At 64.6% G+C, this 115,343-nt stretch carries 80 protein-coding genes, 2 tRNA genes and 15 pseudogenes (2 of these 97 running past the window's edge); 48 read left to right on the plus strand and 49 right to left on the minus strand.

What is annotated here, in order from left to right:
* Together SHTP_RS17365 and SHTP_RS17370 are read right to left on the minus strand one after the other, a co-directional pair.
* Nucleotides 1-924, minus strand: the 5' portion of a protein-coding gene (locus tag SHTP_RS17365; protein ID WP_096371271.1) for a saccharopine dehydrogenase family protein. The gene continues 294 nt to the left of window position 1, outside the view; only the first 924 of its 1,218 coding nucleotides appear in the window; the start codon lies at nucleotides 922-924; the stop codon falls past the left edge of the window.
* 289 nt (nucleotides 925-1,213) lie between these two features.
* Nucleotides 1,214-2,703: pseudogene (locus SHTP_RS17370) on the minus strand (gamma-aminobutyraldehyde dehydrogenase).
* Between the two features lie 121 nt (nucleotides 2,704-2,824).
* Here SHTP_RS17370 and SHTP_RS17375 point away from each other — a divergent pair.
* Both SHTP_RS17375 and SHTP_RS17380 read left to right on the plus strand, forming a co-directional pair.
* Complete coding sequence (locus tag SHTP_RS17375) at nucleotides 2,825-3,340, plus strand: Lrp/AsnC family transcriptional regulator (protein ID WP_096371272.1); 516 nt, start codon at nucleotides 2,825-2,827, stop codon at nucleotides 3,338-3,340.
* Nucleotides 3,337-4,692, plus strand: coding sequence for an aspartate aminotransferase family protein (locus SHTP_RS17380; protein ID WP_012395186.1), 1,356 nt, complete (start codon nucleotides 3,337-3,339; stop codon nucleotides 4,690-4,692). Before SHTP_RS17375 ends, SHTP_RS17380 begins: the two co-directional genes overlap by 4 nt.
* Nucleotides 4,693-4,815: 123 nt before the next feature.
* Here SHTP_RS17380 and SHTP_RS17385 read toward each other — a convergent pair whose 3' ends face one another.
* Together SHTP_RS17385 and SHTP_RS17390 are read right to left on the minus strand one after the other, a co-directional pair.
* Nucleotides 4,816-5,646, minus strand: a complete 831-nt coding sequence (locus SHTP_RS17385) for an LLM class F420-dependent oxidoreductase (protein WP_096371273.1) — start codon at nucleotides 5,644-5,646, stop codon at nucleotides 4,816-4,818.
* Between the two features lie 104 nt (nucleotides 5,647-5,750).
* On the minus strand, nucleotides 5,751-6,317 hold the full coding sequence (locus tag SHTP_RS17390) for a TetR/AcrR family transcriptional regulator (protein WP_096371274.1): 567 nt from the start codon (nucleotides 6,315-6,317) through the stop codon (nucleotides 5,751-5,753).
* Between the two features lie 114 nt (nucleotides 6,318-6,431).
* On the opposite strand from SHTP_RS17390, the gene SHTP_RS17395 reads away from it, so the two are divergent.
* Complete coding sequence (locus SHTP_RS17395; protein ID WP_096371275.1) at nucleotides 6,432-7,277, plus strand: oxidoreductase; 846 nt, start codon at nucleotides 6,432-6,434, stop codon at nucleotides 7,275-7,277.
* 30 nt (nucleotides 7,278-7,307) lie between these two features.
* The gene (locus SHTP_RS17400; protein WP_096371276.1) at nucleotides 7,308-7,736 is read left to right on the plus strand and encodes a nitroreductase/quinone reductase family protein; all 429 of its coding nucleotides are present in this window, start codon (nucleotides 7,308-7,310) and stop codon (nucleotides 7,734-7,736) included.
* Here SHTP_RS17400 and arr read toward each other — a convergent pair.
* Complete coding sequence (arr, locus tag SHTP_RS17405) at nucleotides 7,733-8,161, minus strand: NAD(+)--rifampin ADP-ribosyltransferase (RefSeq protein WP_012395191.1); 429 nt, start codon at nucleotides 8,159-8,161, stop codon at nucleotides 7,733-7,735. The genes SHTP_RS17400 and arr overlap by 4 nt on opposite strands.
* 1 nt (nucleotide 8,162) lies before the next feature.
* Nucleotides 8,163-9,320 (minus strand): zinc-binding dehydrogenase, encoded by a 1,158-nt coding sequence (locus tag SHTP_RS17410; protein WP_096371277.1) that lies wholly within the window; start codon nucleotides 9,318-9,320, stop codon nucleotides 8,163-8,165.
* Between the two features lie 103 nt (nucleotides 9,321-9,423).
* Here SHTP_RS17410 and SHTP_RS17415 point away from each other — a divergent pair, with 103 nt between their 5' ends.
* Nucleotides 9,424-10,851, plus strand: a complete 1,428-nt coding sequence (locus SHTP_RS17415; RefSeq protein WP_096371278.1) for an amidase — start codon at nucleotides 9,424-9,426, stop codon at nucleotides 10,849-10,851.
* A gap of 42 nt (nucleotides 10,852-10,893) precedes the next feature.
* Here SHTP_RS17415 and SHTP_RS17420 read toward each other — a convergent pair whose 3' ends face one another.
* Entirely contained in the window at nucleotides 10,894-12,459 is a 1,566-nt protein-coding gene (locus SHTP_RS17420; protein WP_096371279.1) for a phospholipase C, read from the minus strand.
* A 786-nt stretch (nucleotides 12,460-13,245) separates the two neighbouring features.
* On the opposite strand from SHTP_RS17420, the gene SHTP_RS17425 reads away from it, so the two are divergent.
* Nucleotides 13,246-14,346: a DUF732 domain-containing protein gene (locus tag SHTP_RS17425; RefSeq protein ID WP_338101584.1), complete on the plus strand. Its 1,101-nt coding sequence runs from the start codon at nucleotides 13,246-13,248 to the stop codon at nucleotides 14,344-14,346.
* On the opposite strand, the gene SHTP_RS17430 is transcribed toward SHTP_RS17425, so the two are convergent.
* Nucleotides 14,327-14,602: a hypothetical protein gene (locus SHTP_RS17430; protein ID WP_096371280.1), complete on the minus strand. Its 276-nt coding sequence runs from the start codon at nucleotides 14,600-14,602 to the stop codon at nucleotides 14,327-14,329. The genes SHTP_RS17425 and SHTP_RS17430 overlap by 20 nt on opposite strands.
* A gap of 238 nt (nucleotides 14,603-14,840) precedes the next feature.
* On the opposite strand from SHTP_RS17430, the gene SHTP_RS17435 reads away from it, so the two are divergent.
* The 4 genes and pseudogenes from SHTP_RS17435 to SHTP_RS27390 all read left to right on the plus strand — a co-directional run bounded on the left by SHTP_RS17435 (nucleotide 14,841) and on the right by SHTP_RS27390 (nucleotide 19,879).
* Nucleotides 14,841-17,588: a PE family protein gene (locus SHTP_RS17435; RefSeq protein WP_096371281.1), complete on the plus strand. Its 2,748-nt coding sequence runs from the start codon at nucleotides 14,841-14,843 to the stop codon at nucleotides 17,586-17,588.
* A 144-nt stretch (nucleotides 17,589-17,732) separates the two neighbouring features.
* Nucleotides 17,733-18,023: a hypothetical protein gene (locus SHTP_RS17440; RefSeq protein ID WP_083866471.1), complete on the plus strand. Its 291-nt coding sequence runs from the start codon at nucleotides 17,733-17,735 to the stop codon at nucleotides 18,021-18,023.
* 3 nt (nucleotides 18,024-18,026) lie between these two features.
* Nucleotides 18,027-18,938 (plus strand): annotated as a pseudogene (locus tag SHTP_RS17445) (hypothetical protein).
* 251 nt (nucleotides 18,939-19,189) lie between these two features.
* On the plus strand, nucleotides 19,190-19,879 hold the full coding sequence (locus SHTP_RS27390; RefSeq protein ID WP_015356406.1) for a hypothetical protein: 690 nt from the start codon (nucleotides 19,190-19,192) through the stop codon (nucleotides 19,877-19,879).
* A 141-nt stretch (nucleotides 19,880-20,020) separates the two neighbouring features.
* On the opposite strand, the pseudogene SHTP_RS29130 reads toward SHTP_RS27390, so the two are convergent.
* Nucleotides 20,021-20,238, minus strand: a pseudogene (locus SHTP_RS29130) (hypothetical protein); the annotation flags it as partial.
* 35 nt (nucleotides 20,239-20,273) lie between these two features.
* On the opposite strand from SHTP_RS29130, the gene SHTP_RS17460 reads away from it, so the two are divergent.
* The 5 genes from SHTP_RS17460 to SHTP_RS17485 all read left to right on the plus strand — a co-directional run bounded on the left by SHTP_RS17460 (nucleotide 20,274) and on the right by SHTP_RS17485 (nucleotide 24,735).
* Nucleotides 20,274-20,510 carry a WXG100 family type VII secretion target gene (locus SHTP_RS17460; RefSeq protein ID WP_096371282.1) on the plus strand — a complete coding sequence of 79 codons (237 nt, stop codon included), beginning with the start codon at nucleotides 20,274-20,276 and terminating at the stop codon, nucleotides 20,508-20,510.
* 236 nt (nucleotides 20,511-20,746) lie between these two features.
* On the plus strand, nucleotides 20,747-21,847 hold the full coding sequence (locus SHTP_RS30720; RefSeq protein WP_265338798.1) for a PE family protein: 1,101 nt from the start codon (nucleotides 20,747-20,749) through the stop codon (nucleotides 21,845-21,847).
* A 117-nt stretch (nucleotides 21,848-21,964) separates the two neighbouring features.
* Nucleotides 21,965-22,531 carry a hypothetical protein gene (locus SHTP_RS30725; protein ID WP_265338799.1) on the plus strand — a complete coding sequence of 189 codons (567 nt, stop codon included), beginning with the start codon at nucleotides 21,965-21,967 and terminating at the stop codon, nucleotides 22,529-22,531.
* 939 nt (nucleotides 22,532-23,470) lie between these two features.
* Nucleotides 23,471-24,088, plus strand: coding sequence for an Rv0361 family membrane protein (locus SHTP_RS30730; RefSeq protein ID WP_172900564.1), 618 nt, complete (start codon nucleotides 23,471-23,473; stop codon nucleotides 24,086-24,088).
* Nucleotides 24,089-24,306: 218 nt separating this feature from the next.
* Nucleotides 24,307-24,735: a site-specific integrase gene (locus SHTP_RS17485; RefSeq protein WP_096371285.1), complete on the plus strand. Its 429-nt coding sequence runs from the start codon at nucleotides 24,307-24,309 to the stop codon at nucleotides 24,733-24,735.
* Between the two features lie 268 nt (nucleotides 24,736-25,003).
* Here SHTP_RS17485 and SHTP_RS17495 read toward each other — a convergent pair.
* Nucleotides 25,004-25,077, minus strand: a tRNA-Ile gene (locus tag SHTP_RS17495).
* An 833-nt stretch (nucleotides 25,078-25,910) separates the two neighbouring features.
* Between SHTP_RS17495 and SHTP_RS17500 the strand changes: the two genes are divergently transcribed.
* The 4 genes and pseudogenes from SHTP_RS17500 (at nucleotide 25,911) to SHTP_RS17515 (ending at nucleotide 29,273) form a co-directional block, all read left to right on the plus strand.
* Nucleotides 25,911-26,762, plus strand: coding sequence for a hypothetical protein (locus SHTP_RS17500; RefSeq protein ID WP_096371286.1), 852 nt, complete (start codon nucleotides 25,911-25,913; stop codon nucleotides 26,760-26,762).
* Between the two features lie 166 nt (nucleotides 26,763-26,928).
* The gene (locus SHTP_RS17505; RefSeq protein ID WP_420873020.1) at nucleotides 26,929-28,131 is read left to right on the plus strand and encodes an ISAs1-like element IS2404/ISMul1 family transposase; all 1,203 of its coding nucleotides are present in this window, start codon (nucleotides 26,929-26,931) and stop codon (nucleotides 28,129-28,131) included.
* Nucleotides 28,132-28,306: 175 nt separating this feature from the next.
* Nucleotides 28,307-28,465, plus strand: a pseudogene (locus SHTP_RS30160) (MMPL family transporter); the annotation flags it as partial.
* Nucleotides 28,466-28,805: 340 nt separating this feature from the next.
* Nucleotides 28,806-29,273: a DUF6197 family protein gene (locus SHTP_RS17515; protein WP_096371288.1), complete on the plus strand. Its 468-nt coding sequence runs from the start codon at nucleotides 28,806-28,808 to the stop codon at nucleotides 29,271-29,273.
* A gap of 101 nt (nucleotides 29,274-29,374) precedes the next feature.
* Here SHTP_RS17515 and SHTP_RS17520 read toward each other — a convergent pair whose 3' ends face one another.
* Nucleotides 29,375-29,926 carry a VOC family protein gene (locus tag SHTP_RS17520; protein WP_096371289.1) on the minus strand — a complete coding sequence of 184 codons (552 nt, stop codon included), beginning with the start codon at nucleotides 29,924-29,926 and terminating at the stop codon, nucleotides 29,375-29,377.
* 231 nt (nucleotides 29,927-30,157) lie between these two features.
* Between SHTP_RS17520 and SHTP_RS30165 the strand changes: the two are divergent.
* Nucleotides 30,158-32,756 (plus strand): annotated as a pseudogene (locus tag SHTP_RS30165) (cation-translocating P-type ATPase).
* On the opposite strand, the gene SHTP_RS17530 reads toward SHTP_RS30165, so the two are convergent.
* The 5 genes from SHTP_RS17530 to SHTP_RS17550 all read right to left on the minus strand — a co-directional run bounded on the left by SHTP_RS17530 (nucleotide 32,753) and on the right by SHTP_RS17550 (nucleotide 37,790).
* Nucleotides 32,753-33,055, minus strand: coding sequence for a hypothetical protein (locus tag SHTP_RS17530; protein WP_012395238.1), 303 nt, complete (start codon nucleotides 33,053-33,055; stop codon nucleotides 32,753-32,755). The pseudogene SHTP_RS30165 and the gene SHTP_RS17530 overlap by 4 nt on opposite strands.
* Nucleotides 33,056-33,228: 173 nt before the next feature.
* Nucleotides 33,229-34,002: an Rv1352/Rv1906c domain-containing protein gene (locus SHTP_RS17535; RefSeq protein WP_172900680.1), complete on the minus strand. Its 774-nt coding sequence runs from the start codon at nucleotides 34,000-34,002 to the stop codon at nucleotides 33,229-33,231.
* Between the two features lie 5 nt (nucleotides 34,003-34,007).
* A complete protein-coding gene (locus SHTP_RS17540) occupies nucleotides 34,008-34,862 on the minus strand; it encodes a carboxymuconolactone decarboxylase family protein (protein ID WP_096371290.1) in 855 nt (284 codons plus the stop codon).
* 40 nt (nucleotides 34,863-34,902) lie between these two features.
* Nucleotides 34,903-36,276: a TldD/PmbA family protein gene (locus tag SHTP_RS17545; protein ID WP_096371291.1), complete on the minus strand. Its 1,374-nt coding sequence runs from the start codon at nucleotides 36,274-36,276 to the stop codon at nucleotides 34,903-34,905.
* Entirely contained in the window at nucleotides 36,273-37,790 is a 1,518-nt protein-coding gene (locus SHTP_RS17550) for a TldD/PmbA family protein (protein WP_096371292.1), read from the minus strand. The genes SHTP_RS17545 and SHTP_RS17550 overlap by 4 nt, the downstream gene beginning before the upstream one ends.
* Nucleotides 37,791-37,824: 34 nt before the next feature.
* On the opposite strand from SHTP_RS17550, the gene SHTP_RS17555 reads away from it, so the two are divergent.
* From SHTP_RS17555 to SHTP_RS17565, 3 genes are read left to right on the plus strand one after another with little or no spacing between them, the layout of a single operon-like run.
* On the plus strand, nucleotides 37,825-38,697 hold the full coding sequence (locus SHTP_RS17555) for a carbohydrate ABC transporter permease (RefSeq protein ID WP_096371293.1): 873 nt from the start codon (nucleotides 37,825-37,827) through the stop codon (nucleotides 38,695-38,697).
* Nucleotides 38,684-39,523, plus strand: a complete 840-nt coding sequence (locus SHTP_RS17560; protein ID WP_096371294.1) for a carbohydrate ABC transporter permease — start codon at nucleotides 38,684-38,686, stop codon at nucleotides 39,521-39,523. Before SHTP_RS17555 ends, SHTP_RS17560 begins: the two co-directional genes overlap by 14 nt.
* Nucleotides 39,520-40,848, plus strand: a complete 1,329-nt coding sequence (locus SHTP_RS17565; protein WP_096371295.1) for an ABC transporter substrate-binding protein — start codon at nucleotides 39,520-39,522, stop codon at nucleotides 40,846-40,848. Before SHTP_RS17560 ends, SHTP_RS17565 begins: the two co-directional genes overlap by 4 nt.
* A 30-nt stretch (nucleotides 40,849-40,878) precedes the next feature.
* Here SHTP_RS17565 and SHTP_RS17570 read toward each other — a convergent pair whose 3' ends face one another.
* The 4 genes and pseudogenes from SHTP_RS17570 to ddaH all read right to left on the minus strand — a co-directional run bounded on the left by SHTP_RS17570 (nucleotide 40,879) and on the right by ddaH (nucleotide 45,362).
* Nucleotides 40,879-41,751, minus strand: a complete 873-nt coding sequence (locus SHTP_RS17570) for a universal stress protein (RefSeq protein WP_096371296.1) — start codon at nucleotides 41,749-41,751, stop codon at nucleotides 40,879-40,881.
* Complete coding sequence (locus tag SHTP_RS17575; RefSeq protein ID WP_096371297.1) at nucleotides 41,748-43,217, minus strand: amino acid permease; 1,470 nt, start codon at nucleotides 43,215-43,217, stop codon at nucleotides 41,748-41,750. The genes SHTP_RS17570 and SHTP_RS17575 overlap by 4 nt, the downstream gene beginning before the upstream one ends.
* 29 nt (nucleotides 43,218-43,246) lie before the next feature.
* Nucleotides 43,247-44,491 carry an ornithine--oxo-acid transaminase gene (gene rocD, locus SHTP_RS17580; RefSeq protein ID WP_012395246.1) on the minus strand — a complete coding sequence of 415 codons (1,245 nt, stop codon included), beginning with the start codon at nucleotides 44,489-44,491 and terminating at the stop codon, nucleotides 43,247-43,249.
* Nucleotides 44,488-45,362: pseudogene (gene ddaH, locus SHTP_RS17585) on the minus strand (dimethylargininase). Before ddaH ends, rocD begins: the two are co-directional and overlap by 4 nt.
* Before the next feature lie 123 nt (nucleotides 45,363-45,485).
* Here ddaH and SHTP_RS17590 point away from each other — a divergent pair.
* Nucleotides 45,486-45,938, plus strand: coding sequence for an Rv2324 family transcriptional regulator (locus SHTP_RS17590; protein WP_012395248.1), 453 nt, complete (start codon nucleotides 45,486-45,488; stop codon nucleotides 45,936-45,938).
* On the opposite strand, the gene SHTP_RS17595 is transcribed toward SHTP_RS17590, so the two are convergent.
* Together SHTP_RS17595 and SHTP_RS17600 are read right to left on the minus strand one after the other, a co-directional pair.
* Nucleotides 45,935-46,795 carry a CbiQ family ECF transporter T component gene (locus SHTP_RS17595; RefSeq protein ID WP_096371299.1) on the minus strand — a complete coding sequence of 287 codons (861 nt, stop codon included), beginning with the start codon at nucleotides 46,793-46,795 and terminating at the stop codon, nucleotides 45,935-45,937. The two genes, SHTP_RS17590 and SHTP_RS17595, sit on opposite strands and share 4 nt — an antisense overlap.
* Nucleotides 46,792-48,864, minus strand: a complete 2,073-nt coding sequence (locus SHTP_RS17600; protein WP_096371300.1) for an ATP-binding cassette domain-containing protein — start codon at nucleotides 48,862-48,864, stop codon at nucleotides 46,792-46,794. The genes SHTP_RS17595 and SHTP_RS17600 overlap by 4 nt, the downstream gene beginning before the upstream one ends.
* Before the next feature lie 118 nt (nucleotides 48,865-48,982).
* Between SHTP_RS17600 and SHTP_RS17605 the strand changes: the two genes are divergently transcribed.
* Together SHTP_RS17605 and SHTP_RS17610 are read left to right on the plus strand one after the other, a co-directional pair.
* Complete coding sequence (locus SHTP_RS17605) at nucleotides 48,983-49,459, plus strand: MarR family winged helix-turn-helix transcriptional regulator (protein WP_012395250.1); 477 nt, start codon at nucleotides 48,983-48,985, stop codon at nucleotides 49,457-49,459.
* Nucleotides 49,460-49,610: 151 nt separating this feature from the next.
* Nucleotides 49,611-52,115: an ABC transporter permease gene (locus tag SHTP_RS17610; RefSeq protein ID WP_096372534.1), complete on the plus strand. Its 2,505-nt coding sequence runs from the start codon at nucleotides 49,611-49,613 to the stop codon at nucleotides 52,113-52,115.
* On the opposite strand, the gene SHTP_RS17615 is transcribed toward SHTP_RS17610, so the two are convergent.
* Both SHTP_RS17615 and SHTP_RS17620 read right to left on the minus strand, forming a co-directional pair.
* Nucleotides 52,088-53,248, minus strand: coding sequence for an esterase-like activity of phytase family protein (locus tag SHTP_RS17615; RefSeq protein WP_015356439.1), 1,161 nt, complete (start codon nucleotides 53,246-53,248; stop codon nucleotides 52,088-52,090). The two genes, SHTP_RS17610 and SHTP_RS17615, sit on opposite strands and share 28 nt — an antisense overlap.
* On the minus strand, nucleotides 53,245-53,979 hold the full coding sequence (locus SHTP_RS17620; RefSeq protein WP_172900565.1) for a VIT1/CCC1 transporter family protein: 735 nt from the start codon (nucleotides 53,977-53,979) through the stop codon (nucleotides 53,245-53,247). Before SHTP_RS17620 ends, SHTP_RS17615 begins: the two co-directional genes overlap by 4 nt.
* A 125-nt stretch (nucleotides 53,980-54,104) precedes the next feature.
* Between SHTP_RS17620 and SHTP_RS17625 the strand changes: the two genes are divergently transcribed.
* The gene (locus tag SHTP_RS17625) at nucleotides 54,105-56,048 is read left to right on the plus strand and encodes an acyl-CoA dehydrogenase family protein (protein ID WP_172900566.1); all 1,944 of its coding nucleotides are present in this window, start codon (nucleotides 54,105-54,107) and stop codon (nucleotides 56,046-56,048) included.
* Nucleotides 56,049-56,154: 106 nt separating this feature from the next.
* Here SHTP_RS17625 and SHTP_RS17630 read toward each other — a convergent pair.
* Nucleotides 56,155-57,795: pseudogene (locus tag SHTP_RS17630) on the minus strand (tryptophan halogenase family protein).
* A gap of 646 nt (nucleotides 57,796-58,441) precedes the next feature.
* Here SHTP_RS17630 and SHTP_RS17635 point away from each other — a divergent pair.
* The 4 genes and pseudogenes from SHTP_RS17635 to SHTP_RS17655 all read left to right on the plus strand — a co-directional run bounded on the left by SHTP_RS17635 (nucleotide 58,442) and on the right by SHTP_RS17655 (nucleotide 70,751).
* A pseudogene (locus SHTP_RS17635) lies at nucleotides 58,442-67,949 on the plus strand (amino acid adenylation domain-containing protein).
* A 19-nt stretch (nucleotides 67,950-67,968) separates the two neighbouring features.
* Nucleotides 67,969-68,481, plus strand: coding sequence for a flavin reductase family protein (locus SHTP_RS17640; RefSeq protein ID WP_096371302.1), 513 nt, complete (start codon nucleotides 67,969-67,971; stop codon nucleotides 68,479-68,481).
* A gap of 119 nt (nucleotides 68,482-68,600) precedes the next feature.
* Nucleotides 68,601-69,803 carry an ISAs1-like element IS2404/ISMul1 family transposase gene (locus SHTP_RS17645; RefSeq protein ID WP_420873021.1) on the plus strand — a complete coding sequence of 401 codons (1,203 nt, stop codon included), beginning with the start codon at nucleotides 68,601-68,603 and terminating at the stop codon, nucleotides 69,801-69,803.
* 273 nt (nucleotides 69,804-70,076) lie between these two features.
* Complete coding sequence (locus SHTP_RS17655; RefSeq protein ID WP_231991159.1) at nucleotides 70,077-70,751, plus strand: class I SAM-dependent methyltransferase; 675 nt, start codon at nucleotides 70,077-70,079, stop codon at nucleotides 70,749-70,751.
* On the opposite strand, the gene SHTP_RS17660 is transcribed toward SHTP_RS17655, so the two are convergent.
* The 3 genes and pseudogenes from SHTP_RS17660 to SHTP_RS17670 form a co-directional block, all read right to left on the minus strand.
* Nucleotides 70,748-71,950 carry an ISAs1-like element IS2404/ISMul1 family transposase gene (locus SHTP_RS17660; RefSeq protein ID WP_420873022.1) on the minus strand — a complete coding sequence of 401 codons (1,203 nt, stop codon included), beginning with the start codon at nucleotides 71,948-71,950 and terminating at the stop codon, nucleotides 70,748-70,750. The genes SHTP_RS17655 and SHTP_RS17660 overlap by 4 nt on opposite strands.
* Nucleotides 71,951-72,514: 564 nt before the next feature.
* A pseudogene (locus tag SHTP_RS17665) lies at nucleotides 72,515-74,037 on the minus strand (nitrate/nitrite transporter).
* Between the two features lie 223 nt (nucleotides 74,038-74,260).
* The gene (locus SHTP_RS17670) at nucleotides 74,261-74,764 is read right to left on the minus strand and encodes an LppP/LprE family lipoprotein (protein WP_096371305.1); all 504 of its coding nucleotides are present in this window, start codon (nucleotides 74,762-74,764) and stop codon (nucleotides 74,261-74,263) included.
* Nucleotides 74,765-75,181: 417 nt separating this feature from the next.
* Between SHTP_RS17670 and SHTP_RS17675 the strand changes: the two genes are divergently transcribed.
* From SHTP_RS17675 to SHTP_RS17695, 4 genes and pseudogenes are all read left to right on the plus strand, one after another.
* On the plus strand, nucleotides 75,182-79,390 hold the full coding sequence (locus tag SHTP_RS17675) for a bifunctional nitrate reductase/sulfite reductase flavoprotein subunit alpha (RefSeq protein WP_096372536.1): 4,209 nt from the start codon (nucleotides 75,182-75,184) through the stop codon (nucleotides 79,388-79,390).
* Between the two features lie 732 nt (nucleotides 79,391-80,122).
* Entirely contained in the window at nucleotides 80,123-81,337 is a 1,215-nt protein-coding gene (locus SHTP_RS29860) for an adenylate/guanylate cyclase domain-containing protein (protein WP_265338854.1), read from the plus strand.
* Nucleotides 81,304-81,741 (plus strand): adenylate/guanylate cyclase domain-containing protein, encoded by a 438-nt coding sequence (locus SHTP_RS29865; RefSeq protein WP_265338801.1) that lies wholly within the window; start codon nucleotides 81,304-81,306, stop codon nucleotides 81,739-81,741. The genes SHTP_RS29860 and SHTP_RS29865 overlap by 34 nt, the downstream gene beginning before the upstream one ends.
* A gap of 805 nt (nucleotides 81,742-82,546) precedes the next feature.
* Nucleotides 82,547-83,907 (plus strand): annotated as a pseudogene (locus tag SHTP_RS17695) (PPE domain-containing protein).
* Between the two features lie 314 nt (nucleotides 83,908-84,221).
* Here the strand turns inward: SHTP_RS17695 and SHTP_RS17700 are convergent.
* Nucleotides 84,222-84,905: pseudogene (locus tag SHTP_RS17700) on the minus strand (MFS transporter); the annotation flags it as partial.
* A gap of 144 nt (nucleotides 84,906-85,049) precedes the next feature.
* On the opposite strand from SHTP_RS17700, the gene SHTP_RS17705 reads away from it, so the two are divergent.
* Nucleotides 85,050-86,252, plus strand: coding sequence for an ISAs1-like element IS2404/ISMul1 family transposase (locus SHTP_RS17705; protein ID WP_420872975.1), 1,203 nt, complete (start codon nucleotides 85,050-85,052; stop codon nucleotides 86,250-86,252).
* Here SHTP_RS17705 and SHTP_RS17710 read toward each other — a convergent pair.
* Nucleotides 86,251-86,652, minus strand: a pseudogene (locus SHTP_RS17710) (MFS transporter); the annotation flags it as partial. The gene SHTP_RS17705 and the pseudogene SHTP_RS17710 sit on opposite strands and share 2 nt — an antisense overlap.
* Nucleotides 86,653-87,068: 416 nt before the next feature.
* Here SHTP_RS17710 and SHTP_RS17715 point away from each other — a divergent pair.
* The 6 genes from SHTP_RS17715 (at nucleotide 87,069) to SHTP_RS17740 (ending at nucleotide 91,976) form a co-directional block, all read left to right on the plus strand.
* Nucleotides 87,069-88,715 carry an NAD-dependent malic enzyme gene (locus tag SHTP_RS17715; RefSeq protein ID WP_096371308.1) on the plus strand — a complete coding sequence of 549 codons (1,647 nt, stop codon included), beginning with the start codon at nucleotides 87,069-87,071 and terminating at the stop codon, nucleotides 88,713-88,715.
* A gap of 307 nt (nucleotides 88,716-89,022) precedes the next feature.
* Nucleotides 89,023-89,439, plus strand: a complete 417-nt coding sequence (locus SHTP_RS17720) for a hypothetical protein (RefSeq protein ID WP_096371309.1) — start codon at nucleotides 89,023-89,025, stop codon at nucleotides 89,437-89,439.
* Entirely contained in the window at nucleotides 89,436-90,368 is a 933-nt protein-coding gene (gene cysK, locus SHTP_RS17725) for a cysteine synthase A (protein ID WP_096371310.1), read from the plus strand. Before SHTP_RS17720 ends, cysK begins: the two co-directional genes overlap by 4 nt.
* Before the next feature lie 2 nt (nucleotides 90,369-90,370).
* The gene (gene cysE / locus SHTP_RS17730; protein ID WP_015356454.1) at nucleotides 90,371-91,057 is read left to right on the plus strand and encodes a serine O-acetyltransferase; all 687 of its coding nucleotides are present in this window, start codon (nucleotides 90,371-90,373) and stop codon (nucleotides 91,055-91,057) included.
* A gap of 10 nt (nucleotides 91,058-91,067) precedes the next feature.
* Nucleotides 91,068-91,496, plus strand: a complete 429-nt coding sequence (locus SHTP_RS17735; protein ID WP_012395271.1) for a thioredoxin family protein — start codon at nucleotides 91,068-91,070, stop codon at nucleotides 91,494-91,496.
* A gap of 27 nt (nucleotides 91,497-91,523) precedes the next feature.
* Nucleotides 91,524-91,976: a DUF4395 domain-containing protein gene (locus SHTP_RS17740; protein ID WP_096371311.1), complete on the plus strand. Its 453-nt coding sequence runs from the start codon at nucleotides 91,524-91,526 to the stop codon at nucleotides 91,974-91,976.
* A gap of 85 nt (nucleotides 91,977-92,061) precedes the next feature.
* Here SHTP_RS17740 and SHTP_RS17745 read toward each other — a convergent pair.
* Nucleotides 92,062-92,137 (minus strand) — tRNA-Asn (locus SHTP_RS17745).
* Between the two features lie 206 nt (nucleotides 92,138-92,343).
* Here SHTP_RS17745 and SHTP_RS17750 point away from each other — a divergent pair.
* Nucleotides 92,344-92,589 carry a hypothetical protein gene (locus SHTP_RS17750; protein WP_011739606.1) on the plus strand — a complete coding sequence of 82 codons (246 nt, stop codon included), beginning with the start codon at nucleotides 92,344-92,346 and terminating at the stop codon, nucleotides 92,587-92,589.
* A gap of 14 nt (nucleotides 92,590-92,603) precedes the next feature.
* On the opposite strand, the gene dnaG is transcribed toward SHTP_RS17750, so the two are convergent.
* On the minus strand, nucleotides 92,604-94,574 hold the full coding sequence (gene dnaG, locus SHTP_RS17755; RefSeq protein WP_012395273.1) for a DNA primase: 1,971 nt from the start codon (nucleotides 94,572-94,574) through the stop codon (nucleotides 92,604-92,606).
* Between the two features lie 41 nt (nucleotides 94,575-94,615).
* Nucleotides 94,616-95,893, minus strand: coding sequence for a deoxyguanosinetriphosphate triphosphohydrolase (locus SHTP_RS17760; protein ID WP_020725914.1), 1,278 nt, complete (start codon nucleotides 95,891-95,893; stop codon nucleotides 94,616-94,618).
* A gap of 143 nt (nucleotides 95,894-96,036) precedes the next feature.
* On the opposite strand from SHTP_RS17760, the pseudogene SHTP_RS17765 reads away from it, so the two are divergent.
* Nucleotides 96,037-98,025: pseudogene (locus SHTP_RS17765) on the plus strand (TPM domain-containing protein).
* A gap of 208 nt (nucleotides 98,026-98,233) precedes the next feature.
* Here the strand turns inward: SHTP_RS17765 and SHTP_RS17770 are convergent.
* The 4 genes from SHTP_RS17770 to SHTP_RS17785 all read right to left on the minus strand — a co-directional run bounded on the left by SHTP_RS17770 (nucleotide 98,234) and on the right by SHTP_RS17785 (nucleotide 100,658).
* On the minus strand, nucleotides 98,234-98,518 hold the full coding sequence (locus tag SHTP_RS17770; RefSeq protein WP_011740938.1) for a WXG100 family type VII secretion target: 285 nt from the start codon (nucleotides 98,516-98,518) through the stop codon (nucleotides 98,234-98,236).
* 62 nt (nucleotides 98,519-98,580) lie between these two features.
* Nucleotides 98,581-98,877, minus strand: coding sequence for a type VII secretion system effector EsxM (gene esxM / locus SHTP_RS17775; RefSeq protein ID WP_011739602.1), 297 nt, complete (start codon nucleotides 98,875-98,877; stop codon nucleotides 98,581-98,583).
* A 132-nt stretch (nucleotides 98,878-99,009) separates the two neighbouring features.
* A complete protein-coding gene (locus tag SHTP_RS17780) occupies nucleotides 99,010-99,261 on the minus strand; it encodes a hypothetical protein (RefSeq protein ID WP_172900681.1) in 252 nt (83 codons plus the stop codon).
* A gap of 95 nt (nucleotides 99,262-99,356) precedes the next feature.
* Nucleotides 99,357-100,658, minus strand: coding sequence for an ISAs1-like element IS2404/ISMul1 family transposase (locus tag SHTP_RS17785; protein ID WP_096371312.1), 1,302 nt, complete (start codon nucleotides 100,656-100,658; stop codon nucleotides 99,357-99,359).
* A 44-nt stretch (nucleotides 100,659-100,702) separates the two neighbouring features.
* On the opposite strand from SHTP_RS17785, the pseudogene SHTP_RS17790 reads away from it, so the two are divergent.
* A pseudogene (locus tag SHTP_RS17790) lies at nucleotides 100,703-101,748 on the plus strand (phospholipase C); the annotation flags it as partial.
* A gap of 307 nt (nucleotides 101,749-102,055) precedes the next feature.
* On the opposite strand, the gene SHTP_RS17795 reads toward SHTP_RS17790, so the two are convergent.
* The 3 genes and pseudogenes from SHTP_RS17795 to SHTP_RS17805 all read right to left on the minus strand — a co-directional run bounded on the left by SHTP_RS17795 (nucleotide 102,056) and on the right by SHTP_RS17805 (nucleotide 106,122).
* Nucleotides 102,056-103,258 (minus strand): ISAs1-like element IS2404/ISMul1 family transposase, encoded by a 1,203-nt coding sequence (locus SHTP_RS17795; RefSeq protein WP_420811867.1) that lies wholly within the window; start codon nucleotides 103,256-103,258, stop codon nucleotides 102,056-102,058.
* 249 nt (nucleotides 103,259-103,507) lie between these two features.
* Nucleotides 103,508-104,494 (minus strand): annotated as a pseudogene (locus tag SHTP_RS17800) (PPE family protein); the annotation flags it as partial.
* 236 nt (nucleotides 104,495-104,730) lie between these two features.
* Nucleotides 104,731-106,122, minus strand: a complete 1,392-nt coding sequence (locus tag SHTP_RS17805) for a glycine--tRNA ligase (RefSeq protein WP_096371314.1) — start codon at nucleotides 106,120-106,122, stop codon at nucleotides 104,731-104,733.
* A 192-nt stretch (nucleotides 106,123-106,314) separates the two neighbouring features.
* Here SHTP_RS17805 and SHTP_RS17810 point away from each other — a divergent pair, with 192 nt between their 5' ends.
* Nucleotides 106,315-106,710, plus strand: a complete 396-nt coding sequence (locus tag SHTP_RS17810) for an ArsR/SmtB family transcription factor (protein WP_011741352.1) — start codon at nucleotides 106,315-106,317, stop codon at nucleotides 106,708-106,710.
* A complete protein-coding gene (locus SHTP_RS17815) occupies nucleotides 106,707-107,120 on the plus strand; it encodes a Fur family transcriptional regulator (RefSeq protein ID WP_011741353.1) in 414 nt (137 codons plus the stop codon). Before SHTP_RS17810 ends, SHTP_RS17815 begins: the two co-directional genes overlap by 4 nt.
* On the opposite strand, the gene SHTP_RS17820 is transcribed toward SHTP_RS17815, so the two are convergent.
* The 3 genes from SHTP_RS17820 to recO are packed head-to-tail and all read right to left on the minus strand — an operon-like array spanning nucleotide 107,117 to nucleotide 109,237.
* Nucleotides 107,117-107,557, minus strand: coding sequence for a hypothetical protein (locus SHTP_RS17820; protein ID WP_015356468.1), 441 nt, complete (start codon nucleotides 107,555-107,557; stop codon nucleotides 107,117-107,119). The two genes, SHTP_RS17815 and SHTP_RS17820, sit on opposite strands and share 4 nt — an antisense overlap.
* Nucleotides 107,557-108,447 (minus strand): decaprenyl diphosphate synthase, encoded by an 891-nt coding sequence (locus SHTP_RS17825; RefSeq protein WP_096371315.1) that lies wholly within the window; start codon nucleotides 108,445-108,447, stop codon nucleotides 107,557-107,559. Before SHTP_RS17825 ends, SHTP_RS17820 begins: the two co-directional genes overlap by 1 nt.
* Nucleotides 108,440-109,237 carry a DNA repair protein RecO gene (gene recO, locus SHTP_RS17830; RefSeq protein WP_011741356.1) on the minus strand — a complete coding sequence of 266 codons (798 nt, stop codon included), beginning with the start codon at nucleotides 109,235-109,237 and terminating at the stop codon, nucleotides 108,440-108,442. Before recO ends, SHTP_RS17825 begins: the two co-directional genes overlap by 8 nt.
* A gap of 61 nt (nucleotides 109,238-109,298) precedes the next feature.
* Here recO and SHTP_RS17835 point away from each other — a divergent pair, with 61 nt between their 5' ends.
* On the plus strand, nucleotides 109,299-110,798 hold the full coding sequence (locus tag SHTP_RS17835) for an amidase (RefSeq protein WP_096371316.1): 1,500 nt from the start codon (nucleotides 109,299-109,301) through the stop codon (nucleotides 110,796-110,798).
* Here the strand turns inward: SHTP_RS17835 and era are convergent.
* The 6 genes from era to SHTP_RS17865 form a co-directional block, all read right to left on the minus strand.
* Complete coding sequence (gene era, locus SHTP_RS17840) at nucleotides 110,795-111,697, minus strand: GTPase Era (RefSeq protein WP_096371317.1); 903 nt, start codon at nucleotides 111,695-111,697, stop codon at nucleotides 110,795-110,797. The genes SHTP_RS17835 and era overlap by 4 nt on opposite strands.
* Nucleotides 111,687-111,893, minus strand: coding sequence for a hypothetical protein (locus SHTP_RS17845; RefSeq protein ID WP_096372538.1), 207 nt, complete (start codon nucleotides 111,891-111,893; stop codon nucleotides 111,687-111,689). Before SHTP_RS17845 ends, era begins: the two co-directional genes overlap by 11 nt.
* A complete protein-coding gene (locus SHTP_RS17850; RefSeq protein ID WP_012395293.1) occupies nucleotides 111,886-113,208 on the minus strand; it encodes a hemolysin family protein in 1,323 nt (440 codons plus the stop codon). The genes SHTP_RS17845 and SHTP_RS17850 overlap by 8 nt, the downstream gene beginning before the upstream one ends.
* A complete protein-coding gene (gene ybeY / locus SHTP_RS17855; protein ID WP_011741360.1) occupies nucleotides 113,205-113,741 on the minus strand; it encodes an rRNA maturation RNase YbeY in 537 nt (178 codons plus the stop codon). The genes SHTP_RS17850 and ybeY overlap by 4 nt, the downstream gene beginning before the upstream one ends.
* 18 nt (nucleotides 113,742-113,759) lie before the next feature.
* Nucleotides 113,760-114,818, minus strand: coding sequence for a PhoH family protein (locus SHTP_RS17860; protein ID WP_012395294.1), 1,059 nt, complete (start codon nucleotides 114,816-114,818; stop codon nucleotides 113,760-113,762).
* Nucleotides 114,819-114,885: 67 nt separating this feature from the next.
* Nucleotides 114,886-115,343: the 3' portion of a TetR/AcrR family transcriptional regulator C-terminal domain-containing protein gene (locus SHTP_RS17865; protein WP_096372539.1), read on the minus strand. 193 nt of this gene lie beyond the right edge of the window; only the last 458 of its 651 coding nucleotides appear in the window; the start codon falls outside the window, past its right edge; it ends in the stop codon at nucleotides 114,886-114,888.

The raw sequence follows: 115,343 nt of genomic DNA on the forward strand, positions 1-115,343 counted from the left end.
GTGCATCTTCGGCCCCAGCGTGGCGGGATCGGGCAGGCAGGCGGCGACCACATCGCGCGGGCTGACTTGCACGCCGCCGACGGTGATCTTCTCGGTGCGATCCAGCCCCAGCTTGCACAGCGTCTTGAGCACTTCGATGAACTCGGTACCCAGACCGTATTTGAAGGTGGCGCGCTTGGCTTTGACCCAGCGGGGCATCAGCAGCACTTCCTCGTGCTCCACGTTGACGCATTCCACCGGTCCGATCCCGTCTGGGAAGTCGAAAACCTCTGGTTCGCTGAAGGGTTCGGTAACAAACCAGCCACGATCGTGCTCCCAGATCACCGGCGGGTTCAGGCATTCTTCGATGGTGGTCCAGATCGAGAACGACGGCGCAAAGTCATACCCGTCCACGGTCAGGTTCGCGCCGTCGCGGGTCCCCAGTTCGTCGATGTCGGTGAATAGGTGATCGGCGGCGTAGCGGGCAAACACATCGGAAAGCCCCGGCTCGACTCCCATTCCCACCAGCGCGAGCCGATCCGCGGCCCGCCATTGGTCGTCGGCGGCGAACTGCTCGTCACCGAGCTTGACCCCGGTCAGCTGGTAGGGCTGTTCGGGATGGCGCTCAGACAGGCTCATCGCCATGTCCAGGTAGTCGGCCCCGGCGGCCAGCGCCCCTTCGAAGATCGGCATCACGAATCGCGGGTCGACCGCATTGACTACGTGGGTGATCTGATGACGGCGCACCGCGGCGGCTACCGCGTCCGCAGATCCGGCATCAAGAGCGGCTGAGCAGAACCACGCATCGGCCACCGCCTGCGCGGCACGGCTGGCCCGCGCCTCGTCGTAGTCACAGACCACCACATGTTCGAAGAAGCTGCGGCGCGCGGCAATCGCGCAGAATGCCGAGCCCACGCCGCCAGCGCCGACCAACAAGATGCGCATCGGTGTCGTCGTCACTGTGAAACCACCGCCACTGAGTATGTAACTGGCGCTTCGACATTAGCCACGCTGTATCCAGACCTTTCTGACCAGCCCGCGGTATCGGGCAGATTCGGCATGCTCGGCGTTCACCGGGCACGTGGGATGCATTGCTTAGATCGGTTCTGCGGCATCACATCCGCGCTTGCCCACCCGCGGCGGGCACGATTCATCAATCCCCACTCTCCGTGTCGAGCTGAATCGGGCTGGTCGGATCGCCCCGGTCCGGTAAACCGTCGGGCGATCGCAAGAACTAGATTCGCGTGGAAAAGATTGTTCGATGCCAAGGCTTTTCGGCGACACCAGTGATGTCGCTCATGACATGTTTGATGGTGAGGTACTCCTCGAACGAGTACTCGGACATGTCTTTTCCGAACCCGGACGCTGCCACGCCGCCGTGCGGCATCTCGCTGACGATCGGAATGTGGTCATTGATCCATACGCAGCCCGCCGAGATCTCTCGCGAGGCCCGTTGCGCCCGGTAGACATCGCGGGTCCATGCCGATGCGACCAACCCGTAGTCGGTGTCGTTTGCCTGTCGCAGCGCGTCGTCGTCGCCGCCGTGCGCACGCACCGTGAGTACCGGGCCGAAGATCTCTTCGCGGTAGGCCTGTGACTGTTCGCCGACGTCGGCCAGCAGCGTCGGCAGATGAAAGGCACCGGCCAAATCCGGAATCCGGCCACCCACCACGATGCGGGCTCCCTGCGCCGGAGCCTTGGCCAAGATGTCGGCCACCCGGTCACGATGGGCGAGCGAGATGAGCGGCCCGATGTCGGTGTCGGGGTCCATGGGGTCGCCGATCACGACCGTCGACATCACGTCGGCCACCCCGGCCACGAAGTCGTGGTACAGCTCGCGCGCGACAATGGCGCGGGTCGCCGCTGTGCAGTCCTGCCCCGAGTTGATCAGCGCGCCGGCCACCGCTCCTTGTATCGCGGCATCCAGGTCAGCGTCGTCGAACACGACAAACGGGGCCTTGCCTCCGAGCTCGAGCTGGGTGCGGCGGCCGTGCGTGGCAGCGGCGGCCATCACCTTGCGCCCCACCGCGGTGGACCCGGTGAAGGTGACCAGGTCGACGCCGGGGTGAGCGGCCAGTGCGCCCCCACGTCGGCGCCCAGTCCCGTCACGACGTTCAGCACGCCATCGGGCAGACCGGCCTCGACGGCCAGCCGCGCCAGGGTCAGCGTGGTGAGCGAGGTGAGTTCGCTCGGCTTGATGACGACGGTGCACCCGGCCGCCAACGCCGGCATCACCTTCCACACCGCCATCTGCAGCGGGTAATTCCACGGCGTGATGGTGGCCACCACGCCGATCGCCTCACGGCGGATGCTCGAGGTGTGATCGGCGGAGTATTCGGCGGTGGCCTGACCCGGCAAACGCCGCGCGGCGCCGGCGAAGAACCGGATGTTGTCGACGCTGCCGGGCACGTCAAATTCCTCGGCCAGCCGTAGTGGCTTGCCGGTCTGGCACACCTCTTCGGCGATCAGTTCGGGTGCGCGCTGCTCGAGTAAGTCCGCAAGCTTGGCCAGCACGGCGGAGCGTTCGGCCGTTGTCACGCCGGCCCATTGGGGCAGGGCACGTCGCGCCGCTACGACAGCGCGGTCGACGTCGGCCGGTGTGGCCAGGGCCAGCTCGGCGATGGTTTCCTGAGTCGCGGGGTTGATTACCGCATGTTGGCGCCCGCCCGTGCTGTGAGCTGCACCGTTAATCCAACTTCCGGCCACCGACACAGTCGTTGTCATGGCGATAAGATATCTGACCACGTGCGGTTCCGCTACGTATTTCGCAATTTTTATCGGATTTCGCATCGATTTCAGTGGTTAAGCTATACATATTCCACTGATTTCGTGCATACTGTCTGCCATGACTAGTTCTGGCGCACCGGTTGGCAATCAACCGGAACAGCTGCGCCCGACTGGCCTGGGCGCGGCCACGCAGCTCGATGACCTCGCCAAGGCGATCATCAAGGAGCTGCAGGAAGACGGTCGGCGTTCCTACTCGGCGATCGCCAAGACGGTCGGGCTCTCGGAGGCCGCGGTCCGCCAGCGCGTGCAGCGATTGATCGAGACCGAAGTAATGCAGATCGTGGCCGTCACCGACCCGATCCAACTCGGATTCGCCCGCCAGGCGCTGATCGGCATCCGCGCCACCGGCGACACCACCAAACTCGCGCAGCAATTGGCGGCTATTCCCGCGATCGACTATGTCGTACTGACCGCGGGAACATTCGATGTGATCGCCGAACTGGCCTGCAAAGACGACGGCGATCTGCTCGATCTGCTGAATCTGGAAATCAGAGCGCTGCCCGGAGTTCTCTCGACCGAGACACTCGTTTACCTGAAACGCGTTAAACAGCAATACAATTGGGGAGTCAAATGACTGAACTGTCCGCCAAGGCCAACCGCCACCTGTGGGGGCATTTCGCCCGTCACGGCGCCGGGATCACGCCGCCCATCATCACCCGCGGTGAGGGCGTCACAATCTGGGACGACCGCGGCAACAGCTACCTCGATGGACTGTCGGGGCTGTTCGTCGTGCAGGCCGGCCACGGCCGCACCGAACTCGCGGAGGCCGCCGCCAAGCAAGCCGAAACGCTGGCCTTCTTCCCGTTGTGGTCCTACGCCACCCCGACCGCGATAGAGCTCGCCGAGCGCGTCGCGCACTATGCACCCGGCGATCTCAACCGGGTGTTTTTCACCACCGGCGGCGGCGAGGCCGTCGAGTCCGCGTGGAAACTGGCCAAGCAGTACTTCAAGGAAACCGGCAAACCCGGTAAGTACAAGGCAATTTCGCGATCCACCGCGTACCACGGCACACCGCATGGCGCGCTGGCCATCACCGGGTTGCCGGCGTTCAAGGCGCCGTTCGAGCCGCTCACCCCCGGCGGCGTGCGGATTCCGAACACCAACTTCTACCGCGCCCCCGCACCGTATGCAGACGACTCGAAGGAGTTCGGCCTGTGGGCGGCCAACCGAATCGCCGAGGCGATTGAGTTCGAGGGGCCCGACACGGTCGCGGCCGTCTTCCTCGAGCCGGTGCAGAACGCGGGCGGTTGCTTCCCGCCGCCGCCCGGGTACTTCGAACGGGTCCGCGAAATCTGCGACGAGTACGACGTGCTGCTGGTCTCCGACGAGGTGATCTGCGCCTTCGGTCGCATCGGATCGATGTTCGCGTGCAACGACTTTGGCTATGTCCCCGACATCATCACCTGCGCCAAGGGCATGACCTCCGGGTACTCGCCGATCGGCGCGATGGTCGCCAGCGACCGACTGTTCGAGCCGTTCAACGACGGCAAGACGACGTTTGCGCATGGCTACACGTTCGGTGGGCACCCGGTGTCCTCCGCGGTGGCGCTGGCCAACCTGGACATCTTCGAGCGGGAAGGCCTCAACGACCACGTCAAGCAGAACGCGCCCGCGTTCCGCACCACGCTGGAGAAGCTGCTCGACCTGCCGATCGTCGGCGATGTTCGCGGCGAGGGATTCTTCTACGGCATCGAGCTGGTCAAGGACAAGGACACCAAGGCGACCTTCAGCGATGAGGAAAGTGAGCGGCTGCTGCGCGGCTTCCTGTCCTCCGCACTGCTGGAAGCCGGGCTTTACTGCCGCGCCGACGACCGTGGGGACCCAGTGGTGCAGCTGGCTCCGCCGCTGATCAGTGGCCAGCAGGAGTTCGACAAGATGGAGCAGATCCTGCGCGGGGTGCTCAGCGAGGCCTGGAGCCGACTCTAAGTCGGCCCCCGCGAGCAGACGCAAAATCGCACTGAGCCGCGAACCGCGGCGCGATTTTGCGTCTGCTCGCGCAAGAGACTCGCGCAAGAGGCTCGCGCAAGAAACTGGGCCCTCCCGGGACCTCTACTGGTGGTATTGAGCCACCAGGGCAGCGTATTCGTCGAGCAGCCGCAGGGACTCCTCCCGCGGGCAGGTGGGCAGCAGCAGCGCCAGCTGGCCAAAGCCCAGGTCTTGGGCGGCGCGCCAATAGTCGGGCTTGTTCGGTGTTCCGAACATCGCCAGCGGGACGTCGTGACCGGCGGCGCTGCGTAGTTGGTCCACCCGCTGGGTGAGCTGGTGCACCGGAAGCGGGTTGGAGATCCAGCCAGCGTCATGGCGAACGACGCGTTTCACCGTGGCATCGGAGTTACCGCCGATGTAGATGGGCGGATGAGGCTGCCGCACCGGCTTGGGCCGGCTGTAGGACGGGGGAAAGTCCACGTACTTGCCGTGATATTCGGCCGGTTCGTCGGTCCAAAGCGCCTTGATGGCCTCGATGCGTTCGTCCAGCAACGCACCGCGCGTCTTTGGGTCGGTGCCGTGGTCGCGTAGTTCTTCGATGTTCCAGCCGGCGCCCATCCCGAAGACGAATCGGCCACCCGAAATCAAATCAATGCTTGCGGCTTCCTTGGCCGTGGTGATCGGGTCACGCTGGATGAGCAACGCAATCCCGGTGAACAGTTCGATCTTGGACGTCACCGCCGCGGCGGCGGCCAGTGTGACGAACGGGTCAAGGGTGCGGTAATAAACCCCTGGCAGCTCGTCGCCGCCCGGATACGGTGTTTCGCGGCTGGCCGGGATGTGAGTGTGCTCCGCGATCACAAGCGACGAAAACCCGCGCTCTTCGATCGCACGCGCCAGTGACACCGGATCGATGCTGTCGTCGTTGACGAAGGTGGAGATCCCGAACTTCATCGCACTACCCCTATCTGTCTGCGTCGCGTCACCGATGAGACATTGCGCGCCGACCAATTATTCCGTGGGCAGCGAAACGGCTGCGACAGGGGCAGATTCACTGCCTACCCCGATGGTCGCGAGGTGTGCTGAGCGATCAGCTGTTGCAACATCGGCACGGTCCGGTCCAGTGGGTCGGTGGAGCGTGCGGCCAGGCAGAGAATCACGGCACCCTCGACCGCGGCCACGACGGTGGTGGCCAGCGATTCGGCCGTGTCGTCCCCCACGCCCTGGGCCCGGAAGCGTCCGGCAAGCACCGTCTGCCAAGCGCCGAATACCTCACCGGCGACATCCGCGGCCGACGGCGACTCCGTGCGCCCGAGCGCGGCGGCCACGATCGGGCATCCGGCCGCGTAGTCGCTGGCGCGCAGGGTCTGCTTCCACGAGTCCGCGAACGCCACCAACGGCTGATCGCCGCCGGCGGCGATGCTGGCCAGAGCGGAATCCATGAGCCGGCCCGCCGTCCGGGTGGCCTCGGTCATCAGCTCTGACTTGCCGCCGGGAAAGTTCACGTAGACCGACCGGCGCGCGGTGCCGCTGTGTTCGAGTAGGTCGGCCAGGCCGGTCCCCGCAACCCCGTTACGGCGCAGCAGCTCGATGGCGCTTTCGATCAGACGCTCACGCGCGGTCATCGTCTCGCCCTTCCTCGGGTCCGCTGGTCGCTAACACACCCATCGGTTGCAGTATACCGATTGGTCTACTAATGTCAGGTAGACCCATCGGTATAAACCAGGGAGAGGACCCCGATGACATCCACACCGCCCGTCGCACTGATCACCGGAGTGTCCTCTGGCATCGGCGCGGCCATTGCAGTGCGACTGGCCAGCGCGGGATTCCGCGTGGTCGGCACCTCGCGCGCACCGCAGCGCTTGGCTCCGATTCCCGGTGTCGAGACCTTGGCGCTGGACGTCACCGACGACACCGCGGTTCGCTCGGTGGTGTCGGAAGTCATCGACAGAACCGGACACATCGAAGTGCTGGTCAACAACGCCGGCCTGGGAATCGCCGGGGCCGCTGAAGAGAGCTCGATCGACCAGGCCCGTTCCTTGTTCGACACCAACTTCTTCGGCCTCATCCGCCTCACCAATGAGGTGCTGCCACACATGCGCCGACGCGGCAGCGGGCGAATCATCAACATCAGCTCGGTGCTCGGCTTCCTCCCCGCGCCGTATGCGGCCCTCTACGCCGCGTCAAAGCATGCCGTGGAGGGTTACACCGAATCGCTGGATCACGAACTTCGCGAGTACGGCGTACGCGCGCTGCTGGTCGAACCCAGTTACACCCGAACAGATTTCGAGTCGAACATGTGGGAGGCCGACACATCGCAGGCGGCCTACGCCGACAATCGCGCCGCCGTGCGCGCAGTGGTGGCAAACAAGATTCGCAACGCCGAGTTGCCCGCCGTTGCGGCTGACGCCACGTACGCCGCGGCCACCGACAAACGGATCAAGCTGAGCTACCCCGCCGGTCGCCACGCCCGACAACTCGCGTTGCTCAAGCGCATCGCACCGGCCGCCGTGCTCGATAACGGCATCCGCAAGCAAACCGGACTGAATTCGCCGCGACCGACACCGGTTCTGGCCGAGCGCTGACGGATCACTCAAAGACTCAAAGGGGTCGCCATGACAAACGTCAAAGACGACAAGACGCTCCGCAAGTTCCGCAGGGAGCGTGCGCTCGGACGCTACTTACTCAACCCCGCCGTGAAGGGGATGGGCAAGCTGGGACTGCGAACCGCGCTGGCCACCGAGCTGGAGACGATCGGGCGCAAGACCGGCCAGGCCCGCCGCGTTCCGGTGTCCGCGCAATTCGATGCCAACGGCGCGTGGATCATCTGTCAGCACGGCACCCGCTCGGGCTGGGGACGCAACATCGTCGACAACCCGAATATCCGGATTCGTCAGGGGACTCGGTGGCCTACGGGCGTGGCGGCATTGCGACCCGACGACGACGTCGTCGCGCGAGGGCGCAAGTTCGGCAGACTGGGAGCAACCGTGGTCAAGGCACTGGAAACCACACCGGTTTCGGTGCGGATCGACTTCACCGACTAGTCGTAGATGACGGCACGTCCCTGCCGCTGCAGCTGGGCCAAACGGTCCCGCATGGCCTGCAACTGTGCGGGGGAATGCCCCGCCCAGTCGGTGAGTTCACCAATGATTCTCACCGGCTCTCGGGTGCGGTAGGAGCGAGTCGGGTTTCCGGGAAGCTTTTTGTCCGTCACGTTCGGGTCGTCCTCTAGCGCACCGACCGGTTCCACGACGTAAATCCGGCCTCGACCCTCACCCGTCGCCAGCTCGGCTCCCCACACCGCCGCATCCAGCGTTTGGGTGACATAGACGTGGTTCGACAGCCGCTCCGCGCCGTAGTTCGACCGGCGCCCCGGCACCAACAGGTCCCCCACCGACAGCTCTGCTTTGGTGCCATGCAGGAGCGCACCCGACTCGTGGACCTCGAAGGGTTTGGGTGCAGCGGGCACACTAATCCCCGTCAGCGGGAACGGCGTTGGGAGTCACGAGGAACTTCTCGCCGGTCGCTCGTTTGACGTATTCGTGGAACGCCTCGGGTTTGAGCATGCCGGCCAGCGAAACCTCGCGAGTGTAGTGACTGGCGAACGTCGTGCTGAGCTCCGCGGCCACCCGAGCTCGCAGCCGAACAAAAGCCTCAGCCCCCGCGCTCTGCAAGAACGTGGTGAGCAACCATCCGCCGACGCCCCAGGCCATCCCGAAGTCCCGCTTGAGCACCGTGGGACTGGTGTCGAGGGAGCCGTAGATGTACACCTGCTTGTGCACGCTCGATCCGTAGCGTGAGTACTCGGCCTCGGTCGCGTTGGCCGCCTGCTCCATGCCGCTGAGGATCTGGCCGGCCAGCGTCCCACCGCCGGTCGCGTCGAAGGCGAGCGTGGCCGATGTCGCCTTGAGAGCCTCGACGAGGTCCGTCGAGAACGACGGCGAAGTGGAGTTGCAGACGTACTCGGCGCCAAGCGATCTCAGCAGCTCCTCTTGCTCGGGCTTACGCACGATGTTGATCAGCGGTATCCCGTCTTTGAGGCAGAGCTTGACCAGCATCTGGCCGAGGTTCGACGCCGCTGCGGTGTGCACAAGGGCCGAATGCCCTTCGCGGCGCATGGTTTCGGTCATTCCCAGTGCCGTCATTGGGTTGACGAACGACGATGCCCCAACTCTGGCCGTGGCCCCGTCCGGCAGAACCAGACATGCGGAAGCGTCGATCACCCGGTATTGCGAATACATCGCGCCGCCCGCGATGGCCACCTTCTTGCCGATGAGGGCTTGGGCCGCTTCGGACGAGCCCGCGGCTACCACGGTGCCGGCTCCCTCATTGCCCACCGGCAGCGATTGGTCCAGTCGCGCCGAAAGGGCTCCCAAAGTGGCTTTTCCGATCGGGGCGGTGACGATGGGGCGCTGCGCCGTGCCGGTGACCGTCGCGGTAGCCATGTCGGCGCTGGCGACCAGAAGGCCCAGATCCGACGGGTTGATCGGCGAGGCTTCCACCCGCACCAGTACCTCATTGGCGCCGGGAACCGGAACCGCAACCTCGTGCAACGAGAGTTCGAGCGTGCCCTCAGATGTCACCACTGAACGCAGCTCGAGGGCGATCTCAGGAAGGTCTTGGGTCATAGTGGTGCCTCGCTCCTGTGTCGGACGGATGCTCAGAGCATATGAACTCACCGCGGCGCCAATTATCTTCCCGGGCCACAAACCTCATGCTAGACAGGCTTGCATGAGCACCCTTGCCGAGCAGACCCGTTGGATGGACGCAACCGATCAAGCGGCGCTGGTCGTGGCCGGCGAGGCATCCCCTAGCGAGCTGCTGGAGGCCGCGATCGAGCGCATCAACCCGGCATTGAACGCGGTGGTGATCCGCTGGTTCGACCACGCTCGCGAGACGGCCAGCGCCGATCTCCCCGGCGGCCCGTTTCGCGGTGTGCCATTCCTGATCAAAGACCTCTATGCGCTCTACGCCGGACAGCCCATCAGCAACGGCAACCTCGCGTTCAAGCAAGCGCATGTCATCGCGGACGCCGACACCACGCTGGTCGGCCGGTACCGCGCCGCGGGGCTGGTGATAGCCGGGCGCACGAACAGCCCCGAACTCGGCAGCCTGCCGACCACCGAACCGGTCGCCTGGGGCCCAACCCGAAACCCATGGGACACCAGCCGCACACCCGGTGGATCCAGCGGCGGTTCGGCGGCGGCCGTCGCCTCGGGCATGGTGCCGTTCGCCCACGCCAGCGACGGCGGCGGATCGATCCGCATTCCGGCGTCATGCTGCGGCCTGGTCGGGCTCAAACCCAGTCAGGGCCGCATCACGCTCGGCCCGCTCCGAGAGGAGAGCGGCATGTCGGTCGAGCACTGCCTCAGCCGCACCGTTCGTGACACCGCCGCGTTGCTCGATGCGACGCGCGGACCGGGCGTCGGCGACACGGTGATCGCGCCACCGCCGATACGGCCCTACACCGAGGAACTCGGTGCGGACCCCGGTCGGCTACGCATCGGCATCCTCGACCACCACCCCCGCGGTGGGCCGGTCGACGCGGAAGTCACTCATGCGACCCAGGCGGTCGGCCGGCTGCTCGAGTCGCTAGGTCACCACGTGGAGGTGGCATGGCCGGCGGCGTTGGAGGACGCCTCATTCGACTCGACGTTCGGCGCGCTGTGGAGCACCAATATGGGCCTGGCGCAGCGCCGCTTCGAGGAGCAACTCGGCCGTCCCTTGGGCGAGGATGAATTCGAGCTGGTGAACCGGGCCCAGGCCGACTTCGCCAAGCACTTCACTTCCGTCGACTACGCGCTGGCGCTGTCGGCGATCGCTGCGTTCCGCAGGGCGATCCAGTCCTGGTGGCACGACGGCTGGGATCTGCTGCTCACACCGACGGTTGCCTCGTTGCCGGTCAAGCTCGGCACCATCGTGAGCACCCCCGAGCACCCGATGGCGGCGATGCAGCGCGCGGGCGAATTCGTACCGTTCACTCCCCCGTTCAACACCAGCGGTCAGCCGGCCATCAGTCTCCCGCTGGAGTGGACACCCGAGGGGTTGCCCCTCGGAGTGCAGCTGGTCGCCGCCTACGGTCGCGAAGACGTGCTGCTGCGCATCGCCAGCCAGCTCGAGCAGGCAAAGCCCTGGGCGCAGCGCACACCCGACATCTGAGCGCACAGCCCGCAAGCGGACAGTTTTGCGCGGTGTCGGAAATCAGCAGGGACCGCTGGGGATCCCGCGGGTGGGTGAGGTCTCCTGACTGGGCATCACCTGAGGGAACGGCACCCGATATGGGGGCACCGTCTTGGTAAACACCGTCACGGTGTCAGGAACGCATTGCACCTGTTGCGGAACGGCTTTCAACGCGGGGTGATCGAGATTCGGTGGTGATGCGTTGGGCGGGACGGCGAAGTTGAATGTCGAGGTCATGTCGCCGGTCACCCCCCGTCGCCAGGTGGTCAGGTTGGGAACCGGCACACCGAACCGTTGCTCGAGCAACCGCAGCTGCGAGGTGTGGTCGAAGATGTCATGCACCATCAGCGGGCCACGGCTGTAGGGAGAGATCACGAAGCAGGGCACGCGATAGCCCAGGCCGATCGGCCCGCGGATGCCACCGGACCCGGTGACCGCGTTGATGTCGGGCACGGTAATCCACTCTCCGGGCGTGCCCTCCGGCGCAGTTGTCGGTGTGACGTGGTCAAAGAAGCCGCCGTTTTCGTCGAAACTGACGATCAGCGCCGTCTTTTCCCACACCGCGGGATTGGACAGCAAGATGCGCAGGATATTGACGATCGCGGTGCCGCCGACGGCAGGCGCCACCGACACTCCGGGATGCTCGGACACCTGGAACCCGGGCAACACCCACGAAACCTGGGGCAGCCGGTTGGATGCGACGTCGGCGACGAAGTCCAAAGGATAGGTCGGGGCGATGCCGTAGCGGGCCATGTTCGAGCGGGGATCCCGGGCCTGAACGAAGTCGTTGAGCATGCCGCCGTAGCCGATGACGGTGTTGTTGAGCGCGCCCAGCAACTTGTTTTGGTACACCTTCCAACTGATTCCGGCATCGCTGAGGTTGTCGGGCATGGTGCGCCAACTGAAACGGCCCTGCGGCTGGATGTTGGGGTCCACCAGCAGCGGGCCGCCCTGTTCGCCGTTGGGATCGATCCAGGCGCTCATCCAGTACAGCCGGTTGGGCGAGGTTCCACCGATCAGGGAACAGTGGTAGCCATCGCAGATGGTGAAGGTATCGGCGAGCAGGTAGTGGATCGGTTGGTCTTGGCGGGTGTAGTAACCCATTGTCACCGGGACCTTGCCTTGCAGCGTCTGGGCTTGGGCCTGCGCGCCCAGCCAATTGTCGTTGGCACCGTTGTTGAACGCCCGGTGCATGTCGATCCATTGGCGGCCGGGGTCGTTGACACATGCGCCGTTGAGCAGCGGGCCCCTGGTGGTATCGAACCGGTAGGGAATTGTCACGCCGGCGGGGTCAATTGATTGGGTCTGAGGATTCCAGCCCTTTTGCTGGAATGCTGATGAGGGCGTGTCGAATCCGTTGATGCCCGACAGCGAGCCGAAGTAGTGGTCGAAAGACCGATTCTCCTGGAGCATGAACACAAAGTGCTCAATGTCGGTCAAATGCCCAGAGCACGGACCGGCGCCGTAGGCCTTTTCGATCACTGGACCCGCCAAGGACATCATTGCGCCGGCGCTGCTAGCGGCGGCGAGTTTGGCCATGAACTCTCGCCGCGACATGCCATCGACAGGGTGTTTGCTCACCAACATACCTTTCCTGCTGGACGCTGCGGTTCACGGTATATTTGCGGTGGTGATTGGCCACAAAGGTCATCCGGTGTGTCGTGTCCGGATTTTGACGTCGTTCGCCAGCCGCGGTACATCGTTTCCCCATTCGGGGTGTCTTTTGGGAGTTGCCGGCAAATATTGACGCCGGCTATCTGCGTCGCCCTGCGCGTGTGACCGGCAGTGTGCCCGCGGACTTGCCGATGTGGGCGTGGAGGCGTCGTGACGGTGATTTGTCGCGGTGCCGAACCGGATCTTTGGCGCGTGCGGATTCGGCTTGCGCTCACTGCGCCTCGGGTGTCACCGACTCGGCACGGGCATTCGTCGCGATGCCCTCGAGCGCCCATCCCTTCGCAGCCGGACTGTTTTGGGACACTGCAACTTCGGCACCAGAATCAAGGCACGCCCGGCCTGGGGCGTCCTTGACGGGGGCGGACCCGACCCGCGGCGAAATCGGCCGTATTCTCTGTGGTGACGCGCGCGCCGAACACCCCATCAGCGTGAACATGGCGGCGCCGCGGGCGAGCGGTCGGCCGAGCACCCGCGTTATCGCGCATCTGTCGCCGTTGGATGTCGCCCCATGGCGTCCACAGCAGGAGCGGGACTTTCCCTGGCAAAAAACTGGGACTTCCAGATGACCATTGACATGCGCCCCGGGCCGAATGTTACAACAATGTTAGCCGGAGGAGTCTATGCGAACGGCCACTCACGCGAGATCGACTACCACGCAAACCCGAGAGCCAACGGCCCAACAGAACGGAAACCACCGCCATGATCACCGGCACCGCTACCCGCGCGGGCGCCGTGGCAACAGCCACCGTGATACTTTTCGGCGCCGCGATCCTGCGCGGCAACTCAGCAGCGGCCGACCCGAACCAGGACGACCAGTTTCTCGCAGCGCTTGATCAAAACGGCATCCCCGCCCTCGAGAACGCGCCAAGCCTGATTGTCACGGCCCACGAAGTCTGTTCCAAACTCGACGGCGGCATGCCGGCAGATGGCGTAGTCGAGTCGATGACGAACTTTGCGGTCAACAACAATTCGGGCCTGAGCCGAATCCCCCGCGACCGCCTCACTCGCACCTTCACCCGCTTTGTCGCTGCCGCCGTGCAGGCCTACTGCCCCACCAACCAGGACAAGCTGGCGTCTTTCAGGACTAGCCCCACGCCTGGATCGAATGGCACCACGCACCGGGCGGCCGCCTACTCCCACAACATAGTTCGTACCGGGTGCGACGTTGCGGACCGCCCGCGACGGGCGGAGATCGCCAGCACGGCGACTCCATGGCAGGCATCGACGCCCACGGTTGTGGCGCGACTGCCTGGGCCTGTCGTTGGTGGGGCTGTTGTTGCCGGCGAACAAGCGGGTAGCCGGCCGGACTGCGGTGCGCCCTACGCTGATCCGGCCCCACTGGTCAAAGCCGTTCCCGCGGGCGAGACCGTCGCGCCGATGCCGCCACAGCTCCCCGCACAACCACCGCCGCCGGCGCACATCCTCATCCCACCGCGGGCGTCCGCGCCAACGCCGCAACCGCAGCTGCGGCCGCCGCGGCCCCAGGCGCCAACGCCGCCGCCGCAGGACGTGCCACCTCCACAACAACTGGACCCCCCGTGGTTGCTCCTCAGCCGGGGGCCGCTGGAGGTGGCGGCGACGCCGGAAGCGGCGGTAGTGGTGGCGGTGGCAGCGACGGAGGCGGCGCCGCGGAGCCGACGCCGGCGCGGCCCATGCCACCAGGTGTCATCAGAATCGCTCCATGAGACCGGAGCCGAGCGCCGCCGCGTGCTCGGGTGTGGTGGTGGTCGGGGCATTCTGATCGCGGGCCTACCCGCGGGAGCGCGCCCGGCCGGATCGGCTACGGCACCAGCCGCGTGAGCGTGAACAGACCCGATACCGCGGTGCCGACGTTGAACAGGCCCGAGTTGAAACCGCTGATCAGTCCACTGGGGTTTTGGCCGATTGGGCCGGTGACGCCGGTATTGAAGAAGCCCGAGCCAAGTCCGTTCAGATCGGAACCGCCGGTGGCCGTGTTCCCGATTCCCGACATGAAGTGGTTCTCGGTACCGCCGCCCACCGTATTGAGAAAGCCCGATACATCGTCGCCCGCGTTGCCAAAGCCCGAATTTCCCATGCCGGTGTTTGCGCAATTGGGTTTTCGCAGCAAAGTCGGGTGAGGCCAACCGCGACCCGGGGGCGCTCGGTGGCCGGAATCGCCATCGCCCGAACCCGCCGGTGACAAGGAGTTCCCGAGACCACCAAAGATCGGACGCGGGCAACACAGTATTGCCCGTAACGCCGAAAAGGCGTGGCGGTTACGCTAGATTCTGGTGCTGCGGACAATTCAATGGTGAAGGGCCGGGTGGCATTAGATGTCGTATGTGATTGTGGCGCCGGAGATGCTGGAGGCGGCAGCGTCGGATTTGGCGAATATCGGTTCGGCCATCGGCGTGGCCAATGCGGCGGCGGCCCTTCCGACAACGTCGGTGCTGGCCGCGGCCGCCGATGAGGTGTCGGCGGCCATCGCGGCGGTGTTCGGCGAACACGGTCAGGCCTATCAGGCCTTCAGCGCACAAGCGACGGCATTCCATGCCGACTTTGTTGAAGCCCTCACCACAGGGGTCGGCTCGTATGCCGCCGCCGAAGCCACCAATGCCGGGCAGGCGCTGCTGGGTGCGGTGAACGCGCCCGCCCAGGCGCTGCTAGGGCGCCCGCTGATCGGCAACGGCATCGATGGAACAGCGACGAACCCGAACGGCGGGGACGGCGGGCTGCTCTACGGCAACGGCGGCAACGGATACAGCCAAACCGATGGCGGGCTAGCGGGCGGAAAAGACGGAAACGCCGGGCTGATTGGCAATGGCAGCGCCGGCGGGAACGGCGGCGATTACCTTGTCGGCGGCGGAGGGGCCGGCGGGGCCGGCGGCAACGGAGGGGTGCTGTACGGCAACGGCGGTACAGGCGGGGCCGGCGGCAGTGGGACAACGAGTTACGGCGCCGCCGGGGTTGGCGGCAACGCGCTGCTGTTCGGCAACGGTGGTACCGGCGGAAGCGGACTTGGTGGCGGCGGCAACGGCGGGAATGCCGTGTTCGGCAACGGCGGTGCGGGCGGCGCCGGGGTAGCCGGCATCGGTGGTAACGGCGGAAACACCTTCATCGGCACCGGCGGTGCTGGCGGGGCCGGCGGCGGGACCATTCTCGGCGGCGGCTCCCACGCCGGTGGGGACGGCGGCAGCGTCGGGCTGTGGGGCTCCGGCGGGGTCGGCGGGGCCGGCACGACCCCGGATGCGGATAGCGGCTACGCCGGAGGTGATGGCGGCAACGGCGGCAACGGCGGGCTGCTCTACGGCGACGGCGGTGCGGGCGGGGCCGGCGGCCTCGGGTCGGATTACAGCTCGGTCCTTTACAACGCGGGTAACGGCGGCAATGGAGGCGTGGGCGGTAACGCCAGCCTCTTCGGTAACGGCGGTGCCGGCGGTGCCGGTGGCGCCGGCGGAACCGGCAGCAGCCTGTCCTACGGAGGCCATGGCGGCAACGGCGGTAACGGCGGCACCGACGGCCTGCTGTTCGGCAAGGGCGGCGCCGGCGGGGACGGTGGCGCCGGCGGAGGAACGACCTTCAGCGGCACCGGCGGTTCCGGCGGCACCGGCGGCACCGGAGGCAGCAACTTCATCGGAAGCGGTGGCACCGGCGGAGCCGGCGGAGCCGGCGGGACAACTACCGACTCCGGCGCCAGTGGTGCCGGCGGTGCTGGCGGTAGCGGCGGCTACAACGGCTTCATCGGTGCCGGTGGGACGGGCGGCGCCGGCGGGGGCGGCAACCAGGGGGCTGCCGGTGGAGACGGTGGGAGCGGCGGTACCGCCGCCGGCCTGTTCGGTGCCGGCGGCACCGGCGGTACCGGCGGCACCGGTGGCACCACCACCGCCAATGGCGGAACGGGTGGAGCCGCCGGGGTCGGTGGAAGCGGCGGCGACGCCAGTAGCCTCATCGCTCTTGGTGGCACCGGCGGCGTCGGCGGCCTCGGCGGCGCGGCCACCGGCGGCGGCGCAACGATCGGCGCGGACGGCGGTACCGGCGGCAACGGTGGCAACGCCACCGGCCTGCTCAACTTTGGCGGTAGCGGTGGGGCCGGCGCGACCACCGGCGTCCAGGGAGCCGGCGGCATGGGCGGCACACCCGGTGGCCAGCCGGGCGCAGCCGCCGTGTCTGCTCTGCTTCCCGGCGGCCTGGCCAGCAGCACTGCCGCTGTCGGCGGCGCCTACCAAGACCTGTTCACCAATACGATCACCAACCTGCAAAGCCTCGGCGCTACCTGGGCCGCCAACCCGGCGCCGTTCCTGGGCCAGATAGTCAGCAACCAATTCGGCTATGGCCAGCTGATCTTCGCGGCGCTCGGCAATGCCACCAGGGACTTCACCCTCGGGCTGGCCGGCCTGCCGCCGACCTTCCAAACGGCCTTCCAAGCCGTGTTGGCAGGCGATTTCAGCGGCGCGGCCAGCGACATGGCGGAGGGCCTGTCCAAGCTCGTCGCCACCGGTGTCGACACCAGCGATCTGTCCAACATCAAGCTGCTCGGCCCAGTGGGAGACCTGCTGCCAATCCTGCGTATTCCAGGCGACACCGCATTCAACGTCGCCAACGTGATCCGGACACCCACGGACACAACCGTTTCGGTGGAGTTCACGCGTTATGTTCCGCCCGCGATTACCGGCACCTTCGGGCTGCCAGTGGCGCTGACCCTAGATGCGGCGGGTTCGGCGGTGACCACCGCGAACGCGGTCGGCACCAGCGTGACAGCGCTGACCAACGCCGTGCAGGCCGGTGACTGGCCGGCGGCGATCGGCGCACTCGTCGATGCTCCCGCCGTCGTTGCCAACGGCTTTCTCAACGGGCAAGGCACGATGACCGTGCCGTTGTCGGTACCGATCGTGGATTCGGCGGTCATCAATTTCCCTGTCAACGGGATTCTGGTTCCCCCCCACGACTACACCGCGACGGTGGTGATTGCCGGGTTCTCCTATGACGTGCCAATCATGGGCACGCCCATCGGTGGCATCGTGCCGGGACTGCTGACCTATGCGCCCCAACAGTTCGCGAACGCGATCGGCGCTGCCGGGTAGGCGTTTTGCGGGGCACGCTGGCGGGAGGCGACGGTGCCGCGGCCTCGACGCGGCGTGCACATCACGACCGTCGGGTGCGCCTGCGCGATCCTGCGGCGATCGTGGCCGCATACGCGAAATGCCCTTGCGTCCTACACTCCTGACATGGACATCCTGCGAGCTGCAACCGAGGACATTCGGTTAACCGCCCGCCGATGGCATACCCAGTCCGCCGCACTCGGCGTCGACCCACCACGATCGGCCGGGTTGCCATGTCAGTCCTCTGCAGCGGCGGTGAACGCAGCGCATGCTGCCATCACGATCGCCGCTGCGCTGACGGGGCGGGTGCAGGCAAGTGCAACCAAAGTGGCACAGGCCAACACCGGCTATCGCGCGAATGAGGCCAAGTCAGCGGCGCAAATCGCCGCAGTAGCGGACCGGGCAAGAGACTGTTGACGAATGGCGGCCGTAATCGGATCACTACCTACCTTGTCGAACCTGATGGCCTGGCCGACGGAGCATCTGACCGAAGCTGCCGCTTCCTGGACGGCAGCCGGCCATCGTTAGTATGAGGTGTTCAGCCAGATCTGGCGAGACAGTCTGTCAGTCGACTGGAAGGGCATCGGAGCTGACGCGCTGCACACCCGAACCCACGCCGATCACACCAAAGTCAGCGGCTTGGTCGACCAGTTGCACGAGGCGGCCCGCATCGCTCGCGTCGGTGCCTCCGATTTGTACGCGGCCCGGTCGCGGGTTCGGTACGCGGTTGAAGATGCCCGTGACGCCGGATTCGTTGTTGGCGAAGACTTATCGGTCACCGACTACTCAACGGGCGGCTCCCTCGTCGAGCGAGCAACTCGTCAAGCCCAAGCCCAAGCACTCGCCGCTGACATCCGCCAGCGCGCAGGGCTACTGATCAGCCTTGATGGGCAACTCGCCGGCAAAATGACTACCGCGATGGCTGGTATCGGCAACGTCTTCCCGGCGGATAACCCGACAACTACGACCACGCCTCCGCCTCCCCCGCCGGCAAGATGCGACCCCGAAGACGTTGCAGAGCTCATGCAGAAGGTAGACGAGTGGAACCAGAGAGACGCGCAACTTACCGATGAAATCAATGCATACAACCGCGAAAAGCGGGACTTCAATCTGAACGATCCTGAGGAGCGCAGGAAGGCAGCAGACTACATCCGACGCGGGCAGGAACTGCAGGCGAAGAAAGACAAACTCTTGGATGACCAAAGAGACCTGATTCGGGAGGTGACGGAGTGCGGAGCGAAAATCGTAGACAGCCACATAGAGTGGCCAAACGGATCAACGAGTCCGACTCCGAGCCCGACGCCGCCGCCAACCCCAACTCCGACCCGGTGACTGCCCCGATGCGAATGCCGCGAATCACTCGGCGGCCAGGAAGGGCATATACAGCGGTATCAGTGGTCCTAGCGGCGGCCGCAGTTTTCAGCACTGCCATCGGGTGCGGCCCGGCAGCGACCGACAAGGCTTCGGGCACAACATCACCGAGCGCCAAAGCCACCGACTCATTCGCCCCAGCCCCGCCGGTGATCAACGCGCCGATTTTGACGTCCGCCCCCGTGGCTCGGCTGCAACCAGGATCTCCGATCATGGTTGGCGAGGGAACCGCGACCATGGTGTGCAAGGCCGGCTTTCTCATCGACTACCCCGACCCGAACCGTGCTGATCAGCGACTGCCCGGCTTCATCACCGCCGCGCAATGTTCTCGAGGCGCTACACATGCACCGGTGTCGGTAATGCGGGCCCAGGACGCAAGCCAACCACCTAGCCGAATCCAGGTCGGCGAGATCACTTACGCCGCTCCCGGCACGGAGCAACCAGCAGTCACCAACGAGCCCTGGACAATCCCGACGTCTCCGCTGGCAGTGTTCGGCTCTGGCCGACAAGACTGGGCACTTCCCGTGGACGCCGAGATCAATAACCAAACAGCTACGGGCGCAACGGTTCAGGAGTTGGTACCAGCCAGGCTAAGCAGGGCGTCTGCAACGTGGAGCAATGTCGACGGAGACATCGTGACCGGCCGCGTGCTCGACCCAGTCGAAACGCCAGAATTGAAGAACCTTCCGACTGGTATCGCCCGGGTGGTCCTGGCCGCAGATGATGCAAACAAGCCCATCGAACAGTGGGTACTCGGCTCTCCGGTCACCGTTGATATTGACAACGCGATCTACAACCTAGGCGTGATAGTCGGTGTAGACGAGACCAGACACTGGGTCGTGGTTGACCTCATCAATCCGCTTCTCACTCAACTAGATGCGCGCCTGATCACCACGGCCTAGCGTCCAACCTTCTCGCAGAATGTGGTAGGCGTGACTCTTCAGAGTGTGTTGCGTTCTAAAGGGCTTGCTTCGGAATGTTGCCCACTTCACCGAGCGACAACCGGACGGCCCTAATTGCACCGACCGAGATCACCAGCATCGACTTAATATCTGGTACTCGCATTTGAAGCGTTCTGCGCGATCCCCACTCGTTTGGCCGCTTGACGTGTGACAACGTTTTCGCAGTACCAATGGAGAATCGTCGAGGCTGCCCGACCTGTCGAAGCCGAGTTGTCCTCGCCCGTAGACAGTGAAGTGATATGGGCATCGTCGGCAATGTCGATACTCAGACCATCATTCGTCCGAAGTCCTAGCTGTATCGGACCAGGGCTAAGTCGACGCTCACGGCGCAGTCATCCGAGCCCAAGCCGCAGCACTTGAAGCCCACCACCAAGTGATCGTCAGCGATGTCCTACGCGCCGGCGACTTCTGGGGCGGCGCCGGATCAACAGCCTGCCAAGAATTCATCACCCAACTCGGCCGCAACTTTCAAATGATCTACGAACAAGCCAACACCCACGGCGCCAAAGTCCAAGCCGCGGGAAACAACATGGCCACCACCGACACATCAATCGGATCCAGCTGGGCCTAACCCCCCGGAACCGCACCACCGCAGGGTGTGAACCGCCACCCACCCGGCGCCCACACCACACCCGTCGGTGCGTGCCCCCACCCGCCACCCGGCCCAGTCACAGATGCAGTAACTAGTAGTCAAAACCCAAGAAACCCAAGGCAGTACCCGGCTCAGACGCGAACCCACAACGCCGCGAGCCCACCTTCGACGAGTAACCCATCAAATACCGAGTTCATAGTTTGGGGAGTGTTGTTGTGCCCGTAGACGTTGTCCCACAAGAGGTAATCCTCGCTGCTGGCGATCTAGCCGGTATCGGCTCCACCATCAGTGCAGCCAACAACGCAGCCGCCCCACCCACCACCGTGCTCGCACCCGCCGCCGCTGATGCGGTATCAGCCCAACTAGCAGCGGTATTCGGTGACTACGCCCGGCAATTCCAAGCCCTCAGCGCTCGAGCAGAACAGTTCCACGACCAATTCGTGCATACCCTACGCGCAGCCGGCTACACCTACGAAGACGCGGAATACACCAATGTCTCGCAATGGATCTCGGGAGAGTTCTCCAAACTAGTACAATTCATCCTCAACCTGGTCAACGCGCCCTCGGAATTACTGTTCGGTCGGATGATGATCGGCAACGGCGCAGACGCCACCGAAGCCGGAACCGCCGGCCAAGCCGGCGGCTGGCTAATCGGCAACGGCGGCAACGGCGCCGCCGGAGCAATCGAACAACACGGCGCCGGCGCCGTCGGGGGCGCCGGCGGCGCCGCCGGACTATTCGGCAACGGCGGCAACGGCGGCAACGGCGGCTGGTCCGGACACGGTGGTGCCGGCGGCCGTGGTGGATGGCTCATCGGCAACGGAGGCGCCGGCGGCAACGGCGGACTATCCGGCAACGGGGCCGCCGGCGGTACCGGCGGATGGCTAGCCGGTAATGGTGGCAACGGCGGTACCGGTGTACTCGGCGGCAACGGCGGAGACGCGCGAGGACTGTTCGGACACGGCGGCAGCGCCGGCGGCGCCAACGACTATCGCCTATTCGACATAGGTGGCAATGGCGGCCACGGTGGCCGGCTCTACGGCAACGACGGCGACGGCGGCGGCGCCGGCGACACCGGCCTCTTCGGACACGGCGGCAACGGCGGCAACGCCCGAGGACTGTTCGGACACGGCGGCACCGGCGGCGACGGCGGCACCAGCGGCTGGTTCGGCAACGGCGGCAACGGCGGCGACGGCGGAACCAGCGGCTGGTTCGGTAGCGGCGGCAACGGTGGCAACGGCGGCGACGGCGGAACCACCGGCATCGCCCGCGGCGACAACGGCGGCGACGGCGGCAACGGCGGCAACGGCGGCTAGTTCGGCACCGCCGGCAACGGCGGCATCGGCGGAGACGGAATCGGTGGAGGTTACGGCGGCGACGGCGGTGGCGGGGTAACCATCGGCGGTGCTGGTGGTGCCGGCGGCGAAGGATCCATGGGCGACGGTGGTATCGGCGGCGACGGCGGTTTCGGCGGGTTTGCCGCTGGTTCCGGTGGCGCCGGCGGCGACGGCGCCATGAATGGTGGTGACGGCGGCAACGGCGGTACCAGTTTCGGGGTCGGCGGTGCTGGCGGGGCCGGCGGCACCGGCAACATCAATGGTGGTGACGGCGGCAACGGCGGCAACGGCGGCAAGGCGTTGATAATCGGCGCTGCCGGTGGCGCCGGCGGCACCGGCGGCAACGGCGTGGTGACCGGCGGTGCTGGTGGCGTCGGCGGCAACGGCGACTTCAATGGTTCTGGCGGCCACGGCGGTACCGGTGGGTTGGTCACTGGTTCCGACGGTGCCGATGGCACCGAAAGCTTCGACGGCGGCAACGGTGGTTCGGGCGGCTTCGCGACCATCGGTGCTGGCGGTGCCGGAGACACCGGCGGTTCGGGCGGCTCTACCGGTGGTGACGACGGCCCAGACGGCTGGGCATTTGCCGGTGCTGGCGGTGCCGGTGAAGACGGCGGTTTCGTAGCGGTATCGACGGGGACGGCGGCACCGGAGGTTATGTGAATGTCGGATCTGGCGGTGATAGTGGTGCCGGCGAAGCCGGCACCATCGGCTGCCGCAACCGCCCAGTTCGCGGAATCGTCGGCATCCCAGCCGATCTGTGCAAACTGCCATCTTCACGCCGCAACGCAATCAAACCTCGATACGAAGAACTCGTCGCCTACTTTCAACTCGCACATGATCATGAACCAACAACATCCGAACAATTTTCCCTTTAGCAGCGTGCGGCTTTCGACACCCGCGAAGCTAGACCAGAACCAAGCTCGCCAGCCCAACAACGCGCCCACTGGCGCAATCACGCCACCACATACCTCGGCGGACAAGCCAAGCTGGACGCAATGCTGGCAGACACACTCACAGCACGCGAACGGCCCGGGGTGGAGATCACACCGGATTGGATCCAGTCACAAGCCGCCGCTGTAATCGAAACTATCTCCAAGTCACGCTCGGCCTGGGAACGAAACCACGTGTTCGCCGAAGCTCAAAGAAGTCCGCGCACAGAAGGAGCAGCCCTCGATCCTCGGGTCGCGGTCGCCATCACCGACACCGCACTCCAAGAGCCCCAAAGCATTCCGCGTCCGAGATCAGCGCATAAAAGCCGTTGAACGCTTTTACTCAGCGAAAATGTTCGACCTGTCCAAAGACCCGTACGTGCTTGCCCAACAGAGTATCTGGCTCTCCCGCTAGAACGACTGCTCGAAGAGCCAGTGTGCGCAGCAATTTACCGGCAAAGCCCCATATTCGTTTCCGTCGCATTCGACGCGAGGTGGGATCTCTTCGCCGGCTCGGGCCGCGATTTTGAGCAGTCTGGAAGTGGCAGGTGATGGCCGATCGGCGCATGGAAGGCGACGCCGACAATGGACTGTTGACACCGAACGCGTACGACCGCAGCAGCCCCTCAACTACGCTAACCGGCAACTGGCTGGCCGAGAGGACCTCGCGATGCCTTTCAATCCACCACCCAACTGGCCGCCGCCACAGGACGGCTGGGTTCCTAGCCCCGGTTGGACCCCCGATCCCTCCTGGCCTCCGCCCCCGTCGGGGTGGCAGCTGTGGATCGACGACGAAACACTCCCGGCAGGCCCCACAGGGGGTGTAGCTGCACCGCCTCCGGGCCGTCTAGGTCCTCCGGGTCGGCGTAAGTTTGTCGTCGGCCTCGCGGCGGTCGCGGCTGTCATTGTCGCAGTCGGCGTAGCGGCACTGATCCTTGTGCCGCAAACGGCCGCCGATCCGCCGAAGTCCGACGAAGACCAGATTCGCGAGATCCTAAGCGGAGTCGTCGAGGCGTACAACAATGCCGACTTCAACAAGTATGTGAGCTATTTCTGCCCGTCGGAACGGTCGGGTCTCGGCGACGCGTCGCAACTCCGGCAAAATCGCTCCGATACCGGTCGCCTCAGTTTCGACGACATCTCCATCGACGTCACCGGCGACACCACGAAGGTCACGGCGACAGCGACGGTGGAGAACGAGGACGAGCCAGATACCCAGACAGTGGACTTCGTGAAGGAGGACGGGCGTTGGATGATGCTGCTGTTCGAGGACAAGTGCTCAGCCTGACTACGCCGGGGACGTAGCCGTCCCCGGAGACTGCCGGTAAAGCCACATATTCGATTCCGGCGTATTTGGTCGTGCCGGGCGGTGGAAATGGATTATAGCTGAGCCCGCCCGCATAGCGCGTTCCAGTTGGGAGGTGTCTTTGGTGTTCGGCCGACACGAACGGCAAGTAGAGGAGCTGAACGCCGACACCGGCTCGGATCGACGCGGCAATCCGTTCGATGCGCGCGGCCCACGGCGCAACGATGGCCCGCCAGGCGAAGACAATTCTGCGTGGCGGATTGCAGCTGGCGGTAATGGCCAACACGTTGGGCGCCAACCCGGTCCGCGATGTTCAGCCGATCAGGCTCAAGCGACGACCAACTGGCGCGACGGCGCTCAGCACCGACGATCTGCACGACCTGCTGGTGCGGCTGCGGGCCGACGACTACTGCCAACGAAACGATCTTGTTGACCCGATCACCGTGTTAATCGCCACCGGGCTTCGCCGATCCGAGCTGCTGGCGTTGCGGTGGACCGACTTCGACGAGTCGAAACAGACGATCGCGGCCACCGGAAATGTGGTGCGCGTATTGCCTGGGTTGTTGGGGTCGCGAAGGGTGCCTGCTGTCGATGGAACGACTGCGGTCATTTCGCCAATGCATGGGTAGCAGTGGCGGAAAGTGCGCGACCAACTCGGCGTGCCCGGCGTTACCACCCACTCGTTCCGCAAGACTGTCACGACGTTGATCGACGTGGAAGGCCTATCCGCTCGCGTAGGCGCCGACCACCTCGACACTCCAAAGTGTCGATGACGCAGGATCGATACACGTCTCGCGGGCGCGTGCACACTGAGGTCGCCGCCCTGTTGGACCGCGCCATGAAGTACGAATAACGGTCGGATCAGATAATTAGGTGGGCTAACTACCACCTCTGAAGTGGGGCGGGCGGGGCTCGAACCCGCGACCAACGGATTATGAGTCCGCGGCTCTAACCAACTGAGCTACCGCCCCTCGCGCTATCTAGCTACGGACATGATTTCCGATCTCGTGGTTTCGGCTTCCGGATACCCCGGCGCTTCCGATCGCTTGCCTACGACGCCCGCTGTGCAGCCACGCGGTGGCTGTGCAAGCGCCTGAGACGATCAAGCGTCTTGACCACTCTCGGGTGCCCTAGAAGCCTCTGCACAATTTTGACATTAGTGCTCACGCCGGTCGCCATCGGCACCCTGGGCAGTCGCGGCCCGTGCGGCGCCGCCCCCGCAACCCCAGCGCTTCGCCGAAGGAGCGCTCCAGGCTAGGTCTTGACTCCCTCGACCAGCGCGCTCTTATCGCCGGCGAAGGTGAAGCAAAGGGTTGTCGCAATGCGGACTATTAGCACCTAACCGGCGTGCCCCGGCATAGATCGAAATGCCCATCCGCGACGCACCCAGCCAAACGGACGGCGCAACACGCAACAGCCAGGAAAGCCAAAACAACAAGCACCTAGCCCACCAAATCCACCCGCGTGGCACATATTTTTCGAAACCAAAAGACCCCTGTCTAGAACTTTCGTAAATTGAGAAACTCTCCACCTGCGCTCTCCCGAAAATGCTTCTCACGCCAACGCCGCGACCTGCACGAATACCCGCGCGGATACAAATGCACTTCTCACCAACAAGGCGTATGAAACACCGCGCAATACAATGAGCCAGCACTAGCAGAACCGATCATCAACGCGCTAACCAGGAGAACGGCGCGGCCGCCTCACTAGTCCCATTTCTGACACTTGACCCGCCGCCGGTACGACCGCATAATCTTGCGAAACTCAACGACTAGACAGAAACCAAGCTGAGGAGAACTCTGGCATGGATCGATCAATTCTCCGACGCGACGAATTCAACTATCTTCATTTCACCGAGGCCCAGCAGTCCGGCCTTGTTCACCTTGCGCGCCGCATTCATGCACAGAGCTACGTCGCATCCCAATTTGTCACGGCGGACGCACTGGTGGACGGAGCCTTGCCTGCAGAGCTCGATCATGCACGCGGCCAGCACGTCACCTATTCCATTGCCTACCTGGCAGACTCGCAGATCGAGGAAGAGTCACTCGGGTCCTCGGACCCTACCGGTCACGCGATCGCGACATGGCGGATTCGAGATATTGCCCCCGATGACGACTTCACCTCCCTTCCGGCGTACACCTCGACGGCCGGCGCCCTATCATCAGACGGACTCGATTTCCTGCGCTCAGTAGATGGAGATCCGAGATCGATACTGCGAGAAATCGGCGCCCTTGCAAAAACACCGATGTGCCCGGCCGGTGCGGTACTCGAAATCATTCGGGACGCGCTCCACCGTGCGCTTGCTCGTGACGTCGACGAGGTCTGGTTCTTTAGCATCGTCCAATCGACATATGAGACATTCGTAAAGCACCTTGGATGCCTAACGGTCCGGCCGATCGGCAGTGCGGTCCGCTTACGAAAATCCGGGGTGCGGTCTCATGTGCGGCTTGTACCGGTGATTGTCGAGCCGCGCCGATTCCTCGAGCGCCTCTACCGGTGCGCAACCACTCCGGCGAACCCCCGCGCAAGAACGCAGCTGGCGAGCTTTGAGTTCTTTGCAGAAGGGCTGCCCGAAGACTACGTCAGCAAACAGATAGTCGCCGCATCGGTAAACCAGGAAGAAGTGGTGTCCTCGAACGCAAGATGTCTCGCATGAATCGTGTGGGTTCGTTTGGCTGACAGGGCTCCGGCGTTGTTGATTAGCAGGCTTGTGAGCTGGGTTGATGATCTTTGGTGCCGCGCTATTGGGGCCGGAGTGTAGGCACGGGCTATCTGGAGAACGATCGAGTTGGTTACTGTTCGTCGTTGGTCTGGAGTTGCCCGTGCCTACCGTTTCAGTATTGCCTGTGTCGTCGGTTCCAGAGGTGTTCGACCGCTGGAGTCCTGGTGAGCGCAGCGAGCTCATCGGATCGGAGTTTTTCGATGTGTTGGCCTCGGTGCCAGACCCGAGGGACCCACGCGGTCGGAGGTATTCGCTGATGGCTTTGTTGGCGATCGCGGTTCTGGCCACTGCCGCGGGGATGCGCGGCTATGCTGGTTTTGCCACATGGGCGGCCACCGCTCCCGATGATGTGTTGGCCCAATTAGGGGTCCGGTTCCGGCGGCCCAGTGAGAAGACCTTCCGCGCTGTTTTGTCTCGGCTAGACCCCGCCGACCTCAACGCCAGGATGGGCAGTTACTTCACTGCACACGTGGCCAGCAGCGACCCCAGCGGATTGGTGCCGATCGCGTTGGACGGCAAGATGCTGCGTGGTGCTTTACGCGCCAAAGCGACAGCCACGCATCTCGTGTCGGTGTTCGCCCACCGTGCCCGATTGGTGCTCGGTCAACTCGCTGTCGCCGAGAAAAGCAATGAAATTCCCTGCGTACGTGCCCTGCTCACGCTGCTGCCGGGTAGCTTGCGGTGGCTGGTCACCGTGGATGCGATGCATACCCAGGTCGTCACCGCGAAGTTGATCTGCGCCACCTTGAAGTCGCACTACCTGATGATCGTCAAGTCCAACCAAGCCAAAATACTTGCGCGTATCACCGCGCTGCCCTGGGCCGAGGTGCCCGCAGCCGCTACCGACGACTCCCGCGGCCACGGCCGTGTCGAGACCCGCACCCTGCAAATCATCACCGCTGCACGAGGAATCGGCTTCCCCTACGCAAAACAAATCATCCGGATCACTCGTGAACGCTTGATCACCGCCACCGACCAGCGCAGCGTGGAGGTGGTCTATGCCATCTGCAGCCTGCCGTTCGAGCACGCCCGCCCTACCGCGATCATGACCTGGATGCGTCAACACTGGGGAATCGAGAACAGCCTGCACTGGATACGCGACGTCACCTTCGACGAAGACCGTCAAAGGGCACATACCGGAAACGGCGCACAGGTCCTAGCAACGCTACGCAACACCACGATCAATCTGCACCGCCTCAACGGCGCCGACAACATCGCCGAAGCCTGCCGGATCACCGCTTTGACCGCCAACCGCCGCCTAGACCTCCTCAATCCACAATTCCCCAGCTCACAAGCCTGCTAATCAACAACGCCGGAGCCCTGGTTTGGCTGAATGCATAGATCATCGACGGCCACCAAGGCCGACCAAGTCAGCATGACGGATCACAAACGCAGCGCAGCGCATCCGACTGCGCTCGGGAATCTGCGGTCCGGGGACAACATCCAGCACGCGATCGGCGGCTGCCCGCCGACCGGGGCGCACCGTTGGACAGGTCGGCACCACCATCGCGTTGGGCCTGCTGTTCGACACCCTGATTGTGCGCTCGTTCATGACGCCAGCGATCGCCGCGCTGCTTGGTCGCTGGTTCTGGTGGCCCCAAACTCCACCGCGGAAGCGGCTTGCGCTGAAACCATGAACACCCCAGTCGGCCAGGCCGCACACCCCGTCATTTCCCCTCAGGGTGAGACTGATTTCCCCAGTGGAGAAGAATTTGCCCAGGTCAAACGGCCCCGCTGAGACAGCCAAAGCTATGGCGCGGCCGGCGCGCTGCTCAAGTCAGTCCATCTGCTTGACAGTGCGCACCGCCATTTGAAAGATGATGGTGGACAGCATGATTCGATAGGCTCTGTTGCCGGTGCAGTCGCGTCGGCCAGTGGTTTGTCGCATCGGGGTCGACTTCGCCCGGCACGCCGGCCAACCGCTCGAACGCTTCGTCGAATCCACAACTTCCATAACGACTGCCGGGGGCGACTCGTATGAACAACGACACCGTCACTGCCGCAGACGTTATGCACGCACTCTCGCTGGCTCGCGAGGTGCTAAACAGGCAGCCCGAGCTGGCCAAAGGCCAACCTTTCACCTGGACTGCGGCGCGCCCGTGCCTGTCCATCCACGCGGCCATCGTCTTCACCAGTCCCAACCCGCGGGTCCGCGATGCCGTGAGCGAAGCGACTCTGCGGGCACTGCAGGGCCAGTTCCGGGGTCGCCGTATCGAAGATTTCAACGACCACCAGCACACCACCGTCAGCGACGCGCAAACGCTGCTACAGCGGGCGAAAGCCAATGCCCTGGCGGTGGCTTCCGTTGACACCGAACCGATTTGGATTCCCGCCCGGTCATCGGCGACCCCACCGCACCCCACCCCTTGGCACCGCCCCACCCACCTGTCCGATGTGCCGTGGAATTCGCCGGACTGCGAGTGGAAGGATCGTCGCTCCGGATGAGGCGACCTCGCCACGACAGACGCAAAACCCCCGGCTCAACGGTCCGCGGGAAACCGTGCCCCACGGCCGATGAGCCCCGTCGACGGGACAACGCAGCAAGATCACCGTGACGTTCGCCCCGGCAGGCTGCGTATGGCTTCGCGCGCAACGGAGCGCTTCCACTCCGGATGGTCCGCCGAAACAGCGCGCAGGGTACGATAGGACTTCCAGAAATCACGCGGGGACGGAACCGACGGCAGCCGCGCCAACTCCCAGTGGATGCCATTGATCGGATCGTCGAAGAACACCGCGTAGTAGCCGGGTGTGTAGATGGGATATTCCCTGGGCGGGTCGGTGACGGGGATTGCCCGCGGGAGCAGAAAGTCTCGATGGAAGCGATCGATTTCCGCCCGGCTTCTGGCCCACAGCGCGATGTGGTTGATGCCGACCTTCTGGTCCCGATGCCGTAGCTGCCCGCCACCGTCGGCAGGCTGAATGCCAATGTAGCTGTGCGGCAACGGGAACCGAGCCATGTAGTACGTCGACCGATATTCGATGTCGAGGGTCCAGAAGCTCATGTAGCCCAGCCAGCCGAACATCGCGTCATAGAAGGCGATCGACTTGTCGTAGTCCAGAACATTGAATTCCACGTGGTGAACACCGCGCCAGCGCATCGCGCCTCCCTACCTCACCGGGCCAGACCGCGTGAGCACCACCGCGCCCCAGACCCGTGCACCCGACAACTATCACCGTAGGCGTCGGGTAAGGCCACCGCTTCGGTGGACTTCTCCGCTGCCCAACGACCGCGCCGGATATAGCATTTCGGCTGGTGACAGCGGTGGGTCCGAGCGCGGGGCACCGCGCGCCCTCGGCGCCGGGCCCGGCACCGGTTGAGAGGAGGGGCGATGGCCGACGTCCTGCCACCCGGGCTGAGCGCCGCACAAGCCCGCGAACGGCTCGCCCACGATGGCGCCAACCGGCTGCCGGCCGCCAAACGGCCCTCGGTGGGCCGGCGCCTGATCGGGGAGCTGACACATTTCTTCGCCTTGTTGCTGTGGGCCGCGGCGGTGCTCGCTTTCTTCGCCGATCTCCCCGAATTGAGCATCGCGATCGTTGCCGTGATCGTGGTCAATGGCGTCTTCGCCCTGATCCAGCAGGCCCGCGCCGATCGGGCCGCCGACCGGCTTCAACAGATGCTGCCGACGCGGATCACGGTCTGGCGTGATGGCCGCCGGCAGGTGATCGACGCCGAGGATGTGGTGGTCGACGACATCGCGCTGCTGGAAAGCGGCGACCGTGTGCCGGCCGACGCCGTGGTGCTCACCGAGAACCGGTTGCTTGTCGACTCCTCGATGCTCACCGGTGAAAGCGAGGCCGGCGGCGTGGCCAGCGGTGAACCGCTGTTCGCGGGCACGTTCGTGGTCGAGGGTGACACGTGCGCACGGGTCACCGCGATCGGCCAGCACACCCGCCTGGCCGGGATTGCCCGGCTGACGACCTCGACCACCAAACCCGACACCCCGCTGACCCGCGGCCTGCGCGGCGTGGTGCGCCTGACCGCGGCGATCGCGGTCAGCGTCGGCGCGATCTTCCTGCTCGTCTCGGTGCTGGTGGGCAACCCGACCCAACAGGCCTTCGTGTTCGCCATCGGTGTCACGGTGGCCCTGGTCCCCGAGGCGCTGCTGCCCACCGTCACCCTGTCGCTAGCCTGGGGATCCGAACAGATGGCCAAACGTCAGATCCTGGTCCGCAACCTCGAGGCCGTCGAGACGCTGGGCTCGACGACGTTCATCTGCACCGACAAGACCGGCACCCTGACCCGCAACCAGATGACCGTCGTGCAGGCCTGGACCCCGGCGGGCGCGCTGGGCGTCGAGGGCGCCGGCTATGGTCCAACGACGCAGCTGGCGTGGTCGTCTCCCGGCGCAGCGGATCCGGTACGCGAACTGGCCCTGGCGGCCCAGCGCTGTTCCACCGGGTACGCCGAAGAGGTCGACGGACGGTGGCGCGCCCACGGGGATCCGATGGAAGCGGCGTTGGACACCTTGGCCCGCCGGGTGGGCATCGACACCGTCAACGACCGTCGCACCAGCTCCGTGGCGCTGCGCTTGCCCTTCGATCCCCGACTGCGCCGCATGGCCGTGGTCGCGGCGGACCAGATTCTGGTCAAGGGAGCACCCGACAGCGTGCTCCCGCACTGCGGCGACAACCCGGCAGCCCGGCAAGAGGTGGAGACGTTCACCGGCCGGGGGCTGCGGGTGCTCGCCGTCGCGGCGGCCCCACGCGACGGCCGTACCCCCCCGCAACCTCGAAGAGTGCGACCGGGGGATGCGGCTGCTGGGCTTGGTGGCGTTGGAAGATCCCCCGCGAGAGGGCATCGGCAACTCGCTGCGGGCCTGTCGGGGGGCCGGCGTGAAGGTGGCGATGGTCACCGGCGATCATCCGGCCACGGCCACGGCCATCGCCAACGAGGTGGGTCTGCGCTCCCCCGACGCGCCGGTGCTGTCGGGGACGGACTTGCCCACCGACGAACAACACCTGGCGGCGCTGCTCGACCACGACGGCATCGTCATCGCCCGGGTCTCCCCGGAGGACAAACTGCGCATCGCCCGGGCCCTTCGTTCCAGGGGCCACGTGGTGGCGATGACCGGGGACGGGGTCAACGACGCCCCCGCGCTGCATGAAGCCGACATCGGCGTGGCCATGGGCGAATCCGGCACCGACGTCGCCCGCGAGGCCGCCGACCTGGTGTTGCTCGACGACTCCTTCGCCGGCATCGTGGCCGGCATTGAGCAGGGCCGCGCCACCTTCGTCAATATCCGGCGATTTCTGACCTACCACCTGACCGACAATGTCGCCGAACTCGCGCCGTTTCTGGTCTGGGCGCTGTCCGGCGGCCTGTTTCCGCTGGCTCTGGGCGTGCTGCAGATTCTGGCGCTCGACCTGGGCACCGACACTTTGTCCGCGGTTGCGCTGGGTGCCGAGCCGCCCGCCAAGCACCTGCTCGACGGACCGCCGGTGCATGGCCGGCTGATGAATCGCACCGTGTTGTGCCGGGCCTTCGGGCTGCTGGGGCCCCTCGAAGCCGTCCTCACCCTCACGGCTTTCCTGGTGTCGCTGATGGCGCTGGGCTGGCGCGTTGGTGATCCGTTTCCCACCGGCGCGCACCTGGCCGCGGCATCGGGCGCGGCGTTCATGACGGTGGTCCTGGCTCAGACGGCGAACGTCTTCGCCTGCCGGTCCTCCTCGCGCTGGCCTGGATCGCTCGGTTGGTTCACCAACCGGCTCTTGGTGCCGGCGGTGCTCATCGAGCTGGCCTTCTCGCTCATCGTGATGTGGGTGCCACCCGTGGCGAGGCTGCTCGGCCAGTGGAACCCGCCGCTGTGGGGCTGGGCCGTCGCGCTGGCCTCCATGCCGATCCTGCTCGCCGTCGACGCATTGGATAAGCGGGTACGGTCACGGCGGCGGCGGGCCGGAATACCGCCAAACGGTCTATCCCGCTAAAGGTTTGGGCTGACCGCATCGGGGCCGTCCGCGGCGTCGGCTGCTGCGATCAATGCCCGCGCCAACCCGCGAGCCCGGTGTGCCGTGAGGGGCTGGTCAGGTAGCAGCCCGCCGACCGCTACTCGGGACACGACGCGCCCGTCCGCGTACTGCATGCCGCGGATGCACACGGTGATGTCGTGAGTTTCGTGCGGGCTTTCGACCGTCCATCTGCGGCCGTCGAAGAGACGAATCCCGCCTTCCCCGGTGGCGACCCCCTTCGGGCTCGCGGGACGCTCAACATCAGGATGACCGGCCATGGTCACTTTGCTCCCTTGCGATGTCCTGCATAGCGCCCCAAACCTACGTCGACTCGGCGTCATGACACAAGCGAACATTGCAGTGCTACAACATAATCCACACACATACGGCAGGCGAATGAGAGCTGGCGAGAAGGTGAACGGCACCGCCCGCGGGCCGCACCGCGATGGCGCTAGTACAGGTAGACGATGGCGCCGTCACCGCCGCTGCACGTCACCAGCGGCCCGTTGGCGGTGCAGGTCATCGAGTAGGACTGACCGGTCACCGGGCTGACCACCTCCACCTGTCGAGGTGCGGCACCGGCGGGGGCGCCGGCTCCGTAGGCGAGCCGAACCTGCTCGGCGAAGGGACAGGAGGTCGCCGGCGTTCCCGCGGCCGACTGGGCGAATCCGCCCGCGGGCCCGGACACGTTCGGGCAGGCTTGGGCGCCTTCCGGCAACGTCACGGGCGTGGTCGACGTCGTGGTGGTTGTCGTGGTCGTGGTCGTGATGGCGCTCGAATCCAGGGTCCAGGGTGGACAGTGTTGGGTCTTGAAGGCCGCATCGCTCGGCCTGATCTGGACCACTTGGGGACCGGTACCGGCGCCGTTGGCGATGACCTCGTCGAGGGTTCCGCCGACCCCCCTCAGCCGTTCCCAATAGCAGGAGTCGCCACCCGCCGAGCGATAGGTGCCGGCCTTGATGTCCACTCCCACCCGAAAGGTGCCGTCCCCCGGAATGCCGCTGGCCGGACCCGCGGAGGTGGTCGTCGGCGGAATCGACACCGTCGTGCCCGGATAGATCGGGGGTAGCCGTGATTCTTCGTTGCCCCCGGTGGGCAACCTCGGTGCCGCCGACCTTCCGCCGGATCCAAAACAGCCCGCCAGCCCGCACGCCGACGCCACCCCCACGAAGATGGCGACAACCGCCTTCGCCGCGATGACCCGTCGCCCGCGGCCGCTAGCCACACCCGTCAACTGAACACCGTCTGACCATCCGCACCGATGCGATAACGCTCGGTGCCCCGTTCGACCCTGGGAGCATCGGCACCCAGCGACACAGCGATCTTGTTGCTGGCATTACGCATGATGTCAAGAGTCAGCTCGATGGCCTCCGCCTCGGAGAACCGGGAGCGCACCTCGGCGGCATCGTCGACGGCGAGGTGCGCAGGGGTCCAAATTAACGTATCGGTATACCTCAGCGCTGCTTTTGCGCGGTCATCGAGCACAACAGAATGCTCGAAACCCTCGATCTCGCCATAAAGCGGCTCGGAACCACCCGCGTCCAGCGCGGTGCTCTCCCGCAGTGATTTACACAGCCGACAGTTGTGCTGGGCCGCACCGCGCAGCCGCACCAGCTCGGAGATCACCGGGTCCAGGGCGCGCATCCGGGCCACTGCGGGCAGAAATTCGTTGAACACCACCTGGGACGGATCGGTGCTGTGATCCCACTCGATGGGCGCCCCCACCCAGCCCAGATAGTCCCGGCCCACCCCCAGTGCTTGCAGCCCGGCCCTCACCCGCGGCACGAAGTCGGCGATGAAGATCGATGCGACGGCACCCAATGTGGAGTCGCCCAGCTGCTTGAACAATCGAGACCGTTGTTCGGCGCTGATCGAAGAAACGTCCGCGCTGAATTGTTCGGCGAACTCCGCGACAACGGCCTCGGCTGCTGACTGGGGTTCGGCAACGACGACCTCCGCGGGCAACGCGGGCAGCCCGAGCGTGCGCGCACAGACCTGCCGAACCAGCCCCGCGATACGACCGTCGCCCGGGGACACCACAACCAGTCGGGCCAGCACATCACCGACTGGAGCCGCAGCCGCCATCCATCACACGCTAGAGCGCGCCATCACCCACAGCAATCACTTACTGTGCCTGACTGACCGACGACATGTGAAAGTCCGGAATCCGCAGTGACGGCATCGCCGTGCGGGTAGCCCAGTCGGACCATTCCCGCGGCAGCGTCACCTCGCTGACCCCGGCTTCGGTGGCCCGTCGAAGCAGGTCAAGCGGGCTTTCGTTGAAACGGAAGTTGTTGACCGCCGCGGTCACCTCGCCGTCTTCGACCAGGTACACGCCGTCTCGGGTCAGCCCGGTGAGCAGCAGTGTGGTGGGGTCGACCTCGCGGATGTACCACAGCGTGGTCAGCAACAGGCCGCGTTCGGTGCTCGCGATCATGTCGGCCAGATCGTTAGAGCCACCCGTCATCAGCAGGTTGTCGGCCGCAACGGCCACCGGAGCGTCGAACTTGGCGGCCGTGGCTCGTGGATAGGCCAGCGCGTTGATCGCCCCGTTGCGGACCCAGTCCACCTGATCGATGGCCATACCGTTGTCGAACACCGAGACCGTCTCGGTGGAGTTGCTCACCGCGACGAACGGGGCACACGCCAACCCCGGCGCCATCGGATCGGAGAACAGGGTCAGCGGCAGGTCGGTGAGCCGCTCCCCCACTCGCGTGCCGCCGCCCGGCGCGGACAGCGCGGTACGGCCCTCCTGTGCGCCGCGGCCGGCCATGGACCACGCCAGATAGAGCATCATGTCGGCCACCGTGGACGGCGGCATGATCGTCTCGTAGCGCCCCGCGGGTAGGTCGACCCGGCGCTGGGCCCAGCCCAGTCTGATCGACAGCTGCTCGAGCAGCAGGTCGGTGGGCACGTTGACGAAGTTGGGTGTCCCGACGCCCGCCCATGCGCTGGCATCGCCGTGTTTGAGGTTGATCTCCACCGCTCCGGCCGGCTGGGTATAGCGCCGCCGCAGGCCCGTCGATGACGCCAGAAATGTCGTCGAAACGCTGTGGTGGGCGTAGCCGTACAGCCGGTCGGCGCCCCGGAACTCCCGGCTGAGCGAGGCGGCGACGTCAGCGAACACTTCGGGACCGGTGCCGGCTACCGGCGCATCCCAGTCCACCGGCACCCCGGCATCGGCCAGCAACGGTGCGACATCGCCGGCCTCGGGGGCCGAACACGCCGCGTCCTGCGATGCCGCCACCAGACCGGGCAGCGCCGACGGGTCTACCTCGCCGGATACCACCGCGCCGACGAAGGCGCTATCGCCCTGGCGCACAATCGAAATCACCGTGATGTGCCGCTGGGTCGACAGGCCGTTGGTGGTCATCGAATTGTTCGCCCAGCGCAGCGTGGCCTCGGTTTTATCGACGACGAGCACCATGGTCTCGTCGGCGCGGCCACGCTGTGCCGCCTCGTCCAACACGATGTTGACGACGTGCTGCGCAGTGATCATCGTCCGCCCTCGGTACGGGTGTTGAGTATGTTGACACCACGGAACAGGGCCGACGGACAGCCGTGACTGACCGGGGCAACCTGACCGGGCTGGGCCTTGCCGCAGTTGATCGCACCGCCCAGCCGCCAGGTCAACGGGCCGCCCACCGCCTCCATGGAATTCCAGAATTCGGTGGTAGTGGCCTGATAGGCGATATCGCGTAGCTGACCGTCCAGGCGGCCATTCCGGATGCGGAAGAACCGCTGGCCGGTGAACTGGAAGTTGTAGCGCTGCATGTCAATCGACCAGGACTTGTCTCCGACGATGTAAATCCCGTCTTCGACGCGGCCGATCAGATCGGCCGTGCTCAGGTCCTCGGCTCCGGGTTGCAGTGACACATTGGCCATCCGCTGGATCGGGACGTGATGTGGCGAGTCGGCGTAGGAGCAGCCGTTGGAGCGCGGCTGGCCCAGCCGCGGGGCGAACACCCGGTCCAGTTGGTATCCGACGAACACCCCGTCGCGCACCAGATCCCAACTCTGTGACGCCACCCCTTCGTCGTCGTAACCGATGCTGGCCAAGCCGAATTCGACGGTGCGATCGGCGGTCACGTTCATGACCGGTGAACCGTAGCGCATGCTCCCGAGCTTGTCCGGGGTGGCGAACGAGGTGCCGGCATAGGCGGCTTCGTAACCGATAGCCCGATCGTATTCGGTGGCGTGGCCAATGGATTCGTGGATCGTCAACCACAGATTGGTTGGGTCGATCACCAGATCCGTGGGTCCCGCAGTCACGCTGGGCGCCTTGGTCTTCTCGGCCAACAGCGACGGCAGCTGGGCCAGCTCGTCGGTCCAGTTCCAGATCTCGTCGCCGGCGACCACTTCCCAACCGCGCGCCGTCGGTGGCGCCAGGGTGTGCATGGAATCGAAAATGCCCGCCCCGGAGTCGACGGTCACCGCCTCGAGCGACGGGTGCAACCGCACCCGCTGCTGTGTGATCGACGACCCGTAGGTGTCGGCATAAAAGGTCTGTTCCTTGACCGCGTTGAGGCTCGCCGATGCGTGATCGACACCGTCAGCGCTCAACAATCGCCCCGAGTAGTCCTCCAGCACCGCGATCTTCTCGCTGGCCGGCAAGCTGAACGGGTCGATCTGATAGTTGGAGACCCATACGGCGTCGGTGTACACCGGTTCGGGTGCGAGTTCGACCCGCTCGGTGTTCAGCGCCGCCAGCGTGGTGGCCACTCGCACCGCCCGCCGTGCCGTGTCGGCCGCGGCCGACGCCGACAATTCGGCGTGCGAGGCGAATCCCCAGGTGCCGTTGACGATCACCCGGACCGCGAAGCCAAGCTCACGACTGAGGATCGCGGTCTCTAGCTCCCCGTCGCGCAGGTGGATGATTTCGGTGCCGATGCGCTGAATACGCAGGTCGGCGTAGCTGGCCCCAGCCGCGGTGGCCGCCGACAGCGCAGCGTCGGCCAGTGCAAGGCGCGGCAGGTCCAGGAATTCGGCATCGATTCCCCGGTTCGGTGTCACGACTCCACCGTAACGATCACGCTTTAATACACCCATGCGCGCCACGCCACGCCGAACCACCGCGTTAGCCTATGCCCTGCTGGCACCCAGCCTGTTCGGGGTTCTCGCCTTCCTGTTGCTGCCCATCCTGGTGGTGATCTGGCTGAGTCTGTACCGCTGGGACCTGCTGGGACCGCTGCGCTACGTCGGGCTGGCCAACTGGCGTTCGGTGCTGCGCGACGGCGACTTCGGTAACTCGTTGGTGGTCACCGCCATCTTCGTGGCAATCGTGGTGCCAGCCCAGACGGTGTTGGGCTTGCTCGCGGCGATGATGCTGACCCGCCGGCTGCCGGGCACCAACTTTTTCCGCACCCTCTATGTGTTGCCCTGGATCTGTGCGCCGCTGGCGATCGCGGTGATGTGGCGCTGGATTCTGGCGCCCACCGACGGCGCCATCAGCACCTTGCTCGGGCGCCGCATCGAATGGCTCACCGATCCCGACCTCGCCCTACCGGTGGTTGCCGCGGTGGTCATCTGGACCAACGTCGGCTACGTCTCGCTGTCCTTCCTCGCGGGCCTGCTGGCCATCCCGGACGATATCCACGCGGCGGCACGCACCGACGGCGCCAATGCCTGGCAGCAGTTCTGGCGCATCACGCTGCCGATGCTGCGCCCGACCACGTTCTTCGTCTTGGTCACCGGAATCGTGAGCGCCGCACAAATTTTCGATATCGTCTACGCGCTCACCGGCGGAGGCCCGGAGGGCAGCACCGAGCTGGTGGCGCACCAAATCTATGCCGAGGCATTTGGTTCGGCGGCCATCGGACGGGCGTCGGTGATGGCCGTGGTGCTGTTCGTCATTCTCATCGGCGTCACCTTTGTTCAGCACATGTATTTTCGGCGGCGGATCAGCTATGACCTCACTTAGCCGCCGCCTGTCCCGCCGAGTGCCCACCAGGGTGATCTACGCCGGGCTGGTGCTCGGCGCGCTGATCACGCTGCTGCCCTTTGCGCTGGGACTGCTCACCTCGTTCACCTCCGCACATCAATTCGCCACGGGTACGCCGCTACAGTTACCCCACCCACCGACGTTGGCCAATTACGCCGACTTGGGCGGTGCCGGGTTCGGCCGGGCGGCGCTGGTGACCGCCCTGATGACGACGGTGATCCTGCTGGGCCAGATGACCTTTTCGGTGTTGGCCGCCTACGCCTTCGCCCGGTTGGAGTTTCCCGGACGCGATGGGTTGTTCTGGGTCTACATCGCGACCCTGATGGTGCCGGCGACGGTCACCGTGGTGCCGCTGTATCTGATGATGGCCCAGCTGGGTTTGCGCAACACCTTCTGGGCCTTGGTGCTGCCCTTCCTGTTCGGGTCGCCGTACGCGATCTTCTTGCTGCGTGAGCATTTCCGCATCATCCCCAACGACATGATCAACGCCGCACGCCTGGACGGAGCCAACACCCTGGATGTCCTGGTACACGTGGTGATTCCGTCCAGCCGCCCGGTCCTGGCCACCATGACGCTGATCACGGTGGTCTCGCAATGGAACAACTTCATGTGGCCGTTGGTGATCACCAGCGGCCACAAGTGGCGGGTGCTCACGGTGGCCACGGCTGATCTGCAGTCCCGGTTCAACGCCCAGTGGACGCTGGTGATGGCGGCGACGACGGTTGCGATCGTTCCGCTGATCGTGCTGTTCGTCGCCGCGCAGCGCCACATCGTCTCGTCAATCGCGGTGTCGGGGCTCAAGTGAGTCGGCCCCGCTTTTCCACCCTGGTCGCTGTGGCAGTCACGCTCATCGCGGCATTGTTGGGCGTCACCGCGGTGGCGCTGGACCGCATCGACGCACCCCCCGGCGGCAAGATCGTGGTCACCGTCCGGCTGTGGGCGGCGCCGATCGCCGCGGCATATCAACAGTCCTTTGCGGCGTTCAGCCGCACCCATCCCAATATCGAAGTGCACACGAATCTGGTCTCCTTTTCGACCTATTTCGATACGCTGCGCACCGATGTGGCCGGCGGCAGCGCTGACGACATCTTCTGGCTGTCCAACGCCTACCTGGCCGCCTACGCCGATAGCGGCCGGTTGATGAAGATTGACACGGCCGTCGATCCCGGCGAGTGGGAGCCGGCGGTGGTCGACCAGTTCACCCGCAACGGTGTGTTGTGGGGAGTGCCGCAGCTGACCGACGCCGGGATTGCGGTGTTCTACAACGCGGATCTCCTGGCCGCGGCGGGCGTGGATCCGGCCGAGCTGGACGGCCTGCGGTGGAGTCCCGGTCCCGACGACACGCTGCGTGCACTGCTGGCCAGGCTCACCGTCGACGCCGACGGGCATGTTGGCGGCACCCCGGGTTTCGACCCCGGGCGAGTCCGCCAGTGGGGATACAACGCCGCTAACGACCCGCAGGCCATCTACCTCAACTACATCGGCTCGGCCGGCGGCGTGTTCATGCGCGACAACGAGTTTGCCTTCGACAATCCACCCGCCATCGATGCGTTCCGCTATCTCGTCGGCCTGATCAACAACGATCACGTCGCGCCGCCCGCCTCAGACACCAACGACAACGGTGACTTTTCCCGCAACCAATTCCTGGCCGGCCGGATGGCGCTGTTCCAGTCCGGCACCTACAGTCTGGCTCCGGTGGCCCGCGATGCCACCTTCCGCTGGGGGATGGCGATGCTGCCGATCGGCCCCGCGGGCCGGGTCAGCGTCACCAACGGTATTGCCGCTGCCGGAAATTCCGCGTCCCAGCATCCAGACGCCGTGCGTCAGGTGCTGGCCTGGATGGGGAGCAGCGCCGGCAACGAGTATCTGGGCCGCGACGGTGTTGCCATTCCCGCGGTGCGGTCCGCCCAGCCCTCCTACTTCGCCTTCTGGGAAGCCAAGGGCGTCAACGTTGAACCGTTTTTCGCGGTGCTGTCCGGGTCACGCATTCCCGCACCGGGGGGCGCGGGGTTCGCCGCCGGCAACGATGCGCTCAAGCCCTATTTCGATGAGATGTTCCTCGGCCGTGGCCAAGTCGCGACAATTCTGCGCGAGGCGCAGGCGGCGGCCAACGCCGCCGCACGGCGGTAGTTGGAACAAACCGACGCGGCCGGTCTGAGACTAGCCGGGTAACACCAGCACCGGCACCGGACTGTGCCGAATGATCTTGCCGCTGTTGGAACCCAGGAAAACTCTGGCGATGTCGCCACGCGGTGAGGTGCCCACCGCCAGGATCTCGCCGTCTTCCCAGTCCGCCGCATCCAGCGCATGCTGCCAACCGTTGCCCGTGATCACCTCGAGCACAGCGTCTTCCTCGACGATGCCGTCCTTCTGCAGCATTTCCAGCATTCCGCGCGCTTGCTCGGCCCAAGCCTCCAATACCAATGCCTCCGCATGCAGCCCCACCTCGGGCGGATACATGGTTCGGCCGCGGACCGCAAAAGTGATGACCCGCAGCGGAACCCCGTACTGCCTGGCCAGCTCGGCGCAGCGACGCACCACCTCGACCGAGTCGGTGGTCGCGGCGTAACCGCAGGTGATCCTGGTCAGCCGGTCGGTGCGGGAGTGGTACTGCCGGGGACTGATGGCCACCGGCACCGGCGAGGAATGCAACACCCAGTCGGCGGTCGAGCCGATCAGCACCCGGGCCCTTCGCCCGTTCGGAAAGGAACCCAGGATCAGCATCTGGGCATCGAGTTCCTCGACCACCTCGATCAATCCACCCGACACCGACCGCTGCTCACGATGGCAGTAACTGACCTCGATCCCGGTTGCCACGGTGCGCAGATACCGGTGCGCCTCCTTTTCCGAGTCTTCGGCGACCTGCTCGGCCCATTCCGAATAGTCGCCCTTGGCTAGCGGGGGCGTCAGCCACGGCTTGGTCAGGATGGTCGCCACCGTCAGCGAGGTGTCCAATGTCCGCGCGGCCCGAACGGCTAGATGCAACGCCGAGGGACCCACCCGGCCGGCCAGATAGCCGACGACGACGGTCACCGTTCCTCCCCGGTCGGATTGTCATGCAACGCGGGGGCATTGAGCCTACTGTGGTGCCGCCCCCAGAACAGGTAGAAAATTAGCGCGATCCCGACCCAACCGCCAAACGCGATCCAGGTGTACCAATGCAGGCTGTACAGCAGGTAGCCGCAGGCCAGTATCGAAAGGATCGGGGTCACGGGATAGCCCGGTACCCAAAAGCCGCGCGGCAGGGCCGGCTCGCGCACCCGCAGGATGATCACACCGACCGATACCACGATGAAAGCTGTCAGCGTGCCGATGGACACCATGTCGGCGAGCCGGTTCAGCGGCACCAGCGCCGCCAGCACTGCCGCCGCGATGGCCACGACCACCGTGTTGCTCACCGGAGTCTGGAAGCGCGGATGCACGGCCGCGAACCGGGCCGGAAGCAGACCATCGCGGCCCATCGCGAACAGAATGCGCGTCTGGCCATACATCGTGACCAATGTGACGGTGAAAATCGAGATCACCGCACCCATCGCCAAAACGGTGCTGGCCCATGCGCTGTGCGTGACGTTGTCGAGAATCGTCGCCAGCCCGGCCTCCTCCTGGCCGGCGAACATCTGCCACGGCTGGGTTCCCAACGCGGCGAACGCAACCAGCACATAGACCCCGGTGACCACGAACAGCGCGGCGATCAGCGCGCGTGGCACGCTCTGCTGCGGATTCCGCACCTCCTCACCGGCGGTAGACACCGCGTCGAGGCCGATGAACGAGAAGAAGATGGTGCCCGCGGCAGCGCCGACACCGGCAACACCGAAGGGAGCGAAGTCCTTCAAGTGGTTGGTGTCGTAGGCGGTGATCGCAAGGATCACGAACATGCCCAGCACGCCGAGTTTGATCAACACCATGATCGCGTTGACCTTGGCCGATTCGCTGACTCCCCGAATCAACAGCAATGCGCAGAGTCCGATCAGGATGATCGCCGGCAGGTTGAGATAGCCGGCCGCTTCACCCGGCCGCTCATCCCAGGGCGCCTCGGACAACGCTTGGGGTAATTGGAATCCGAACACGTTGTGTAACAGCTTGTTTACATAGCCGCTCAAGCCCACCGCGACGGCGGCGGTGGCCACGCCGTATTCCAGCAGCAGGCATGACGCCACCCCCATGGCGACCGCCTCCCCCAGGGTGGCATACGCATACGAGTACGACGAACCGGAAACGGGCACCGCCGATGCCAGTTCGGCATAGCAGATGGCGGCAAGACCGGCCGCGACACCAGCGATGATGAACGAGACGATCACGGCGGGCCCCGCTTCGGGCACCGCCTCCGCCAGCACGAAGAAGATTCCGGTACCCACCGTCGAGCCGACTCCGAACATGGTCAGCTCGAAGGTGCCGAAACTCCGTTTTAGGCTGCCTGCCGCACCTTCTGCGACAGGGGCGCCGCCCACCGGGCGGCGCCGCAGCATCTGTTCTCTTAGCCTGATCGAAGTGGCCGGCAATTGCGCCTCCTGTTGCGGGGTCAGGCTGATTATGAGCCTGCTTCCCGCAATACCGCAGCGAACTGCCGAACAGCCCAGTCGATTTCCTGGGCAGTAATCACCAGCGGCGGCGCAAACCGCAGCGTGGAGCCGTGGGTATCCTTGACCAACACACCGCGATCGGCGAGGCGCAAACTGATCTCCTTGCCGGTGGCCAACGCCGGGTCGACGTCGACACCGGCCCACAGGCCAAGGCCCCGCACCTCGAGCACACCCTCACCGATCAGCGCACCCAGCCGCGCGTGCAACCGGGCCCCCAGCTCGGCCGAACGGGATTGGAATTCACCGCGCTCCAGCATCGAGACCACCGTGGTACCGATCGCCGCGGCCAACGGGTTGCCGCCGAATGTCGAGCCGTGTTCGCCGGGATTGAGCACCCCGAGGACATCACGGTCGGCGACCACCGCCGACAGCGGAACCACCCCACCGCCAAGCGCCTTGCCCAGCAAGAACACATCGGGCACCACATCCCAATAGTCACAAGCGAAGGTGTAACCCGTGCGGCCCAGTCCGGACTGGATTTCGTCGGCGATCATCAGCACGTTGTGCTCCGAGCACAGCGCACGAACGTCGGGCAGATAGTCATCCGGTGGAACGACGATGCCCGCCTCCCCTTGGATCGGCTCGAGCAGCACCGCAACGGTGTTCTCATCGATCGCCCGCGCCAGTGCGGTGGAATCGCCGAACGGCACCGAACGAAAACCCGGCGTGAACGGCCCGAATCCACCACGGGCAACGGGATCGGACGAGAAACTCACAATGCTGATGGTGCGCCCATGAAAATTGTTGTCCGCCACGACGATGTTGGCCTGGCCCTCGGGAACGCCTTTGACGTCGGCTCCCCATTTGCGGGCAACCTTCAGGCCGCTCTCCACGGCCTCGGCACCCGAGTTCATCGGCAACACCATGTCTTTGCCGCACAGCTCGGACAGCGCCGCGCAGAACGGCCCGAGGCGGTCGGAGTGAAAGGCGCGACTCACCAGCGTCACGGTGTCGAGTTGGGCATGCGCCGTTGCGATGATCTCGGGATTGCAGTGCCCGAAATTGACCGCGGAGTACGCAGACAGACAATCCAGGTAACGCCGGCCCTCGACATCGGTGATCCAGGCACCCTCGGCACTGGCCGCCACCACCGGCAGCGGCGAGTAATTGTGCGCGGCATGCTTTTCGACCAACGCAATCGCGTCGCCGGTTTCATCGACCTCCACCGAAACCGGAGCGTCGAGAATCGTCATGGATGTACCTCCAATGTGCAGCACTTCACGGAACCGCCGCCCTTGAGCAGCTCGGACAAATCGACGCCGATCGGCTCGAAACCGGCCTCACTAAGCTGCAGCGCAAAACCTGTCGCCGCAGCGGGTATTACGACGTTGCACCCATCCGACACGGCATTGAGGCCGAAGGCGTAGGCGTCTGCACTGCTCACCAGGATCGCGTCGGGAAACAGCGCCTGCGGCTGGTCGCGTGCCGCCGCACTGAAGGCCGGCGGGTAATACGCGATGGTGTGGTCGTCCAGAACAGCCAGCACCGTATCCAGGTGATAGAAACGAGGATCGACGAGCTCGAGCGAGATCACCGGCATGCGCAGTGCGGCCGCGATTTCGGCGTGCGAGCGCGGATCGGTGCGAAAGCCATATCCCACCAACACCATTTCGCCGACCCGCAGCAGGTCCCCCTGACCTTCGTTGACATGCCGAGTCGACACCGGCCGATATCCCATGGCCGACATCCAGCGGGCGTAGGCCTTGGACTCACCGGCCCGCTCGGCGAACCGGAACTTGGCGACGATGGCGATGTCGTTTCCGATGAACCCGCCGTTGGCGGCGTACACCATGTCCGGCAGCCCGGGCTCGGGCTCGACCAACTCCACCTGGTGGCCCAGCCGCAGATAGGTCTGGCGCAGTTGCTCCCACTCTGCGAGCGCGACCCCCGCGTCAACCGGCGTCGTGGTGTCCATCCACGGGTTGATCGCATATTCGACCGCGAAAAACGATGGGGGGTCATGGCATAGCGCCGCGGGCCGGCCGCCCGGGTGCGCTTGCTGGACTCTTGCCGTGCCGGCGCGCCCGCCGGTGTGCCCGCCGCAGCGACATAGTAATCCGTCATGAAACAAAGATATTTGCCCTTTCTTGCACAATCAAACGATGCTCATTGCGCGTCGACCATCAATATGTTGCGCTAGATTCCCATGTATAGCGATCTGTTGCGCACCGAGACGAGAGGGGTGACATGGATCACCTGGACGACACCGACGACCGCATTCTGGTCGAGCTGACCGACCATGCCCGGGCCACTTTCGCCGAGATCGGACAGAAGGTGAATCTGTCCGCACCGGCGGTGAAACGCCGGGTCGACCGGATGATCGACAACGGCGTGATCAAGGGCTTCACCACCATCGTCGATCGCAACGCGCTCGGCTGGCATACCGAGGCTTATGTCCAGGTGTTCTGCCACGGCAGGATTGCGCCCGATCAGCTGCAGGCGGCGTGGATAGATATCCACGAGGTGGTCAGCGCGGCCACCGTGACCGGCACGTCGGATGCCATCCTGCACGTACTGGCCCGCGACATGGGCCACCTCGAGACCGCGCTCGAACGCATCAGATCGAGTGCCGACATCGAACGCAGCGAAAGCGTCGTCGTGCTGTCGAACCTGATCGACCGGATGAGGCCCCAGCCCTAAGCGGCGTGCAGCATCGTCTCGATGACCACTGCGGCACCGCTGGTTGCGGCCGTGATCGCCAGTGTCACCCAGTCCCCCAGTTTCGGCCGCGTGGGGTTCGCCGACAGCTGACCGGTGCCACCGCGCGCGGTGATCGCGTCGCCCATCTCGTCCGCCCGGCGCAACGTCACGGTGATCGCCGCCGCCAGCAGGTCGATCACTTCCATCCCGCGCCGCCGCCGGCGCGCCTTGCGCGTCACCGGCATCGGTCTGGGCCTCAGCCGGCGGGCAGCGTAGAGCACCTGAAATTCGTCGATGAGCATCGGAAAAGCGCGCAGCGCCAGCGCCAGAACCACCGCCCATTCGTCAACCGGGATCCGCAGCAGCCGCAGGGGCCGGCCCAAAGTCGCGACCGCGGGCCCGATTTCGGCGACATTGGTGGTCCAGGAAACCATCGCCCCCAACGCGAGCAGCACGATCGACAGCGCGGTGATCCGCAAGAAATTCAACGCTCCGCCCAGACCGAGCTCGACACCGCCCACCGAGACCATCGGATCACCGCCGGCCAACGCAGCCGTCAGCCCACCAAACGCGAGGACGACAAAAAGCCAGCGCGGCATCGATGGCACCGCACCTCGAGGAATGTGCGCGATCCAGGCCGCCACCAGCACCAGCGCCGCCATCAACCCGATGGTGACCCATCCCGGATAAAACGTCAGCAGCACCGAGATCGCGAAAACCACCAGCAGCTTGGTGCCGGCCCGCAGGTCGTGGATGGCAGACCCGCGCGGCACCGGCACCAGCAATACCACCGGTCGCGCGGCGCGCCGGGAGCCACGTTCTGGGGTAGCCGAGGCGCTCGGCGACGAAACAGTCATGGCTTGCCCCCTGCCCCTGTTCGGCCCCCAAGTCCTCCGGCGGCGGTCGTCGAGACCGGTTCCATGACACCGTTGTTCAGATGCAACGTCCGCGGGCAAAGCTCGTCCATGCCGGCGAAGTCGTGCGAAATAACCACCACCGTCAGACCCTGTTCCCGGCGCAGGTCTTCCAGCAGGCGCAGCAATCCACGCTGGCTGGTGGCGTCCAGCCCGGCCAGCGGCTCATCAAGGATCAACGCCCGCGGCGAGCACGCCAGAAGTCCGGCCAGCACCACACGGCGCATCTGCCCGCCACTGAGCTGATCAATGCTGCGCTTGGCCAGTGTGGGATCGAGCCCAACCACGCTCAGCGCCGCGGCCACCCGGTCCTCGTCGCGGGCCGAGAAGCCGGCCGCCGAAGCGACTTCCAGATCGACCCGGCTACGCATCAGCTGCAGGCGCGCCGCCTGGAACGACAACGCGACCGCACCCACCTGCTCGTGGGTGGGCCGACCATCCAGCAGGCAGGCGCCGGTGGTGGGGACGGTCAGCCCGGCCATCACCCAAGCCAGCGTCGACTTGCCAGAGCCGTTACCGCCATGGATCAGCACGCCGTCGCCCTGCTCCACCACAAAGTTGAGATCGCGCAGCGCGGTCTTGGCCCACGGGGTGCCGATGTTGTACTCGTGGCCGACGCCGATGAGTTCGAGCGCCGGCCGCTGCACTCCGACGCTCACCGCCACAGCCGGCGCGGGCACCGGCGCGGTCTCGACCATCTCGGCGTTATCCGGCGATTCGCTCAAGTCGACCGTGCGGTCGGCGGAGTCGGCCTCGTTGTTGTAGTGCGTGATGTGCACCAGGGCGGTGCGGTGCCGTTTCGTCAGACCGGACAGCACCCGCAGCAGCGCTTCGCGGCCTTGCTGGTCGACCATGGTGGTGACCTCATCGGCGATCAGCATCGCCGGCTCCCTGGCCAGCGCCGCCGCCAATGCCAGTCGCTGCAGTTCACCGCCGGACAGACTGCCGGTCTCGCGTTCCGCGAGTCCCTCTAGGCCCACCTCCGCAAGTTGCTGGTCGACATCGATCTTGGTGCCCGGCGGCAGACCCCACACCACGTCGTCGGCCACCCGGGTACCCAGCACCTGACTTTCCGGATGCTGCAGTACCACCGCCGTGCCGCCGAGCTTGCCCAGACCCACCGCGCCCGGCCGCTCCACAGTGCCCGAGGTCGGCTCCCGCCCCGCCAGGATCAGCATCAGCGTGGTCTTCCCGGAACCATTGGCCCCGGTGATCGCGATGTGTTCGCCGACGCGAACGTCGAGGCTGACCTCACGCAGCGCATCTTGTCCGGCACCGGGATAGCGGAAGCGCACCTTGTCCAGTCGCACCGGGACCGGCTCGATCGAGGTCGCTTCGCCGTCCACGGGTGCGTCCAACTTGTGCACATCGGGGATTCCGCGCATCCGCTCCAGCAGGCGCGACAGCGCCCACCACCCGATCAGCGAGACCACCATGGTCGCGACGGTGAAGTAGCCGAGCAGCACCCACGGCCAATAATGCAGACCCTCGGCGAAGTAGCGCTTCAGATCCTCGGCGGCGCCCTTCATGCCCATCCGCGCCATGAACGAGGAGAGCCCCTCCACGTTGGCGGTCATCACCTTGAAAATCAGGTGCCGCAACCGCGTCAGCGCCGCCAACATGCCAACCATGGCCGAGCCGAACGCCAATCCGGCGATCAGGGACGAGACGATCACCGTCGGTGTGCCGCGCCCCTTGCGTTTCACGATTCCGGTCAGGCCACCGATGTAGGCGCTGTGCACCACCCCCATGAATCCGCCCAGTCCGGCGATCAGAAAAGCGATCACCCCCGCGGCGACCGTGGCCGCAACCAGCACCCGCAAGCGGTAGCGGTAGGCCAGCAATCCGGTGGGGACGGTGCCCAGCAACGCCAGTCCGGCGGCAAACGGAACGACGACAGAAATGATCGCGGTCACCGCGCATAGCGCGGCCATCACCGAGGCCTGCGCCAATTCGCCCGGCCGGAGCGGCCCGCCTCGGTGGGGCGGCGCAAGCGGGGCTGACGCGGTCATTTCATCGATTCTGCCAGCCTCGGGCCGGCGGGGCGCCGCAGCACACCGCCATACGCTGGTTTGATGTGATGGGCCCCACGATTAGCGGCACTTAGCAAAGCTATGAAACGATAGGAACATGACCTCATCAGCCACAGCCAACCAAGCCCAGGTTGCGCACGGCCTTGGAGCAGATCTGCTGGCCGTCGTCGCGCGGCTGAATCGGCTGGCAACGCAGCGCATCCAGATGCCGCTGCCCTCCGCTCAGGCACGGCTGCTCGCGACCATCGAGGCCCAGGGCGAAGCCCGCATCGGCGACCTGGCCGCTGTCGACCACTGCTCGCAGCCCACGATGACCACTCAGGTGCGTCGGCTCGAAGACGCCGGAATGGTGACCCGAACCGTCGACCCGGGCGACGCCCGCGCCGTCCGGATTCGTATTACGCCAGAGGGAATGCGCACATTGAGCGCGGTGCGAACCGACCGGGCCGCCGCTATCGAACCGCAGCTGGCCCGGCTCGAGCCGTCGGACCGCCAGGTGCTCGCGGATGCGGTCGAGGTGCTGCGCCGCCTGCTGGACAATGCGGCCGCCACGCCAGGCCGCAACACCCTCTGACCGACGCGGTGCATCCTGGATCGATAGACCCGTCCAGCGGGTACACACTTAGTTCCAGACCGGTTGGCCGGGGAGCTGGACGCGATCGGTGACGGAAGGTGGTGGGCATGCGGACCGAGGCATCTTGATACCGAACGGTTTCCCTCTGACCGTGTGGCTCGGATCGATGCGCTACGTCTTTGCTCCGGGCCGCGACGCATTGGTGGGTTACGGGAACAAGTTCGATATCCGCCTGGATGGCCCGGCACCCTTTGACACCTTTGACCGGCCAACCCCGGAACTGGCACTGCGATTCGCCGGCAATCGTTGGGTGGCCATCGATCAAAGCCGCAACGGCATGTTCGTTGACGGAGCGCGGTTGGCGACCGTCGACATCCGTGACGGCCTCACGATCACCGTCGGCGATCCCCACCATGGAACGCCGCTGCGCTTCCAGGTCACCGCTGCCGCCGGAGCGCGATCGCTACCTGCCGATCCGCCACGAGGCCCGGGGCATCCGCCGCCGCGTCCCGCCCGGGCCGAGCCCGCTCCGCCGCAGCCCGTCCCCCCGAGCAAACCGACGGAGTCGGTCACCCAGCAACTTCCCACCGCATCGGCGACCCAACGAATCGCCACGCCACCACCGGCACCGTCGACGTTCGAGCGGGCGACCCGGCCAATCCGGTTGGCACCCCTGGGCGCACCCGCGGCCCCTCCCCCGATGCCACCGCACCCACCAGCACCGCCATCACCACCGCGTCCGCCATCACAGTCCTCTCCGACGCCGCCGACCCCCGAGTTACCCGCGGCGTCGGCACCAGCTGCGTCCGAGGGCGAGGAACAGCCCAAGAGCCGGGGCCTGGTGGAGCGGATGATCGACGCCACCCGCAAGCTGCTGCCCGGCCGTGCCGAAACCGACTCCGACTCCGGTTCCAGCACCGGCACCGGCACCGGCGAGTTGCCGTCGACCAGCCGATTGCCGCTCAAGCCCGGCGCACGCACGATCGGCGTGGCGGCATATCAATTGGGGCTCACCGTCGACGGGCACGAGCTGATCTCGGACGTCTCATTCACGACGCGCCCAGGCTCGTTGATCGCCGTGGTCGGCCCGTCGCGAGCCCGCAACTCCAGCCTGGCCGGGCTACTGGCCCGCACCCGACCGCTCAGCGACGGTGTCCTGACCGTCGATGGTCACTCCGTCGCGGCCGAACCGGAATCGATGCGGTCGCGCATTGGGGTGGTAACGCGGGACAACCGGGTACACCCGCGGCTGACCGTCGAACAGGCGCTGAGTTATGCCGCCAGGATGCGGCTGCCACCAGACACCTCGGCCGACAATCGCCGGCGCGTGGTGAACCAGGTTCTCGACGAAGTCGCGTTGACCGCGCAACGCGCCACCCGGGTGGCCAAACTGACACCCGACGAGCGACGGTGCGCGGCGATGGCAATCGAACTCATCACCCGACCGTCGTTGCTGGTGGTCGACGAACCGAGCGCCGGGCTGAACCCGGCGCAGGAGATGCATGTGCTGGCCATGCTGCGCCGCCAGGCCGATCTCGGGTGCGTCGTCGTGGTCGCATCCATGCCGCTGGCCCACCTGAACATGTGTGACCAGGTGCTGCTGCTTACCCCGGCCGGGACCTTGGCGTTCGCCGGGCCTCCCGTCCAGATCGAATCGACGATGGGCACCGCCAGCTGGCCGGACATCTTCGCGCGGGTCAGTGCCGATCCGCAGGCCGCGCATCAATCGTTTCAGAACCGGCTACGCGCGTCGGTGTCACCGACACCACCGTCGGTGCTCGAACCCGAACGGCGCCCCGCCGAACTCACCTTCGGCGCGCAAGTCCGCCTGATACTTCGCCGCCAGGTGCGGGTTTTCCTCGCCAGCCGGCTGTACTTCGTTTTCCTGGCGCTGCTGCCATTTGCGTTGGGTGCCCTGACGTTACTGATTCCCGGCGATTCCGGCTTGGATAGACCGCCCCCGGGCAGCGGCAACCCCCACGAAGCCGTCGAGATCCTGGCGGCCCTCAACTTCGCCGCGGTGCTCATGGGCACCGCCCTGACCGTTCGCGATCTGGTCAGCGAGCGCCAGATTTTCCGCCGTGAACAGGCCGTTGGGCTATCAGCTTCGGCCTACCTGATCGGGAAGATCATCATGTTCGGCCTGGTCGCGGCCGTTCAGGCCGCGATCCTCACCGCCATCGTTCTGCTCATCAAAGGCCAGCCGGTGCACGGCGCGGCGCTGCTCCCCAACCCCGGTGTCGAGATCTATGCCAGCGTGGCGGCCACGACCATCGTGTCCGCCATCATCGGGCTGACGCTCTCGACGTTGGGCAGCTCGCTGCGCGAGGTCTTGCCGCTGGTGGTACCGGTGATCCTGGCGTCCTTACTATTTGCCGGCGGCCTGGTGCCGCTGGTGGGAACCTGGGGATTCGACCAGATCGCGTGGTTTGTCCCCGCCCACTGGGGATTTGCCGCGACCGCATCCACGGTTGATCTGCACCGCGTCGACGTGCTTGCCACCCACAATGAAGTGTGGGCGCACTATGCGGGCTGGTGGGCCTTCGACATCGGCATGCTGGTCACCTTCAGTGTCGTGGCAGCCGGACTTGCCCGCTACCGGCTACGGGCTCCCGGCGTCCCGGCAGATCACGGCATCGCCCACAGCAGGAGCTGAGTGACCTTGGCGGGTGAGAAGTCGTTGTCACTCACCAGCACCACCGATTGACGGCCGTCCGCCAATTTCGGTCCCAGCGTGATTCCTTCGATGTTGTTCAGCGGTGACAATGCCGCGGCCGCCGCCGTGCCGGCCAGGGCGGGCAGGTCGGCGGCCAGCGTCTTGCGCATCGGGGTCAACGGCGTCCCGTGAGTCGTTGGCATCGACAGCACGTCCGTCGCGGCACCGATCTCGGCGCGGAAGATGCGGATGACCGGAGGCACCGTCGCCGTTCGTTCCACCACCAAGAACGTCGTATCCGACAGGGCGACCAGATCTGAGACGCCGTTGCGGACCGCGGGCGATGCAGCCGGCTCCATGGGGTAGGCGTACTGGGCGGTGGGCGCGGCCGTCTCCACGTCGAATTTGGTGAAACGCGTCAGCACTTGGCGGCCGGTGTTGGCCGGCGGCTCGTCCTGCAAACCCGGTTCTTCCATCGCGGCGTACAGCGACCGACCGTCGGGTGTCAGCGCCAGACCCTCGAGCGCCTGATTGTTGCGCGGCCCGGTGCGTTGGGCGGACACCGCCAGATTCGGCGGCAAGGTGAACTGCCCCAGATATCGGCCGTCCAGATCCGCTATCCGGATCCACGGGTCCAACAGCCCCGATTGCCGATCGGTGAGTCGCTCACCTTCGGAGCTCCAATACAGTCGCCGCCGGGCGGTGTCCACGGCGATGCCTTCCGGATCAGGGGAAATCACCGGTGGCGTGCTGCTGCGATTCAGCGGCCCGAACGGCTTACCGTCGCGGTCCAGCAAGGAATACGCACCGGTGACGGTGATGTCGCTGACGCCGATGTCCGACAGCGCCAGCCGCATTGTGAAGAACCGGCCGGGTCCCCGGTCGGAACGATCATCGCTGATCACGTAGTAGACCTGACGGTCGGCGTCGTAACTGATGCCCGAGAGTCCGCCGATCACGGCGCCATCGACGCTGGCTCCGAACGGGATCTGCGCCTGGCCGAGATAGCTCAGCAACGCAGCTGGGGTGCGCACCCCGCCCCGCTGATGTGTCGGGGCGCAACCGAAGACCGCGGGGCACAACACGCACCCCACTAGCAAGCAGGCCAGCAGCCGGCCGAGAAACGGTTTCACATCACCGAAGCGATAAGCAGCCCAACCAGATAGGTCGCGGCGACCGCGACCGAGCCGAATAGCAATTGCCGAAAAGCGCTCCACCAAATCGTTTTACGGGTGAACCTCGCGGTCACACCACCGGCGATCAACAGGCCGGCTCCACCGAAAATCAACCCAGCCGACAACGAGCCGAATCCCAGCAAGTAGGGAATCAACGGCATGACCGCACCGATGGCGAACATCGCGAAAGACGAGATCGCGGCCGCCGATGCGGATGGCTTCTCGGCCGGGTGCACACCGATTTCTCCGACCATATGGAAGTTGACCGCCCGGTTCTCGTCGCGATGGATCTCGTCGGTGGCGGTCTGGGCGGTCTTTTCGGTCATCCCCATGTCCACCAACATCGCGACCAGCTCGGCCCGTTCTGCTTGCGGACGGGCACGCAACGCGCGACGTTCCACATGCACCTCGGAGTCGATCTGTTCGTTGGCCGTGGTCACCGAGGTGAATTCCCCCAGTGCCATGGAGAACGCGCCCGCCAGCAATCCGGCGATGCCACTGACGATGGTGGCGTGAACGCTCTCGGCCGCCGCGACACCGGCGATCAGGCTGGTATTGCTGACCAGACCATCCATCGCGCCGAAAGCCGCGGCTCGCAACCAGCCTCCGCTCACATCGGAGTGCGCGTGCCCAACGTCGAGAGCCGATTCGGGGTTGTGATTGGAATCGGTTGGTTCTGGGGTCGACATCGCAATATCTAAACCCACCTCAGCCTCCGCTGATCGGTCAGGATGGGCCCCCGACGGCCTCCGATGGACCAAACCCGAGACGCTGGTGTCTCACACACCCCGGTTTAGCGAGCTACGGTTCGGGTATGGCGCCGGACATGACCAACACAGCCAAACATCTGCGCGACGCCCTCGACGGCCGGTTCCGCGACGTGAAAAACGAGATGCGGCAGCAACTGACCCTGGAGATATTCCGGCCGCACTACACACCGAACACCGTCATCGCGCGCGCCAAGGTTGCCGAACAGATGAAATTCATGGCCGGGGCGGGAGCGGCCGAGGACAGCTTCCGCAAAGAACATGGCGGCACCGGCAATGTGGGTGCGGCCATCACCATGATCGAGATGCTCGCGATGTCGGACCTGTCGCTGATGGTCAAGGCGGGCGTCCAATGGGGACTGTTCGGCGGCGCGGTCGAAAATCTGGGCACCGAGCGCCACCACGAACAGTACGTCCCAAAGATCATTGACCTGCAGCTGCGCGGCTGCTTCGCGATGACCGAGACCGGACACGGCAGCGATGTCCAGTCACTGGAAACCACGGCGACCTACGACGCCGATACCGAGGAGTTCATCATCGACCCCCCGACCCCTACCGCCCACAAGGACTACATCGGCGGCGCGGCCGAAACCGCAACCATAGCAGCGGTTTTCGCGCAGCTGATCACTCAGATCGACGACGAACAAGCCAATCACGGGGTGCACTGTTTCTTGGTTCCGATCCGCGACGAGGACGGCAACGATCTGCCAGGTGTGACGACCTCGGACTGCCACTACAAGGGTGGGCTTCCGGGCGTCGACAACGGCCGCATCACCTTTGATCACGTTCGGATTCCCCGGGTGAACCTGCTGAACAGGTACGGCGACGTGGCCACCGACGGCACCTACAGCTCGCCGATCGACAATCCCAACCGCAGGTTCTTCACCATGATCGGCACGCTGATCCGTGGCCGGGTCACCGTTGGCGGCAGCGCGGCCGCGGCCGCTCGGGTTGCACTGGACATTGCCACCCGATATGCGTTGCAGCGCAGGCAGTTCAGTGCACCCGATGACGACGACACCGAAGTGCTGATCATGGACTACCTGATGCACCAGCGCAGGCTGTTCCCGCTGATCGCGCGTTCGTATGCGCTGCAGTTCGCACAGAACGAACTGGTGTCGAAATGTCATGACCTGCAGACAACGAACTCCCCCGACGCCGAAGAGCAGCGCGAACTGGAGGCTCGCGCCGCCGGCCTGAAGGCCGCCAACACCTGGCACGCCAGCCGTGCCATTCAGCAAGCGCGCGAAGCGTGCGGCGGCGCCGGCTACATGGCCGAGAATCGGCTGATCGCGTTGCGGGCCGACACCGACGTGTTCACCACGTTCGAAGGCGACAACCACGTGCTGACCCAACTGGTCGCCAAGGAGCTGCTCACCGCGTACGCCGACGACATCCGCAGTATGAGCCCGGTCGAGTGGGTGCGTTTCGCGGCCAACGCGGTCGGCGACCGGGTGATGAAGCGCACCGCGGCCGAAGCGATCATGCAGCGCATCGTCGACGCCCGCCAGGACAACGAAGAAGAAGGCAGCCTGTTCAACCGCGGCACCCAAGTCAAGATGTTCGAAGATCGCGAAGACTATCTGTTGTCCTCGGTGGCTCGGCGGCTGCAGAACAAATCCAACGAAATATCGGCGTTTGATGCCTTCAACGCGGTCCAGGACCACGTGCTCCATGCCGCGCAGGCCCATATCGACCGGGTGGTTCTCGAGGCTTTCGTCGCCGGCATCGAGTCATGCACCGACAAGCAGGCCCGCGAGCTATTGGGGGTCGTCTGCGACTTGTACGCGTTGTCGGTAATCGAGGAAGACAAGGCGTGGTACATCGAGCACCGGTACCTCTCGACCGAACGCGCCAAGGCAGTCACCCGGGGCATCAACGATCGATGCCGGGTGCTGCGCCCGCACGCCAGGACGCTGGTGGACGGTTTCGGCATCCCGAAGCCCCTGCGTTACGCCGAGATGCTGCATCCCGAGAATCTTCCTGACTGAGATCGGACCGCTCAGCGTCCGGCCTCGGTCCCCCGCCCCCGGGTAGCGGGACCGAGGCCGAACGCCTCGCACCGACCAGCCATTTGGTCGTTGACCAGCGGGCTACTCAGGCGACGAACGTGACTTCTGGCTTCATCGGATCGTTGGGCTCCATGTCCTTGCCGTGGAGCTTGAGCAGATACTCGTAGTTGGAGGGCAACGTTTCAACCAGATGCCGCTGCTTTTGCTTCACATCGAGGAACAGCGCATCCGCTTCGTGGATAGCCTCCGACTGGTAGTTGATCGCCGGCAGTGTGTGATCAGGCAGCACCCCCAGACCGGCGAAAATGCAGTAGTAGCTGCCGTTGGTCCAGAAGTTCTCGAACTCCGCGTCGAAGTTCGAGTAGTACGACGACTCCGTGGCAATTGGCGGATTGACCGGCACGCCCGCCTTGTACATCGCAACCTTCTCCTTGATGGAATCGGTCAACGTGAGTTCCTTGTTGGCGCGCCAGAATTCGGTATCGGTGCGAGGCGAGAAGTAGAAGTGAGCCTGCAGGAAATCGCGGGTCTCGTCGAATAGGGTATCGATCTTTCGGTTGAACCGATCGATGAGCACCGGGTCAAAGCGGCGGTCCGGGAAGTGCTTGGCCAACTGGTATAGGGCCGCGTAGATCAAAAAGATTCCGGTCGACTCCAACGGCTCCAGGAAGCACGAGGAGAGGCCGACGCTCACCACGTTCTTCACCCACGACCGGCGGTTGCGTCCCACCCGGAACCGAATCTTGTTCAGCGGCGTGTCTTCCGGGTCGAGTTGCCACAAGTTGCAGAAGTCGCGAATGGCCTCGTCTTGTGATGCGAATTGACTGGAGTACACATATCCCGACCCGAACCGACCGAGCAACGGCGTGCGCCACGTCCAGCCGGACTTCATTGCGATCGCCGAGGTGTAGGGCTCAATACCGTTGGCCGCATCGTCATGCCGGATCGGTGTGGCGACCGCACTGTCACACAGCAGGTGGTCGTTCATATCGATGAACGGCTCGTTCATCGCTTCATTGATCAGCAATCCGCGAAAGCCCGAGCAGTCGACAAACAGGTCTCCATCGAGTCGGCGACCTTCCTCGGTTCGAAGCGCGGTGATGTACCCGTTGCTGTCCTTTTCAGCCAAGGTCATCTTTTCCTGCACGTGCACGACACCAAGGTTCTTGGTGGCGAAGCGTCGCAAGAAGTCCGCTACCAGCGCCGCGTCGAAGTGCCAGGCGTAGTAGGTGGCCTGAGTCCCGCCCAGGTACCGAGGCGCCTTCATGGCGTCCATGATCGCGGGCTCACGGAAGCACGCATAGTCGAAAGGCTCGGAGGTTCCACCCTTTAGCTGATTGCGGGCCCAAAAGTGCGACAGTGGAATGTGCTGCGGGGACGGCAGCAATCCGAACGGGTGGTAGAAGTGGTCCGGCCTCCCCCGCCAGTGACGGGCAACAGGTGATCCCTCACCCGGGGTGCGCCAGTTGATGAACTTGACCGCGGTCTTGAAGCTGGCGTTGCACTCGCGCATCCACTCGTCCTCGGGGATGCCGAGGAAGTCAAACACCACCCGCTGCAAATTCGGGACGGTGGCCTCGCCGACGCCGATACGCGGAACGGAGGGCGCCTCTAGGACGATGATTTCTACATTGCCCTACAGCGCCTTCCCAAGATATGCAGCCGTCATCCATCCCGCGGTGCCACCGCCGAGAACTACGACCTTCTTGATCAGGTTGTCATCCACAGACTTCAATTCCTTTCCGATTGGTCGGCCGATCGCATAGGTGCGGTCTGGTCCGGGTGCTCTGACGTTGCTGGCGTGTCGCTCCAGCCAGTGCGGGTAACGACGCAGTCCCGAGCCCGATCACGGGGCGACAGCGATACGGCTGCTGTGGGAAGGACCGACTTCCACACTTTGGCGGCGCCGCTGGACGCCGCGAAACATCCACTGATCTTGGCCTTTTCGTCTCCCGGCCAGACGTCCAAGCCGGCTAGCTGGCCGCCCGGACTCGAGACAGCCCGCGGCAAGGCACACCCGGGGGGAAGCAAGGGCCGTGCCGCGGGCCGAGTCCAGGACGTGGGTGGCACTACGGTCGAGCCGTGCGACCGCCGACTCAGCCATCCCAGCCGGTACATGTAGCTTATCTATGTTATTAACCATCGGCCGCACTTCAGGGATAGAGGCCGACAAGATGGCAAATCGATGCTAACCCGCTCTTGGCATGGCGACCTTTCGCTGTGGGCCCAGTAGACGCCGCCCAACAGTAGGACCGCATCTCCGGTAACGTCAACCAATTAATTAGTATTGTTATTGACTAGTAACTGGCGTGTCTATTCATGTTTAACACAGCCGCCGACCGGCCGGCGCCAACCGAATCGAGAGCACGCGGATGACGGCTACCGTCCAGGACGAGACAGCGGACGACGGCGCCAAGCAGCCTATCGGCAAACATCAAGCGGGCGCGGATTCGCTCACCCCGCCAAGTGCAGATTGCACCTTGGGCAGAGGCCGCGCTGACGCTCGACAGTTCGGCATTGCGCGCACCACAGCCGACGGCGACCGGGTCGACCTGCCGAGCCTGGTCGCGGAAGCCGAACAGATGGGCGGCACAACACCAGTTCAAGCGGCTCTTCTGGTCGTGCACCACGCGGCTCTGCAAGCAGTACTCCGATACGGAAGCCGAAATTTACAGTCGCGTCACATCGAAGATATGCGCTCCGGAAATTTGGTATGCGCGCTCGCTATCACTGAGCCCGATGTGTCGGGGTCCAATCTGCGCGGCCTCACCAGCAAAGCAGTCAGAGATGGCGATGATTGGGTGATGTCCGGGGCGAAGTCCGCCATCACCGGAGCACCGTTGGCCGCATTCTTCGTCACTCTGATCCCGTTCATCGTTGAAGGTGGCGTGGCGTTGACGGCCGTGTTGGTGCCATCCGACAGTCCGGGAGTCACCATCCAGCCTCCCGAGGACATGTATGGATTATGGTCCGTGCCGATCTCTGGCGTTCGCTACGAAGACGTGCGCATACAGAGCTGGCAAATTCTTGGCGAAGTCGGCAGCGGGGTGGACGTCATCGGTGACAGTTTGCTAGTTGGACGAATCTGCGCGGGTGCGATCAGCCTTGGCGTGCTGAAACGCGGCGCTCAATTGATGTACCGCTTCGCGTCACGCCGGCAGGTGAGCACCGGCCGCCTTGCCGACGACCCGGTGTTCCAGCGCCGGATCTCTCGCATCACGGCCGAAATTGCCGCCGTGGAGGCCCTACTCTCCACCATCACAACGGAATTCGAGGTACCCCAGGAAATAGCTCTAGCGCTGAAGGTGGCCTCCTCGGAGTTCGCCCACCGCGCCACCGACGATGCGATGCGAACGCTCGGATGGAGAGGCTACATGGAGGCCAGCGGCGTGGCCGAACTGATGCGCGATGTCCGCTTCCTGCGGATCGGCGAGGGGCCCTCTGAGGCCCTGTTGACCGAGTTGGGCAGCCGGTTGGCCGCGCACGACGACACCATCTACGACTGGATCGCCGACCGTGATCCCTCATCGGATGCAACTAGTCGGCTACGCGAGACGGTCAGCGAGCTCACCGCAGAAAGCTCGACTGGCCTCTTCTGCGACCTTGGCTGGTTTGGCGTGTGGGCGATCCTGGATGCGGTCGTACCGCGGGGATCCGCGGCCAGCGCCCTCATTGAGAACGCTTGGCATCTGGCCCGTGTCAGCGTCGCGGCGCGACCGGCAACGGGTAGCGATTTTCTGCAGTCAATACCAAACTTTGCCGACTCGGTCGGTAGGCTCGACGAGTTTCTGTCCTGCCACGCAACGGAAATCGATCCGACGCTGCACCCCACACGGGGCAAAGCCAGCCAAGGCGAGCCACTCGTCGGACCCGAAGCTCCAGGTTGGCAAGAGACCGTGCACGACCTGGTCTACGCCCAAATCGCGCGAACCCCTGATGCAATCGCCCTACGAGACGCCAGCGGGCACAGGATCACCTACGCCGAACTCGGAGAGCACGCGGACGCGCTCGCCAACCGCCTTCGCGCGCAGGGAGTGCGAAACGGCGATGTCGTCGGGGTCTTCCTCAGCCGCGACGCTCGGATGGCCATCGCCGCAATCGCCGTTTTGCGGGTCGGCGCGGTATTGCTCATGCTCAACCCTGCCCACCCAACTCGCCGAGTGCGCGACATGATCGCTGACGCGGACGTCGGCTGCATCGTTGCGGACGAGCAGACCCGCGCGCTGCTTCCAGCGAATGCGCCAGAGTTGATCATCGCCGATGGCAGCGGCGAGCCCGGTCCGGTGATTTCGCGATCGGACCCACGTGCTCCCGCGTACATCTATTTCACATCCGGTTCGACCGGGCGCCCCAAGCCGGTGCTCATCTCGCACCGTTCGCTGGCCAATCAACTGCTGTGGCGACGTGACGAACTCGGCCTAGGTGTCGGCGATGCAGTGCTGCAGACAACCGAACCAACCTTCGACATCTTTCTGTGGGAGATCTTTGGCCCACTGTCGGCCGGTGGCCGACTGGTGTTCCCCGCGCTGGGCCCCGGCGAGTGGAATGCCCATCAGATAATCGAACACATCCGGCGACTGGGTATCACGGCGATGCAGTTCGTGCCGTCCCAACTGGCCGTAGTACTCGAGGAGCCAAGGCTGCGCGAGTGCCGCAGCTTGCGGTATGTATTCTGCGGCGGCGAGCCACTACCAATAGCGCTGTGCCGCAGGGTAGCCGAAGCACTCCCCCATGCGGAGATGGTCAATTACTACGGGGCTACCGAGACCACCTTCGATGCCTCTTTCTGGCGAGTCGACGTCACTGACACGGCGACCTGGGCACCCATCGGTCGCCCGATCGCCAACGTTCGCCTATACATTGTGGACGAGGAAGGTGCTCTCGTTCCCGAGGAGCAGGCGGGCGAGCTGTGGATCGGCGGAGCCTGCGTGGGGATGGGCTATCGCGGCCTACCGGCTTTGACCGCGGAGCGCTTTCGTCCGGATGTGCGCTCCGCGGAACCGGATGCGAAGGTGTATCGCACCGGTGATCGGGTGCGTCAGCGAGCGGACGGGACGCTGGAATTCCTGGGGCGGATGGACCGCCAACTCAAGTTGCGCGGTGTGCGAATCGAGCCGACCGAGGTGGAGCGGGCCCTGTGCGGGCACCCCGGCGTCCAGCAAGCGGTAGTCGACATCAAGGAACACGGCTCCGGCGAAAGAGTCCTCGCGGCATACATCGTTGCCAGTACCCCCGAAGCCGTAGTCGACCCCGATGCGGTGCTCGAGACCGCGCGCAGAAAGCTTCCCAGCACCATGGTGCCCGGCGCGGTGATTGTGCTCGACGCTCTACCCCGCACGCCGGCGGGCAAAGTCGACACCTCGGCACTGCCACCGGTCCCGGCCATGACTGGCGCCGCCGGTTCCAGTGCGTTACCCGAACGACTCGTCCCGCTAGCCAACATCTGGGAGGAGATACTCGGCACCCCGGTGACCAATCAGGAAGCGGACTTCTTCCGGATCGGCGGGCACTCCCTGGCGGCATCGCGGGTGATCATCCGGGTTCGCGAACGGATGGGCGTGACGCTTCAGTTGCGCGACTTCGTACACGCCGGAACCCTCACCGCCCTAGGTGATCTCATCGAACAGCGATCCGGGCAGGTATCACCCGCCGATGAGGCCGCGATGAGCGGACCCACTCCGGCCGACAGATCCACGCCTCTGCCGTTGGCACCAATGCAGGCAAATCTGTGGTACTTGCAGCAGCTGGTGCCGACGATGACGGCCTACAACATTCCCGCCGCCGTCCGAATCCGAGGCCCCGTGGACGTCGCCCGCATCGAAGGCGCGTTCACGTCGGTAGCGGCCCGGCATGAAGCGCTGCGGACGATCTTCCCGCAGCACAACGGGCAGCCGACTCAAGTCATCCTCCCACCGGGCCCAATCCCACTGCAGCAGGTCGATCTTCGCGATCTTCCCGAGGACGACCGCGAACCGGCCGCCATCGGGCGGATCCAGGAGATGTTGGCCCTCCCGTTCGACTTGTCGGATGCACCGCCGGTGCGGGTACTGCTCACTACCGTCGCCGAGGATGACCACTACCTGGCCTGGAGCATGCACCACATCGTCGCCGACGGCTGGTCGGCCGCGGGATTGTTGAACAGCGAGTTGAGCAGGGCCTACGGGACTTCGCCCGATGACCAGGCCCTGCCGCGCTTGCCCATTCAGCCGATTGACTACGAGCAGTGGATGGTGCACTGGCTGACGGCACAGCGGCGCGCAGCGTTGGAAGGGTATTGGCGCGATCAGCTATGTGGCACCCCGCCTGAAATCGACATCCCGCGAGATTTCGTCCGCCCCTCCGTCGGGAAGTTCCGAGGCGCACGCGTTCCGATCTCGATCGGCGATGGTGACCGGGCTGCGTTGCGGGACATGGCGCGCCGGCACGGCGCCACGCCATACAGTGTGCTGGTCGCGGCATTCACGACTTGGGTTGCCGGCCGGGGCCAGCAGCGCGACATTGTCGTCGGCGGAGTCACCGCAGGCCGCAACCACTCCAGCATCGAACACGTGATTGGCAATTTCGCCAGCATCCTCCCGTTGCGCTGCCGGTTGGGTGACAACCCGACATTCGCGGAGCTGGTGGTACGTACCCGTGACGAGATCCGGGCGATGGTCGACCACAGTGCGCTGTCGTTTCCCGACATCGTCAATGTCGTCCGGCCAGAACGACTCGGTACTCGCAACCCGATCTTCCAAGCTGCCGTGTCGCTATTCGACGGTGGTATCTCGCCGCTACGCATCGACGGCGCGCAGGTCAACGACATCGGTGTCGATCCCGGATCGGCCAAGTTCGACTTGCTGGCCTCGTTCACCGACGACGGTACGGCGCTGTGGGGTTTCCTGGAATACGACGTCGAGCTGTTCTCACAGTCGACAGCTGGGCGGCTGGCGGCCGAATTCGTCGAGGCACTGGGCTTGCTTGCCCGGACGCCCGGATGCCGCAGCGAAGACTACGTCGACCGCCTCCGATCTGCCCAAGACATTGGGCCCGCACCCCTGACCCTCGCCCAACAACGGATTTGGCTGCTCGACCGGTTGAACCTTGGCGGCCCCGAGTTGTGCTCCCAGCGATACTTCGACCTACGGGGCGAGATTGACGTGACGGCGCTATGCCAAGCACTCGACCTTCTCGTGCAGCGCCACCCAGCCCTACGAACAGTGTTTCCCTCGGATGAGCGCGGTGCGCACCAGATCGTTGGGATGCCCGCCGATGTCGCGGTGCACGACCTGCGCGACCACAATCCTGCGGAGCGCGAAGCATTGCTGACAACGCTAGTCGAATCCGATGCCGCCACGCCGATAGACATCACAACGACCCCTCCACTGCGGGCGACGCTGTTCGTGGTCGACGAGGGCCATGTCGTCCTCGGCATGAACTGTCACCACATTGGCGCGGACGTGTGGGCGGAAGCGACGATGTTCGCCGAGCTATCCAACATCTATGCCGAATTGGACGAGGACGGCGCGAATTCCAAGGCCGCCATGAGCCCGGGAACACCGTTCGCGGAGGTCGCTGCAACAAGGACCATGGGGGAACTGGCGCATGCCGAAATCGCCGATGCGTCCCGCCCGCCGAACGCCGCGAGCGTGGAGTTCTGGACGGCCACGCTGAGCGATGTTCTAGGACGGCTCGAGCTTCCCACCGACCTTCCGCAACCGCCCGTCCTGTCATTTCGGGGTGCCCGAGTCGAGGTCCGGTTGCCCGGCGACATTCTTCGGCGCCTTGACGACTTCGCCATGGAGTCAGGCGTGGATCGCTCGACCGTCGTGCTTGGGATGTGGCAGCACCTCCTGCACCGCTACAGCGGTCAAGAGACGGTGCTGGTGGGCGTGCCAGTGCCGAACCGGCCATCCGAGGTGCCCCCGGCAACGATCGGCTATTTCTCGAACCTACTGCCGGTGCGCTCAGACCTGTTGCCCGAGTTGACAATACGGGCCCAATCAAACCGTACGGCCACCCAGCTCGCCGAGGTGACCGCCCACGGCGAAGTTCCGTTCGCCGACTTGCTGGAACGCTTTGGCACGCGGCTGCAAAAGTCAGCGTCGCTGACTGAGGTGTCCTTCGTACCCGAAATCGCCCTCGCCCGCGGTCCACGGTTCGACCGGGTGCAAACCACTCCCGTGCCACATGATCCCAAGCGCGCCCTGTTCAAGCTCGGACTGGTCCTGCAGTCCGACGACAAGGATCTGTATCTGACCTTCGATTTCAGCACCGCGCTGTGGGCCCCCCGGACCATCGAGCGGATGGCCCAACACCTGGTCACCCTTCTCACCCGCGGGTTGGCTGAGCCGGACGTCCCATTGAGAAGCTTCGCCATGCTGACCGATCATGAAATCGAAGAGTTGCGTTCTGTCGACGGGCGTCGCGATATCCCCCATCGGCACCGAACATTGCACCTGGGCTTCGAAGCCCAGGTGGACGCGGCTCCGAAGGCAGAGGCCGTTCGGTCCAACGGGAGCGGCCTGACCTACGCGGAGCTCGACGCGGCGGCCAATCAGCTGGCCAGGTTATTGATGTCCAACGGGGTAGTCCGCGGGAACAAGGTGGCGCTCTTGCTCGAGCGGACCCATCTCATCCCGATCGCTGTGTTGGCCATCGTCAAGACCGGTGCGGCCTATGTCCCAATCGATGCCAGCTGGCCGGCAAGCCGGGCGGAGCTAGTACTTGCGGACTCGGCTCCCTCAGCCATTCTGACCGAATCCTCGTTGCGGCACGTGGTGGCCGGATACGACACCACGATCCTCGAATTGGACTCGATGGAGATCTCCGATCAACCCACGCAACGGGTCCAGGTCGAGGTCGACTCCGAAGACGTCGCCTACGTCATCTATACGTCGGGGTCCACTGGCCGCCCCAAGGGTGTCGAGGTAACCCATCACAACGTGATGCGTCTGTTCAGTGCGACCGAGGAACTATTCACCTTCACCAACAAAGACCGTTGGTCGATGTTTCACTCCATCGCGTTCGACTTCTCGGTCTGGGAACTCTGGGGGGGCATTGCTTCACGGCGGGTGCGTGGTGGTGGTTCCTTATCTGGTGACCCGAAACCCGGTCGCATTCCGCGAGTTGCTCACCGCCGAGCGGATCACCGTCCTCAACCAAACGCCCTCAGCATTTCGGATTTTGCGCGACGCGGACGCCAACACCAACGCCGGACTCTTCTTGCGCTACGTGATCTTCGGCGGGGAGAACCTGAGTTTTGCTGATCTGCTCCCCTGGATCGATGCGCACGACGACGCACGCCCCGAACTGATCAACATGTACGGCATCACCGAGACAACGGTGCATGTGACGTTCCGCCGGGTGCGTCGCGAAGATGTCCTCGGCGCCAACGGTTCCAACATCGGCCGCCCGCTGCCGGACCTGGAATGCCTGCTAACCGACCCGGCGGGCAATCTGGTCCCCTACGGAGTGCGGGGAGAGATCTGCGTTGGCGGTCACGGGTTGGCCAATGGGTACCTGGGCCAGCCGGAGTTGACTAGCCAGCGTTTCATTCCACACCCGTTTCGCGGCGGGGAGCGCCCCTACCGATCCGGTGATGCCGGGCGACGCTTGCCCAATGGCGATATCGAGTACCTGGGCCGTCTCGACAACCAGGTCCAGCTCCGGGGCTTTCGCATCGAACTCGGCGATGTGGAAGCCGCGCTCCTCGCGCTCGACGGAGTATCGGCCTGCCATGCGATGGTGCGCTCCGATGGAGGCGAATCCCGTTTGGTGGCCTACGTTGTCACTCACTCCGGCGAACAACCGGAAATCGGGCCGACCCGTCGGAGCCTGGCAGCGCGCCTACCTGACTACATGTTGCCGGCAGCCATTGTCGCCGTAGAGTCGCTGCCGCTCACCGTGAACGGCAAGATCGACCAGAAGGCGTTGCCGGAGCCAAAGAGGGCTTCCACACGGGCGACCAGCGACGGTGCTGCGCAAACCACCGCCACTGCGGTACGCACCTCGACGAAAGATCGTGACGGCGCCGTGCTCGATCAGATCCGGCACCTCTTCGCTCAGGCTCTGGACCTGGACTCCGTTGCTTCATCGGACAACTTCTTCGAGATTGGTGGCGACTCGATGCGCGCGGTGCGGGTCTCGGTCAAGGCCAAAGAACTCGGCCTCGCGGTATCGGTGCAAGATCTGTTCCAGTATCAAACGCCGGAGGAGCTCGCTGCTGGGCTGACGTCTGCCGAGTCAGCCGAGAACGACACTTCAGGCGTTGAATCCTGGTCAACGGCAATGCTGTTGGAGTCGGATTTCAGGGCGGAGGGCGACCGACCCGCAACCGCGACAGACGCCTATCCATTCGCAGCCTTGCAGGCGGGGATGCTCTTTCACAGTAGGGTCGACGGGCCCAGTGTCTATCACGATGTGTTCAGCTACCTGGTCCGGGCGCAGTGGGACGAGACCGCCTTCCGCGCCGCCCTGGACGAGATCACGGCCAGACACCCGATTCTGCGCACGACCTTCGAGCTCGCCGCATACTCGCAGCCACTGCAGATAGTGCACGAATCGGTGGCAACACCACTCACAGTCGTTGATCTGTCCGGTCTTTCGGAAGCCGAGAAAGAGGCTGCACTATCGCGGTGGATGGACAACGAGGCCCACTCACCCATCGAATGGCAGAGCTGCACCCCATTTGGGGTGGTAATCCATCTGCGTGATGGCAACCGCTTCGAACTTGGGCTGACTTTCCACCACGCACTGCTGGACGGCTGGAGCGTGGCGGAACTGCAACGCGACCTCCTGAGCAGCTACGACACCTTTCGGAGACATGGAGCGGCGCCGTTCCGAGCGCCGCTGCGGACCAGCTTCCGCGACTTTGTCGCACTCGAGCGTCAAGCGGAGCGCAGTGCCTCGAAAGTGTTCTGGCGCAAACAGCTTCAAGGGCTCGAAACCACGCATTTTACCGGGGAGCGATCCGGCTCCAGCCGCCTCGAGACCACATGGTGGGAGTTTCCGCGTGATATCGAGGCGCGCCTGTCAGAGGTGGCCCGCAATCGCCGCGTACCGCTGAAGAGCACGCTGCTCGCCGCACACATGGTGGTCAACGCCCCACTCGCCGCTACCGACGATGTGGTCAGCGGCTTGGTCGTCAACGGCCGGCCGGAAACCGACGACTCCGCCCACGTACTCGGCATGTTCCTCAACACGGTCCCGCTGCGGATGCGATTGACCTCGACCGACTACATCGGGCTCATTGATGAGGCCTTCGCCGCAGAACGTGCTGTGCTGCCGCATCGTCGAGTCCCGTTGCGGACAATTCAGCGCGACATCGGAATCGGCGAACTCTTCCAGACGGCGTTCAATTTCGTCAGCCTGGACCAAACCCGGGACACGGCGGATCCCCCCGCGGAGCGGTCCGTGACCATACGGCGAAAACTGATCGAACACACCAACCTTCCCCTGGTCACCGTGTTCGTGAAAGAGAACGACACGCTTGGCATCGGAATCGAATTCGATCCGCGCATCCTGCAAACCGAACAAGTCAGCGCGATCCTCGATGCCTACCGTGATGCGGTTGCTGCCGTCGCGAACGGAGGGTCGGCACCGTTGCCCAGGTTCGGGACGGAAGCTGCGCTGAATCTTCTCCATCGCACTCGCCGTATCGCTGCACACATATCCGACGATGCGTGCTCCCGGGTTCGCGAGGATCTAAGGCGAATTTGGGAAGACGTGTTGGACCGGTCCGTGGACACCACCGACAGCGTGGGAGATAGCGGTGGCGACTCCATTCACGCACTGGTACTCAGCGAGCGGATCGCAAAGGCATTCGCCTGTGATCCCCCACTCGTGCAACTCCTTCAGGGCGCCACGGTGGAGCAACTTGCCGCACTACTGACCGACTAACCAGGAAGACGAGTCCACGATGTCTGTTGACGCACCAAACACCGCGGCCGAACAGGGCCCGGAGATCCTTACACCGGACGTGTTCCGCGAGTTCATGAGCAGCTATCCCAGCGGCGTAACCATTGTCACCACCTACGACCACGATGGCGCTCCTCGCGGATTCACCTGCTCCTCGATGTGCAGCGTGACCATGGAGCCTCCGACCTTGCTGCTGTGCGTGAACACCCGCAGTACCACCCTGGATGCGGTTCAAGACTGCACACGCTTCGCCGTGAATCTGTTGCACAGCGGCGGCGAGTCCGCCGCCCGCGTCTTTTCCTCCGTTCAAGAGGACCGCTTCAGCAAGGTTCGCTGGCGAGCGAGCACCACAGGCGGACTGCCCATTCTGTACGAAGACGCCCACGCCATCGCTGAATGTCGGCTCACGGCCACCCGCAACGTGGGAACCCACACAGTTCTATTCGGCGAGATCGACGCCATCATTCTGGATCACCAACCGCTCCACTACCAGGGCTCCGGCGTTGTTGATTAGCAGGCTTGTGAGCTGGGTTGATGATCTTTGGTGCCGCGCTATTGGGGCCGGAGTGTAGGCACGGGCTATCTGGAGAACGATCGAGTTGGTTACTGTTCGTCGTTGGTCTGGAGTTGCCCGTGCCTACCGTTTCAGTATTGCCTGTGTCGTCGGTTCCAGAGGTGTTCGACCGCTGGAGTCCTGGTGAGCGCAGCGAGCTCATCGGATCGGAGTTTCTCGATGTGTTGGCCTCGGTGCCAGACCCGAGGGACCCACGCGGTCGGAGGTATTCGCTGATGGCTTTGTTGGCGATCGCGGTTCTGGCCACTGCCGCGGGGATGCGCGGCTATGCTGGTTTTGCCACATGGGCGGCCACCGCTCCCGATGATGTGTTGGCCCAATTAGGGGTCCGGTTCCGGCGGCCCAGTGAGAAGACCTTCCGCGCTGTTTTGTCTCGGCTAGACCCCGCCGACCTCAACGCCAGGATGGGCAGTTACTTCACTGCACACGTGGCCAGCAGCGACCCCAGTGGATTGGTGCCGATCGCGTTGGACGGCAAGATGCTGCGTGGTGCTTTACGCGCCAAAGCGACAGCCACGCATCTCGTGTCGGTGTTCGCCCACCGTGCCCGATTGGTGCTCGGTCAACTCGCTGTCGCCGAGAAAAGCAATGAAATTCCCTGCGTACGTGCCCTGCTCACGCTGCTGCCGGGTAGCTTGCGGTGGCTGGTCACCGTGGATGCGATGCATACCCAGGTCGTCACCGCGAAGTTGATCTGCGCCACCTTGAAGTCGCACTACCTGATGATCGTCAAGTCCAACCAAGCCAAAATACTTGCGCGTATCACCGCGCTGCCCTGGGCCGAGGTGCCCGCAGCCGCTACCGACGACTCCCGCGGCCACGGCCGTGTCGAGACCCGCACCCTGCAAATCATCACCGCTGCACGAGGAATCGGCTTCCCCTACGCAAAACAAATCATCCGGATCACTCGTGAACGCTTGATCACCGCCACCGACCAGCGCAGCGTGGAGGTGGTCTATGCCATCTGCAGCCTGCCGTTCGAGCACGCCCGCCCTACCGCGATCATGACCTGGATGCGTCAACACTGGGGAATCGAGAACAGCCTGCACTGGATACGCGACGTCACCTTCGACGAAGACCGTCAAAGGGCACATACCGGAAACGGCGCACAGGTCCTAGCAACGCTACGCAACACCGCGATCAATCTGCACCGCCTCAACGGCGCCGACAACATCGCCGAAGCCTGCCGGATCACCACTTTGACCGCCAACCGCCGCCTAGACCTCCTCAATCCACAATTCCCCAGCTCACAAGCCTGCTAATCAACAACGCCGGAGCCCTGCGCCGATACCGCATACGACCTGGGAATATTCAACGACAGTTTCTATACGATTGTTCTACTCACCGCCATCGCAACATCCGTAATGGCTGCACCGATCCTTCGAATTGCCGCGGCACGAATTGCGATCGATCCGGACGATGAAATTCGCCGACAGGACGCCCTCCCAGAAGCTTAATAGTCGACCTCTCAACAGTTCCGTTAGAGAAATCCAGCGGAATATCAGCACCGCCAGCAGAGTAAGGAGCAACTGACCATGCACGCCGATCGCCAGGAATTGACCCGGGAAAAATACAACAATATTGCAACACAATATGCCGCCGGTATGATAAACATGGCGCTCTACCATGATTTGTGCCAGAAGCCGGTCATCATCGACGCCCTCACCGAAGCTGCCGGCAAGAGCCTGCTCGACCTGGCCTGTGGCGACGGGTTCTACACGAGGCAGTTTCGCACTCTTGTCAAAGCGGGACCCGTCAGCGGCTCCGACCTGTCAGCTGAGCTCATCAGCCTCGCAATGAGTCAGGAGAACCAGAAGCCGCTGAGGATCGACTACCGGGTCGACAATATCTTGAATCTGCAGGAATCGCGGACCTTCAATACCGTGACAGCGATTCATCTTCTTCACTACATGCCGGATCCGGTGAGGCTGGAAACCGCAATGCGCAACGTTTATCGGTTGCTCGAGCCAGGCGGCCGTTTCGTCTCCTTCAGCTTCAATCCCGATTTCCGAATCGAACTCCATGACAAGAAGGACTCGGAGGAGAAGTTCGGCTACTACGTCTCCAAGGCCGAGGAAAAAAACGGCGGGTTGGATCATTTTCATCCAGCCCGAGTCGAGGGCCTGGTGTTCGAAGTGTACCGGTGGCATAAATCCTGCATCGAGGATATCGCATCGGTGGTCGGGCAGGGCTCCGGCGTTGTTGATTAGCAGGCTTGTGAGCTGGGGAATTGTGGATTGAGGAGGTGTAGGCGGCGGTTGGCGGTCAAAGCGGTGATCCGGCAGACTTCGGCGATGTTGTCGGCGCCGTTGAGGCGGTGCAGATTGATCGCGGTGTTGCGTAGCGTTGCTAGGACCTGTGCGCCGTTTCCGGTATGTGCCCTTTGACGGTCTTCGTCGAAGGTGACGTCGCGTATCCAGTGCAGGCTGTTCTCGATTCCCCAGTGTTGACGCATCCAGGTCATGATCGCGGTAGGGCGGGCGTGCTCGAACGGCAGGCTGCAGATGGCATAGACCACCTCCACGCTGCGCTGGTCGGTGGCGGTGATCAAGCGTTCACGAGTGATCCGGATGATTTGTTTTGCGTAGGGGAAGCCGATTCCTCGTGCAGCGGTGATGATTTGCAGGGTGCGGGTCTCGACACGGCCGTGGCCGCGGGAGTCGTCGGTAGCGGCTGCGGGCACCTCGGCCCAGGGCAGCGCGGTGATACGCGCAAGTATTTTGGCTTGGTTGGACTTGACGATCATCAGGTAGTGCGACTTCAAGGTGGCGCAGATCAACTTCGCGGTGACGACCTGGGTATGCATCGCATCCACGGTGACCAGCCACCGCAAGCTACCCGGCAGCAGCGTGAGCAGGGCACGTACGCAGGGAATTTCATTGCTTTTCTCGGCGACAGCGAGTTGACCGAGCACCAATCGGGCACGGTGGGCGAACACCGACACGAGATGCGTGGCTGTCGCTTTGGCGCGTAAAGCACCACGCAGCATCTTGCCGTCCAACGCGATCGGCACCAATCCACTGGGGTCGCTGCTGGCCACGTGTGCAGTGAAGTAACTGCCCATCCTGGCGTTGAGGTCGGCGGGGTCTAGCCGAGACAAAACAGCGCGGAAGGTCTTCTCACTGGGCCGCCGGAACCGGACCCCTAATTGGGCCAACACATCATCGGGAGCGGTGGCCGCCCATGTGGCAAAACCAGCATAGCCGCGCATCCCCGCGGCAGTGGCCAGAACCGCGATCGCCAACAAAGCCATCAGCGAATACCTCCGACCGCGTGGGTCCCTCGGGTCTGGCACCGAGGCCAACACATCGAGAAACTCCGATCCGATGAGCTCGCTGCGCTCACCAGGACTCCAGCGGTCGAACACCTCTGGAACCGACGACACAGGCAATACTGAAACGGTAGGCACGGGCAACTCCAGACCAACGACGAACAGTAACCAACTCGATCGTTCTCCAGATAGCCCGTGCCTACACTCCGGCCCCAATAGCGCGGCACCAAAGATCATCAACCCAGCTCACAAGCCTGCTAATCAACAACGCCGGAGCCCTGGGTGGTCGGGTTCACCGATATTGAGTGGCGGTCTCCATTCGTAGCGAAAGCCGGGCTAGATGAATTTGGTGCCGACTTCTTCGAGAACCACATCAATAATCCACAAGGAAAGTTGCTGATCCTCACCCGCTAGGTCGGACCCGGCCAGCTTGGCGACCGGCACCAGTGGGCAGGCCCTTGTTTGGGCGTCAGGGTTTCTTCGGCCTGCCGGGTTCCGACGCCAGCTGGCCGGGGGCGATCGCCGCTCTTGCACTCGACACCCCATAACGCGCGGGCCGATCGAGCCGCACTGGGCGTTGCGCAGCGCGACCTGGCCAGCGAACGTGCCGAGGCGGTCAACCGGGCGCCCACGATCGATGCCCCGTGCCGCCCGCCAGCACTCCGGTTGACGGTCAGCCGCATCCGCGCGTCGGTGCGAGCCCTAGGAGCCAAGCAGCTCCGCCGCCGCGGGTGCCGGCTGCGGTGCGATAGCCGGCGGCAGAGCCTGAATGCCAACCACCGGGCGGCGCACGTAGACCTTCCACGTCAACGCGGCCGCGCCGGCGTAGAACACCATGAAGAGCCAGAACGCGTCGGTCGTCGTGCCCGTAGCGACGAAGGACTCGCGCAATGCAAGGTTGATCCCGACCCCGCCGAGAGCGCCAAGCGCCGAGACGAACCCGATCACCACCCCGGAGATGACGCGCGGCCGGTCGCGGTGATCGAGCCCTCCGGCACTCGGGCCATGATCCAACGAGCGCCCACATGCCGCGAAGATCGTCGGAATCATCTTGTACACGGACCCGTTGCCCAAGCCGGCCAAGACGAACAGAGCGATGAAGCAGACGAAGTAGCCGGTCATGGTGGCTCCGCGCATCGGGCCACTGTGCCGACCTTCCAGGCTGCTTGCGCTGATCAACAGCCCGGCAACGACTGTCATCGCAACGAATACCACAAGGTGATCCGGCTCCCGCCCAGCCGGTCGGCCAGTCTGCCACCGTAGATGCGGGCCACCGCGGCAAGCAGCGGACCGAGGAACGCCAGTTCGGCCGCGTGCAGGGTGGCCTGGGCAGCGTGTTCGCCAATCGCCATGAAGTTGGTCTGCAAGACCTGCCCGAAGGCGAACGAGAACCCGATGAACGAGCCGAAGGTGCCGAGGTAGAGCAGCGGCAGCAGGTAAGTGTCGCGGTTGGCCAGGACCGTGGTGACGATCGGGCGCATATGACGGGCCTTAACCCGGTGCTGCGCAACGTTGTTCATGGACAGCGCCACTCCGATTGCGGCGATCGCAAGGAACACCGAATACAGCGCGCAGATCAGGTACGGCTTGCCTTCGCCGGCAACGGCGATAATCAGCAGACCCATCAACTGGGTCGCCGGAACGCCGAGATTTCCTATGCCGCCGGCAATTCCGAGCGCTGATCCTTTGAGTCGGTGGGGGTAGAAGGCGTTGGCGTTGCTCATCGAGGCCGCGAAGTTGCCACCGCCCAGCCCGCTTAGCGCCGCGCACACCAGATACGGCCAGAGCGGCAGGCCCGGGTGCAGCAAGAGCACCATGGTGCCAACGACCGGAAGCAACAGCACGGCCGCCGAGAAGGTGGCCCAATTTCGGCCGCCGAAAACCGTGGTGGCAACCGAATAGGGGATCCGCAGGCCAGCCCCAACCAGTGTCGCGACCATGTCGAGCAGAAACTTGTCGCCGGCAGAAAAGCCATAGACATTCTCGGGCATGAACAACACCAGCACCGGCCACAGCGTCCACACCGAGTAGCCCAGGTGCACGGTCACCACCGACCAGAGCAGGTTGCGCCGTGCGATGCGCTTGTTGCCGGCCTCCCAGGCCACCAGATCCTCAGCGTCCCAATGGGAGATGTGACGGGAGCCACCCCAGCGTTTGGTTACAGCATTCGAGCGGCCGGGACTGCTCTGCGACTCTTCGCGTTGCAGCAGCATCTGCTGTTCCATCACCCTCCTTAGACCCGCCTCCTGAGAAGCGACAACGATTTCCCAGCGTGCCAAAACTCGGGCCGCCAGGCACCTCGTAGGCAGCCTGAAACTGCTGGGGAACTGCTGTAAAACTGCTGTAGAGAGGGCAAATCCAGTGATGTCGAGCACACCACTGGCGGGTTTGGGGGTGCTTCACAGCGAGTAGTTGCTGAGGCGAGACGAAAACGACTGCTTAGCGCGGCTATTGGTGTGGTATCGGACCGAGCGCTTTGAGCTTGCCGTCCGGCCCGACCTGGAATCGCACGGTGCCGCTACCGGTCGGACAGCACTGCGGATCGCTACCCACCCGCCACTGGTACTGGACCGTCACGGTGTCCTGGCCAGAGGGCAGCACCCTTATATAGGGCTTCGGGTTTCGAGTTGGTGAACCCAACGCGGTGTTGTGGTCGAAGAACAGCAGCTGTTGCGGAGTCGACTCGGAGGCAATGGTGGGGATTATCTGCACCCAGTACAAGCGGCAGTTCTTGGTGTGTCCCCGCGCGATTTCGACCCAAGTCGAGTTCGGCACCCCGACGGGAACCGCGGCAATGGCTTGACGCACCGTCTGGGAGCTCGGCCCATCGGAGTTCTTGCAGGTATCCGGCGCGGTAGTCGGCCGTGGCGCAGACTTGTGGCCGCAGCCGGGGGCACCCAAACCCAGGACCAGCCCCAGGATCATCAGAATCACGCGCAGGTGACGGTGCATTTCGCGAGCTTAGCGAAGTCTGTGAACCCGTTGGACAACGTCTGTAGACCCCGAAATACCGAGGTCAGGATCACGGCGTGGGAAGGCGCGTCTCGCGAGCTTGACGCAAACTGTGAATGTCCCCCGGATTTCGTCAAAACCCCAGCTCAGGCGAATAATGATGGTGTCTTCGGCGGTAGCCTGGCGACAGATAGCCGGGTCGACGAAGACCTTGGGATGACCGGAATCGGCTCAACTGCGTAACCAAGGTTTTGGTGCCGTTTCCAACAACGCACCGGCAGGCCCGGCCCGCTGCGAGGAAACCGTAAAACGGCCGAAACCTTCGACATCCCGCGCTGAAACATCCTTATCGCAAGATTTCAGCGCATAACCTCTTGTGCAGCAGGGAAGAAAGGATGCGGCGTGGCCAGGGAACTCATGGCGCCCAACAAGGACGCCGTGAAAACCGTGTGTGCGTACTGTGGCGTCGGCTGCGGGATAGTGCTGCAAACTACGACCGACCCGCAGACGGGAAAGCGTCGCGTCGCCAAGTCAACTGGGGACAAGTCGCATCCGGCCAACCTCGGCCGGTTGTGCACCAAGGGAACGACCACCGCGGACCTGCTTGCCGCGCCCGGCCGGATGGAATCGGCGCACCTGCGGGCCCACCGAGCGGGGCACCTGGAATCCATCCCGATCGACGATGCCATCACCCAGTGCGCCATGCGGTTACGCGCCATCATCGATGAGCACGGGCCGGACGCCGTCGGCGTCTATGTGTCAGGACAAATGTCGATCGAGGCCCAGTACCTGGCCAACAAGCTGACCAAAGGGTTCATCGGCACCAACCAGATCGAATCCAACTCTCGGCTCTGCATGGCGGGTGCGAGCTCGGGCTACAAGCTGTCGTTGGGAGCGGATGGTCCGCCGGGCTCGTATCAGGACTTCGACCACGCCGACGTGTTTCTGGTAATCGGCGCCAACATGGCCGATTGCCACCCGATTTTGTTCCTGCGGATGATGGAACGCGTCAAGTCCGGCGCCAAGCTGATCGTCGTCGACCCACGGCGCACGGCGACCGCCGACAAAGCCGATCTGTTCCTACAGATCGCGCCGGGCACCGACCTCGCACTACTGAACGGCCTGCTGCACCTCATCGTTGAGAACGAACAAACCGATCCGCAGTTCATCTCCGAGTTCACCGAGGGATGGGAGGTGATGCCGAGTTTCCTCGAGCAGTTCACCCCCGACCGGGTAAGCGAGATCACCGGCATTCCCAGCGAGGACATCCGCACCGCGGCACGCTGGATCGGTACGGCGGCGAACTGGATGAGCTGCTGGACAATGGGGCTCAATCAGAGCACTCATGGAACTTGGAACACCAACGCGCTGTGCAACTTACATCTGGCTACGGGCGCGATCTGCAGGCCGGGTAGCGGCCCCTTCTCCCTCACCGGCCAGCCCAATGCCATGGGCGGACGCGAAATGGGCTACATGGGGCCGGGTCTGCCCGGACAACGCTCGGTGTTGTCGGCGCCGGACCGGGAGTTCGTCGAGGAGCAATGGGGTCTACCCGGTGGGGCGCTGCGCACCGATGTCAGCGGCGGCGTCATCGACATGTTCTCCCGCATGGCCGACGGCGAGATCAAGGCGTGCTGGATCATCTGCGGCAATCCCGTTGCCACGGTAGCCAATCGCAAAACCGTCCTGGCCGGCTTGGAGAAAGCCGAATTGGTGATCAGCCAGGACGCGTTCTTTGAAACCGAGACCAACGAGTACGCGAACGTCTTGCTGCCGGCCGCATTATGGACCGAATCCGACGGCGTGATGGTCAACTGCGAACGCAACATGTCCTTGTTCCCGAAGGCCGTTGATCCGGTCGGTGACGCGCTACCGGACTGGCAGATCATCGCCCGGATCGCTTGCGAGATGGGTTTTTCGGAGTCGTTCAGCTATAGCTCCGCCGCTGAGGTATTCGAGGAGATCAAGCGCTTCTCCAATCCGGCAACCGGATACGACCTGCGCGGTATCAGCCACGACAGATTGCGCGAAACCCCGCTGCAGTGGCCGTGTCCGCCGGACGGCGCGAGCAACCGAAGCCCGATCCGCTACCTCAACGACGGTGTCAGCCAGCTGCAATTCGTTCGCGCCGATGGCACCGTCCCGCGGCTGGCGTTCCCCACCGCAACGGGGCGTGCGGTGTTCTTCGCCCGCCCGCACCTGGTGCCCGATGAGATGCCCGACGGCGACTACCCATTCCTACTCAATACCGGGCGCCTAGCCCACCAGTGGCACACGCTGACCAAGACCGGCAAGATCGCCAAGCTCAACAAGCTCAACCCCGGCCCGTTCGTTGAGGTTCATCCCGACGACGCCGCCGATATGCAGATCTGCGAAGGCGACCACATCGAGATCGCGTCCCGCCGCGGCCGCGCCGTGTTGCCGGTGGTGATCACGGACCGCGTCCGGCCCGGCAACTGCTTTGCCCCGTTCCACTGGAATGACGCATTCGGTGAATATCTCTCCATCAACGCCGTAACCAACGACGCGGTAGACCCGATATCGCGCCAACCGGAATACAAGGCCTGTGCGGTCACCCTGACCAAGGTCGCCAGGCCGCAGCTGCAACCAGAACCCGGCGAACCCGCCGACGCCTGCGCGGATGCGACAGCACCCAAGCTGCTCGCCGATACAGCCCAATTCAGCGTGACGCAGGTCGACGCTCTTGCCGAGCTATTGGGCGTCGCAAACGAACCCACCCCGCAGTTCGGTCCGTTCGCCCGCTCCTACCTGGCGGGCCTGATAGCCGGGCTGCGTTCAGAAACCGGTCGACGCATGGCCGGGGTGCCGACCCTGCCCATCAGTTCTCCCTTCGATACCGGCACCCGGCTGTGGCTCGACGGCCTACTCGCGGGCATGTTCGCACGAGCCGAGACACCCCCCGCCTTGCCGTTCCCCCAAACGCCCGGTGCCGCTGCCCAATCGGACAACGCCGCCGAAGCTGCCGTCGAGCAACCCCCGATCGTGGTGTTGTGGGCGTCGCAAACCGGCACCGCCGAAGAACTCGCCGCCAGCGTCGCCGCACAACTGAGCGCCGCCGAGCTGCCGGTTGTACTGCATGGCATGGACGAATTCGCGGTGGCCGATCTGGTGTCCACCCAACGGTTGCTGCTTGTCACCAGCACCACCGGGGACGGGGAACCGCCGGACAACGGTGCCGCCTTCTGGCGCGAGCTCTGCGCCGCAACGGCCCCGAGCCTGGCCGGCACGCGCTATTCGGTTCTCGCGTTGGGCGACTCCAACTACGCCGACTTCTGTGGCCATGGGCGCGCCCTGGACCACCGGCTGGCCGAGCTGGGTGCCTCCCGCATTACCGACCGCGTCGACTGCGAGCCCGACTACGAAGAGTCCGCCGCCAGGTGGCTGCAGGAGGTACTCGACGGGCTGCGCCGCACGGCCCCGCCGGTCATCACCGCCGAGCCTGTTCGAGCAGCCAGCATCGCCAGCCGCCCCCAGGGCTACACGAAGAAGCGCCCATTGTTGACCAGCGTGATGCGCAACACCACACTCAGCAGGCCGCGCTCGGCCAAAGACGTTCGACAACTGGTATTTCGGGTTCCCGAACAAACGGTCAGCTACGAGGCCGGGGACGCTCTTGGGGTGTGGCCACGCAATGCCCATCAGCTTGTCGACGAGTGGCTGGGTGTGACCCGGTTGGACGGCCACACCGAAGTCGAGGTCGCCGGCCACGGGACGATGTCGTTGCGCGCCGCCCTGACAGACCGCTTCGAAATCGCACACCTGAGCCCGGACCTGCTGCGATTCGTGGCGCAACGGACGCTGGACTCCAACACCGCGAACCAACTTGCCGAGCTGATGCGCCCGGAGAACAAAGCCGCCCTTGCCGATTGGACCTGGGGCCGTCAGTCGGTCGACCTGCTCGCCCAGTCACCGGTCCGCGCCTCAGTCGACGAGTGGATGAGTGTACTCAAACCCATTCAGCCCCGGTTATATTCGATTTCGTCCAGCCCCAAAGAGCACCCCGGTGAGGTTCATCTGACAGTCTCGCCGGTGCGCTACAACTTTCAGGGCGTCCCTCGGCGTGGAGTGTGCTCGACCTATCTGGCCGACCGCAGCCCCAGCGATCAAATTGCGATCTATGTGCGCAAATCCAGCAATTTCCGGCCTCCAAGCGATCCCCGCACACCGATGATCATGATCGGGCCGGGAACCGGGATCGCGCCGTTCCGGGGATTCCTGCAGGAACGACGCGCCCTCGGCCACACCGGGCCAAATTGGCTGTTCTTCGGCGAGCAGCATGCCGCGACCGACTTCTACTACCGCGATGAGATACAGGCCATGCATCGCGACGGTCTGCTGACCAACCTGGACCTGGCGTTCTCCCGGGATCAGCGAGACAAGGTCTACGTGCAGCACCTGATGCAGCAGCGCGGAGCACAGCTGTGGCAGTGGCTACAGGACGGGGCGCAGGTATACGTCTGTGGCACCGCCGACCCGATGACCAAAGACGTTGACCGCATGCTCTGCCAGATCGTGGCCGAGCACGGCGGCCTGGACCCAGAGTCTGCAACTGCTTTTGTCCACGCGCTGAGCGCGGACAAGCGCTACCACCGCGACGTCTACTGAGCCTGGCGATCGAATCCGGCCAGCGGTCGCAGTGGATTGCTCGCGACAGTGAGCCGGCCCCGCTTGGACACTTCCCCGCTCGAGCGTTGCTCTACCCGGCCACTGACCTTCTGGCACACGTACTCGCTGGATCCAACAAAAACGTGACGTAACCAATACTGACTAGGCAAACGTGATCTCGGTATCAGCCCGGGCCGTGTTGGGCTGCTCGGTCGCGGCAACCAAGCGAATATCGGCAGGTGACCAATAGCATTGGACTGCTGATGCTTCCACCGGAGCTGCGCGATCTGTGATGGCCGAAAGGCGCGATATCCCAGTGCCCGGTTGGCTACCGAAAACTCCACCCCAGCCGCTGGCTTCCAGGCCTAACGCTGCGGCAGTCAGGCCATTCATATCCCCTTATGGGGTAACATCTTCGGTAACGCAATCGGCATTCACATGGTGTTTTCGTCACGACTGAAGCCCCGCCGCAGAGCCGTTTCTCCCGTTCGGGCGTTGTTGCCTCTATCGCGAGACCTACAAACAGGCCCGAATTCCCAATACAGGAGGTCATATTTGGACCCGGAACGGCCCGGACCGGCGAGCACCGATCCCAGCCCTGCCAGACTGGCCGGCGAGTCGACCGCGTCTCCCCGACGCCTGCCGATCATGATGGTCCGGAAATCTACCGACGACCTCGCCGCATCGCTGCGGTGTGGATCCAGTGCCAGGCCAGTGCTATTCGGCTTCATGATGATCTCGAACCTGGCCGGCGTTGCTTTGGTTCTGGTCCTGGTCATCGTGGCGATCCCGACCCCAGACATGTTCGCACCAGAGGTTCTGTGGATCACCGAGGGGGTCCTGCCCGTCTACGTTGTCATGGCAATGACCTTCGGCTGGGTGTGGCTCATCAAGCGGGTCCTCGCCGGATTGCGATGGGAGAACGACAATCAGCCGTTGACGGCAAAGGACCAACGCAACGCTTTCCTCGCCCCCTGGCGCCTAGCCCTGGTTCCCGTGGTCTCGTGGACGATCGGTTCGGCACTGTTCGCCGTCCTTTACGGACGCGTCAGTTACGAGTACGTCCCCAAGATCATTCTCGGCACCAGCCTAAGTGGCATCGCACTGTCGGCTACCTGTTACTTCTTCGCCGAGCTGATGCTGCGGCCGGCGGCCACCATCGCGCTTGGCGGCGGGCAGCCCACACGGCGTCTTGCCCCCAGCGTGATGGGACGCGCCACGACGTCGTGGGTGTTGGGCTCGGGTGTTCCACTGGTGGGGATCATCCTCGCTGTCGCGTTCGCGATGTCGCAACAACACCTGACCAGGAACGATCTTGGGCTCGTGCTGTTGTTGCTGGCGCCGGCCGCGCTCGTCTCGGGCGTGCTGTGCAACATGATCGCGGCCTGGCTGACTGCGACGTCAGTGCGCGATCTACATTCAGCCCTCAAGCGTGTGGAATCTGGTGACCTTGATTGTCAGCTCGATGTCTTCGACGGGACCGAGCTCGGCGAACTGCAGCGCGGCTTCAACGCAATGGTTGAGGGGCTGCGCCAGCGTGAACGGATCCGGGACCTGTTCGGCCGTCATGTCGGGCGTGACGTCGCCGCTGCCGCCGAGGACCAGAGTTTCGAACTTGGCGGCGAAGAGCGCTGCGTCGCGGTTCTTTTCGTGGACATCATCGGATCTACCCGTTTGGTGACCGCCCGCCCTCCCGCCGAGGTTGTGCGGCTATTCAATCAAATGTTTGCCGTCATCATCGACGAGGTGAGCCGACGCAACGGACTGATCAACGAGTTCCAGGGCGACGGAACTCTGGCTATCTTCGGCGCCCCGATCCGGGCGGTTTACCAGAAACCGACGCGCTGGGCGCCGCCCGCGCGATCGCTCATCGACTCGCCAACGAGGTACCCGAGTGCCAGGCCGCGATTGGAGTGGCCGCGGGAGCTGTCCTGGCGGGCAATGTAGGAGCATTCGAACGGTTCGAATACACCGTCATCGGTGAACCGGTCAACATCGCGGCGCGATTGTGCGAACTGGCGAAATCGGATCCACACCGCGTCCTGAGTTCGGCTGAGACAGTGCAGGCGAGCGCCCCCGACGAGAGCCAGCACTGGACATTGGGCGGGCACACGGTGCTGCGGGGCCTCGACCGGCTTACGCAACTGGCCAGCCCCAACGACTGCCCACCGGCCCCCGTGACACACATGTGGTCGAGTCGTTGCCGGCGCAGATCCGCACATCCGGATTTCCGTCCAACATGGTTCGGTGATCGGACTGGGAGCAGCCGCGGTTCCCCACTGAGATCATGCGCACGCTACTTGTGCCGCATGCGGGTCCAGCAGGGTCATGTCGGCCAACCAAACCCGTGAGTTGCGGTTGGCATCAAGTGCGGCAGCTCCAAAATCCGCGAGACACATGCCCTGCGGGCAACCGAGATGGCCGTGCCCCAGACCTCGCCGGCCCTCGCCACGCCCCATCGCGCGCATCAACCAGCCCACCGTGCGTCGGATCACCAGAGCTGACTTCTATTTCATTGTCCCGCTTAGCGTTCCGGCGCTACCTCGAGGGACCCAACTCAACCTGCGCGGTGAACTAATAGTGCTGTGGCTAAACGTGTTTCGACAATTCTCAGGATTATCGATACAAGTCCGCCAAGGCTGGCGCATCAGCGGCCGGCGAAGATCGGCCACATTTTGTTGCGCCACAGCAGAGGGTGAGCAGTCATCACCTTTACAAATGCCCCACTCATACCTTACCGAAAGGTACTGTCCACCTCCTTTACAGCCACGCGTTTGAGCCGTCGAAATGCCCTCTCTGTCAGGACGTCTCACCGAACAGTCGATTTCGGAAGGCCCAGCAACCATTTGCTACGCTCGGCCGCAAATGCGGATTTGCCTTCCCAGCGGCCAGCAGCCCTAGCCGCGGCTGTTCGCGACCAGGGGCAGCCTCAAGGCCTCAAAGCTGTCAGGTATTGACGATCGGAGGACCAGTGGTTCCTAGGGATGCGCGCCCGGTGGGCGCGGTGTCGTTGAGTGCTCTGTTGTTGGCGAGGCAGGGCAAGCTGGCCTCGCCGCCTGCTTGGGCAGATCCGTTGTCGTCAGCTTTGGCGGAACCGCGCACCCAGGGCAACGCACCCGCCCCGGACCGAGGAGCTAGGATTTCAGGAGCCCCCTCGTGACGGCGTCTGTATGGATGGCTTCGCCGCCGGAAGTGCATTCGGCCTTGCTGAGCGCGGGCCCGGGCCCCGGCCCACTGTATGAGGCCGCAACGGCATGGACGGCACTTTCTGCCGAACACGCCTCGGTGGCAGAGGAGCTCACCACCTTGCTGGGTGGAGCGGCCGCTACGTGGGAGGGGCCGAGCGCGCAGAGCTATGTCGATGCGCACGCGCCGTACCTAGCCTGGCTGACCACCACCAGCGCCGGCTACGCGGCGACGGCGGCCGAGCACGAGGTGGCGGCCGGGGCCTACACCAGCGCGCTGGCAACGATGCCGACACTGGCGGAGCTAGCCGTCAACCACACCACCCACACGGCGCTGGTCGCGACCAATTCTTTGGGCTCAACACCATCCCCATCACGCTCAACGAAGCCGACTACGCACGGATGTGGATCCAAGCGGCCACCACCATGAGCGCCTATCAAGTCGTCTCGGGCACGACACTGGCCTCGATGCCCCACACCACACCAGCCCCGCCGGTACTCAAGGCCGAAATCGGTACCCTCGCCGGCGCCTTCTCGGACGCCCTCGTCCCAGCACCGCTATTCCTATGGGAAACCATCCTGGCGATTATTGCGTTTATCGCGAAACTTGCCGAGTTCATATATCTTTTCGTATCGGAACTGATTGCCCTCCTGATAGCGGGAGAGCTGTTGCAGGCTCTCATGTTCGTGATTTGGACGGTGGCATTTGTCGTTTGGGCCCTGGCGACAGTCGTCATCGAGAACATCATCCCGATCATGATCGCGCTGCTCGCGGCGGCGATCGCTCCAGTGCCGCTGGCTTTGGCCGTGGCGGCTAGTTCTCCGTTCGCAGTTGCAACGGCATGCGCGTTGACCGGTACCGAGCGGGGTTTGTCGGCTGCCTTCGATATCGATATTGCCCAGAATCTTCCGTTTCTGCTCAGCCTTTACGCACAGCCTGCGAGCGTGGGCGTGCCGCCCGCCGACGCCGGACTAGCGACTGCGAGCGCCAAGCCTGTGGCCGCACACACCGGAGCAAAGCCGCTGTGGGACAGTTCTTCTGCGGTAGCGTCGGCCGGCGATGGGCCGCCAAGCGTAGCGCCGGAAGCCAGGCTGGTGGCGGCCAGCACGCTCGCTCATCCAAACACAACGGCTACGGCGGTAGCTTGCCAGCAAGATTCAACAGCACCGGGCTTTGCCGGAACCCTGTCCGCGAAGTCACACGCTTCCCCCGCGGGGGTAACGGTGCTAGAGAGCAACGATTTCAACGACAGCCCGCGATTGCCAATGTTGCCGAACAGTTGGGACACCGACTGGACCAACGCGACAAGCGGTGAGCCGGTACCCGCCTGACCGATACCTGCCACTCAGACACCCTCGCGGCGCAGATGAGGAGCACATCATCTGAGAAGCACCACGGCTCAAAGGAACTCGACTTCTTTTGGTCCTTGTTCTGCAGGGCGTTGGGACATAGCACTTCTGGTGTACGGCAGGTAGCAGCGGAGTCCAGCGACGTGGTCAACGACGCCGGATTGGCGAAGCTTGGCTACATCGTGCAGGTTTGGCCAGCTCTTGGTGCCGGAACGTAGCGCAGCTGGCGGGGCGTGCGGCCCAGAAGTACCCCAGCGGCGTCGGGCCGGCCGACGTCCCGACTTTCCCTCGACGATTCAAAGACCGACGGCGTCCGCCTCGCGCTCGGCATCGCCGAGCATGCCTGCCCCGCCACGGGGGAACCACCGCCAGCCCGCCAGAAACACGAAGCCTAGTGATGCCGTGGCGATGAAGAACGCCACGCGTATGCCTTCGATGAAGTCTTCCTCCGCGATCGCCACGGGATCGCGGTGCACGATTTCCCGCCGCGGCACGATCCCACCGACGTGGGCGCGCGGGTTGGCACTGTCGATGATGACTTCGGCAATGGTGTGTCGCTGGACCGGATCGGGCACCGCAGGTTCCAGGTGAGGTTCGAGCGTGGCCGACAGCCAGGCGGCCAATACCGATCCCAACACGGCGAAGCCGATCGTCGAGCCGATCGCCCGCTGTGCACTCATGATGCCCGACGCCATGCCAGCGCGTTCCGGGGGAACCGCGGTCATGGCGACGGTGGTGATCGGTGTCAGACACAGCGCCACGCCGGTGCCACAAAATCCAAGGCCGACCAGTACCAGGGCCCAGCTCCGGTGCTCGCTGGCGATCAGCGTAAGCAGCCCCAGCATCAACAGACCGAGCCCGATGTGGATGAGCACGCGCGCGCCGACCCGCGCAACCAGGCTTCCCACCAGTGGCGAAACGACGGCGACGCCGGCGCTGAACGGGAGGATCATCAGGCCGGTCGCCCCCGGGGTGTAGCCCCAGGGCTCCGGCGTTGTTGATTAGCAGGCTTGTGAGCTGGGTTGATGATCTTTGGTGCCGCGCTATTGGGGCCGGAGTGTAGGCACGGACTATCTGGAGAACGATCGAGTTGGTTACTGTTCGTCGTTGGTCTGGAGTTGCCCGTGCCTACCGTTTCAGTATTGCCTGTGTCGTCGGTTCCAGAGGTGTTCGACCGCTGGAGTCCTGGTGAGCGCAGCGAGCTCATCGGATCGGAGTTTCTCGATGTGTTGGCCTCGGTGCCAGACCCGAGGGACCCACGCGGTCGGAGGTATTCGCTGATGGCTTTGTTGGCGATCGCGGTTCTGGCCACTGCCGCGGGGATGCGCGGCTATGCTGGTTTTGCCACATGGGCGGCCACCGCTCCCGATGATGTGTTGGCCCAATTAGGGGTCCGGTTCCGGCGGCCCAGTGAGAAGACCTTCCGCGCTGTTTTGTCTCGGCTAGACCCCGCCGACCTCAACGCCAGGATGGGCAGTTACTTCACTGCACACGTGGCCAGCAGCGACCCCAGTGGATTGGTGCCGATCGCGTTGGACGGCAAGATGCTGCGTGGTGCTTTACGCGCCAAAGCGACAGCCACGCATCTCGTGTCGGTGTTCGCCCACCGTGCCCGATTGGTGCTCGGTCAACTCGCTGTCGCCGAGAAAAGCAATGAAATTCCCTGCGTACGTGCCCTGCTCACGCTGCTGCCGGGTAGCTTGCGGTGGCTGGTCACCGTGGATGCGATGCATACCCAGGTCGTCACCGCGAAGTTGATCTGCGCCACCTTGAAGTCGCACTACCTGATGATCGTCAAGTCCAACCAAGCCAAAATACTTGCGCGTATCACCGCGCTGCCCTGGGCCGAGGTGCCCGCAGCCGCTACCGACGACTCCCGCGGCCACGGCCGTGTCGAGACCCGCACCCTGCAAATCATCACCGCTGCACGAGGAATCGGCTTCCCCTACGCAAAACAAATCATCCGGATCACTCGTGAACGCTTGATCACCGCCACCGACCAGCGCAGCGTGGAGGTGGTCTATGCCATCTGCAGCCTGCCGTTCGAGCACGCCCGCCCTACCGCGATCATGACCTGGATGCGTCAACACTGGGGAATCGAGAACAGCCTGCACTGGATACGCGACGTCACCTTCGACGAAGACCGTCAAAGGGCACATACCGGAAACGGCGCACAGGTCCTAGCAACGCTACGCAACACCGCGATCAATCTGCACCGCCTCAACGGCGCCGACAACATCGCCGAAGCCTGCCGGATCACCGCTTTGACCGCCAACCGCCGCCTACACCTCCTCAATCCACAATTCCCCAGCTCACAAGCCTGCTAATCAACAACGCCGGAGCCCTGGGGTTGGGAAATGCGGCGCTCACCAGTGCCAGTGAAGTGACGCTGACCGTTGCCGCACCGAAACCCTGAACCCCCCGCGCAGCGGTGAGCATCGCGATCGAGGGCGCCAAACCGCAGGCGATCGATCCCAGCGTGAACAAGACGATACCCATCAGGTACCAGCGACGGCGGCCGTAGCGGTCGGCAAGCGTGGCGGCCGACATGATGAAGACCGCCATGCCGAGGCTGTATGCCGCCACCACCCATTGCAGGCCGTCCTCCCCCACCCCAAAGGTATTTTGGATGTCCGGTAGCGCCACATTCACGATGAACGCGTCAAGGAAGATCATGAATAGGCCAAGCCCGGTGGCAAAGATGGTGAGGAGCTGAGTGCGGTTCATACCGGCCCCGTTCATCAGGCATTGGGAGCGCGTCCCGATTGCGTGAATTTCGGCAACGATCTGCGGTGAACTGTAAGCTTCGATAACCGTCGGTGTCCGCGAATTTGTAACTTGGCGTGAATAAATATGTGCCGGCAGCTTCCTTATGCCCGATTGCGGCGAGAAATCATTCACCATGGTCCCGGCCGGGCTCCCCAAACCCACCCGTAGCGTGCGCCCAGGGCGCGGCTTGGCCAGCGCGGCGTCCGGGCCGACAACGCCGAAAACGCCTCAGCGACAGCGGTATGCGATACCGGAAGCCCGACCAGTCCGCCGGGAAACAGCCGGCAGAAACGCGCAGGCGCCGATCATCTTCCCGGGGCCGCCGCGGGGCGTTACCGTGGCTTAACTCGTCAAGTCACGGATGGAGGCTATCGATGAGCGATGCCCGGGTGCCTCGGTTTCCGGATGCGTTGTCCACACCAAGTCTCAATCGCGGCGTCGGCTTTACCCACGAGCAACGTCGAGCACTGGGCCTGACCGGCCGACTGCCCGCCGCCGTGCTCACCCTGGACCAACAGTCCGAACGCGTATGGCATCAGCTGCAAAGCCTGGCCACTGACCTGGGCCGCAATCTGCTCCTGGAGCAGCTGCACTATCGCCACGAACTGCTGTACTACAAAGTGCTGACCGAGCACCTGGTCGAGCTCTTGCCGGTGGTGTACACGCCCACCGTCGGAGAGGCCATCCAACGCTTCTCGGATGAATACCGTGGTCAACGGGGATTGTTTCTGAGCATCGATGAGCCCGATGAGATCGCTGCTGCCTTCGAAACGTTCGGTCTGGGTCCCGACGACGTCGACCTGATCGTCTGCACCGACGCCGAAGCCATCCTTGGCATCGGAGACTGGGGCGTCGGGGGCATCCAGATCGCGGTGGGCAAGTTGGCCCTGTACACCGCGGGCGGCGGCATCGACCCTCGCCGCAGTCTGGCGGTGTCACTCGATGTCGGTACCGACAACGAACAGCTGTTGCAGGACCCGTTCTATCTGGGTAATCGCCATGCCCGGCGCCGCGGCGAGGAATACGACCAGTTCATCAAGCGCTACATCGAGATCGCCCACCGGCTGTTCCCCCGCGCGATGCTGCACTTCGAGGACTTCGGGCCGACCAACGCGCGGATGATCCTGCGGACATACGGTGCGGACTACTGCGTGTTCAACGATGACGTACAGGGCACCGGCGCGGTGGTGGTGGCGGCCATTGACGGCGGATCCCATGTCACCGGAGTCCCGGTGCGCGACAACACGGTGATTGTCTTCGGCGCCGGTACCGCCGGGGTTGGAGTCGCCGACCAGATCCGTGACGCGATGGTCGCCGATGGCGCCACCGTCGAGCAGGCAACGTCGCAGATCTGGGCCGTCGATAAACAAGGCCTGTTGTTCGACGACATGGCTGACCTGCGCGAGTTCCAGGTGCCCTACGCCAAGAACCGGGCCCGGCTAGGCGTCGGCGCCTCGGATCGGGTGGGCCTGGTCGACGCGATCAAGCTCACCGCACCGACCGTCCTGCTCGGATCCTCGACCGTCTCCGGCGCATTCAACCAAGAGGTGGTCGAGGCGATGATGCAATCGTGCGATCGCCCGATGATCTTTCCGCTGTCCAATCCGACCTCGCGGATGGAGGCCATGCCCGCCGACGTGCTGGCGTGGTCGGGAGGAAAGGCGTTGGTTACCACCGGCACCCCGGTCGCACCCGTCGAATACCACGACATCGCCTACACGATCGGCCAGGCCAACAACGTGCTGGTGTTCCCCGGCATAGGGCTGGGCGTGATCGTGGCCGGGGCCCGGTTGTTGACCCAGGGCATGCTGCGAGCGGCAGCGAAAGCCCTTGCGCACCAGGCGAGTCCGACAACGACCGGGGATTCCCTGCTGCCGGGTGTCCAGGACCTGCGGGGGATTTCGAGAACGGTCGCGGCGGCCGTGTACCAAGCAGCCGTCGCAGACAACGTGGCCACCAGAAACCATGCTGACGTAGGTCAGGCCATTCGCGAAACCATGTGGCTGCCCGAATACGACTAGTGTCGGCGATCGCACTACCGCTCCAGACCCGCCCCGCAGCCGTGAACCGGCACGAGCCAGCAGCCAAGCCCACTCGACGCGCATGCCGGACCCTGCCGTCCGAACAGGCGGAATACCCGCATGCTTTATAGTAGAGCCATGCAACAGGCCGCACAGCTGAGCTTTGTCCTCACGCGCTGCCCCGCCGTGGACTGTTGTTGTTGCTGTTGATTCCTGACGCGTTCTGACCGTCCAGTAATCGTCGCCTCTGTCGTCTCATGGATTGTGACGCAAGCTGACCAAAGTCTTCAGGAAGACCAACCCCGCTATGACTGTGTTATCCGTACCCAACCGCAAAGCCCGGGCGAACCGGACACCGCGCTACCACCATCTGATCAGCCCGGCCGCCGCGCGAGTGGCGGTAAAGCCGGGCAACGGCGCTGTCCGGCAGGACATCTCAGCGTTTCCCGCCGTTAACCCGCGCACTTGTACCGGCCCGGACGTCGGCGAACTCGACCAGCCCACCACCGCTTCCGGCTCCGCTTTCTCGGACCAACCACGGGCGCCAATCCCCCTGAGCCTCAGCGGCACTGGCCGCGTCGGGCGCCCCGGTACCGAGGCGGCCGCCGGCGCCACGCACCGACTCCCAGTTTGGCCAACGACTCCTGCTCCCACCACAACCGAGTTCGACCGCATCCGGGTGGCCGCCGCGGGCGGCGCCGACACCGATGGAGACTGCCAATGACCATCGCAGAAAACATCGCCCAGCTGATTGGGGGTACGCCGCTGGTCCGGCTGCGGCGGGTCACCGACGGCGCAGCGGCCGATGCCGTCGCCAAACTGGAATCGTTCAATCCAGCCGGAAGCATCAAAGACCGCATCGGGGTCGCGATGATCGATGCGGCCGAGAAAGCCGGTCTGATCAAACCCGACACCATCATCCTCGAACCGACCAGCGGCAACACCGGCATCGCGCTGGCCATGGTGTCCGCCGCACGCGGCTACAAGTGCGTGCTGACGATGCCGGACACGATGAGCATCGAGCGGCGCATGCTGTTGCGCGCCTACGGCGCCGAGCTCGTCCTCACCCCCGGCGCGGAGGGCATGGCGGGCGCCATCGCCAAAGCCGAGGAGCTGGCCAAGACCGACGACCGATACTTCATCCCCCAGCAATTCGAAAATCCGGCGAATCCGGCGGTCCACGCCGTCACGACCGCAGAAGAAGTGTGGCGCGACACCGACGGCAAGGTCGACATCTTCGTATCCGGAGTCGGGACGGGCGGCACAATCACCGGAGTTGCCCAGGTCATCAAGCAGCGCAGGCCTTCGGCCCAGTTTGTTGCCGTGGAACCGGCGGCGTCCCCGGTGCTGTCCGGTGGACAGAAGGGACCGCACCCGATCCAGGGCATCGGTGCGGGATTCGTGCCCCCGGTGCTCGACCTCGCCCTGGTCGACGAGGTGATAACCGTCGGCAACGACGATGCCCTCGAGCTGGCCCGACGGATGGCAACCGAAGAAGGACTGCTGGTCGGCATCTCGTCGGGCGCGGCCGTGTGGGCGGCGCGCGAGCTAGCCCACCGGCCGGAGAACGCCGGGAAACTCATCGTCGTCGTCCTACCCGACTTTGGCGAGCGATATCTGAGCACGGTGTTGTTCGCGGATCTGAGCGAGTGACCATGCTGACCCAGATACGACGCGACATCCAGGCCGCCAGACAGCGTGATCCGGCCCGGCCCACCACGCTGGAGGTCATCTTCTGCTACCCGGGCGTGCACGCGGTGTGGGGACACCGGATCAGCCACTGGTTGTGGCGTCGTAACGCCCGTCTGGTGGCGCGCGCGCTGGGCGAGATCAATCGCATCCTGACCGGTGTAGATATCCACCCCGGGGCCGTACTCGGTGGCGGGCTGTTCATCGATCACGCGACCGGGGTTGTCATCGGTGAGACCGCAGAGGTGGGCGACGACGTCACGCTGTACCACGGTGTCACCCTCGGCGGCACCGGCACCGACGTCGGCAAACGCCATCCCACTCTCGGCGACCGGGTGATCATCGGCGCGGGCGCCAAGATCCTGGGCCCGATCAAGATCGGCGACGACAGCCGCGTCGGCGCCAACTCCGTCGTCGTCAAAGAAGTCCCGTCGAGTGCGGTGGTGGTGGGGGTGCCCGGACAGGTCATCAGCCGCCAGGGGCCGTCTGGAGACGACGACTCGCTACTACCCGATCTGGTGGGGGTCAGCCTGCAGTCGCTGCTGACCAGGGTGGCCAGGTTGGAGGCGCAGGTCGACGACCGCCCGCCCAACGCGCGGGTGATCCGGCCGCCGGAGGCCGGGGTGTGGCACGGCGAAGACTTCTCGATCTGAGGATTGGCCGATGAGCACCACTTTGATAGCCGCCTCCGCGATCGTCGCGGCCCTGACCGGGGCATCGGCGATCGGGCTGACGGTCAATCGCCGCGCGGGAGTGTTGCGTGAAACCGGCCCCTCGACCGACCGCGCGCACCAGGACACCTCGGATCTTGGCCTATCTGAAACCGGGCCCACCGTCATGCACTTCAGCGCCAATTGGTGTGGCCCCTGCGCCGCGGTGCGCCGCGTGGTCGATCAGGTATGCGAGGAGCTACCCGATGTGGCACACGTGGAGGTCGACATCGACGCGAATCCGGTCGCGGCGAAACGGCTGTCTGTGCTCTCCTTACCCACTACCTTCATCTTCGACACCGACGGGCGGCAGCGATACCGCACCGCGGGTGTCCCGAAGGTAGCTGACCTGCGGGCAACGCTGATCCCCTTGCTCACCTAACCGCCACCGCCGGACAGGAGCGGCCAGATGCCCAGCCATCCAAGTCAAGTGGATGTACGAGGCCCGCGATTTGCCGCGTGGATCACCACGATGGTCCTGATCCTCACCCTGGTCGTCTCCATCTCCAGCACCCGGGCCGCAGCGGTGATCCTGGGCGTCCAGACCATGGTCTTCGCCGTCACCGCGCTGCGGGGTCCACGCCGCAGCCCCTATGGATTCCTGTTCGCCAAACTCGCCGCTGCGCGACTTGGACCGGCGCGGGAACTCGAGCCGGTGCCGCCACTGCGGTTCGCCCAATTGGTCGGACTGATTTTCGCCGCCGCCGGCGTCGTCGGCTTTGCCCTCGGGGTACCGCTGTGGGGCGTCGTCGCGACCTCGTTGGCGTTGTTCGCGGCCTTCCTCAACGCGGCATTCGGTATCTGCCTGGGCTGTCAGCTCTACCCACTGGTCGCCCGCCTTCACCGGGCACCCATTGCCTGAGCGGTGATTATCGCAGCGGGTTAACGGGTAGCGGCGATGTCCGCGGAATGCCGGTCAATCGATCAAGCGACCCGTCTAACTATCTTGGCTCCCCCGGGAGGACTCGAACCTCCAACCCTTCGGTTAACAGCCGAATGCTCTGCCAATTGAGCTACAGGGGACTAACCGGTCCATGCGAACGGTGGTGCAGATCGCGGGACGACTCTAGCGTACTGGTAGACCTGCGCCCAACTATCAGAGGGACCAGATACCCACCCGATCGTCGTTTTTTCGGCGCCGCGCACCCGGCTGGAGGGATCGGGCGAGCGCACCGCCGTGCCCGTGAGGCAGGATAGAAGCAACCGCACCATTAGTCGGAGGGACCGCATTGATCGGGTATGTCGCCCTGCTGGGACTGGGTTACGTGTTGGGCGCGAAGGCCGGGCGCCGCCGTTACGAGCAGATCGCCGGCACCTATCGCGCGCTTACCGGCAGCCCCGCCGCCAAAACGGTGATCGACGCCGGACGCCGCAAGATCGCCAACCGCGTCTCCCCCGATTCCGGGTTCGTCACGTTGACCGAGATCGACACGCAGACGGTCGTCGTTGAACGCCAACCCAAGGCCGCACCCTGACCTGACGCCCCGTCTCACGCGGTGAGGTCATCGCCGCTGGCCTGTTCCAACAGGCTGCGTCGATAGGCCTCCATAGCGACCAGGTCGCCAAACAGCGCGTGATACTCGTCGCCTTGTTCAATCGGTGACATCCGCTGGAGCTTGGATTTCACCTCGGCGATCTGCCGGCCCATCCAGACCTCCTGCAGCCGGGCCAGGACACCACCGATGTAGCGGGGCAGTTTCTCCTCATCAACCTGGATCGTCTCTACCGTCAATTCACTGATCAGCCCTGAGGTCAACGGTGAAGTGGTCTGTTGGCGCACCATGTCCATCCATTGCGCCCCGGTGACCCCGGTCGCCGTGCCGCCCGCCGCGTCAATGGCTGCTCGCACCGCGGCGTACCCGGGGTGGGTGAAACTCTCGACGGTCAGGGTGTCGAAGACCGGCCCGGCCAGCGCCGGGTACTGCAGCGCCGATTTGAGCGCCTCACGCTGCGGCCACAGCGTCGGATCACGCGGGTCGGGGCGAGCGGCGGCCGGCTCGGCAGAGCCCGTGTCAGTGGACTCGTGAGCGACGCGACGAGGTGTCTTGGTCGCGGCACCACCCCGGTTCGGTCTGGTGGCGTTCTTCGCTTCGCCACGCACCCGGTCGATGACTTGAGCCACATCGTCCCAACCGACCCAACCGGCCAACTGCCGGGCGTACTCGTCGCGCAGCGTGGGGTCTTTGATCTGACCCACCATCGGTACGCAGCGGCGTAACGCGCCCACCCGGCCCTCGGCGCTCTCCAGGTCCGACTCGGCGAGGGCGGTGCGGATCGCGAACTCGAACAACGGGGTCCGTCGGGCCACCAAGTCACGCAGGGCGGTATCGCCCGAGGCCAACCGCAGGTCACAAGGGTCCATCCCGTCCGGGGCGACCGCGACAAAGGACTGACCGGCCAAATTCTGTTCACCGTCGAAGGCCTTGAGCGCGGCGGCACGGCCCGCTTCGTCACCGTCGAAGACATAGATCAGCTCGCCCCGAAAGAAGCTGTCGTCCATCATCAGCCGGCGCAGCATCGCCAAGTGCTCGTCGCCGAACGCGGTGCCGCAGGATGCCACAGCCGTGGTGACACCGGCCAGATGCATGGCCATCACGTCGGTGTAGCCCTCGACCACCACGGCCTGATGCCCCCTGGCGATATCGCGCTTGGCCAGGTCGATTCCGAACAGCACCGAGGACTTCTTGTACAACAGCGTCTCGGGGGTGTTGACGTACTTGGCGTCCATCGGGTCGTCATCGAACAACCTCCGCGCCCCGAACCCGATCACCTCACCGGCCGAGGAGCGGATGGGCCACAGCAGGCGCCGGTGAAACCGGTCGATCGGGCCACGTCGCCCCTGCCGGGACAACCCGGCCGCCTCCAGTTCCTTGAACTCAAAGCCCTTGCGCTGCAAATGCTTTGTCAAAGAGTCCCACCCCGACGGCGCAAAGCCGCAGCCGAAGTGGTGGGCGGCCGCAGCGTCAAAACTGCGCTCGGTCAGGTACTTACGGGCCAGTGCCGCCTCGGGGGACTCGAGGGCCTCGGCGTAAAACGCCGCGGCGGCCGCATTGGCGGCAATCAGCCTGCTGCGGCTGCCGCGATCACGCTGCACACTGGTGGCCGCGCCGGTGTAGCTGATCGTGTGACCGATCCGGTCGGCGAGCAGTTCCACCGCCTCGACGAAGCTGACGTGTTCGATCTTCTGCACGAACGCGTACACGTCGCCGCCCTCACCGCAGCCGAAGCAATGGAAGTGGCCGTGATTGGGTCGCACATGAAACGACGGCGACTTTTCGTTGTGAAACGGGCACAGACCCTTGAGTGAGTCGGCGCCGGCGCGTCGGAGCTGGACGTAGTCGCCGACGACATCCTCGATGCGGGCGCCTTCGCGGATGGCGGCGATGTCACGATCAGAAATCCGGGACCGGCCTCCCGAACCGGGACGACCCGCATCTCTAGTACCCGCCGGACCCGACATCGGCTCAGTCTAAAGCGTGCACAGCTACGCCATCAGGCCGCTTACCCGACCCTCCCATCGCCCAGCTGCGCGGCGTCGATACGTTCCAAGCGGCCCTCGGTGTAGGAGGCGATCTGATCGACGACGACCCGCATCCGAGCGCCGTCGTCCCCGGCGGCATTGAATGCCGCGGCAAAGATCGGATCGAGCGTGCGCGGCGCCCCCGCATACAGCAGCTGCGCCACCCGGTGGATTCGTTCGCGTTGCCGGGCCTGAGTCTCGAGATGCCGCGGATCGGACATGATGAACTGCAGCGCCAGTATTTTCAGCACCGCGACCTCGGCTCGCACCAACTCGGGCACGTGCAGATCCGCCTGGTAACGCACCAGCGGCCCCGGCCCGGCCGCGGCCCGGGTAGTCGCGATCGCGGCGGACGCGAACCGGCCCACCAGCTCGCTGGTCAACTGCTTCAGCGCGACCGAGGCCGCTAACGTCGCGTCGTACTTGCCTACCGCCGCGACGACGGGAAGCCCCGACAGCCGACCGGCAGCCTCCATCAATTCGTCGGCACTGACCCGCGAGAATTCGCTCTCCCCCAGCTTGGCCAGCGCCGCCGCCTCGTCATGGTCGGCAAGCACCCGCAGATCGATGCGTTCGGAGACGACACCGTCCTCGACGTCGTGCACCGAATAGGCGACATCATCGGCCCAGTCCATCACCTGGGCTTCCAGGCACGGCCGGCGCTGCGGTGCCCCCTGCCGAACCCAAAGCGCTGGTTGCAGATCTTGGTCGTAGAAACCGAACTTGCGCCGCGCGCGGCCACGTGGCCAGGGATATTTGGTGACCGCGTCCAGTGCTGCCCGGGTCAGGTTCAAACCCACGCTAAGGCCGTGTTCATCAAGAACTTTCGGCTCGAGGCTGGTCAGAATGCGGAAGTTTTGCGCGTTTCCCTCAAAGCCACCGCATCCGGTGGCGACTTCGTCCAGCGCCCGTTCACCGTTGTGCCCGTAGGGCGGGTGCCCGATGTCGTGGGCCAGACCCGCCAATTCGACCAGGTCCAAGTCGCAGCCCAGGCCGATCGCCATGCCCCGCCCGATCTGGGCCACTTCCAGTGAGTGGGTCAACCGGGTGCGGGGCGTATCGCCTTCGCGCGGTCCGACGACCTGGGTCTTGTCGGCAAGCCTGCGCAGCGCAGCACAGTGCAACACTCGAGCGCGGTCGCGGGCGAAGTCGGTGCGATGTTGACCTTCGGTGCCCGGCAGACCCGCGGTCTTGGGCGCTTCGACCACGCGCCTTTGGCGGTCGAAGTCGCCATACGGCTCCTGCTGCTTTGTGCTCACCGCCCCACAGTCTGCCAGGCAGATCGCCGCCGGGACCCACGGCCGGCGCTCGCGCCGACACTGTTTGCCTCCGGCGGCGAATCGCCCGGACATGCAAAGCCTTGCTCCGATGAGACTGTGTGCTCGCCAGGCTAAATTAGGCTATGCGCATCCCCCGCCTACTTGGCGTGATCTTGATGATCTTCACCACCGGGCTGCTGTTGGCGCCGCCTTCCGGCGCCCAACCGCAATTCCGGCTGGCGAGCTATGTCACCGACAACGCTGACGCGCTCACCAGTTCGGGTCGCGCGAAGGGGACAACCGCCGTCAACCAGCTCTACACCGAGCGACATGTGCGGCTCTGGGTGGTCTACGTCGACGATTTCTCCGGGCAGAGCGCCACGAACTGGGCGTAGCGCACCATGCAAACCAGCGAGCTGGGTGACTACGACGCGATACTGGCCGTGGCCACCGTCGCCCGCTCCTACGCGTTCCTGGTGCCGTCCACCGTGGACGGGATTACCTCCAGCCAGGTCGAAAGTCTGCGCCGCAACAAGATCGAGCCCAAACTGCGCGACGGCGACTGGGCCGGCGCTGCCGTCGCCGCGGCGGACGGACTCAACAAATCGCCACGCCCGTCCGGCGGAATACCGCTGCTCGTCGTCCTGAGCGTCCTCGCCGTAGCCGTCGCGATCCTCTGGATTGTGATGCGCTACCGCGCAAGCCGGCGGCGCACCAACGCACTGGCTGCGGCACGGCGGGTCGACCCCACCGATGCCCGGGCTCTCGCCGCGGTGCCGTTGGACGTTCTCGACGAACTGTCCCGGTCAATGGTGGTCGATGTCGACAACGCCGTGCGCACCAGTTCCAATGAGCTCGCCGTGGCGATCGACGAGTTCGGCGAACAACGGACCCCGCCGTTTTCCCAGGCGATACGCAACGCCAAAGCTGCGCTATCCCAAGCGTTTAGCGTGCGTCAGCAGCTTGACGACAGCCCCCCCGAGACACCCGCGCAGCGGCGTGACCTACTAACCCGGGTGATCGTTTCGGCCGCCAACGCCGACCGCGAACTGGAGTCCCAGACCGAAGCCTTCGAAAAGCTGCGTGACTTGGTGATCAACGCACCGGCCCGGCTGGACCTGCTCACCCAGCAATACATCGAACTCACCACCCGCATTGCCCCGACCGAACAGCGACTGGTCGAGCTGCACGACGAGTTCGGGGCCACCGCGCTGAGTTCGATCTCCGCCAATGTCACCTCCGCCCACGAACTGCTGGCTTTCGCCGATAGCAACATCAGCTCGGCACGTGAGTTGTCCGCAAAGGCAGTCAGCGGCCAACAGACGGGTTTGGTGGATGCGGTACGTGCCGCCGAGTCCGCGCTCGGTCAGGCTCGTTCGCTGCTCGACGCGGTGGACAGCGCGGCCGGCGACATCAGACATGCGGTTGCCACCATGCCGTCGGTGCTGGCTGACATTCAGGCGGGCATCCAGCACGCCAACGGGCAATTGCAGAAGTCACCGGCCAACAAATCGGCCTACGCAGCAGAGCTGATCGCGGCCCGCGATGCGGCCGCTCGGGCCGTCGATAACGCTCGCGTCACCGGCGCCGCGGATCCACTGAGTGCATTTGCCCAGCTCACCACGGCAGACGCCGATCTCGATCGACTCCTGGCCACCATCGCCCAGGAGCAGGCAAACGCCGAACACCTCAGACGTTCACTCGAACAGGCACTGTTCACGGCCGAGTCGCGGATACGCGCGGTCGCGGACTACATCGATACCCGTCGCGGCAGTATCGGGCCGGAAGCCAGGACCCGGCTGGCCGAGGCCGGACGTCGACTCGACGCCGCACAGAGCTACCGATCGACCAATCCGACCGAAGCGATCGCCCAGGCCAACGCGGCCTCGACGCTGGCCGCGAACGCGCAGTCGCTGGCCAATTCCGACGTGCAGGCCGCCCAGCGCGCCTACACGCGCCAGGGCGGCAGCAATACCGGCGCAGTCCTTGGCGGCATCATCATCGGCGACCTCCTCAGCGGAGGCATGCGCGGTGGTTTCGGCGGGTGGAGCCCCACCTCGTTCGGCGGCTCCTCGGGCTCATCCGGCGACTCATCCGGCGGCGGCTTCCTGGGCGGCGGCGGGCGGTTCTAGCGCCCACGCCCCCAGCCAACGCAACCGTCTCGACCGTCTCGGCGTGTTGCGGACAACGGGAACAATTAGGCACAGGGAACATCAGGCACAAAAATGTGCACGTCCATGTACGGGCACCGGGTACCCGTACATGGACGTGCACATTTTCGGTAGGGCGGGCGCACCGGCCAGCGGTGCGCCGCCGCGAACCGAAACTTCTCCAGACCTATCAGGCCCAGCTGGAACCGACGGCGCTGTCCGTTTGCGCCATGTTGTTGCCGGCGGCCTGAACCTTCTGGCCGTGCGAGTTGGCCTGCTCGTAAATCACCTGGAAGTTGCGACCCAACTGGGTGATGAACTCCTGGCAAGCCACCGAACCGGCGCCACCCCAGAAGTCGCCGGCGGCCAGCACATCGCGAACGATGGCCTGGTGCTCGGCCTCCAACGAAGCGGCCTGTGCGCGGATGAGGGCGCCGTGGGCGTCGACATCGCCGAACTGGTAGTTAATTGTCATTGAACCTGTTCTCCTTAGCTTGTAAAAGTGTTTGGCTGCAACAGCTTTCGCTGCGGTGGACGTTAGCCGCGGAGGACCTGCTGCGAGGCCTGCTCTTGCTGCTCGTAGTTGTTCGCGTCGCGAACGAGACCGTCACGCACGCCGTGCAGCATGTTGACGATGTTGCGGAAAGCGGTGTTCATCTGACCCATGGTGTCCAGCGAGGTTGCCGAAGCCATACCGCTCCAGCCCGCGCCGGCGATGTTCTGCGAGGACGCCCACATCTTGCGGGCCTCGTCCTCAACCGTCTGGGCGTGCATTTCGAAACGGCCCGCCATGTCCCGCATAGCGTGCGGGTCGGTCATAAAGCGTGTTGCCATCTTGCCTGTCTCCTAATTCTCTCGACTCAGTTACCTAGGATTACTCATGCAGATTGATTGTTGGTATTGCCAACTGCGGGATCCCCAAGCCGCCAATCAATCGTGAAGGAATGACTGTCTTCCCCCTCTCTCTCAACCGGCCGCCGGCGAATTCGGTATCACGCTGCTGGTACGGGGCATCTCGAAATGAGGTTCGGCATTTGCTGCCTCCCACTCCCTCCATTCCGCCCACTCGTCCCACTCGTCGGTACCGGCAGCTGCCGCATCCACGTTTTCTTCGACCACGGCCTCGGCGCCCTCTTCAGGCTCCGGCGCCCAATGGTCGTAGTCATCCGGCGGAACGGCCGTACCCCAGATGAGCGGAACCGACAAGCCGCAGAGCAGCCCCGACTCACCCCGTTTAGCCGCCACAGCATCAGGTGGCAAGGGCGGACCAAGAGGCAATAGCACGCTGTCCCCCAGGGCTCCGGCGTTGTTGATTAGCAGGCTTGTGAGCTGGGGAATTGTGGATTGAGGAGGTGTAGGCGGCGGTTGGCGGTCAAAGCGGTGATCCGGCAGACTTCGGCGATGTTGTCGGCGCCGTTGAGGCGGTGCAGATTGATCGCGGTGTTGCGTAGCGTTGCTAGGACCTGTGCGCCGTTTCCGGTATGTGCCCTTTGACGGTCTTCGTCGAAGGTGACGTCGCGTATCCAGTGCAGGCTGTTCTCGATTCCCCAGTGTTGACGCATCCAGGTCATGATCGCGGTAGGGCGGGCGTGCTCGAACGGCAGGCTGCAGATGGCATAGACCACCTCCACGCTGCGCTGGTCGGTGGCGGTGATCAAGCGTTCACGAGTGATCCGGATGATTTGTTTTGCGTAGGGGAAGCCGATTCCTCGTGCAGCGGTGATGATTTGCAGGGTGCGGGTCTCGACACGGCCGTGGCCGCGGGAGTCGTCGGTAGCGGCTGCGGGCACCTCGGCCCAGGGCAGCGCGGTGATACGCGCAAGTATTTTGGCTTGGTTGGACTTGACGATCATCAGGTAGTGCGACTTCAAGGTGGCGCAGATCAACTTCGCGGTGACGACCTGGGTATGCATCGCATCCACGGTGACCAGCCACCGCAAGCTACCCGGCAGCAGCGTGAGCAGGGCACGTACGCAGGGAATTTCATTGCTTTTCTCGGCGACAGCGAGTTGACCGAGCACCAATCGGGCACGGTGGGCGAACACCGACACGAGATGCGTGGCTGTCGCTTTGGCGCGTAAAGCACCACGCAGCATCTTGCCGTCCAACGCGATCGGCACCAATCCACTGGGGTCGCTGCTGGCCACGTGTGCAGTGAAGTAACTGCCCATCCTGGCGTTGAGGTCGGCGGGGTCTAGCCGAGACAAAACAGCGCGGAAGGTCTTCTCACTGGGCCGCCGGAACCGGACCCCTAATTGGGCCAACACATCATCGGGAGCGGTGGCCGCCCATGTGGCAAAACCAGCATAGCCGCGCATCCCCGCGGCAGTGGCCAGAACCGCGATCGCCAACAAAGCCATCAGCGAATACCTCCGACCGCGTGGGTCCCTCGGGTCTGGCACCGAGGCCAACACATCGAGAAACTCCGATCCGATGAGCTCGCTGCGCCCACCAGGACTCCAGCGGTCGAACACCTCTGGAACCGACGACACAGGCAATACTGAAACGGTAGGCGCGGGCAACTCCAGACCAACGACGAACAGTAACCAACTCGATCGTTCTCCAGATAGCCCGTGCCTACACTCCGGCCCCAATAGCGCGGCACCAAAGATCATCAACCCAGCTCACAAGCCTGCTAATCAACAACGCCGGAGCCCTGATCCATTACCTGCTCGCCGACACCTTCACGATATGCGACCAGTACCACTCGTCGCTGTTGGGCGGGACAATGCCCAATCGGCTGTACTGGATCAGTGGAACCGTCAATCCTGACGGTGACAAAGGCGGCCCTCAAATCGTCGAGCCGACTATTCAGCCGAAGTTGACATTCAGCTGGCGTCTGATGCCAGAGAATCTCAGCGATGCCGGTGTCAGCTGGAAGGTCTACAACAGCAAGTTACTCGGCGGGTTCAACGACACATCGCTGAGCCGCAACGTATATGTGGGCAGCTTCAAGCAGGCGGGAGACCCGCGGTTGGATCTGGCCCGCTACGGCATTGCACCGCGTTATCCCGCCGACTTTGTGCTCGACATCATGAACAACCGGTTGCCGCAGGTGTCGTGGGTCGTCCCCCTGACCGTCGAGTCCGAGCATCCCTCGTTCCCGGTCGCGGTCGGTGCGGTCACCATCGTCAACCTGATCCGGGCCTTGCTGCGAAACCCGGCCGTGTGGGAGAAGACCGCGCTGATCATTGCCTACGACGAACACGGCGGCTTTTTCGACCACGTGACGCCGCCGACGCCGCCGGAGGGTACGCCCGGTGAATGGATCCCCCAACGGTCGACATCAACACGGTCGACGGGTCCGGCGGTATCCGCGGGCCGATTGGGCTGGGCTATCGAGTGCCTTGCTTTGTCATTTCTCCCTACAGCCGCGGCGGGCTGCTGGCTCACGAGCGGTTCGACCACACCTCGCAGCTGCAGCTGATCGGCAAGCGATTCGGGGTGCCGGTTCCCAACCTGACCCCATGGCGGGCCAGCGTGACCGGGGACATGACTTCTGCATTCAATTTCGCTGTCCCGCCCAACCCCTCGCCGCCCAACCTCGACCATCCGGCCAAACAACTGCCGAAGCTGATCAACTGCGTACCGAATGCGGTGTTGGGATTTCTCAACGAAGGGCTTCCGTATCGGGTGCCTTATCCCCAGACGACGCCCACGCAGGAGTCCGGACCGGTGCGTGGCGTCCCCAGCGGCATCTGTTAGTCGCTGGATATTTGCCTATGCCAAAGGAAGCCCACCGCCATCGCAGCCGAGCGGCATGGGGCCCACGCGGCGCTGGTCGAGGCGCAGGTCGAGCCGGCGCCGGCCAGACCGTCGTGAGCCGTTCGCTGTGCAAGTCGCACATCGAGCGGCGTCCGTCTGGGCCCCCAGAAAATTCGATCAATCGGGGCATATGGCCCGCGATATTGGCTTACGATGCGGGTGCTTGGTGGTTTGTATTTCGCCATTGAGAGTTGGGGTCTTGAGATCGGCACTGGAAGGGGACAGCGCAGGGCTCCGGCGTTGTTGATTAGCAGGCTTGTGAGCTGGGGAATTGTGGATTGAGGAGGTCTAGGCGGCGGTTGGCGGTCAAAGCGGTGATCCGGCAGGCTTCGGCGATGTTGTCGGCGCCGTTGAGGCGGTGCAGATTGATCGCGGTGTTGCGTAGCGTTGCTAGGACCTGTGCGCCGTTTCCGGTATGTGCCCTTTGACGGTCTTCGTCGAAGGTGACGTCGCGTATCCAGTGCAGGCTGTTCTCGATTCCCCAGTGTTGACGCATCCAGGTCATGATCGCGGTAGGGCGGGCGTGCTCGAACGGCAGGCTGCAGATGGCATAGACCACCTCCACGCTGCGCTGGTCGGTGGCGGTGATCAAGCGTTCACGAGTGATCCGGATGATTTGTTTTGCGTAGGGGAAGCCGATTCCTCGTGCAGCGGTGATGATTTGCAGGGTGCGGGTCTCGACACGGCCGTGGCCGCGGGAGTCGTCGGTAGCGGCTGCGGGCACCTCGGCCCAGGGCAGCGCGGTGATACGCGCAAGTATTTTGGCTTGGTTGGACTTGACGATCATCAGGTAGTGCGACTTCAAGGTGGCGCAGATCAACTTCGCGGTGACGACCTGGGTATGCATCGCATCCACGGTGACCAGCCACCGCAAGCTACCCGGCAGCAGCGTGAGCAGGGCACGTACGCAGGGAATTTCATTGCTTTTCTCGGCGACAGCGAGTTGACCGAGCACCAATCGGGCACGGTGGGCGAACACCGACACGAGATGCGTGGCTGTCGCTTTGGCGCGTAAAGCACCACGCAGCATCTTGCCGTCCAACGCGATCGGCACCAATCCGCTGGGGTCGCTGCTGGCCACGTGTGCAGTGAAGTAACTGCCCATCCTGGCGTTGAGGTCGGCGGGGTCTAGCCGAGACAAAACAGCGCGGAAGGTCTTCTCACTGGGCCGCCGGAACCGGACCCCTAATTGGGCCAACACATCATCGGGAGCGGTGGCCGCCCATGTGGCAAAACCAGCATAGCCGCGCATCCCCGCGGCAGTGGCCAGAACCGCGATCGCCAACAAAGCCATCAGCGAATACCTCCGACCGCGTGGGTCCCTCGGGTCTGGCACCGAGGCCAACACATCGAGAAACTCCGATCCGATGAGCTCGCTGCGCTCACCAGGACTCCAGCGGTCGAACACCTCTGGAACCGACGACACAGGCAATACTGAAACGGTAGGCACGGGCAACTCCAGACCAACGACGAACAGTAACCAACTCGATCGTTCTCCAGATAGCCCGTGCATACACTCCGGCCCCAATAGCCCGGCACCAAAGATCATCAACCCAGCTCACAAGCCTGCTAATCAACAACGCCGGAGCCCTGACCTGTTCCCGAAGCCGATGTTGTTGTCGCCCAGGTTTCCGAAGCCGATGTTGCCGCCGCCGTTATTCCCGCTGCCGACGTTGACGTCGCCGGTGTTTCCACTGCCCAGGCCGAGGTCGCCGTTGTTGCCACCGAAGAGGTTCAGGGTGCCGAAGTTCCCACTTCCCAGATTGAGGCTGCCGATATTGCCGCTGCCCAGGTTCCCGCTGCCGAAGTTTCCACTGCCGAAGTTGTAGTCGCCGGCATTTCCGCTTCCAGTGTTTCCGGTACCGGTGTTCCCGCCGCCCCAGTTCCCGCTACCCACGTTTTGGTTGCCAACGTTGCCGCTGCCGAGATTGGTGTTACCGAGATTGCCGCTACCCAGGTTAAACGTACCGACGTTGCCGATACCAAGGTTGAAGATCAGGTCGCTGAGCTCCTGCGACACCGCGGCCGGTGCGGCCGCAGCACTACTGCCGAGCGCCTGAACGCCTAGTTGTGCGCTGGCCAGCGGTGTGGTGACCGCCGCGGCCGCGGGCGCCGCGCCGCCGACCAACCCCGACACACCCGGCCCACCCGACAAAACACCCGAGACCATCCCCTGCCACGAACTCAACTGCGCAGCAGCCGCCGAAGCCTCACCGTGATACCCCGCCATCGCCGCCACATCAGCGGCCCACATCTCTTCGTACACGCCCTCAGCCGCCGCAATCGCCGGCGCATTCTGACCAAACAAATTCGACATCACCAACTGCACAAACCCATTGCGATTAGCCGCCACCGCCAACGGATGCACCATCGCCGCACGCGCCGCCTCAAACGCCGAGGCCACCACCTTCGCCGACGCCGACGCCCCCGCGGCCCGCGCCGCCGCCGCCCCCAGCCAACTCGCATACGGCCCCGCCGCAGCCACCATCGCCGAAGCCGCCGCACCCTGCCACGCCTGACCCACACCCGCAAGACCCGAGGTCACCAACGCAAACGACTCCGCCGCCGCCCCCAACTCCGCCGACAACCCATCCCAGGCCGCCGCCGCCGCCAACATCGGCTCAGACCCCGCACCAGAGAACATCCGCACCGAATTAATTTCCGGCGGCAACACCGCGAAATTCATCAGAATCGCCCCTCCTTCAACGGGATATTCTCAACCGCACACCCGAGCGTTACCACGACCGACACGCACCGGCACCCACCGGGCCGCGCGTCAGGTCACGATCCCGGGGTGACAGCCGGCCCGACGTGCCATCGAGGGGCGATGGCAGATAGAACACCCAACCGGGTGCCGAGACTCCCGCCGCGGGTGCGCCGGCAAGCACACCAAACCGGCGACAGCGCCGACCGACCCGACGTCTAGCAGCCCTTCAGACGCGGCGCCAGGTAGTCGGCGACCTTGGCGATCCCGATCCGCTCCTGGGTCATGGCATCACGCTCACGCACGGTGACGGCGTCGTCCTCGAGGGAGTCGAAGTCCACCGTCACACAGAACGGGGTGCCGATCTCGTCTTGGCGCCGGTAGCGTCGCCCAATGGCACCGGCATCGTCGAAATCGATGTTCCAGTACTTGCGCAGCTCGGCGGCCAAATCCCGCGCCTTGGGGCTCAGGTCGGCGTGCCGTGACAACGGCAGCACCGCTGCCTTGACCGGCGCCAGCCTCGGGTCCAGCCGCAGCACGGTTCTCTTGTCGACCCCGCCCTTGGCGTTCGGAGCTTCGTCCTCGGTGTAGGCGTCGATCAGGAATGCCATGAACGAACGGGTCAGCCCCGCTGCCGGCTCGATGACGTAGGGCGTGTAGCGAACGTCTTCGACCTGGTCGTAGAACGACAGTTCGGTACCGGAATGCTTGGAGTGGGTGGACAAGTCGAAGTCGGTCCGGTTGGCGACACCCTCCAGCTCTCCCCATGGATTGCCAACGAAGCCGAACTTGTATTCGATGTCGACAGTGCGGTCGGAGTAGTGCGACAACTTCTCCTTGGGGTGTTCGAATAGCTGCAGGTTCTCGGCATCAATGCCGAGGTCGACGTACCACTGCAATCTGGTGTCGATCCAGTACTGATGCCATTCCTTGGCCGTGGACGGCTCGACGAAGAACTCCATCTCCATCTGTTCGAACTCGCGGGTGCGGAAGATGAAATTGCCCGGGGTGATCTCGTTGCGGAAGCTCTTGCCGATCTGACCGATGCCAAACGGCGGCTTCTTACGCGACGTGGTCAGCACGTTGGCGAAGTTGACGAAGATGCCCTGCGCCGTTTCCGGACGCAAGTAATGCAACCCCTCCTCGGTTTCGATGGGGCCGAGGTAGGTCTTGAGCATCATGTTGAATTCGCGTGGTTCGGTCCACTGGCCGGGCTCGCCGGTTTCGGGATCGCGAATGTCAGCGAGCCCGTTCGGCGGCGGCTGACCGTGTTTTGCCTCGTAGGCCTCGATGAGATGGTCGGCCCGGTATCGCTTGTGGGTGATCAGCGACTCCACCAATGGATCGTGGAAGACCTCAACGTGGCCCGATGCCACCCAGACCTCGCGCGGCAGGATGATCGACGAGTCGAGTCCGACCACGTCGTCGCGGCCGGTAACCACCGACCGCCACCATTGCCGTTTGATGTTCTCCTTGAGTTCGACCCCCAGCGGACCGTAGTCCCACGCAGACTTCGTACCGCCGTAGATCTCGCCGGACGGATAGACCAAGCCTCGCCGTTTTGCCAGGTTCACCACGGTGTCAATGACAGACGCCACGGGGCAACCCACTCCCTTCCCGATTGGGCAAACTCGTGCGCCGGTAAGCCACCGCGCACAAAACCTCAGCCATGGTAGCGATCGGCACGGCGGTCTTTGACATGCATCATCATGCATGTGACAGTGGAAGTCAGCCGCACGCCGCTTCGGCGGCAGTCCGGCCCGGTCCGATTATGTGCTCTCCTCGAGGCGGTGACTCAATACATGGCGACGTCGCCCTCACCTTCGACGGCCGCCCACGACGACTTCGTTTCCCGTCACGAGCACGATGTTGGCGACTTCGCCGAGCATCCCGCGTTTCCCGCACCGCCGCCGCGAGAAATCCTCGAGGGCGCCGGCGAGCTACTGCGCGCTCTGGCCGCACCCGTGCGAATCGCCATCGTGCTGCAGCTGCGTGAAGCCCAGCGCTGCGTTCACGAACTGGTTGATGCATTGGGCGTACCACAGCCACTGGTCAGCCAACATTTGAAGATCCTCAAGGCCGCCGGCGTGGTGACCGGCGAACGGTCCGGCCGCGAGGTGCTCTATCGGCTTGTCGATCAGCACCTGGCGCACATCGTCGTGGATGCGGTCGCCCACGCCGGTGAGGATTCGGCATGACCGGCACAAGCGTGCGTTCAACCCGGCAGCGAGCGGCGATTTCGACATTGCTCGAAACAGTCGATGACTTCCGTTCCGCCCAAGAACTGCACGACGAACTGCGCCGTCGCGGCGAGAACATTGGCCTGACCACCGTCTATCGGACCCTGCAATCGATGGCATCCGCTGGAACGGTCGACACGCTGCGCACCGACACCGGTGAATCGGTCTACCGGCGGTGCTCGCAGCACCATCACCACCATCTGGTGTGCCGCAGCTGCGGGTCCACCATCGAGGTGGCCGACCATGAAGTCGAGACCTGGGCTGCCAACGTGGCCGCCCGGCACGGCTTCTCCGACGTCAGCCACACCATCGAGATCTTCGGCACCTGCTCAGATTGCCGCCGGCCCGGGGCCGCGGCGCTGCGCTAGGAAGTCAGCTTGCCGCGGATCTGGCCCCCACTGTCTAGGACCAGCAGAATCAGGGTTCGCAGCGCGTTGTCGGTCAGGCCGGCGCCGGGGAAGTTGTAGCGCAGCATCACGTCCACGGTCTTCGGGAGCGTCTTCGCCGAACCCTTCCCGGCGTTGCGCTGCACGGCCTTGTCGGCGACCTTCTCAACCGTGGTGACGGCGCCGAAGTTGGTGTCGCGCGCCTGGTTGGCCAGTAGATCGCTGATCTTCTTGGTCAGCGGCAGATCCCAGGCCAATATCTGAGTCAGCGATACCAAATCAAGATCCTCGGCGATGTTGACCACTCGCAGCGAGGCGAACGTACCGTCGTGGCGCACCGTCAGCGCGCCGTCGGGTTCCTCCTCGACGGGGAGAACGTCGCGAAGTATCGATGCCAGCCGATCCTGCAGGGAGGGCACTAGGCGCTCCCGAACCGTCGATTGCGGGAGGCATATTCCTCGCACGCCGCCCACAGGTCGCGCCGGTCGTAGTCGGGCCACAACTTGTCTTGGAAGATGTACTCGGCGTATGCCGATTGCCAGAGCATGAAATTGCTGGAGCGCTGCTCCCCCGAGGTCCGCAGAAAGAGGTCGACGTCGGGGATGTCGGGTCGCTGCATGTGACGGGCGATGGTGGACTCGGTGATCCGCTCCGGGTTCAATCTGCCCGCGGCGACTTCGCGGGCGATGTCTCGAGTAGCTTCGGCGATTTCGGTGCGGCCACCGTAGTTGACGCAATAGTTGATGGTGATGACGTCGTTGTTGTTGGTCATTGCTTCGGCTACCGCCAGTTCGTTGATAACGCTGCGCCACAGCCGCGGCCGCGAACCCGCCCAGCGGATTCGAACACCCATTTGATTGAGGACGTCGCGGCGTCGCCGTACGACGTCGCGATTGAAGCCCATCAGGAAGCGGACTTCCTCGGCGGAGCGCTTCCAGTTCTCGGTGGAAAAGGCGTAGAGGCTTAGCCACTTGATCCCAAGTTCGACCGCACCGCAGGCGATGTCGATCACCACCGCCTCGCCCATCTTGTGCCCCTCGGTGCGGCGCAGCCCACGTTCGGTGGCCCACCGCCCATTGCCGTCCATCACGATGGCGACGTGGTTGGGTAACCGGTCGGCCGGAATCCGTGGCGCGGCCGTTTTGGAGATGTGCTGCGGCGGCCGGCGCGGACCGCCGTCGGGCGACGGCGGCAGCTCCGGGAAAACGACCGGCCAACTCGACGTATCGGGAAAGGTCGGATAGTCGTCCGGCGCCTGAGGCAGCTGTGGGAAGTCGGCGGACTTCAGTCGCCGGGCGCTCTTAGCCACATTCACTATCCTGCCCGATCAACGCAGCGCGACGTTCGGCAACCGATCGGTCAGCCTGGTAGAACCGCTCCACCAGCGGCAACGTCTTGAGCTGGCGTTCCAGATGCCATTGCAGGTGCGCGGCCACCAACCCGCTGACGTAGCTGCGGTGTGATTGCGGCGCCCCCTGGGCGGCCTCCCAGTCGCCGTCATGCAGCGCGGACATCAGGTCCAGCACGCCCAGCGGCGGTGTCGTCGAGCCAGCCGGACGGCAATGCGGGCAGACGCTGCCCCCGGCCGCGATGTGAAAGGCCCGATGTGGACCGGGCGTGGCGCAGCGGGCACATTCGGTCAGCGCCGGCACCCAGCCTGCGATGCCCATGGCACGCAGCAGGTAGGCATCCAACAGCAGATCACGAGGCCGGCTGCCGTCAGCCACCGCCCGCAACGCACCCACCGTCAGGCGGTGCAGGGCCGGGGCGGGCGCACGCTCCTCCCCGGCGAGGCGTTCGGCGGTTTCCAGCATCGCGCAGCCGCAGGTGTACCTGCCGTAGTCGTTGACGATGTCGGCGGCAAAGGCGTCGATGGATACGACCTGGGTGACGATGTCGAGGTTGCGACCGGGGTGCAATTGCGCATCGATGTGCGCGAACGGCTCGAGTCTGGAACCGAATTTGCTGCGGGTACGCCGCACACCTTTGGCCACCGCTCGCACCAGCCCGTGGTCGCGGGTCAACAGGGTGACGATCCGGTCGGCTTCACCGAGCTTGTGCTGGCGCAGCACAACAGCCCGGTCTCGATACAGTCGCATCACAATAGTTTCGCACCCCACCGCGACATCGCCGGTATCCGCGCCGATAGTCTCGTACCCCGTGGTTGGCGCTTCTGGGTTCGCTTCCGGGGCCGTTTCCGGGTCCGGCGGCCCACGCCTGCCTACCCTCACCGACCTGCTCTACCAACTGGCCTCCGGTTCGGTGACCTCCGTTGAGCTGACGCGCAGGTCCCTGCGCGAGATCGAGGTGAGCCAGTCCACCCTGAACGCGTTTCGGGTGGTGCTTACCGAGTCCGCGCTGGCCGATGCCGCGGCCGCGGACCGGCGGCGGGCCGCCGGGGATGACGCGCCGCTGCTGGGCATCCCGATCGCGGTCAAGGACGACGTCGACGTTGCCGGTGTGCCGACCGCGTTCGGCACCCAGGGATACGTCCGGCCAGCCGCCCACGACAGTGAGGTTGTTCGCCGTCTGAAGGCGGCCGGCGCGGTGATCATCGGCAAGACCAATACCTGCGAATTAGGCCAGTGGCCATTCACCAGTGGTCCCGGATTCGGGCACACCCGCAACCCGTGGGCACGGCGGCACACACCGGGCGGCTCATCGGGTGGTAGTGCGGCGGCGGTGGCCGCGGGCCTGGTCACTGCTGCGATCGGCTCTGACGGCGCCGGAAGCATCCGCGTTCCCGCAGCCTGGACCCACTTGGTGGGCATCAAGCCGCAACGCGGTCGCATCTCGACCTGGCCGTGGCCCGAGACGTTCAACGGCATCACGGTCAACGGCGTGCTGGCCAGAACGGTTGCCGACGCCGCCCTGGTACTGGACGCGGCGTCGGGCAACGTCGAGGGTGATCTGCACAAGCCGGCACCTTTGACGGCATCCGACTACGTCGGTATAGCACCCGGGCCATTGAAGATCGCAATGTCAACCCGGTTCCCTTACACGGGTTTTCGAGCAAAGCTGCATCCGGAGATCCTGGCTTCGACGCGGCGAGTGGGCGAACAGCTCCAACTGCTCGGCCACACCGTGGAGCGGGGCAACCCCGACTACGGCCTGCGGCTGTCGTGGGACTTTCTCGCCCGCTCCACCGCAGGTCTGTGGGAATGGGCGGAGTGCCTGGGCAACGGTGTCACGCTGGACCCCCGCACGGTGACCAATATGCGCGCGGGGCACGCGCTTTCGCAGGCCATTTTGCGCAACGCGCGCCACCACGAAGCGGCCGCCCAACGGCGGGTGGGATCGATCTTCGACATCGTCGATGTGGTTTTGGCACCGACGACCGCACAGCCACCGCCGCTGGCCCGCGCGTTCGACGATATGGGCGGGTTGGCCACCGATCGCGCCATCATTGCCGCATGCCCGTTGACCTGGCCGTGGAATCTGCTGGGCTGGCCCTCGATCAACGTGCCCGCGGGGTTCACCGTCGACGGTCTGCCGATCGGGGTTCAGTTGATGGGACCGGCCGAGAGCGAAGGCCTGCTCATCTCGCTGGCCGCCGAGTTGGAAGCGGTCAGCGGCTGGGCGACCAAGCAACCGAAGGTGTGGTGGAACACCGGGACCAGCACTCCCCCAATCCACAGTGTCCGGCCGCCGCGGCGCTAGAAACCAAGTCGGCCCAGCTGTTTGGGATCGCGCTGCCAGTTCTTGGCGACCTTGACGCGCAAGTCGAGGTAGATCTTTGTGCCTAGCAACTTCTCGATCTGACTTCGCGCCGCGGTGCCCACTTCACGCAACCGGGCACCGCCTTTGCCGATGATGATCCCCTTTTGGCTGTCCCGCTCGACATACAGCACGGCGTGGACGTCGATCAGGTCTTCCCGCCCTTCCCGCGGACTGACCTCGTCGATCACCACCGCCAGCGAATGCGGCAATTCGTCGTGCACGCCCTCGAGAGCCGCCTCACGAATCAGCTCGGCCATCAAAACCTCTTCGGGCTCATCGGTCAGCTCGCCGTCGGGGTAGTAGGCCGGCCCCTGCGGCAATGTGCGGGCAAGCACGTCGATCAACACCTCGACCTGGGCGCCGGTCACCGCCGATACCGGAACGATCTCCGCGGAGTTTGTCACCAATTCGTTGACCGCGACCAGCTGCGCGGCCACTTCGTCCTTGGGCACTTTGTCGATCTTGGTAACGATGACAACCAACTTCACCTTGGGCGCGGTGGCAGCGATCTGCTCGATAATCCAGCGGTCGCCCGGGCCGATCGATTCGTCAGCCGGGATGCACAGCCCAATCACGTCGACCTCGGAGTACGTGTCGCGCACCAAGTCGTTGAGCCGCTTGCCCAGCAGAGTCCGCGGCCGGTGCAGCCCCGGGGTGTCGACCAGGATGATCTGAAAGCTCTCTCGATGGACAATCCCGCGAATCGTATGCCGAGTGGTCTGCGGCCGCATCGAGGTAATCGCCACTTTGGTGCCAACCAGGGCATTGGTCAGCGTCGACTTGCCGGTGTTCGGTCGGCCGACCAAACACACGAAGCCGGAATGGAATTCAGACGTCACAACAGGGTTCCCCAGAACTATCGGTCATCATCAAGGCAATCGGCGACAACTCGGGTGGCGCCGTGAGTGTCGACAGGCCCACGGGCACAGCCACATAGGTGCGGTCGTCGACATCGCGCAGGGCGGCACCGCTGTCGGCCTCGGCGCGCGCCAGCGTCACCAGCGTGACGTCTTGCGCATCCAGCGGCTCAGCCATCGGCACCGGTTTCCGCGGCGCCATCGCCCGCGCCGTCGGTCTCTTCGGTTTCCATCGGACTTACCAACACGGTGCCGATCCTTACCCGGCCCCGGTGGTCGGGGCCGCCCTCGGCACGCAGGCGCAGGCCGTGGAATATCACCTCAGCGCCTGGCAGGGGAACCCGGCCCAGCTCCAGAGCCAGCAGGCCACCTACGGTGTCGACATCGAGATCGCCGTCGAACTCGATCCCGTACAACTCCCCCACATCCTCGATCGGCAGTCGCGCCGATACGCGAAATCGTTTGTCGCCCAGAGCCTCTACGGGCGCCGTCTCAGCTTCGTCGTACTCGTCGGCGATCTCACCGACGATCTCCTCGAGCACGTCTTCGATGCTCACCAATCCCGCTATGGCCCCGTATTCGTCGACCAGCAGCGCCATGTGATTGCGGTCATGCTGCATTTCGCGCAGCAAGGCATCCAGCGGTTTGGAGTCCGGCACGAACACCGCGGGACGCATGAGGTCTGATACGTCAATCTTGCGCCCCTGGTCGGGCGCGCAGAATGTCTGCCGCACAAGGTCTTTGAGATACACCACGCCAAGAATGTCATCAACGTTCTCGCCGACCACCGGAATACGGGAGTGTCCGCTTCGTACCGCCAGGGTCATCGCCTGGCTGGGCGACTTGTCACCTTCGATCCACACCATCTCGGTGCGCGGCACCATCACCTCCCGCGCCGGGGTGTCACCAAGCTCGAAGACCGATTCGATCATCCGGCGCTCGTCTGCGGCAACCACACCGCGCTGCTGCGCCAGGTCGACGACTTCGCGCAACTCAACCTCGGATGCAAACGGCCCATTACGGAAACCCCGGCCCGGGGTCAGCGCGTTGCCCAAGAGCACCAGAAGCCGGCTGATCGGCATCAGCAACCACGAAATCACCTGCAACGGAACAGCGGTACCCAGCGAGATGGAATACGCATTCTGGCGCCCCAACGTGCGCGGACCCACCCCGATGACGACGAAGCTGGTCACCACCATGATGGCCGCCGCGAGGAACAATCCCCCGTTCATGCTGAGGTTGTGCCGGAAGAACACCACCAGAAGCGCGGTCGCGGTGATCTCACACACGATGCGCAGCAACACGACCAGGTTGATGTAGCGCGGTCGATCTTCCATCACCTTGGACAGGGCCACCGCACCGGGGCGTGCCTCCCGCACCAGTTCCTGCACCCGGGCCAGTGACACCGTGCTGATAGCGGCATCAATGGCGGCGAACAATCCGCCCAGACCGACCAATGCGATCGCACCGAGCAGCTGAGGCAGACCTTTCACGGCTCGTCGAAATATCTTGACTTGTCCAGCAGGCGGCGATCCCGTTCGTCCTGACGGTCCTGCTGGTAGGCCTGCACCTGCTCGGCCACCCACTCTTCGAGCAACCGATCCTGCAGGGCGAACATCTCCTTCTCCTCGTCTGGCTCACCGTGGTCGTAGCCGAGTAGATGCAGCACGCCGTGGATCGTCAGCAGCGCCAGCTCATGGCCCAGGCTGTGACCGGCCGCGGCCGCCTGTTCGGCGGCAAACTCCGGGCACAGCACGATATCGCCGAGCATCGCCGGGCCGGGCTCGGGGGCATCCGGGCGGCCGCCGGGCTCCAGCTCGTCCATGGGAAAGCTCATCACGTCTGTCGGCCCGGGAAGATCCATCCAGCGCATATGCAAGTCGGCCATCGCGGCGGTATCCAGCAGCACCATCGACAGCTCGGCGCCCGGATTTACGTCCATCTTGCCGATCACGAATCGTGCCACGCTGACGAGTTCTGTCTCGGAGACGTCGATGCCCGACTCGTTGGATACCTCGATGCTCATCAGATGCTCACCGCACCATCATCGACGATTGCGGGTGCCCGACGCCCGCCGAGCCGCCCGGTTCATCCCCGAGCCCGGCTCCTCGTATCGCGCATACGCGTCGACGATCTCCGAGACCAGGCGATGGCGCACCACATCCGCGCTGGTCAGTTCGGCGATGTGAATGTCGTCGATATCGTCGAGGATGTCGACCGCCGCGCGCAGCCCAGACCTGGCGCCGCCCGGAAGGTCAACCTGGGTGACATCCCCGGTGACGACGACTTTGGATCCGAAACCCAGGCGGGTCAGGAACATCTTCATCTGCTCGGCAGTGGTGTTCTGCGCCTCGTCGAGGACGATGAAGGCGTCGTTCAAGGTCCTACCGCGCATATACGCCAGCGGGGCCACCTCGATGACGCCCGCCGACATCAGCTTCGCGATCAGCTCGGGATCCATCATGTCGTACAAAGCGTCATACAGCGGCCGCAGGTACGGGTCGATCTTTTCACTCAGCGTGCCCGGCAGGAAGCCAAGGCGCTCACCGGCTTCCACGGCGGGACGGGTCAGGATGATGCGGTTGACCTGCTTGGTCTGCAGCGCATGGACCGCCTTGGCCATGGCCAGGTAGGTTTTTCCGGTGCCGGCCGGGCCGATCCCGAAGACGATGGTGTTGGCGTCGATGGCGTCGACATACCGCTTCTGGTTGAGCGTCTTGGGCCGGATCGTCTTTCCCCGGCGGGACAGAATGTCGAGAGTCAGCACCTCGGCCGGCGACTCGTTGCCGGCACCGACCAGCATCGCCACGCTGTGGCGCACCACCTCGGGAGTCAACGGCTGCCCATTGGCGACGATCGCCACCAGCTCGGAGACGGCCCGCTCGGCGATGGCGACGTCGGCAGGCTCGCCCGCCAGGGTGACCGTGTTGCCGCGCACGTGCAGGCTGGCGGTCAAGGTGCGTTCGAGTGCCCTCAAATTCTCGTCGGCCGAGCCGAGCAAGCCCACAACCAGGTCGGGCGGAACGTCGATGCTGCTGCGTACCTGAGGGTCGGCCGGTCGGGCTCCAACTGCGTCAGCAGCGCGGGTCTCGCGGGGCGTCACGTGGCTTCCGATGCCTGCTTTCTGGCCTATCGAAGTGGAGGGTGGGCGGGTGTGCTGAATTCACAGTCTAGCGCCGGTCGCGACGGCGTTCGAATGATTCGATGCCCGCCAGCAGGATGTCCAGTGCCCGTTCGAAGTCAGCCGCCGGTGTGGACCGTTGGTTGGCTTGCGCCAACGCGGCGATGTGCGGATGCTCGGCGCCGGCCAGACCGCCGATCCGCGCCGCGACGGCCACCTGCTCCTTTTCCCGTCCGGTTCCGGCCAGCGGGCCGGCCAACTCCGCCTGCGCACTGCCCATGACCAATCCGAGCACCCCCCGAAAACTCGCCAACAGATCTGCATCGCCCACCCCGCTGCGCCCGAGCGCGGCGATCAACCGGTCCGCGACCATATAGCTGGACGCCGATACGGTACGGCGGGTCAGCACCAGCGGGATGGCGTTGGGATGCTGGCGCATCGTCTCCCACATCGCTGTTGCGATCGCGTGTACGTCAGCGCGCCAATCATCGGTGGGTGCGGGGACTT

The sequence above is a fragment of the Mycobacterium ulcerans subsp. shinshuense genome, from assembly GCF_002355775.1.
Lineage (GTDB): Bacteria > Actinomycetota > Actinomycetes > Mycobacteriales > Mycobacteriaceae > Mycobacterium > Mycobacterium marinum.

What these genes read in the sequence shown, in the direction of transcription:
- SHTP_RS17560 (WP_096371294.1), top strand. Translation starts at nt 38,684, where the DNA reads ATGACCTCACTTAGCCGCCGCCTGTCCCGCCGAGTGCCCACCAGGGTG.
- SHTP_RS30725 (WP_265338799.1), top strand. Translation starts at nt 21,965, where the DNA reads ATGGGCGACGGTGGTATCGGCGGCGACGGCGGTTTCGGCGGGTTTGCC.
- SHTP_RS17600 (WP_096371300.1), bottom strand. Translation starts at nt 48,864, where the DNA reads ATGACCGCGTCAGCCCCGCTTGCGCCGCCCCACCGAGGCGGGCCGCTC.
- SHTP_RS17395 (WP_096371275.1), top strand. Translation starts at nt 6,432, where the DNA reads ATGACATCCACACCGCCCGTCGCACTGATCACCGGAGTGTCCTCTGGC.
- SHTP_RS17815 (WP_011741353.1), top strand. Translation starts at nt 106,707, where the DNA reads ATGACCGGCACAAGCGTGCGTTCAACCCGGCAGCGAGCGGCGATTTCG.
- SHTP_RS17720 (WP_096371309.1), top strand. Translation starts at nt 89,023, where the DNA reads ATGACTGTGTTATCCGTACCCAACCGCAAAGCCCGGGCGAACCGGACA.
- SHTP_RS17740 (WP_096371311.1), top strand. Translation starts at nt 91,524, where the DNA reads ATGCCCAGCCATCCAAGTCAAGTGGATGTACGAGGCCCGCGATTTGCC.
- SHTP_RS17425 (WP_338101584.1), top strand. Translation starts at nt 13,246, where the DNA reads ATGATCACCGGCACCGCTACCCGCGCGGGCGCCGTGGCAACAGCCACC.
- SHTP_RS17715 (WP_096371308.1), top strand. Translation starts at nt 87,069, where the DNA reads ATGAGCGATGCCCGGGTGCCTCGGTTTCCGGATGCGTTGTCCACACCA.
- dnaG (WP_012395273.1), bottom strand. Translation starts at nt 94,574, where the DNA reads ATGTCGGGTCCGGCGGGTACTAGAGATGCGGGTCGTCCCGGTTCGGGA.
- SHTP_RS17620 (WP_172900565.1), bottom strand. Translation starts at nt 53,979, where the DNA reads ATGTCGACCCCAGAACCAACCGATTCCAATCACAACCCCGAATCGGCT.
- cysE (WP_015356454.1), top strand. Translation starts at nt 90,371, where the DNA reads ATGCTGACCCAGATACGACGCGACATCCAGGCCGCCAGACAGCGTGAT.
- SHTP_RS17590 (WP_012395248.1), top strand. Translation starts at nt 45,486, where the DNA reads ATGGATCACCTGGACGACACCGACGACCGCATTCTGGTCGAGCTGACC.
- SHTP_RS17770 (WP_011740938.1), bottom strand. Translation starts at nt 98,518, where the DNA reads ATGACAATTAACTACCAGTTCGGCGATGTCGACGCCCACGGCGCCCTC.
- SHTP_RS17670 (WP_096371305.1), bottom strand. Translation starts at nt 74,764, where the DNA reads ATGCACCGTCACCTGCGCGTGATTCTGATGATCCTGGGGCTGGTCCTG.
- SHTP_RS17435 (WP_096371281.1), top strand. Translation starts at nt 14,841, where the DNA reads ATGTCGTATGTGATTGTGGCGCCGGAGATGCTGGAGGCGGCAGCGTCG.
- SHTP_RS17415 (WP_096371278.1), top strand. Translation starts at nt 9,424, where the DNA reads ATGAGCACCCTTGCCGAGCAGACCCGTTGGATGGACGCAACCGATCAA.
- SHTP_RS17375 (WP_096371272.1), top strand. Translation starts at nt 2,825, where the DNA reads ATGACTAGTTCTGGCGCACCGGTTGGCAATCAACCGGAACAGCTGCGC.
- SHTP_RS17500 (WP_096371286.1), top strand. Translation starts at nt 25,911, where the DNA reads ATGGATCGATCAATTCTCCGACGCGACGAATTCAACTATCTTCATTTC.
- SHTP_RS17595 (WP_096371299.1), bottom strand. Translation starts at nt 46,795, where the DNA reads ATGACTGTTTCGTCGCCGAGCGCCTCGGCTACCCCAGAACGTGGCTCC.
- SHTP_RS17515 (WP_096371288.1), top strand. Translation starts at nt 28,806, where the DNA reads ATGAACAACGACACCGTCACTGCCGCAGACGTTATGCACGCACTCTCG.
- SHTP_RS17430 (WP_096371280.1), bottom strand. Translation starts at nt 14,602, where the DNA reads ATGGGAAATTCGGGCTTTGGCAACGCGGGCGACGATGTATCGGGCTTT.
- SHTP_RS17400 (WP_096371276.1), top strand. Translation starts at nt 7,308, where the DNA reads ATGACAAACGTCAAAGACGACAAGACGCTCCGCAAGTTCCGCAGGGAG.
- SHTP_RS17410 (WP_096371277.1), bottom strand. Translation starts at nt 9,320, where the DNA reads ATGACCCAAGACCTTCCTGAGATCGCCCTCGAGCTGCGTTCAGTGGTG.
- SHTP_RS17420 (WP_096371279.1), bottom strand. Translation starts at nt 12,459, where the DNA reads ATGTTGGTGAGCAAACACCCTGTCGATGGCATGTCGCGGCGAGAGTTC.
- SHTP_RS17655 (WP_231991159.1), top strand. Translation starts at nt 70,077, where the DNA reads ATGCACGCCGATCGCCAGGAATTGACCCGGGAAAAATACAACAATATT.
- SHTP_RS17640 (WP_096371302.1), top strand. Translation starts at nt 67,969, where the DNA reads ATGTCTGTTGACGCACCAAACACCGCGGCCGAACAGGGCCCGGAGATC.
- SHTP_RS17735 (WP_012395271.1), top strand. Translation starts at nt 91,068, where the DNA reads ATGAGCACCACTTTGATAGCCGCCTCCGCGATCGTCGCGGCCCTGACC.
- recO (WP_011741356.1), bottom strand. Translation starts at nt 109,237, where the DNA reads ATGCGACTGTATCGAGACCGGGCTGTTGTGCTGCGCCAGCACAAGCTC.
- SHTP_RS30730 (WP_172900564.1), top strand. Translation starts at nt 23,471, where the DNA reads ATGCCTTTCAATCCACCACCCAACTGGCCGCCGCCACAGGACGGCTGG.
- SHTP_RS29860 (WP_265338854.1), top strand. Translation starts at nt 80,123, where the DNA reads ATGATCTCGAACCTGGCCGGCGTTGCTTTGGTTCTGGTCCTGGTCATC.
- SHTP_RS17540 (WP_096371290.1), bottom strand. Translation starts at nt 34,862, where the DNA reads ATGGCGGCTGCGGCTCCAGTCGGTGATGTGCTGGCCCGACTGGTTGTG.
- SHTP_RS17440 (WP_083866471.1), top strand. Translation starts at nt 17,733, where the DNA reads ATGGACATCCTGCGAGCTGCAACCGAGGACATTCGGTTAACCGCCCGC.
- SHTP_RS27390 (WP_015356406.1), top strand. Translation starts at nt 19,190, where the DNA reads ATGGTTGGCGAGGGAACCGCGACCATGGTGTGCAAGGCCGGCTTTCTC.
- SHTP_RS17520 (WP_096371289.1), bottom strand. Translation starts at nt 29,926, where the DNA reads ATGCGCTGGCGCGGTGTTCACCACGTGGAATTCAATGTTCTGGACTAC.
- SHTP_RS17675 (WP_096372536.1), top strand. Translation starts at nt 75,182, where the DNA reads ATGGCGCCCAACAAGGACGCCGTGAAAACCGTGTGTGCGTACTGTGGC.
- SHTP_RS17380 (WP_012395186.1), top strand. Translation starts at nt 3,337, where the DNA reads ATGACTGAACTGTCCGCCAAGGCCAACCGCCACCTGTGGGGGCATTTC.
- SHTP_RS17845 (WP_096372538.1), bottom strand. Translation starts at nt 111,893, where the DNA reads ATGGCTGAGCCGCTGGATGCGCAAGACGTCACGCTGGTGACGCTGGCG.
- cysK (WP_096371310.1), top strand. Translation starts at nt 89,436, where the DNA reads ATGACCATCGCAGAAAACATCGCCCAGCTGATTGGGGGTACGCCGCTG.
- esxM (WP_011739602.1), bottom strand. Translation starts at nt 98,877, where the DNA reads ATGGCAACACGCTTTATGACCGACCCGCACGCTATGCGGGACATGGCG.
- SHTP_RS17785 (WP_096371312.1), bottom strand. Translation starts at nt 100,658, where the DNA reads ATGATCTTTGGTGCCGCGCTATTGGGGCCGGAGTGTAGGCACGGGCTA.
- ybeY (WP_011741360.1), bottom strand. Translation starts at nt 113,741, where the DNA reads ATGAGCATCGAGGTATCCAACGAGTCGGGCATCGACGTCTCCGAGACA.
- SHTP_RS17485 (WP_096371285.1), top strand. Translation starts at nt 24,307, where the DNA reads ATGCGCGCGGCCCACGGCGCAACGATGGCCCGCCAGGCGAAGACAATT.
- SHTP_RS17385 (WP_096371273.1), bottom strand. Translation starts at nt 5,646, where the DNA reads ATGAAGTTCGGGATCTCCACCTTCGTCAACGACGACAGCATCGATCCG.
- SHTP_RS17390 (WP_096371274.1), bottom strand. Translation starts at nt 6,317, where the DNA reads ATGACCGCGCGTGAGCGTCTGATCGAAAGCGCCATCGAGCTGCTGCGC.
- rocD (WP_012395246.1), bottom strand. Translation starts at nt 44,491, where the DNA reads ATGACGATTCTCGACGCTCCGGTTTCGGTGGAGGTCGATGAAACCGGC.
- SHTP_RS17625 (WP_172900566.1), top strand. Translation starts at nt 54,105, where the DNA reads ATGGCGCCGGACATGACCAACACAGCCAAACATCTGCGCGACGCCCTC.
- SHTP_RS17545 (WP_096371291.1), bottom strand. Translation starts at nt 36,276, where the DNA reads ATGATCACTGCGCAGCACGTCGTCAACATCGTGTTGGACGAGGCGGCA.
- SHTP_RS17555 (WP_096371293.1), top strand. Translation starts at nt 37,825, where the DNA reads ATGCGCGCCACGCCACGCCGAACCACCGCGTTAGCCTATGCCCTGCTG.
- SHTP_RS17810 (WP_011741352.1), top strand. Translation starts at nt 106,315, where the DNA reads ATGGCGACGTCGCCCTCACCTTCGACGGCCGCCCACGACGACTTCGTT.
- SHTP_RS17530 (WP_012395238.1), bottom strand. Translation starts at nt 33,055, where the DNA reads ATGGCCGGTCATCCTGATGTTGAGCGTCCCGCGAGCCCGAAGGGGGTC.
- SHTP_RS17605 (WP_012395250.1), top strand. Translation starts at nt 48,983, where the DNA reads ATGACCTCATCAGCCACAGCCAACCAAGCCCAGGTTGCGCACGGCCTT.